The following is an 82,079-nucleotide window of genomic DNA, read 5'->3' on the forward strand; positions in this document are numbered from 1 at the left end:
CGTGAAGCCCATCGCGAGACCCGCGGCGCGCTGGCCGCGCGGCAGCGCGTTGATGCCCGAGCGCACCTGCTCGCACACGCGCGCGGCGGTGAAGAGGCCAAGACACAAAATGGACGACGAGAAGAACTGCACGCCGGGCGGCAGCTGCTTGTACCACGTGCCGATCGAAACCGGCAGCAGTTCGGGTATCACGAGATACCAGATGAAAAACTGAACGATCAGCGGAATATTCCGGAAGATCGCGACATAAACTGTACCGATGCCGGCGAGCAATCTGTTTGGCAGCGTGCGCAGCACACCGAAGAACGATCCGACGATCAGCGCGATAACCCACGCCGACAGCGACACCGTAACCGTCACCCAGAAGCCGGAGATGATCCAGCCCAGGTACGTGGTCGGCTCGCCGGTCGATACCGGACTCAGCAGAATGCCCCAGTTCCAGTGATAAGACATGAGGAAGACTCCAGCAAAAAGAAACGGAAGAAGCGCGTTGGCCCCTTCCGTTTCGTCTGACGCCAGGACTTGCGACGGTTAGTCGATTGCCTTGTCGTTCGGGCTCTTGAAGAGCGCCTTGATGTCATCGCTTTCCGGGAAGTTCAGGTTGAGACCCTTCGGCGGAATCGGCGATTCAAACCACTTCTTGTAGATCTTGTCGGCTTCGCCCGAGGTTTCGACCTTCGCGATCGCGTCGTCGACCACCTTCTTGAACTCCGGATCGTTCTTGCGCAGCATGCAGCCGTAGGCTTCGTGCGATTGCGGCGTGCCGACGATCACGAAGTCGCCCGGGTTGTTCGACTTGGCGCGCTCGCCCGCGAGCAGCGCGTCGTCCATCATGAACGCGACAGCGCGGCCGGTCGACAGCGTCAGGAACGACTCGCCGTGATCCTTCGCGCTGATGATGTTCATGCCCATGCTCTTGTCCTGGTTCATCTTGCGCAGCAGGCGCTCGGACGTCGTGCCGGCCGTGGTCACCACCGTCTTGCCCTTCAGGTCCGCGAAGTCCTTGATGCCCGAGTCTTTTTTGGTCATCAGACGCGTGCCGATCACGAAGATCGTGTTCGAGAAGGCGGCCTGCTGCTGGCGCTCGGCGTTGTTCGTGGTCGAACCGCATTCCATGTCGATCGTGCCGTTCTGCACGAGCGGAATACGGTTTTGCGAAGTGACCGGCGTCAGCTTGACCTTCAGGTTAGGCATGTTCAGCTTCTGCTTGACTGCTTCGACGACCTTCAGCGCGAATTCCTGCGAGTAGCCGACGACGTTCTGCTTGTCGTCGTAGTAAGAAAACGGAATCGACGATTCGCGATGTCCCAGCGAAATCACGCCCGTATCCTTGATCTTCTTCAGCGTGCCAGTGTCCTGCGCATGCGCGCCAACAGTGAACAGACCCAGTGTGGCGAGAAGCAGCGCAGCTTTTTTAACCTTCATTTTTTGATCTCCTTTCAAGTACCGGCGCCAGTTTAGCAAAGTAATTATTCTGAAAGTAATGGTTGTTAACCATGTTCGGACTTGTGCGGTGCGCAAATCCGGACATGGTTCACATCGCACATACGCGAAAGCGGGCGGCATCGAATCGATGCCGCCCGTTTGCCGGTTTGATGGCCAGTACGCGGCACAAGCCGCGTTTTAACCCCGGCTCATCAGCGATCAGGGGTACAGGCCGCGCATTTCACGCGCCTGAAGAATCCGCTTGCAGGCAACGATAAACGCAGCCGTACGAACCGAGACATTCTGCTCGCTCGAAACCTGCCACACCGCTGCAAAAGCTTCACGCATCACCCGTTCGAGGCGCTGGTTGATCTCGTCTTCCGTCCAGAAAAAGCTCGAGAAATCCTGTACCCATTCGAAATATGACACCGTCACACCGCCGGCATTGGCCACGACGTCCGGAATCACGAGGATGCCCTTGTCGTGCAGGATGTCGTCGGCGGACGTCGTGGTCGGGCCGTTCGCGCCTTCCACGATGATCTTCGCGCGGATTTTGCCAGCGTTCTTTTCGGTGATCTGGTTTTCCAGCGCGGCCGGGATCAGGATATCCGACTCGACGCTCCAGAAGTCTTCGTTCGCGATCGCGTCGGCTTCCGGAAAGCCGCCGACGCCGCCCGTCTTCGCCACGTGCTCCAGCAGCGCGCGGGCGTCGATACCCGTGGACTTGTACAGCGTGCCGGTGTGATCCTGCACGGCGACGACCTTCGCGCCGGCGTCCTGGAAGAGACGCGCCGCAATGCCGCCGACGTTGCCAAAACCCTGCACCGCGATACGCGCGCCTTCGATGTCGAAGCCGATGCGGCGGGCCGCTTCGCAACCCACGACAAAGACGCCCCGGCCCGTGGCGTCACGACGGCCGAGCGAGCCGCCGAGCGTGATCGGCTTGCCGGTCACGACGCCGGTGGCCGTCTGCCCCTGGTTCATCGAGTACGTGTCCATCATCCACGCCATGATCTGCTCGTTCGTATTCACGTCCGGCGCGGGGATGTCGGTATTCGGCCCGATAATGATGCCGATTTCGCTCGTGTAGCGGCGCGTCATGCGCTCGAGTTCGCCACGGGAAAGCGTACGCGGATCGACGCGGATACCGCCTTTCGCGCCGCCGTACGGCACGTTCACCGCCGCGTTCTTCACCGACATCCACGCCGACAGCGCCATCACTTCCGAGAGCGTCACGTCCTGGTGATAACGCACACCGCCCTTGCCCGGGCCGCGCGAAACGTTGTGCTGCACGCGATAGCCTTCGAAGTGCGCGACGGTGCCGTTATCGAGCTCGATCGGCACATCGACGATCAGAATGCGCTTCGGACGCTTCAGCGTTTCGAGCCAGCGCGACAGGGAACCCAGGTAAGGCGCGACGCGGTCGACCTGACGAAGATAGTTGCCCCAGGGGCCGAGGTCGTCGCTGTGAAGGTAGGACGGGATGGACTGCGAGGTTGATGCGGACTGCTCGTGGGATGACATGAACGCTCCTGCGTCGATCGAATGCGCCCATTGTCGAAAAAGGGAGTCACGAAATCCAATGCCGTTTGATTATTGCGTTATGTTTTTCTTGCATAACGTCGGGAATATGAAAAAATCTGTCGCATTTTGCGCGGGCGTCGGCGCTTGCATCTCACGTCAGATCGTGTCATGCCGCGTCCTGCGCCAGTTCCGCCGTCACCACATCCCAAAGCTGGCGCACCAGCACCTGGCGCGGGTCGTCGCCTTGCGCCGCGAGCTTGTCGCGGTAGAGGCGGATTTCCATCGTCAGCGTGAACCGGCCTTCCGCGACGCCGCGCGACCCGCGGTCCAGACGGATCAGGCTGCCGTCGGCCACCGCGTCCTCTACGGCGCTATGCGGCAGGAACGCGAGACCGTGGCCGGCGAGCGTCATCGCCTTCAGTCCTTCGGCCATATCCGTTTCATACATGCGATCGAGATAGAGACGCGTCGGCGCATTGGCGACGATCACCTCCGTCATGCGCCCGAGATAGGCGTTCGGCGTGTATGACAGATACGGCGCGGGCGCTTCCGGCGTGCCGGGCAGCGTGTGGCGCGGCCGGCCTCCGCGCAGCGGCGCGGAGAACGGGCTGATCGGCTCGAGACCCAGGATAAGCATGTCGTAGCGCGCCGGGTCGAGCGCGACCGGATGGCTCGGATGGTGATAACCCATCACCAGATCGCAGCCGCCTTCGACGAGCGAAAGCACGGCGTCATGCACGTTCAGCGCGCGCAGACGCGTGTGGATCGAGCCGAGTTGGGCCTCGATGCGTTGCAGCCAGCGCGGAAAATAGGTGAGCGACAACGTGTGCGGAACCGCGAATTCGATCGTCGCGGCCGGCGTTGCCGTGTGGCCGCGCAGCAGCGTGCGCGCTTCGTGAAACTGCGAGAGCATCGCGAGCGCCTGCTCGTAGAACACCTGGCCTGCGGACGTGAGACGCGTCGGGTAAACCGAACGGTCGATCAGTTCCGTGCCGAGCCACGCTTCGAGTGCCTGGATGCGGCGCGAGAACGCCGGCTGCGTCACGTGCCTTAGTTCAGCCGAGCGGCTGAAGCTGCGGGTTTCCGCGAGCGAAACGAAGTCTTCGAGCCATTTCAGTTCCATGCGGACCCTGGTCGCCGTGCGGCAAAAGGAGAAGTCAGCATTCTAGCGGCGCAGCTGCTTCATCGGGCGTGCCTGCGGGCACGAGCGGGCACGCCGGCGGCTACGAGCGGGCTTCGATGGTCGCCAGTGGTAAAATTCCGGGTTCTCCCCGATTCTCTTCCTCACCTTCCGTCCCCGCCTCCATCATGTCCGATACCCGTCCCGACACCCTCTTCGCGCTGAACGCGCTTTCTCCGCTCGACGGCCGCTACGCCGCGAAAACCGAAGCCCTGCGCGAATGGCTCTCGGAAGCCGCGTTCATGCGCAATCGCGTGACGGTCGAAATTCACTGGCTGATCGCGCTCTCGCACGCCGGTTTCGCCGAAGTGCCGCGCTTCTCCGAGGCGTCGGAGCAGTTCCTGCTGCAACTGGCTGAGCGCTTCACCGCGCACGACGCCGCGCGCATCAAGGAAATCGAGCGCGTGACGAACCACGACGTGAAGGCAGTCGAATACTGGCTGAAGGAATCGGTGAAGGGTCAGGCGGAACTGGAACGCGCGAGCGAGTTCATCCACTTCGCGTGCACGTCGGAAGACATCAACAACACGTCGCACGGCCTGATGCTGGCGGGCGCACGTGAACACGTGATCCTGCCGGCGCTGCGCTCGGTGCATCAGCGCCTCGTCGCGCTCGCGCATGCCCAGGCCGAACAGCCGATGCTGTCGCGCACGCACGGCCAGCCGGCCAGCCCGACGACGCTCGGCAAGGAAATCGCCAACGTCGCCGCGCGGCTGGAACGCGCGATCGAGCGCGTCGCGAAGGTCGAACTGCTCGGCAAGATGAACGGCGCGGTCGGCAACTTCAACGCGCATCTGTCCGCGTATCCGGAGTTCGACTGGGAAGCGTTCTCGCGCGAAGTGGTCGAAGAGCGCCTGAAGCTCACGTTCAATCCGTACACGATCCAGATCGAGCCGCATGACTACATGGCTGAACTGTTCGATGCCGTGTCGCGCGCGAACATCATCCTGCTCGACCTCGACCGCGACGTGTGGGGCTATATCTCGGTGGGGTACTTCAAGCAGCGTCTGAAGGCCGGCGAAATCGGTTCGTCGACGATGCCGCACAAGGTCAACCCGATCGACTTCGAAAACTCGGAAGGCAACCTCGGTCTCGCGAACGCGACGCTGCGCCATCTGGCCGACAAGCTGCCGGTTTCGCGCTGGCAACGTGACCTGACCGATTCGACGGTGCTGCGCAATATCGGCGTCGCGTTCGGTTACTCGCTGCTCGCCTATGATTCGCTGATTCGTGGCCTCGACAAGCTCGAAGTGAATGCGGCGCGTCTGAACGAAGACCTCGATAACTGCTGGGAAGTGCTGGCCGAGCCGGTGCAAACGGTGATGCGCCGTTATGGCATCGACAATCCGTACGAGCAACTGAAGGAGCTGACGCGCGGCAAGGGCATCACGCGCGAAGGTCTGCAGACGTTTATCGGCGGCCTGAGCATCCCCGCTGACGCCAAGCAACGGTTGCTCGCGATGACCCCGGCTTCGTATGTCGGCAAGGCGGTTGAGCTGGCGAAGCGGATCGGGTAAGGCTGCTGTTCGCGTTTAGTTGCGGCAAAGAAAAGGCGCTCCCCGGAACCCCGCCCAAGCGGGTTAAAGCCTTAGCTTGGCGCGCCTATAGTCGCACTACGAATTGCACGGCGATCTGCTTATCGTCCGTTTCCCTGGTGTGCCTGCGGATTGCCGTAACGGATCGTATGCAGATTTGGGCGCGAGGATTACGACACAGGTATCAGAAGCTCAGCGCAAACCACAAAAAAAATTCGATCGCCGGCAACAGAAGGATGAGGAACAGAACAATCATCGTTCTGTTCTCCTTGTCAACCACACCAAACCCCGTTGCTATAGAAATCGTCACCAGCCACCCTGCCAAACAGTAAAACGAAGGCTGCACGCTCGAGGGCCACGTTCCTCCAGCAAAATCTATTTCCCTCCACGAGGCCCGCCTTAGCCAGCCAGACAGCAAGATCAGAGTCGATTGAATCAGGGCAAGGATGAAATAGCGTTTCTTCAATGGTTAGCCTGCTTCGGATAATAGTTCTTCTTTGCGAGACGCTTTGATTTCTCTAGCACGGCATCGAGCTCGGCAGGCGCTATCGGCGTGGGCAACCAGCGCGGGTCATGAGCCAGAATACCGATCGATTCCAGTACGTCAGCCACATTCGATGAGCAATTATTGTCAAAAAGACTGTACGTGCTTTCACCCGGATGTGCCCGCTTGAATGCTCGATCGACACTTACACGTCGCTCCAGCTCGCGTTTTACCTTCTCTTTTTCAGCTGGCGATACTCTGAGCACCAGGCCCACATTGTCACGCCACAAATTTCCGCCGGTTCGTATTGACCCGTTAGTCAGATTAACCACGCCACCATAAAAATAGGTGTGTTTATCTATTTTTACGTATTCTTCATGAGCGCGGCTATAGACGATTCCGTCAATTTCCATGGCGACATGCCCCCACTGTGAGCCCACACTGAGCAACCGGGAGTCACTGACAATGACTTCGATGGTGGTGGAATCTGCAATGATTTGTTTTACCGAAGTGTCTTTTGTCGGCGTGGTAGTTTTGTATGCTACTAAACGGTATTTCACCCCATCCGGGGAGATGTGAATCTGCTCTGACATGGCTATCCTGCAAGATAAACGTGTATGTTCTCAGCGGCGGCAATTGACGAAAGCAAATGCGTATATCCTTTCTCGTCCGTTTCACCGTATTCAAATCCACCGGTTTCCCGTCGCAGCGCATACGCCGTGTTTGTAAGGGCGTGCCCGTCGATATCTCGCAGGATGAACTGGTCATCATAGGACGCAACGGATGCGCCTTTTGCGAGGGCTGATTGGGCCGCGCTCACCACACTGCTAGCACCCGTAAATCCGCGGTTGGAATTGAGAAAGTATCCAGGATTACTGCCTACGATCACCCGGTTCTTCCCGCACGGACAGAGTACCGAATCACCGTCAACGACAACGTCGCGCCCCTTGTCGGATATTCCCTTGCCGGTTCCAAATATTCTGTGGGTTCCCGTGCAGTTGTTGCACGTCGCCACGTCGCCATCCAGCGCGAGCTTTTTGCCGTGATCGGTATACCCCTTTGAGGAGCCCATGACGCGACCACCCGTTGTCGTCGAGTCACCATCCCGTACCGCCGCCTTACGCATGGTTGGGCCCTCTGTCCACGTCAGTATTCAGAGACGGCATATAGACCGGCTCAAAAAGGCCTGGAAAGAGTTCGCCGTCGCGAACCGATATGTCGTGGCTGTCCTGCAGTGTTTGCGCGATCGTCTCGTCATTGCTCAGACGGGAACCGACCTGCGCGAGCAGCCCGGTAATGCAGGTTGCGGAGGAAACCGGTCCATCAATGACGACCGCCTTGCTGCCGACCTCGCGAGTCGCCTTTTCACCGACGCGGGCCAAATTCAACCCGTCAACCGTTAATCTACTGCATGCCTGCGTGGCGCTCCCGCCGCGCTCAGTACGCCAGCCTCCGGTGCGAAAAAGATACGTGGTTTCGTTTTTCTGCTGTTCCGGCATCATGAAGTCTCCTGTCAGAATGGGATAGCGCAGTCGATCCTCCGCGCCAGACAATCGGCGCGCCGCAATCCCCGCCAACACTCTCAACAAGCAGAAAGAACAAGCGAATCAGACAAGTTCGAAAAGCGGGGTAGCTACTCGAACGGCAAGTCGCTTTTTTGATACGGGGCAACCATTTGTCCACGCCTCCTCCCCACGTTCAGTCACCTTCACGCAGTTGCGCTTCACTTCGTTCGCGTTGGTCAGCTTATGGGAGAACCTGGACCTCCAGGATCGCACCCATGCCGGGGGCACATAAAAAAACGACCCGGTCACTCAAGCGACCGGGTCGTCAAATTCCGCCCTTTGCGTTACTCCGCTCAGTACCTTCGGAAAACCTTAACTGAACGGCGCAAGCGCCAAAGGCGCCTTTTTCACATCCACCACACGCCAGAAAATCAGCGCCCCTCAACCTGCCTCAGCACCTCATCGACGATCTGTTCCGGCGTGAGTTCGATACTCACCGTGATCGCCTCATCCTCACCCGGCTCTTCGAGCGTATCGAGCTGACTCTGCAACAGCGATGGATCGAAGAAGTGCCCGGTACGCGTCTGCAACCGCTCTTCCAGCACTTCGCGCGACCCCTTCAGATAGACGAAGCACACGTCCTTGTCACCGTCACGCAAAATGTCGCGATACGAGCGCTTCAGCGACGAGCACGTGAACACCGCAGCCACGCCCGCGCGCTGCTCTTTCTCGATCGCCGCGCGAATCGTGCGCAGCCACGGCCAGCGGTCTTCGTCCGTCAACGGGATGCCGTGATGCATCTTCTCCTTGTTGGCTTCGCTGTGAAACGCGTCGCCATCCGTGAAGTCGCAGTGCAGGCGCTCGGCGAGCAACTCGCCGATCCGCGTTTTGCCCGCGCCCGACACACCCATCGCGATCAGAATCATCAAAAACTCCTTGCTTACAGTACCGCCGCGAGCGCGAACGTCAAGCCCAGGCCCATCAGCGAAATGATGGTTTCGCACAGCGACCATGTCTTGAACGTCTGGACCACCGTCATGCCGAAGTATTCCTTCACCAGCCAGAAGCCGCCGTCATTCACGTGCGAGAAAATCAGCGAACCCGAGCCCGTCGCCAGCACCAGCAGTTCGGGCTTGACCTGCGCGACACCGGCCGCCGCGATCGGTGCGACGATGCCGCAGGCGGTCGTCATCGCGACCGTCGCCGAACCCGTCGCAAGACGGATCAGCGCGGCGACGAACCAGCCGAGCAGCAACGGCGACAGATGCGCCGACGTCGCCGAATCGACGATCTGCTTCGAGATGCCGCTCTCGATCAGCACCCGGCCAAAGCCGCCACCCGCGCCGACGATCAGCGTAATGCCCGCGATCGGCGCGAGACAGTCGCCGCAGAACTTCTGGATCTGTTCACGGTTGAAGCCGCGCTTCGCACCGAACGTCCAGAAGCTGACGAGCACCGCGATCAGCAGCGCCACATCCGAGTTGCCGACAAAATGCAGCAGGCTGTTCGGCACCGTTTTGGGCGCGAACACGAGATCGGCCCAGCTGCCGATCAGCATCAGGATCACCGGCAGCAGGATCGTGAAGAGCGTGATGCCGAAGCCCGGCAGGTCGCGCTTTTCATCGGCCGATTCGTCGTGGACGAACTGCGCGGCGAGCGGATTGTTCTCCGGCAGCTTGATGTACTTGCTGATCAGCAGCGCGAACAGCGGACCGGCGACGATTGCCGTCGGCACGCCGACGATCAGCCCGTACGCAATGGTCTTGCCGATATCCGCGTGATACGCCTGCACGGCGAGCAACGCGGCGGGGTGCGGCGGAATCAGGCCGTGCACGACCGAAAGGCCCGCGACCATCGGCAGGCCGATCAGCAGCAGCGATTTGCCGGTGCGCTTCGCGACGTTGAACGCGATCGGGATCAGCAGCACGAAGCCGACTTCGAAGAACACCGGCAAGCCGACGATGATCGCGACGACCATCATCGCCCAGTGAATGTTCTTCTCACCGAACTTGTCGATCAGCGTGGTCGCGATGCGTTCCGCGCCGCCCGACTCGGCCATCATCTTGCCGAGCATCGTGCCGAGGCCGACGACGATCGCGATGTGACCCAATGTGTTGCCGTTGCCGGTCTCGAACGCCTTGACGATCGTGTCCATCGGCATGCCGACCGCGAGGCCGAGCAGCAGTGAAACGATGATCAGGACGAGAAACGGATAGACCTTGAAACGCGTGATCATCAGGATCAGTACTGCAATCGCGATCAGCGCGTAAATCAGCAGCATGCTGCCGTGGACCGCTTCCATGAAGCTCCTCCTTGTTGTTTATTCGTATGGATGCAACATGCCGCTGGCACCCGGGTTGATAGCCGGACGCGGCGGCAGTCGAAGCCGTCCGCGCGGACGCTGGATTTTACTGTCAGTTGAAGTTTTCTGTACTGGACTGTAGTAGATGGCGCCCGTGACAGGAAATCCTGAATGCAAAAAAGAAGCCTCAATGTCACGGTCGTCAGACCGTTTCAACGAGGCTTCTCTGGCGAAACCCGTGCGCGCATGCTTCGTGCAAAGTCTTTTGCATGCTGCGGCGTGCGTAAGACGATCCGCTCAGGCTCAGTGCGAAGGCGCGGCCAGCTGGCTTGCCGCACGTGCGAGGCGCGTGACTTCGTCCCAGTTCTGGGCGGCCAGCGCCGACTTCGGCGTGAGCCACGAACCGCCGACGCACACCACGTTCGGCAGCGACAGGAAATGCGTCGCGGTTTCCGCGGTGATACCGCCCGTCGGGCAGAACTTCAGCGTCGGGAACGGACCGCTGAACGCCTGCAGCATCGGCACGCCGCCGGCCTGCTGCGCCGGGAAGAACTTGACGATCTCATAGCCGAGTTCCAGCGCGACGATGATGTCCGTCGGCGTCATCACGCCCGGCAGCAGCGGCAGGCCGGCGTCCTGCGCGGCCTGGTGCATCTCTTTCGTGAGGCCCGGCGAGACGCCGAACGTCGCGCCCGCTTTCTTCGCCTTCGCGCACTGCTCCGGCCGCGTGATCGTACCCACGCCGACGACGATGTCCTCCGCCAGCTGGCTCGCGCGCTCGATCGCCTTCAGGCCGGCATCCGTGCGCAGCGTGATTTCGAGCACCTTGACGCCGCCGGCGTGCAGCGCACGCGACACGTTCTCGCCCTGTTCGACCGAATCGAACGCCAGAACCGGAATGACCGGACCCAGGCGGACGATTTCGCTCACTGTCTTTTGCGTCATGTTCATGCTCCCTGTTTCTGCAATTCGTGGATTTCACCGACCATCGGGCCGAACACCGATGCGCCAAGCTCCGCCGGCGCCGCCGAAGCACGGAAGACGCCGAACAGCTCGCGGCCAAAGCCGACTTCGTTTTCCGCCTGATGCGCCGGCTGCGCGACCGCACGCGCCGCCCATGTGGCTGCATCGATCTCGACGTCGAGCACGCCCGCTTCCGCGTCGATGACGATCGTATCGCCTGTCTGTACCTTGCCGATCGGCCCTTGCAGCAACGCTTCCGGCGATATGTGGATGACCGCCGGGACCTTGCCCGATGCGCCTGACATCCGTCCGTCGGTCACGAGCGCGACGTGGAAACCCTGATCCTGCAACACGCCGAGCAGCGGCGTCAAACGATGCAGTTCGGGCATGCCGTTTGCGCGCGCGCCCTGGAAGCGCACGACGGCCACGAAATCGCGCTTCAGCTCGCCCCGGTCGAACGCTTCCTGCACGGCTTCCTGCGAATCGAACACGATGGCCGGCGCCTTCACCTTGCGATGCTGCGCCGCAACCGCCGAAATCTTGATGACACCGCGACCGAGCCTGCCCTTCATCAGACGCAGGCCGCCATCCGGCTGGAACGGCTCCTTGATGCCGCGCAGCACGTTGGTGTCGTGGCTTTGCGCGGCACCCGGCACCCACGTCAGCTTGCCGTCGATCAGTTTCGGCTCTTCTGTGTAATGCGACAGGCCACGGCCGGCAACGGTATTGACGTCTTCGTGCATCAGACCGTCTTCGAGCAGGTTGCGGATCAGGAACGCCATGCCGCCGGCCGCGTCGAAGTGGTTCACGTCAGCCTTACCGTTCGGGTAGACCCTGGCGAGCAGCGGAACCGCCTGCGACAGCGTGTCGAAGTCGTCCCAGTCGATCACGATGCCTGCGGCACGCGCGATCGCGACCAGATGCAGCGTATGGTTCGTCGAGCCACCGGTTGCCAGCAGACCGACGATCCCGTTGACGATCGCCTTTTCATCGATGACGTGGCCGATCGGCGTGTAGTTGCCGCGTTCGGCCGTGAGGTCGAGCACGCGGCGCGCGGCCTGCGCGGTGAGCGCATCGCGCAGCGGCGTGTGCGGATGCACGAACGCCGAGCCCGGCAGGTGCAGGCCCATCACTTCCATCAGCATCTGGTTGCTGTTCGCCGTGCCGTAGAACGTGCAGGTGCCGTGGCCGTGATACGCGGCCGCCTCCGCTTCGAGCAGCGCATCGCGGCCCACTTCGCCGCAGGCGAATTTCTGGCGGATCTTCGCCTTGTCGTCGTTCGAGAGGCCGCTCGTCATCGGGCCGGCCGGCACGAAGATCGTCGGCAGATGGCCGAACTGCAGTGCGCCGATCAGCAGACCCGGCACGATCTTGTCGCACACGCCGAGGCACAGCGCCGCGTCGAACATGTTGTGCGTGAGCGCGACGGCCGTGCTCATCGCGATCACTTCGCGCGAAAAGAGCGACAGTTCCATGCCCGCGTTGCCTTGCGTCACGCCATCGCACATGGCCGGCACGCCGCCCGCGAACTGCGCGACGCCGCCGTTTTCACGCGCGGCCGCCTTGATGATGTCGGGGAAATTCTTGTACGGCGCGTGCGCCGACAGCATCTCGTTATACGACGAAACGATGCCGATATTCGGCTCGCGGATTGTCTTGATGGCGAGCTTCTCTTTACCCTCGAGGCCGGCGAAGCCGTGAGCGAGGTTCGCGCACGACAGCGCGCCGCGGGCCGGAAACTGCCCCTGCGCGCGGTCGATGCGCGCCAGATAGGCATCACGGCTGGGCTTGCTGCGTTCGATCACGCGTTGCGTGACCTTCGTCAATTGCGGATGCGGGGAAACCATCGAAGCTCCTTCGTCGCTGGCTGCGCGGGGCTCGCACGCGGCGCCAGATTGATATCGCGGGGGACGGCTTTCGCAGCCGACAATGCGATGTTAGTAGAAAAACTACACAATCGCAACGACCTGACGACTCACATTTCAAGATACCCAAATCGCCATGAGAGCCTTTCCATACGGCACTTAAGACAAAATCACACTAAACATAGGGATTACACCTACAGCACGATATGTAGTTTTTGTACATATCCGCGCGATCGGCTATAGTCCACGCATTCTTCAGCATAGTGCGAGTTTTCCGATGATGCTGTCCCAGGTGGAGGCCATGCGCGACCAGCTGCGTCCGTCCGAGCGCAAGCTGGCCGACTACGTGATCGAGGCGCCTCGCGAGGTGCTCGATCTGTCGATGACGGAAGTAGCGGCGCGCGCGGGCGTGAGCCAGCCGACGATCGCGCGTTTCTGTCGTGCGCTCGGTTTTTCGGGTTTCAGGGAGTTCAAGATCCGGCTGGCACAGGGCATCGCCGCCGAGGTGCCCGCGGTCTACCGCGACGTGCGCGCGGACGAGCCGGCACCGGGCGTCGCCGCCAAGGTGCTCGACCGGACGATCGGCGCGCTGATCCAGGTGCGCAACAACCTGTCGTCGGATAGCGTGGCGGCGGCGATCGCGCTTCTCGCCGACGCGCGACGCATCGAGTTCTACGGCGCGGGCGGCTCGGGCATCGCGGCGCTCGACGTGCAGCACAAGTTTTTCCGCCTCGGCGTGCCGAGCGTCGCGTATTCGGACCCGCATACGTTCCTGATGTCGGCGGCGCTGCTGGGCAAGGGCGACGTCGTGGTCGCGATTTCAAATACCGGGCGCACGCGCGATATCGTCGATGCAGCGCGGTCGGCGCTGGCCGCCGGCGCGAAGGTGATCGCGATCACGCACGGCAATTCGCCGCTCGCGCGCCTTTCCACGATCGGGCTGTACGCGAATGTGGATGAAGACACGGATATCTTTTCGCCGATGACGTCGCGCGTCTCGCATCTCGCGATCGGCGACATTCTGGCGGTGGGGGTGGCGCTCAGGCTTGGGCCGGAACTGCTCGGCAAGCTCGCTGAGGCGAAGGACATATTGCGGCGACGCCGGATCGAGGACGCCGCCGCGGGCACGGATAAATCCGCGGCGAACACCGCGAAACGTTGATCAGAACGGCTTGATCACGACGAGCGCCACAGCGGCGAGCAGGCCGAGGACCGGGAGTTCGTTGAACATCCGGTACCACCGGTCCGAACGTTTGTTCTGGCCGCGCTCGAACGTGCGCAGCAGGACGCCGCAATACAGGTGATAGACGACGAGCAGCACAACCACGCCGACCTTCGCGTGAATCCAGCCCTGCCCGCGCCCGATGCCGACCGCGAGCCACAACCACAACCCGCATGCAAGCGCGGGCACGGCGATCAGCGTCATGAAACGAAACAGCTTGCGCGCCATGATCAGGAGCCGCTTGACCGCTGCGGGGTCCGTTTCCATCGCCAGATTCACGAAGATGCGCGGAAGATAAAACAGCCCGGCAAACCAGGCCGCAACCAGTACGATGTGAAACGTCTTCACCCAGAGCATCGGCGGTCCTTTGCGATTTGTTGTTTGTGATCGTCTTGATGGCGAAGGGGCGAAGCGCGCCTCGGCTGGCGCGCTCAGTGACTATTTACTGACGCCCTTCCCCATGCCCGAACACGACGTATTTCATCGACGTCAGCCCGTCCAGCCCGACCGGTCCGCGTGCGTGCAGCTTGTCGTTCGAGATGCCGATTTCCGCGCCGAGGCCGAACTCGAAGCCATCCGCGAAACGCGTCGACGCGTTGACCATCACGCTCGCCGAATCGACTTCGCGCAGGAAACGCATCGCGCGGTCATGATCTTCGGTGACGATTGCATCCGTGTGAGCCGAGCTGTATTCGTTGATGTGCCCGATCGCCGCATCGATGCCATCGACGACCCTGATCGCCAGCACGGGCGCGAGATATTCGGTGCGCCAGTCTTCCTCGGTAGCGTCGACGAGCGGACCGACGCCCGCCGCCTCCAGCACCGCGCGCGCCTCCGGATCGACGCGCAGCTCGACCTCCTTGCCGCGATACAGCTTGCCGAGCGGCGGCAGCACTTCATTCGCGATGCCGCGCGCGACCACGAGCGTTTCCATTGTGTTGCACGTGCCGTAGCGATGCGTCTTGGCGTTGTCGCAGACGGTCAGCGCTTTCGCGATATCCGCGCGGTCGTCGACGTAGACATGACAGATGCCATCCAGGTGCTTGATCATCGGCACGCGCGCTTCTTCCATCAGGCGCGCGATCAGGCTCTTGCCGCCGCGCGGCACGATCACGTCGACGTATTCCGTCATCGTGATCAGCACGCCGACCGCCGCGCGGTCCGACGTACCCACGACCTGCACCGCGTCCTGCGGCAGGCCGGCCGCTTCCAGCCCTTCGCCGATCAGCTTCGCGAGCGCGGTGTTGCATTCGAGCGCTTCGGAGCCGCCGCGCAGGATCGTGGCGTTGCCGGACTTCAGGCACAACGCGGCGGCGTCGATCGTCACGTTCGGACGCGATTCGTAGATGATGCCGATCACACCCAGCGGTACGCGCATCTGGCCGACCTGAATGCCGCTCGGACGGTACTTGAGATTGCTGATTTCACCGATCGGATCCGGCAGCCCCGCGACCTGGCGCAGGCCGTCGACCATGGTCTTCATCGCCTTGTCGGAGAGCATGAGGCGGTCGATGAACGCGGCGTCGTGGCCTTTTTCGCGCGCCTTCGCGACGTCACGCGCGTTCGCGGCTTTCAGCGTTGCCGCATCGCGTTCGATGGCGTTCGCCACCGCTTCCAGCGCGGCGTTCTTCGCAGCCGTCGAGGCGCGCGCCATCGCACGCGATGCGTGTCGTGCGCGGCGGCCGAGGTCGGTCATGTACTGGGTGATGTCCATCGTCGTTCTCTTGGTGTCGCGCCTGACTCACGCGCGGCGCGCAGACAGGAATAGCTGGATTGGCGGAAAAGATGCGTCGATTGTAAGTCGGTGGCGGCGGCTTTGCTGAAGGTGCGTCCGTTACCGGACACCCGGACGCTGGCTGGCGATATCAGCGTGGCCGCAAGGCTGGCCGGCCTGGTGCTGGTGTCACCGGCATGGCCGCCGCGCCCGGCGCGGATTTCGCTGGAGAGGCAACCGTCATCGCCAGTTCGAAAAGCCCGCTCCACGGATCAGGCGGCGGATCGTGGCGATGATCGCCTGGCGTGCCGCCGGACAGACCCTTCACCTGACGGTCGAGCCGCGCAGCCAGCGCGAGACCTTTTTCGAGCGCGGCCTCCGTGACACGCGACAGCGCCGGTCCGACGAGCCGCTCGCGCGGCCCCCACACGCGATTTTCGCGCAGCAGGACCGCGAGCGGCTTGCCTGTCTCGACGCCGCGCTTGATGCGCAACAGTGTCCGCACTTCCTCGACGACGGCCCACAGCACGAGCACGGCAGCCTCGCCTTCGCCGCGCAGCCCGTCGAGCATGCGCGAGAGCCGGCTGACGTCGCCCGCGAGCATCGCTTCGTTCAGCTTGAAAACGTCGTAACGTGCGACGTTCAGCACCGCGTCATGGATCTGCTCGAAGCTCAACACGCCTTGCGGATACAGCAGACCAAGCTTCTGGATTTCCTGATGCGCGGCGAGCAGATTGCCCTCGACACGCTCGGCGATAAACTGCAGCGCGCGGCGCCCCTCTTCGCCCGCGGCAACGCGCTGACCCTGCTGTGCGAGCCGCTGTCCGACCCACGCCGGCAACTGGGCGCGCTCGACGGGATCGATCTTCAGCGCGACGCCCGCATCGGCGAGTGCGGTGAACCACGCCGACTTCTGCGTGGCGGCATCGAGACGCGGCAACGTCACCAGCGTCAGGACATCGGAATTCACCGCGGCGGCGAGCGTCTTGAGCGCGTCCGCGCCTTCCTTGCCCGGCTTGCCCGACGGAATGCGCAACTCGACCAGCTGGCGGTCGCCGAACAGCGACATCGACTGGCTCGCGCCCAGCAGCGAACTCCAGTCGAAACCCCGCTCGACGGTGAACACCGAGCGGTCGGTGAAACCGGCCGCTCGCGCCGTCGCGCGAATGCGGTCGCACGCTTCCTGCGCGAGCAGATGCTCGTCGCCATACACGACATACAGGCCAGCGAGGCCTTTCGCGAGGTGCGGTTCGAGCGCGTCAAGTCGCAGTTGCATAGGGCTGGCTACGGTTGCACAGGGTAGAGACGGGTCACTGGAGACGGATCACAGCGGCGGCGGCGGCAACGGCGCACGCGGCGCGACGGCCGGCGCTTCCTCACCCGGCGCCGGATGCAGCGAGCGGACCACCGCGAGACGACGCGTCAGCTGGTCGACCGCGTCGTTCTGCATGTCGGCGAACAGGATGTCGGCTTCGGCGCCCTTTGCCTGCGAGAACTGGTCGCTATACGTCATCGCGCGATTCAGCGCGATCGAACTCGGCGGAATCAGCAAGGTGCCGTCCGCGCCAATGAGCGTGTAGTTCAGCGAGTAATTCAGTTGGTACTCTTCGACGACGCCCAGCGAGTTCAGCGTGAGCACGCTGCTGCCACGTCCTTCGGACATCCGCAGCACGGCGTCCGCGCTGGTTGCCGCGTTGACGACCACGGTATCGCTGCCGCCTTCGATCATCCGGGTCAGCCGCGCGCTAATCGCAGCCGGCGCGCCCGTGATGTTGAGGCGCTTGAATGCGTAATTCTGCTGGCCGCGCAGCTGGAAGCCGCATGCGGACAACACCATCACACCACACGCGAGCGTCAAGAACGATCTGCGAGTCACATTGGCTCCCTGAATACCCAGCGACGAACAGGACTGGCGTCTACACGCGTTGCCGGCATCCCGTTCACTCCGCTGCTTTCCGTTAAACGACGACGTTGACGAGACGGCCCGGCACGACGACGATCTTCTTCGGCGGCTTGCCTTCGCCGAATCTCGCGAACATCTCATGTGCGAGCGCCGCCTGTTCGATCGTTTCGCGCGCAGCGTCTTTCGCTACTGTCAGCGCGCCACGCACCTTGCCGTTCACCTGCAGCACGAGTTCGATCTCCGACTGCTCCAGTGCCTGTTCGTCGACCTTCGGCCACGGCGCATCGAGGAGCGTGCCGGCTTCGTAGGCGTAACCGAGTTCCTGCCACAACTGGAACGTCGCGTGCGGCACGACCGGATACAGCACGCGCAGCAGCACGCCGCAGGTTTCGCGCAGCACGGCAGGCGTCGCGCCCTTCGCACTCTCGATGGCGTTGAGCATCTTCATCGCCGCCGACACCACCGTGTTGTACTGCAGACGCTGGTAATCGTAGTCCGCCTGCTTCAGCACGCTGTAGATCTCGCGACGCAGCACCTTGTCGGTGTCGGAGAGCTTCGCGACGTCGAACGATGCGCGCCGGGCCAGTGCCGCCTGGTTCGCGTGACCGAACGTCCACAGACGACGCAGAAAGCGGCTCGCGCCTTCCACACCCGAACCCGACCACTCGAGCTGCTGTTCTGGCGGCGCCGCGAACATCACGAAGAGGCGTGCCGTATCGGCGCCATACTGGTCGATCAGCACCTGCGGATCGACGCCGTTGTTCTTCGACTTCGACATCTTCTCGACGCCGCCGAGCACGACCGGCTGGCCGTCGGCGATCAGCACCGCGCCCACCGGACGACCCTTGTCGTCAAACGAGACGATGACGTCGGCCGGGTTGTACCAGGTCTTCTTGCCCGCATCGCTTTCGCGATAGTAGGTTTCGTTCAGTACCATGCCCTGCGTGAGCAGGTTCTTCGCCGGCTCGCCGAACTTCACGAGGCCCATGTCGCGCATCACCTTCGCCCAGAAACGCGAATACAACAGGTGAAGAATCGCGTGCTCGATGCCGCCGATGTACTGGTCCATCGGCATCCAGTAATCGGTGCGCGCGTCGACCATCGTCTTCGCGTCCGGCGCGGCGTAGCGGTAGAAGTACCACGACGAATCGACGAACGTGTCCATCGTGTCGGTTTCGCGCTTCGCGGCCGCGCCGCACGTCGGGCACGTGCAGTTCACGAACGCTTCGCTCTTCGCGAGCGGATTGCCCGTGCCGTCCGGCACGAGGTCTTCGGGCAGCACGACGGGCAGATCCTTTTCCGGCACCGGCACGTCGCCGCAGCTCGGGCAATGGATGATCGGAATCGGCGTGCCCCAGTAACGCTGGCGCGAAATGCCCCAGTCACGCAGACGCCATGTGATCTGCTTGTCGCCGAGGTCGAGCGCTTTCAGGTCGGCGGCGATCGCATCGACAGCGGCCGCGTAGCCGAGACCGTCGTACCTGCCGCTGTTCACGCAGACGCCGCCTTCCTTGTCGCCGTACCACTCTGCCCAGGCTTCGGTGGAGAACGTCTTGCCTTCCGCCGCCACGACCTGCCTGATCGGCAGGCCATATTTGTTCGCGAACGCGAAGTCGCGCTCGTCGTGAGCCGGCACGCCCATCACGGCGCCTTCGCCGTAGCTCATCAGCACGTAGTTGCCGATCCAGACTTCGACCTTCTCCTGCGTCAGCGGATGCGTGACGAAGAAGTCCGTTGCCATGCCTTTCTTTTCCATCGTCGCGACATCGGCTTCCGCCACGCCGCCGCGCTTGCATTCCTCGATGAACGTCTGCAGTTCCGGGCGACCCTGTGCGAGACGCGTTGCGAGCGGATGCTCGGCGGCGACGGCGCAGAACGTGACGCCCATGATCGTGTCGGCGCGCGTCGTGAACACGCGCAGCAGTTTCGCTTCGCCGTCGATCTCGTACGGGAAGCCGAAGTTCACGCCGAAGCTCTTGCCGATCCAGTTCTGCTGCATCACCTTCACGCGCTCGGGCCAGCCGAGGCCTTCGAGGTCGCTCAGAAGTTCATCCGCGTATTGCGTGATGCGCATGTAGTACATCGGGATTTCGCGCTTTTCGACGAGCGCGCCCGAACGCCAGCCGCGACCGTCGATCACCTGCTCGTTCGCGAGCACGGTCTGGTCGACCGGATCCCAGTTCACCGTGCCGGTCTTCTTGTACGCAATGCCCTTTTCGAGCATCTTCAGGAAGAGCCACTGGTTCCACTTGTAGTAGTCCGGGCTGCAGGTGGCGACTTCACGCGACCAGTCGATCGCAAGACCCATCGACTGCATCTGCTTCTTCATGTACGCGATGTTGTCGTACGTCCACTTCGCCGGCGGCACGTTGTTCGCGATCGCCGCGTTTTCGGCGGGCATGCCGAACGCGTCCCAACCCATCGGCATCAGCGTGTTGTAACCGTTCATCCGCAGATAACGGTACATCACGTCGTTGATCGTGTAGTTGCGCACGTGGCCCATGTGCAGCTTGCCCGACGGATACGGCAGCATCGAGACACAGTAGAACTTGGGCTTGTCGGTGGTTTCCGACGTCCGGTAGGCGTCGGAAACGCGCCATTGCCCTTGCGCGGCGGATTCGACGTCGGAGGGAACGTATTTTTCGTGCATGGTGTGGTGGAGTCGCTGGTTCGGTGCTTTCGCACCGGGCCGGGTGCTTTGCTTGATGGAATCGGTCGCCCCCTTGCGGGGGAAAGGGCTGATTATACCGTCCGGCGGCGCGGTGGCCGGGGCCGCGGCGGTGCGATTTGCGCGGGCGGGTTGGGGCCGTGCGCGGTGCGCGCCGAGCCGGAAGCGCCGGGTTGCCGTTCGGGGTCTGCCCTGGCGCTCGCTGTCGCGTATGCGGTACGCGCGGCGGGAGACGTGTCACGGGCGCCTGCGCGGCGCTTTTGCGTTCGCTCTCACGTTGACTGCCTGCGTGGCGAGTGACGTTTCTGGACACTGACGCGGTGCGTTTGCGCCTGCCGTCGCGTGTGCGGTGTGCGTGTGGCGGGTAACGTTTCCTGGGCGCGCGCAGCGGGCGCTACTGGCTCGCCGGGCGGGCCGGTGCCTGCGATGGAGCCGGACCGCCCGAACTCGAACTGGCTGTCGCAGCCGGGCTGCCCCGCGTGGCCGGCGGCGGATCGGTCACGAACCCGATCCGCTCAAGGCCGGCCTGCTGTGCCGCGCCCATCACCTGGGCAATCGTTTCGTAGCGCGTCGAGCGGTCGGCGCGCAGATGGATTTCGGGCTGGTCCGCGCGCTTGCCGGCTTCGGCGAATCTCGCGCGTAGCTGGTCGAGCGTGACAGGCGTGCTGTCCCAGTAGAGCTTGCCGGCGGCGTCGATGGAAAGGGAGATAGTCTGCGGCGTCTGCCGCGACGGCGCCGACGCCACTTTCGGCAAATCCAGCTTGATCGCGTGCGTGAACAGCGGCGCGGTGATGATGAAAATGACGAGCAGCACGAGCATCACGTCGATCAGCGGCGTCATGTTGATGTCCGCCATCGGTGCCGCGGTCTGCTTTCTGTCGAGTCCGCCGAACGCCATATCCATGACCTCCGCGAAAGATGTTCAGGCGCCGCTCGCGGCCGGCGCGCACACGTAGGCGTGCAGGTCGTGCGCGAAGCCGTCGAGCTCCTCCGACAACTGGCGCACCATACGTCCGAGCACGTTGTAGGCGAGCACGGCGGGAATCGCGACGACGAGGCCGAACGCCGTCATGATCAGCGCCTCGCCGACCGGCCCGGCGACGTTTTCGATCATGGCCTGCCCGCTTGCGGCAATGCTGCCGAGCGCGTGATAGATGCCCCACACGGTGCCGAGCAGCCCGACGAAAGGCGCCGTGCTGCCGACCGAAGCGAGCAGCACCTGGCCGAATTCCAGACGACGCTGGGACGCGGCGAGCGCCTGACGCAGCGCGCGCAGCACGCGCTCGCTGCGCTCGACCTGACCCAGCAGCGCGCCGGGCATGTCGGCTTCGGCGGCGTGCAGCGCGGCTTCGGCCAGCGGCGCGAAAACGCGTTCGCGATCCGCGATCCGGATTGCCGCGACGCCGTCCGACAACGTCTGCGCCTGCCAGAACAGCGCGATGGCGCGCGGCCCCTGACGCTTCGCGCGGCCGAGCACCCAGCTTTTCACGATCAGGAAACACCAGCTCGCCACCGACATCGCCAGCAACAGCCACGCGACGCCATGTGTAATTGCGTCGCCAGTCTGCAGATAGTGGAGGATGCCGGTGCTTGCCATCGAGCCTCGCTTCAGGACTTTCGAACGTTGAACTGCCGGAAAATACGCGGGTGCTATGACGCAGGTTTTAGCGCAGGCCGAGCACGTCCTGCATGTCGAAGAAACCGCTCGGGTGAGCTTCGAGGAAGCGCACCGCGCGCAGCGCGCCCTGCGCGTACGACAGGCGGCTCGCCGATTTGTGCGTGATCTCGATCCGCTCGCCGATGCCGGCAAAGAGCACCGTGTGGTCGCCGACAATGTCGCCGCCACGGATCGCGGAAAAACCGATCGTCGACGGATCGCGCTCGCCCGTCACACCTTCGCGGCCGTAGACCGCGCACGTGTCGAGATCGCGGCCGAGCGCGCCGGCGATTACCTCGCCCATCATGAGCGCGGTGCCCGACGGCGCGTCGACCTTGTGCCGGTGATGCGCCTCGATGATTTCGATGTCGTAGCCGGTCGCGAAATGACGCGCCGCGAATTCGAGCAGCTTCAGCGTGACGTTCACGCCGACGCTCATGTTCGCCGCGAACACGACGCCCGTCTTCTCGCCGGCGGCACGCAGCTGCGCTTTCTGCGCGTTGTCGAAACCGGTCGTGCCGATCACGAGTTTCACGTTGTGACGCAGCGCGGCTTCGACGTGCGCCATCGTGCCCGCCGGACGCGTGAAGTCGATCAGATAGTCCGCTTCGGCGAAAACGCGGTCGATGTCATCGGTCACCAGCACGCCCGTCGGTTTACCGAGGAACGCGCCGGCATCCTGACCCAGATGCGGGTCGCCGGCTGGCACGAGCGCGCCTGCGAGCGTCGCGCCGGCGTCGTTCAGAACGGTTTCGATGAGCATGCGGCCCATCCGGCCCGACGCTCCAGCAATGGCAATTTTCATCGGCAACTCATGAGCAACAGAACGGCTGACGCATGGAAATCACGGACAAAACCGCCGTCTCCATGCCATCGAACCGCGGAAAAACTGCGAAAAGGCTGGCGGCCCGGCTACGAGCTTGCTTCATGCCCGTGACACCGGCCGCGCGGGACACCGCTGCAAAGCCCTGCATCCGGCAAACCCGGCAAACCCCACACGCGCGCAAGACAAACTCACGCTTACGCAAGCTCACTTCGCGGGCCCGGCCCGCAAAGTGACAGACAGTGTGGCTAGCCGCCCGTTCCCGTCGATGCCGGTGCCGGCGCGTTGCTTTGCGGACCGACCGGACCCACCGGGTTCTCGGACGGCGCGTTCGGGTTGACCGGCGGCGGCGGACGGTGGAACTGGAATTGCGGCGCGGCGGGCGCACCCGTGTTCGGCGGCAGACCTGCCGAAGGCGGCGTGCCCGCGCGCACCGAAGGCGTCGTGTTACCTGTCGGCGCCTGAACGGCTTCGGTCGCGCGGTTCGCGGCTTGCGCGGCCTGCTCGTTCGCAGCTGTCGAAGGCAACGCGGCTGCGGCGGTCGCGTCGGTTGCAGCGGGCGAGCGCGTCGTGTCGACGGTAACCGGCGCCGAAGCGGCGGCCGCCGTGACCGGCGCACTGGCGCCCGTTGCGCCGCTCGCCACGACCGGTGCGACGGCGACCTTCTTGCCGGTGCGGTCGCCATCGATATCGGCGAGCAGTTCAAGGTTAGACGGCAGATCCTCGCCACCCGACCAGCTCGCGACGCGATCATTCGCGAACATCACGATGAAGTCACGCTGCTGCACGATCGAGGTCGAGCCGCGCTTGAAATAGAACAGATAGTCCCAGCGGTCGGCGTGGAACATATCGGTCAGAAGTGGCGTGCCGAGCAGCTGGCGCACTTCCGCGCGCGACATGCCGACCTTCATTTGCGCTGCTGCTTCGCTCGAAACGAAGTTGCCCTGCACGACGGTAATCCGATACGGCGTGATGCTTTGCGCAATACGCTGCGTGAGGCTGTCGTATGTGGAACATCCAGCAAGAACCGCTACAGCCGCAGCAGCGATCAAGGTACCCCGCATGCGGCTCCCCCGGTAGATCAATTGAGATTTTGAAATCATTTCACTCACCGTGCGGGCTTGCTGGCAAGCCGCGCGAGTTTCTGTCGAAGATGACCTGAACAGCAATTCACATTACTATTAGAACCCTGCATTGTACTCTAGGGACTCGCCGTCATGACCAATCCAACCGATCTCAAGAACATCGGGCTTAAGGCGACCCTACCGCGCCTCAAAATTCTTGAAATCTTCCAGCACAGCCCGGTGCGTCACCTGACCGCCGAAGACGTCTATCGCAACCTGCTGCACGAGGAACTCGATATCGGGCTCGCCACGGTGTACCGCGTGCTCACGCAGTTCGAGCAGGCCGGCCTGCTGTCGCGCAGCAATTTCGAATCCGGCAAGGCGGTCTTCGAGCTGAACGAAGGGACGCATCACGATCACCTCGTGTGCCTCGATTGCGGCATCGTCGAGGAGTTTTTCGACCCCGAAATCGAAAGCCGCCAGCAAGCCATCGCGAAAGAGCGCGGCTTCAAGTTGCAGGAGCACGCGCTCGCACTATACGGCGGATGCACAAAGGAAAACTGCCCGCATCGCAAGCACTGATCCGGCAGCAGGCGTCTGGTTCACCGCGCCTGCGACCACAAAGACCGCAAAGATAACGAAAAGCCCGGTTGTGCATGTCTGCCAACCGGGCTTTTTCACGACTACATAACCGCGTGCGATGCTCAGGTTTCAGTCTCCGCGATCCGTTCGCCCTGCATTTCCAGCCGCCATGGCTCCGTGAATGCGATCTCGTCGCAATTGGGCTGTTCGCCGCCGCGATCGATCACCACGAAATCGCTGACGCGTCCGAGCGCCAGCAGCGGATGGTGCCAGACACCTTTCGCGTAGTTGACGCCCTGCCCGCCTTCGGCCCAGAAGGCGCGCATCCGCGCTGCGTCGAACTCGCCCGCCGGCGCGACGACGATCACGTAGCACGCGTCGCTCAACGGAAGGAAGGCCTGACTGCCGAGCGGATGCCGCTCCATCATCGCGATCTCCAGCGGCCACGCCCGCGGCTGCCCGCGAAACACGTTGATCAACGGCCGGCCGCCGTCACCGCAGACGTCGACGGTCGCCAGATCGTGAAAGCGTTCAGTCGTGCCGCCGTTGATCGGGAAATGACGGGCGCCGTCCAGTTCGATCACGTCGCCGAACGGCGCGAAGGCTTCGCGCGTCAGGCGGGTTATTCGCAGTGTCTTCATGACCGCCGCTCCGTTATGCGATCTCGCCCCACAGACGCAGCCGCGACACACCGCCGTCCGGGTAGATGTTGAAACGCACGTGCGTCACGGGCCCGAGCGCGGCGAGCTGTTCGCTGAAAGTGTGGACGTGGTCCATCTTCAGCGATTGCTCAGGTAACAGCACCGGCCAGAACATCGCCTGCGTGACGAGCGAATCGTCGGTGCCGCCCGCCACCGTCGCCGCCTGCAGCGAGCAGCGGTCCGGGAAATTGCCCTTGAAATGCGCGGTATCGACTTCGACGCGGCGGATCGTCCCCGGCCGGGCGAGCGCGACGATGGCCCAGTCGTTACCCGGCTCACGGCGACGACGCGTCTCCCATCCATCGCCCATGTTGACGCCACGCCCGGGCATCAGGATCGTCGACGCGGGCCCGAAATGCTGGTTGTTCGCAGCGACCAGATACGCGCCATTTTCGATCGCGGCGAGATCGATCAGGCCGCCGCGTTCGACGGTGCTCCAGTCGCGCTTCGGTTGACCGTACACACGCAGACGCGCGAGGCCGCCGTCCGGATAGAGATTCACGCGCAGATGCGTGAACGCACGCGCGTCGCTCACCTCGACGTAGTGATGCTGATTGCCCTGCAATGTCATTGCCGGCACGAGTGTCTGCCAGTCGGCGTTATCCGGCGGTGTTTCGCCATCGACGTGACAGGCCTCGATCGAAGCCGCCGGCGGAAAATTGCCCGTGAAGTGGCTCGTATCGAGATCGACGCCATGCACGACACCCGGACGCGCGAGCCGCACCACGCAGTGATCGTGACCGGTGGTGCGCTTGCGGCGCGTCTCCCAGCCGTCCATCCATTTGCCGTTGTCATCATATTTGCCGGGGATGAACACCGCCGGCTGCGGATCGAGCATGCGTTCCTTCGGCGCGAAGAATTCGTCGCTGGCGAAGAGCGCCTTCGCACCCAGACGCGGATCGGCGAGATTCATATAGCGGCGCGTGAAAGCGGGAGCATTAGGGTCGAGAACTGGATTAGCCATGATGGGGTTTGTCTGTCTGCTGGATCGGGTTGTAAAAACCGGCGGCTGCGTAGCGCACCGGCGTTGTCAGATTGCGTGCGCCGGCGCGCCGGTGACGGCGGGTTGGGCACTTTCGTCGCCAGCCGGAACAAACCGCAGTTCGGCGTCCTGATTCAGCACGCGCCGCGCGCGGACCTTGTCGATATCGTTTTCCCACACGGCCACGACAACAGTGGCCACGCAGTTGCCGATCAGATTGGTCAGCGCACGCGCGATCCCGACGAACCAGTCGACTGGCAGAATCAGCACGAGGCCAAGCACCGGAATCGCGGGAATCGCGGAAAGCGTCGCGGCGAGAATCACGATCGCGGAACCCGGAATGCCGTGCGCGCCCTTCGACGTCACCAGCGAAACCAGCACCACGACGATCAGATCGTGGATCGACAGCGGCGTATTCGTCGCCTGCGCAATGAAGATCACCGCGAGCGTCAGATAGATCGAGAAGCCGTCGAGGTTGAACGAATAGCCGGTCGGAATCACGAGACCGACGGTCGAATCCTTCACGCCCATCCATTCGAGCTTGCGCATGACCTGCGGCAGCACCGCATCCGACGAAGCCGTACCCAGCACGATCGACAGTTCCTCGCGCAAATAGCGGATCAGCTTGAACACGTTGAAACCCGCCAGCCGCATCACGATGCCCAGCACGACCGCGACGAACACGATGCAACTCGCGTAGAACACGATCACCAGCATGCCGAGCTGCTTGAGCGACTCGACCCCATAGGTGCCGGTCGTGAATGCAATCGCGCCGAGCACGCCGAGCGGCGCGAGCTTGATGATGAAACCCATCACGCGGAAAAAGACCTGCGCGAGTTCGTCGATCAGGCTGCCCACCCGCTGCGCCTTTTCGCCGAGCAGCGAAAGCGCCGAGCCGAACATCACCGAGAACACGAGGATCTGCAGGATGTCGCCCTTCGCGAACGCATCGGTGGCGGTTTCGGGGATGATTTTCAGCAGAAACGCGGCCGTGTCCTTCAGGCTCTTCGCGTGCTCGGTGTAGGTGGAGAGCGACGCGGCATCGAGCGAATGCAGATCGATGTTCATGCCGACGCCGGGCCTCGTCGCATAAGCCAGCACCGCGCCGATCAGGAGCGCGATCGTCGTCATGAATTCGAAGTAGACCACCGCCTTCAGGCCGACGCGGCCTACTTTCTTCAGGTCGCCCGCATGCGCCATCCCGCCCACGACGACGCAGAACACGATCGGACCGATCACCATCTTGATCAGCTTGAGGAAGCCGTCGCCGAGCGGCCTCAACGACTGCGCGAAATGGGGAAACAACGCGCCGATCACGATGCCCGCCACCAGCGCGATCACCACCCGGCCAAACAGCGAATTGAAAAACTTCAACACGGTTTTCTCCTGGTTCCGGTTCAACTGTTCATACTGGTCCGACCAGTACTGTTATGGCAAATAGTAGGAATTCGATATAGTTGAGTCAAGGAAAGATGTGCAGGTGTTTACCCGTGCGGTCTGGCTGGCTTTTATTGCCTTCCATGTGGAGGTTTTAAATGCGCGCTGCGCCGGTTCTTCGCACGGACTACAATACTGGTCAGACCACGGATACCCTGAAAAATCAGATGAAAAGCGTTCCGCATACTGTCACTGATGCCGCGATTGCCACGATTCGCGAACGGATCGAGGGCGGTGCGTATCCGGTCGGGAGTCTCTTGCCGGCGCAGCGGCAGTTGTCGGAGGAACTGGCGATCAGCCGTGCTTCGCTGCGCGAGGCGTTGTCGACGCTCGAGGCGCTCGGCCTCCTGACGATCAGACCCGGCAAGGGTGTGTACGTCGAAAGCACGCAGGCACAGGCCGGAGGACATCCGTGGCGTTTTGCCGGGCAGTCGTCATTGCCGGACACGTATCAGATGCGTTTCGCGCTCGAAGGCTTTGTCGCGCGCATGGCGGCGCTCGCGGTCAGCGACAGCGACATCGAATGGTTCGAGGACAATATCGCCGCGCTGCAGGGCGCGCTGGCCGCAGCCGAGCTCGACGAGGCAGCGCAACTCGACTTCGAATTCCATATGCGGATGGTCAGCATTGCCGGCAACGCGGCGATCGAATCGATCCTGCGCGATAGCGCGGACATCATGAAGGAAAGCCAGCGCATGCCCTTCTACCGGCGCGAGCTGGTACTGACGACGTATCACGAGCATCGCGCCATTCTCGACGCGCTCAAGGCGCGCGATGCCGACGCAGCCGGCAAGGCCATCGAAATGCATATCGCGAACGCCGCGCGACGTGCCGGCGTGTATTTCCCGACGCCGTGAACGTGGGACGCGAGCGGTGCGCGAATACCCATGAAAAAACCGCTCCGAAGAGCGGTTTTTCGTGTCTGGCCCGGGTAACGCGACAACTGACTTCGCGTTTCGCCTGGCGCTTTGCTTCGCGTTTTACTTCGCCGCTTTACTTCGCGTTAGCCAGCGCCACAGCCGTATCCAGCATGCGGTTCGAGAAGCCCCATTCGTTGTCGTACCAGCTCGACACCTTCACGAGACGGCCCGACACCTTCGTCAGCGTCGAATCGAACGTCGACGAAGCCGGGTTGTGGTTGAAGTCGATCGAAACGAGCGGCGCGGCGTTGTAGCCGAGGATGCCCTTCAGCGCGCCTTCCGACGCTTCCTTCATGATCGCGTTCACTTCCTCGACGGTCGTGTCGCGCTTTGCGATGAACGACAGGTCGACGATCGACACGTTGATCGTCGGCACGCGGATCGCGTAACCATCCAGCTTGCCGTTCAGTTCCGGCAGCACGAGGCCGACCGCCGATGCAGCGCCCGTCTTCGTCGGAATCTGGCTGTGCGTGGCCGAGCGCGCGCGGCGCAGGTCTTCGTGATACACGTCGGTCAGCACCTGGTCGTTCGTGTAGGCGTGGATCGTCGTCATCAGGCCGTTTTCGAGGCCGATTTTATCGTTCAGCGGCTTCACCAGCGGTGCGAGGCAGTTCGTCGTGCACGATGCATTCGAGATGACCGTGTCCGATGCCTTCAGCACGTGGTGGTTCACGCCGTAGACGATCGTCGCGTCGACATCCTTGCCGCCCGGTGCCGAGATGATCACCTTCTTCGCGCCAGCCTTGATGTGCGCGCTGGCCTTTTCCTTCGTCGTGAAAAAGCCCGTGCATTCCATCACGACGTCGACCTTCAGTTCCGCCCACGGCAGTTCAGCCGGGTTGCGGACAGCCAGCACGCGGATCCTGTCGCCGTTCACGACGAGATTTTCGCCGTCGACTTTCACTTCGCCCGGGAACTTGCCGTGTGCCGTGTCGTACTGCGTCAGATGGGCGTTCGTGTTCGCATCGCCCAGATCGTTGATGGCGACGATTTCGAGATCGTGCTTCTTGCCGTTTTCATAGAAGGCGCGCAGCGTGTTGCGGCCGATCCGGCCGTAGCCGTTGATTGCGACGCGAATCGTCATGGTCTATCTCCTGATTCCTGATGGCTAAAAAAATACGTTCGTCGAAGGGGGTTTCGCCGCCGCGCCGAACATGTACGCGTGCGGCGAAACGAAACGCCAGCGTCAGCCGAGAGTCTTCTTCGCCGTTTCCACGACGTGGTCGACGGTGAAGCCAAAGAACGGGAACAGCACGTTGGCCGGTGCGGACTCGCCAAACACGTCGATGCCCACCACGCCGCCTTCGAGACCGACATACTTGCGCCAGAAATCCGTCACACCCGCTTCGATCGCGACACGGCGCACGCCTTGCGGCAGCACGCGTTCACGATATTCGGCGTCCTGCTGGTCGAACACGTTCGTGGACGGCATCGACACCACGCGTGCCCCGATACCGGCCTGTGCCAGCGGCTCGACTGCCTTCAACGCCAACTCGACTTCCGAACCCGTCGCGATCAGGATGATCTTGCGCGCGGGGATCTCGTCGTTCCAGTCGCGCAGCACGTAGCCGCCCTTCGCGATGTTCGCGATCTGCGCATCCGTGCGTTCCGAAAACGCGAGGTTCTGGCGGCTGAAAATCAGGCACGACGGACCGTGATGCTCGACGGCCTGCGTCCACGACACCGCCGTTTCGACGGTATCCGCCGGACGCCACACCTGCAGATGCGGAATCAGGCGCAAGCTCGAAACGTGCTCGATCGACTGGTGCGTCGGGCCGTCTTCGCCGAGGCCGATCGAATCGTGCGTGAACACGAAGATCGACGGTGCTTTCATCAGCGCGGCGACGCGCAACGCATTGCGGCTGTAATCGGAGAACGTGAGGAACGTGCCGCCGAACGGCTTGAAGCCGCCGTGCACCGCGATACCGTTGATCGCCGCGCTCATGCCGAATTCGCGCACGCCGTAGTTCACGTAGTTGCCGGCTGCGCCGTTTTCGCCAACGCGCACCGGCTTCGCGGCCTTCCAGTTCGTCAGGTTCGAGCCGGTCAGGTCGGCCGAGCCGCCCAGCAGTTCCGGCAGTACACCCGACAAACCTTCGATGGCCTGCTGCGACGCCTTGCGGGTCGCGACGGTTTCAGCCCGTTCGTTGGCGCCGGCGATGATCGCCTGCGCCTTTTCGGCCCAGTCGGCCGGTAGTTGCTTCGCCATGCGGCGCTCGAAGTCGGCGGCTTCCCGCGGATACTTCGCGCGATAGGCGGCGAACGCCTTGTCCCACTCGCCTTCGATCTTCGCGCCCGATTCCTTCGCGTCCCACGCTGCGTAGACTTCCGGCGGAATCACGAACGGCTCGTAGTTCCAGCCGATCTTCGCGCGCGTGGCCGCGATTTCCTTGTCGCCGAGCGGCGCGCCGTGCGCGTCGTGGCTGCCGGCCTTGGTCGGCGCGCCTTCGCCGATCACGGTCTTGCAGCAGATCAGCGTCGGCCTGTCGGACAGCTTCGCCTTCTTGATGGCTGCATCGACTGCTTCGACGTCGTGGCCGATCACGCCCGGAATCACGTTCCAGCCGTACGCTTCGAAGCGCTTTGGCGTGTCGTCGTGGAACCAGTGGATGACTTCGCCATCGATCGAAATGCCGTTGTCGTCGTAGAACGCAATCAGCTTGTTCAGCTTCAGCACGCCGGCCAGCGAGCACGCTTCGTGCGAGATGCCTTCCATCAGGCAGCCGTCGCCGACGAACACGTACGTATGGTGATCGACGATCTTCGCGTCGGGCTTGTTGAATTCGTTAGCGAGCAGCGATTCAGCGAGCGCCATGCCGACTGCATTCGCCAGACCCTGGCCGAGCGGGCCGGTCGTGGTCTCGACGCCCGGCGTGATGCCGTATTCCGGGTGACCCGGCGTCTTCGAATGCAACTGACGGAAGTTCTTCAGCTCTTCCATCGGCAGATCGTAGCCGGTCAGATGCAGCAGCGAATACAGCAGCATCGAGCCGTGACCGTTCGACAGCACGAAGCGGTCGCGATCGGCCCATTGCGGATTCTTCGGGTTGTGGCGCAGATGGCGCGACCACAGCGCAACGCCGATCTCGGCCATGCCCATCGGCATGCCCGGATGACCGGAATTGGCTTTCTGAACGGCATCCATGGCCAGTGCGCGAATCGCGTTGGCCATCTGGGAAGTGGGTGCGGGAGACGGGGTCGTCATGTCGAGTCCGGAGAACGAGTCCAAAAAACGGGGCGCAGGGGCGGTCCGGAAGCTCGGCGGCCAGAATGCTCCGGCGCACGATGCGGCGCCGGGAGACGCGAAACGGGCAGAGCAAACGGACAAGGCAGCAAAGCGTCACATTCTAGCAGATCGTCACCGTTTACCCGGCCTGAAGGGGCCAGGAGAGGCAAGTTTCGGCTTGGGTTCAACCACAGCGATTGTTTAGGATTCGGAGCCGGAAACCGGCCGTCATCGCGGCGCGCGCGGGCCGTCTGGCACGACTGGATGCGCATCCGCCTGTCCTTCTATAGCGCCACTGGACGGGCATCGGCCTCGCCGCGGGTCCCTGCCTGTCCTTCTATAATCGGGCCATCGAGACCCACCGCGCCCGCGAGGCGCACCTGTCATCCGTGAGCGCCCCGCTTCTCTTCCGTCCTGCACCCGACGCGGTCTACGGCTTTCCTGGCGCGCGCCGCCTCGCCAGCGTGGATTCGCCGTTCCAGCACATCGAGGTGTGGGACACGCCGCAACTCGGCCGGCTTTTCACGCTGGATGGCCGCCCGATGACTTCGACCGGAGACGAATTCATCTATCACGAATGCATGGTTCACCCCGCCGCGCTCACGCACCCGGCGCCACGCGCGGCGCTGGTGCTGGGCGGCGGCGATGGAGGTGCCGCGCGCCAGTTGCTGCGGCACCGGGAAATCGGGCGGATCGTGGTCGCCGAACTGGACGCCGAAGTCGTGCGGCTCACGCGCGTGCACCTGCCCGAAGTGCATGGCGCAGCGTTCGACGACCCGCGCGTCGAACTGGTGATCGGCGACGCCGCCCGTTATGTCGAAACTGCCGGTGAACGCTTCGATCTCGTCGTCTTCGATCTGACGCCGCCCGACTCACCCGCCGCCGGTCTCTACACGACTGCCTTTTACACAGCGCTCAAACGCTTGATGACACCTGACGCGGTGTTGTCGCTCCATCTCGGTTCGCCGTATTTTCACGCACCGCGCATTGCAGCGCTGCTGCGCGACCTGCGTGCCGCATTCAGGGTCGTGCGCACGATGGGCACGTTCGTGCCGCTGTACGGATCGCAGTGGCTGATGGCCACTGCCAGCGACACGCTCGATCCCGCAGCAACCGCCACAATCGAAGCTTGCGGCACACGGCTTGCGGATCGCCAGATCGAACGTCTGCGTTTCTATGACGCAACTGTGCACGCGAGCCTCTTCACCGCAGCCCACGCAGCGCGCGATAAACTGGGGCCATTACTCACATCGTCGTTATGCCGGAGCGAAGCGGAGAGTCTGCCCGGCGCAGCCTGTTCGCCCGACGATCAATCGCCACGGAGAAATCCATGACCGCCCCTCGCCCAGCCGGTGTGCCCTGGTTGACCCCTTATATGACGGTGCGTGACGCGCGCGTCACGATTGCATTTTTCGAAGCCGCGTTCGGCTTCGCCGTGCGTGACAGCGTGAACGACGACGGCGCGATCATGCACGTCGAGATGACGTATCAAGGTCAGCTGATCGTCATGTTTGCGCCCGAAGGCGGATTCGGTTCGACGGCAAGGACGCCGAAAAGCGCGGGCGCCATCGCGCCGCAATCGTTCTACCTCTATGTCGACGATGTCGACGCTGTGTATGCTCGCGCCATCGCTGCTGGAGCGAAGTCGCTGAGCGAGCCGGAAGACCAGTTCTGGGGCGACCGCTTCGCCCAGATCGAGGATCTCGACGGCTACCGCTGGGCGCTCGCGCGCCATCTTTCATAAGGAGACTTCTTTCCCGATGCCCCGTTTTTTCGTCGACATGCCGCTTCGAGCCGGCGACGTCGAACAACTGCCGGATGACGTCGTTCGACATATCCAGGTGCTGCGCCTGCAGACAGGCGATTCGATTGCGCTCTTCAACGGCAAAGGCGGCGAGTACGTCGCGGAACTCGTCGACATCGAGCGTCGCTCGGTTACGGCGAAGATCGCCAACTTTCGCGATATCGACGTCGAGCCGCCCTATCGGCTGACACTCGCGCAAGGCATCGCGGGCGGCGACAAGATGGACTGGCTGATCGAAAAAGCCGTCGAACTGGGCGCATCGGGTTTCGTGCCGCTCACGGCCGCGCGCAGCGTCGTGCGCCTTTCAGGTGAGCGAGCTCAACGCCGGAATGCACACTGGCAGGGAATCGTGCGCGCATCGTGCGAGCAATGCGGACGCAATCGCCTGCCCGACGTGGCGCCCGTCAGCGACTTCACGGCGTGGCTTGGGGCGTTGTCCGGAACGCCTGCGCAAGATGAACTCAGGCTGCTGCTTTCGCCGCGCGGCAGCATCGCGTTTTCCGCGCTACCCGTTGAGCCGCCGCAAGGGCACGTCATCGTTTTGATCGGGCCGGAAGGCGGATTATCGATCGATGAAGAGACGGCCGCCGTGGATCAAGGCTTCACGCCTGTCGGCCTCGGCCCGCGCGTGCTGCGCACGGAAACGGCGGGGATTGCCATGCTGGCTGCGCTGGCCGCGCGCTGGGGCGGCTGGTAACGCATTGCGTGCTGCATGGCATGGTAGCGGTTTCGCAAAAACCCCCGCGCCAAAAACAAAGCCCGCCAGATGGCGGGCTTTGTCTTTGTTACCGATGCGCTCAGTTCAAGGTGCGCGGTTCAGCCCTCGGGTTTCATCACCGCACGCAACATCACGCGAATGAGTAGAACACGCGGAATGCCACCTTGCGTTCGGCCCAGAACTCCGCAGCTTCGCGAAACACATCGAGGAGGGTTTCGCGGCCTTCCTTGTCGAATTTCTGCGCAACCGGCAGTGCCTCGAGCACGATCACAAAACCAGGCTGCGGACCCGCCTTCGCGACCAGATCGGTCAGGCAATCATAAAGCGCGTCGTAATTCTTGCCGAAGTGTTTGGGAAACATGAACGAAGTCGCGATCGTTTCCATGACTTCCTGTTTGCTCTGCGCATTGCCGCAGCAGGCATAGAGAAAATGCTGCTCCAGCTGGCTCGCCTCGTCAGCAAGATCCTGCACGCGAAACGCGCGGATCGACTGTACGATGTTCGGTCGTACGGTCTTGAAAAGACTCATGGGGCCCTCGTTCGAAGAAAGCACAGTGCTGATGGCTTCGCTCTGGGTATCCTGGCCGGGCCCGGCGCTGCGCATCTGCATGACGCGCTGGAACAGATTGCCGCTACCGGCCGCGAAAAGATCCGTCGCGACTGTGGAGTCGTGCGCGTAGACGTTGTCGCTCATGCTGTTCATCCCGATGTCATTCAACAATACGTTTAAAACTCGTGTAATGGTCGTCGGAGTAATAACAGTTGTCGGTTCGCTTTAGCGGGCCACCGCAGACAATGCGGCGCGCGCCCCGATTGCGGGCACGAGGCGTGGGAACGGTGTATTCGTGGTAATAACCGCGCTTGTGCGGCGACAGCAACCGCTCGCGATTGCCGAATACGATGCCGTCCTTCTCATACGGGTATGGCCCGCCTGCTGCAATCAAGTTCAAAGTATTGACTGCTTCCCGCGGCAATTGCGTCACCGCAATGGTGCCCTGCGCCTGATCAGTGGACGGTGTCGCGGTGTCGCGCGCAAAGGCGCCAGAAACGACACTCCCGCACAGGCTGACAACGATCAGGGCGGCTGGGAGCACGCCGTTGCGGAGCCACTTGCGTGCCATGAACCAGAATTCCCGCTGTTAGATCACGAGTTCGACGACCATGAAAGGTGTAAGGGTATCGCTAATGGCCCCTGGAATCAATGCGCGATCGGCCACCCGGAGGCTCCACTGAAGTGCAAACGCCCCACTGGCGCGCCTTCCAGCGGCTTTTGCCGCAGGCAAATTAATCCCGCCTGAATCAGAAACAATCGGGGTGCTATCGGTACCGGCCTGCTCGGGAATGTGCGCCTGGTCTTCTGCCAGGAGGCGCAGACACAGCGCGGAGCCTGCCGTGCACGCCCTGCGGCACGGCGCGTCCATCGCCGACGCGCCGTTTGCAATGGTAAATATTACCGGGTCGCGATAACGTCAGCCACCAGCAGCGCCGCCATGTTGACGATACGCCGCACCGTCGCCGAAGCGGTCAGCACGTGCACCGGTTGTGCTGCGCCGAGCAGTATCGGGCCGATCGCGATGTTGTTGCCCGCAGCTGTCTTCAGCAGGTTGTACGAGATGTTGGCCGCGTCGATGTTCGGCAGGATCAGCAGGTTCGCGTCACCTTCGAGCGTCGAATCGGGCAGCACTTCGCGGCGCAGGTTCGCATCGAGCGCGACGTCGCCGTGCATCTCGCCGTCGATCTGCAGATCCGGGGCGCACTCACGCACGAGCGCCAGCACTTCACGCATTTTCTGTGCGGACGGCGCATGGCTCGTACCGAAGTTCGAGTGCGATACCAGCGCGATCTTCGGCTCGATACCGAAACGACGCACTTCCTCGGCGGCCATCACCGTGATTTCGGCGAGCTGTTCGGGCGTAGGGTCGACGTTCACGTGGGTATCGACGATGAAAATCTGCCGGCCCGGCAAGACGAGCGCGTTCATCGCGGCGTAGACCGTGCTGCCGGTCTTCTTGCCGATCACCTGATCGATGAAATGCAGGTGACGGTGCGTCGTGCTGATCGTGCCGCAGATCATGCCGTCCGCCTCGCCCTTCTTCACCAGCATCGAGCCGATCAGCGTCGTGCGGCGGCGCATTTCGAGCTTCGCCATCTGTTCGCTGATGCCCTTGCGCGACATCATCTTGTAGTAGGTCTGCCAGAAATCGCGGTAACGCTCGTCGTGGTCGGTGTTCACCACGGTGTAATCCTGGCCGGCAACAAGGCGCAGGCCATAACGCGCGATGCGCTGCTCGATCACCGCCGGACGGCCGATCAGGATCGGCTTCGCGAGCTTTTCGTCGACGACGATCTGGACCGCGCGCAGCACACGCTCTTCTTCGCCTTCCGCGAACACGATGCGCTTCTTCTCCATCTCGACGCTGCGCGCCGCCTGGAAGATCGGCTTCATCGTCGTGCCGCTGTGATACACGAACTGCTGCAGATGCTGCTCGTACGCGTCCATGTCCTCGATCGGACGGGTTGCGACGCCCGAATCCATCGCGGCCTTCGCCACGGCCGGCGCGATCTTGACGATCAGACGCGGATCGAACGGCTTCGGAATCAGGTATTCCGGACCGAACGAGAGATCCTGGATGCCGTAGGCGGTCGCGACGATGTCGCTCTGCTCCTGCCGCGCCAGTTCAGCAATCGCATTGACCGCGGCGATTTCCATCTCGCGGGTCACCGTCGTCGCGCCTGCGTCGAGCGCACCGCGGAAGATGAACGGGAAGCACAGGACGTTGTTGACCTGGTTCGGGTAATCGGTGCGGCCCGTGCACAGCACCGCATCCGGGCGCACTTCGAGCGCGAGTTCAGGCAGGATTTCCGGTGTCGGATTGGCGAGCGCGAGAATCAGCGGTTTGTCGGCCATGCGCTTGACCATGTCCTGCTTCAGCACGCCACCGGCTGAAAGGCCGAGAAAAATATCCGCGCCTTCGATCGCCTCGCCCAGCGTGCGGGCCTGGGTTTCGCGTGCGAAGCGTTCCTTGTCCGGATCCATCAGCTCGACGCGGCCCTTGTAGACCACGCCGGCCAGATCGGTCACGAGAATGTTTTCGATCGGCAGGCCGAGATCGACGAGCAGATCGAGACACGCGAGCGACGCCGCGCCTGCGCCCGAGGCCACGAGCTTCACCTTCGAGATGTCCTTGCCGACAACTTTCAGCCCGTTCGTGATGGCCGCCGCGACGACGATCGCCGTGCCGTGCTGGTCATCGTGAAACACGGGGATCTTCATGCGCTTGCGGCATTCGCGCTCGACGATGAAGCAGTCGGGCGCCTTGATGTCTTCAAGGTTGATGCCGCCGAAGGTCGGTTCGAGCGCGCAGATCACCTCGACGAGCTTGTGCGGGTCGGATTCGTTGAGTTCGATATCGAACACGTCGATGCCGGCGAACTTCTTGAACAGGACGGCCTTGCCTTCCATCACAGGCTTCGACGCGAGCGGGCCGATGTTGCCGAGACCGAGCACGGCCGTGCCGTTCGTCACGACGCCGACAAGGTTGCTGCGCGCGGTGAAGCGCGCCGCGTTCAGCGGGTTCTCAACGATTTCCTCGCACGCGAACGCAACGCCCGGCGAGTAAGCCAGCGCGAGGTCGCGCTGGTTGATCATCTGTTTGGTCGGCGCGATCGCGATCTTCCCGGGGGTCGGGAACTCGTGATAATCGAGGGCAGCTTCGCGAAGTTTGGTATTGGCGGGAGTCGACATAAGGCGTGCCTGGAAGTGCGGATTAGAATAGAAGTTCGACGCATTGTAGCGCCAATCCCAAAGCCGATTCCTTCAAAAAGGGTACAACTGCCACGACTGAAACAGCGCAAACGCCCGCTGTGCGGTGCAGCAAATGAATTGTCATCGGCCTGATGACCGGGTTTCACTGACCATCAGGCCAGGGTCGTCCGGAGAAAATGCGAGCCGTACAATTCATTCGTTCCCGTCGTGCTTCGCGAGTCTTCGATTTTCGCTTTGCGGTGAAAATCGTCGTGCTTCGGAGCCGCGTCTTACGCTTGCAGGTGGCTTTCGCGGCGCCTTGCTGCTTTACGGATTTTCGCCATGCTTTCCGAGTTTTCACTGATCGACCGTTTCTTCGCGCGCCGCGCGCGCGCCACGCCGCGCGCGCCGCTCGGCATTGGCGACGACTGCGCGCTGCTCACGCCGCGCGCCGATGAAATGCTCGCCATTTCGACGGATATGCTCGTCGAAGGACGCCATTTTCTTCCCGATGTCGATCCTCACGCGCTGGGTCACAAGGCGCTCGCAGTCAATCTGTCCGATCTCGCGGCGATGGGCGCGAAGCCACACGCCTTCACGCTCGCGCTCTCGTTGCCGCAAGCGCGGGAAAACTGGCTCAGCGCGTTCAGCGAAGGCATGTTCGAGATCGCGGAGCGCTTCGATTGCGAACTGGTGGGCGGCGACACCACAAGCGGACCGCTCAACATCTGCATCACCGTGTTCGGTGAAGTCCCCCCCCAACACGCGTTGCGCCGCGACGCCGCGCAACCCGGCGACGACATCTGGATCTCGGGAACGCTCGGCGACGCACGCGCCGGGCTCGGCGTGCTGCGCGGCGAATGGGCCGCCGGCGATGGGGACACCGCAGCATTTCGAAAGGCGCTCGAACAGCCGGAGCCGCGCGTCGCGCTCGGCATCGCACTGCGTGGACACGCGCGCGCGGCGCTCGACATCTCGGATGGACTCGCGGGCGATCTGCGTCATATCCTCGAACGGTCGCGGGTGAGCGCCCGCGTCGACGTCGATGCGATTCCCCGCTCCGCCGCGCTCCGGCGGCTTCCGGCTGAAGTGCAGCGCCGCTGCACACTCGCGGGTGGCGACGACTACGAACTGTGCTTCACCGCGCCGGTGTCCGCGCGCGCGGCAATCGAAGCTGCGGGCAACAGCGTCGCCGTACCCGTGACGCGCATCGGTACAATAAGCGTTCTCCAGACCGGCACACCTGCCATCGCGTGGCACGACGCAGCAGGCACGCCGCTCACCCTGACGTTGCAAGGCTTCGATCATTTCCATGCAGACTGAACCACCGCTCGGCCCCGCCGACGACCTCACTCCCACGCCCGATCCGGGCGCGCCACGGCCGCGCCGCGCGACGGCGCGCTTCATGCTGTCGCATCCGCTGCATCTCATTTCGCTCGGCTTCGGCAGCGGGCTTTCGCCGGTCGCGCCGGGCACGTTCGGCACGCTGTTCGCGTGGGCGTCGTTCGCGGCGTTCAGCCACTATCTGACCGTGATCGAGTGGGGCATCCTGATCGCGGCAGGCTTTTTCGCGGGCATCGGTATTTCGGGTTTCACCGCAAAGCGGCTGGGCATCGAAGACCCGTCGCCCGTCGTGTGGGACGAGATCGTCGCGTTCTGGCTCGTGCTGCTGATGGTTACGCCGGTCACGTTCACCGGCCAGTTGTGGGCGTTCATCGTGTTCCGTTTCTTCGACATGGTGAAGCCGCCGCCCATCAGCTACTTCGATCGCAAACTGAAAGGCGGTTTCGGCATCATGTTCGATGACCTTGTCGCTGCGTTTTTCTCGCTTCTCGTCATCGCGCTCTGGCGCATGTCGGTCTGACCGACGCCTGTTACCGGACATACGCATGGCTACCGATTCCGTCGTCCATCAACTTGCGATCCGCTTGGGCAACCGTTTGCGCGACGAGCGGCTGATGCTCGCTACTGCTGAATCCTGCACGGGCGGCATGGTCGCGACCGCCATGACGGACATCTCCGGCAGCAGCGGCTGGTTCGAGCGCGGCTTCGTCACGTATTCGAATCAGGCGAAGAGCGAGATGATCGGCGTGCCCGCCGAGCTGATCGACAGGCACGGCGCGGTGAGCGAACAGGTGGCGAGCGCGATGGCCGAAGGCGCGTTGCGTAACAGTCGCGCGCAGGTATCGCTGGCGATCACGGGTGTCGCCGGGCCGGGCGGCGGAACGGAAACGAAGCCGGTCGGCATGGTGTCGTTCGGCTGGACCAATCGCCTGCATACGAAAGTCGAGACGGTCGTGTTCAAGGGCGATCGCGACAGAATCCGCGTGCAGGCCGCCGCACACGCATTGCGGGGCGTGCTTCTGCTGCTCGACGAGCAGGAACGCTAGGCCCTTCCGCTCATCGGCAAGTTCGCCCAACCGCATACCCGCTCACACGGTCCCGATGATCACGCCCACTACCGAAAAAGCTGAGTTAATCCGCCGTTTCGATTTGCAGCCGCATCCGGAAGGTGGTTTTTATCGCGAGACGTATCGCTCGACAGCAGAAATAAAGCGACAGGGTTCGGGCGAGACGCGCGCGGCCTCGACCGCGATCTACTATCTGCTCGCGGATGGTGCCCATTCAGCATGGCACCGGATCCGGTCCGACGAGGTCTGGCATTTTTATGCCGGCGAGCCGCTCTACGTTCACGTCCTCGACGATGCCGGCCGTCTGACGTCGCATCGGCTGGGCAACGCACTCACGCACACGGATGCCGTGTTCCAGGTGGTCGTGCCGGCCGGGCAGTGGTTTGCCGCGGAATGCATCGACCCGGCAGGTTACGCGCTGGCCGGCTGCACGGTCGCGCCGGGATTCGAATTCAGCGAATTCGAACTGGCCAGCGTGGATGCGCTGCTGGCGGCTTACCCGGCGCATCGGGACATCGTGATGCGGCTGGGGCCTGTCTCAGACACCTCACGCGACTCGTAATCCCTGCCCGTTTCACGCTCAACGATACTGATTGATCCGGTCTCGCGTCTCGCGCGCGGCGCTCGCCGCGGCATCGGCGAAATCGTCGCCCTTGCCCGCGTAGATGATCGCGCGGGAAGAGTTGATCAGCATGCCGGTATTCGCCGCCGTGCGTCCAGCGCGCACCGTCGCCTCGACGTCGCCGCCCTGTGCGCCGATGCCGGGAATCAGCAGCGGCATGTCGCCGACAATTCCACGCACCACTTCGATTTCCTTCGGGAACGTCGCGCCCACCACGAGCCCGAGCTCGCCGCTTGCGTTCCATTTTTCTGCCGCGAGTCCCGCGACGACCTGATACAGCGGACGTCCGGCCGTCTCCAGAAACTGCAGGTCCGAGCCACCTGGGTTCGACGTGCGGCACAGCACGATCACGCCCTTGCCCGCGTGTTCGAGATACGGCTGGATCGAATCGAAACCCATATACGGGTTCACCGTGACGGCATCCGCGCGATAACGTTCGAACGCTTCGCGCGCGTACTGTTCGGCCGTGCTGCCGATGTCGCCGCGCTTCGCATCGAGGATCACCGGAAGACCCGGATGATGCGCATGGATGTGAGCGATCAGCTGTTCGAGCTGGTCTTCGGCGCGATGCGCGGCGAAGTACGCGATCTGCGGCTTGAACGACGACGCGTACGGCGCAGTCGCATCGACGATCGCGCGGCAAAACTCGAAAATGGCGTCGGGCCGGTTCGCGAGCGCGCCCGGAAACTTCGTGGGCTCGGGGTCGAGGCCGACGCACAGCAGCGAGTTCGTGCGCTGCCACGCATCGTTGAGCGTCTGGGTGAATGAGGACATGGTGAAAACTCGCGACGAGCCATTAGCGGATGAGGCGCGTATTTTACCCGGCGGCGCCGGCCTTCGGGCCCGGCGCCCTCACACGCGACCTACTGCCGCCCGTGCCCGCGCGCACCGGCCGTCGAGCGCATTCCCGTCCGCTCGACCGTGAACGTGAACTGACGCGTCAGACGATCGCCGCGCGCAAGCACCGTCATGCCGTTCGCGGCCGCGCCGCCCGGCAGGTTCATCGCGTTGATCGGATGGTCGACCGGTTCGAAGCAGAAAAAATCTTCCGACGGCGGCGTATAGAGCACGTAGTAATCGGTATCGGCGGCAATGGTGAGCGACAGGCGCCGCTTCGGCCATACCACCGCCGTGCGTCCGCTCCAGCCGGTGAACGCGTGGTTCACGATCGTCTCCGGCAACGGATACGCGACGCCAAACTGCCACGCGGGCGGCGCGGGGACGTGCCGCATGGGCAGCCAGTTGTCGTCGGCGAGCCACAAGCCGCCGGCCGCCGCCGATAGTTCCGTGCCCGCATCACGCGGCAAAAACGGATGAATGCCGAGACCGAACGGCAGCGCTTCTCGCCCCGTGTTTTCGATTTCGAGCGTGATGATCAACGCGGGGCCATCGAGCGTGTACATCTGCATCGCCCGATACGCGTACGGCTTGCCCTCGCTGCGATCGAGCGTCAGGCGCACGCTCTGGTGATCGGTATCGGCGACCTGCCACGGCGCGAGCCAGCCGTCGCCGTGAATCGGCAGCGATTCGCCGTCGCGGTTGAGCGGCACATCGATCGAGCGGCCCGAGAAGCTGAACTGGCCGCCGCCGATCCGGTTCGAATACGGCAGTAGCGGGTAACACGAGAGTTCGTTCGGATCGGTATCGCAGGCAACGTGGCGGCAGCGGCGAAAAATCGGCACGAGGCCGCCATCGCTGCGGTAGTCGAAACGCGTCACGCCGCCGCCTAGCAGCGGGGCAACGTCGAGCCGCAGTTGTGCATTTGAAAGCGTGACGGAAGCGATATCGTCCGCGACAGTCGTACCCGTCGCAACGGCCGACGTACTCGGTCCGGGCAGCACGGGGGTGGCAGCCGCGGCCAGTCTCGCGCGGCGCGACTGCGATGAAGACGAGCCAACGGAATTCGTGACAGTCATGTCAGTCTCCTCGAGAGGCGTCAAACATTGCCGTCGTCATCGACGGGAAATCCTGTGGGCAACTCGGCAAGCCGGTCGCCTCTTTGGCGTCGTACAGCGTGCTGCAACATCTGCGAATGAAGTCCTGCCCTGCATCGCCATTGAAACGAAACGGTCAGCCTGCAGCGTCTCGCGCGAAACCCAATGCGTCGGGCGCCTGACGCCGCGCCGGCGCGCCCTGAAAAAGCGGCTCCGGCAGACCGCGCGCGCCGGGCGTCGCGATGAAAACGCCGCCCGCCCGCGTGTCCTTGCCAAGCGCCCGCGCATCGAGTTCGTCGCGCGCGCTCGTAATGTACAGCGTGCCCAGTTGCGCGCCGCCCAGCGCGACGCAACTCGGTTGCGCGGTCGGCACCGTGACACGCGCCGTTTCGGCGCCGTCGGTGTCGTAACGCACGACACGCGAGCCGCCCCACTGCGCGTTCCACAGGCCGCCGTCGCGATCGACCGTCGAGCCGTCCGGCCCTCCGGTCGCATCGGTCAGCGTCACGAACACACGGTCGCCTGAAATGCCGCCATCGCTGCCGTACGCACAGGTGCGAATCGTGCGGGTCAGCGTATCGCAGTAGTACATCGTCGCGCCGTCCGGGCTGAACGCAATACTGTTCGCAATTGCCGGCGATGGCAATGGCAACCGTTCAAGCGTCAGATCATGATTCAGGCGATAAAAACCGCCGATGGCTTTCACCGACGCCTCGTCTTTCGTTCCGAATACAAAACGACCTTGCCGGTCGCACCGGCCGTCGTTGACGCGCGTGTTCAAGCCGGGTTCGACGTCGACGATATGCTGCGTCTCGCCGGTCGCGAGATCGAAAAACGCGAGATGCGACGCAAGGCCGAGTAGCAGGTAATGCGGGTCGGCGCACAGCGCGAACGTCGCGAGCCGCCCGGGCATCGGCCAGAACGTGCTGCGGCCGTCGGCCGGATCGTAGCGCCACAGACGCGCGCCCTCGATATCCGTCCAGTAGAAGCGCCCGGTGCGCGCGCACCACGTCGCATTCTCACCGAGCCTGCACTTGGCGTCGATGAGGAGCGCCGCCTGCTGTTCGCGCGCCGCCACGCTCATGCCCAGCCTCCGTCCACGATCACGTCCTGCGCGGTGATCATGCGGCTGTCGTCGGAGGCAAGGAAGAGTGCCATGCGCGCCAGATCCTCGGGCATCAATTCGCGGTCGATGCACTGACCCTGTTTGATCGCTTCGCGGCCGGCGTCGTCGAGCCACAGACGTTTCTGCTTTTCGGTCATCACCCAGCCCGGCACGAGCGTATTGACGCGGATACCGAACGGCCCAAGGTCGCGCGCGAGACCGCGCGTGAGCCCCTGCACCGCCGCTTTCGATGTCACGTACACCGGATAGCCGCCGTTTTTCAGCATCCAGCTGATCGAGCCGAGATTGATGATCGAGCCGCCGCCGGCAGCCTTCATGTCGTCGACCACGGCCTGCGCCGCGAAAAACTGGTGACGGATGTTGACCGCGATACCCTTGTCGAAAAACTCGGGCGTGACTTCGGCGATCGTGTGGCGCTTGTCGTTGGCCGCGTTGTTGACGAGCACGGTGATCGGGCCGAGCGCCGCGCGCACGTCGGCGATCGCCTTCTTCAACGCGTCGAGATCGGTGAGATCGCACGGCAGGAAGAGCGGCTTGTGACGCGAGTCGCCAAGTTCGTCGGCGTGGGCTTCACCGGCGCTCGCATCGATATCGAAGAACGCCACGCGCGCGCCCTGCGCCGCGAAGTGTTCGACGAACGATGCGCCGATGCCCGTTGCACCGCCAGTGATCAGCACCGTGCGATCGATAAGACTCGGATAACGGGCAAACGCGCTATCCGCCTGACGTTCATTCACATTGACCGGAGACGACATCGTTCGATTCCTTCAGGAACAGGGATTAATCACGCGAACCGCGGTTCTTCAACTGGTCGAGCATCACGGCGGCCAGCAGGATCGCACCGCGCACGAGATATTGATAGAACGCATCGATGTTGAGCAGGTTCATCACGTTTTCGACCGTGCCCATGATCAGCACGCCGATCACCACGCCCGAGATCGTCGCGCGACCGCCGAGCAGCGATACGCCGCCGAGCACGCACGCCGAGATCACGTTCAGCTCGAAGCCTTCGGCGGCGTTCGGCTGACCCGACGTGATACGCGATGCCAGAATCACGCCGGCCAGCGCCGTCACCGCACCCTGGATCAGGAAGATCCAGACGCGCGTGCGTTCCACGTTGATACCGGCGAGACGCGACGCTTCCGGGTTGCCGCCGATCGCGAGCGTGTTACGGCCGTAGACGGTCTGGTTCAGCATCACGCCGAACACGATGAAGCACAGCAGCGTGACCCAGATCGGCAGCGAAACGCCGAAGAACGACAGGCCGCCCAGCGCGATGAACGTATCCGACGACACGCCCACGGCCTGACCGTGCGACACGATGAAGCCGAGGCCGCGGACGATTTCCATCGTCGCGAGCGTGGTGATCAGCGCGTTGATGCGCAGATACGCGATGACCGCGCCGTTCACGAAACCGATCGCACCGCCCGCCACCACCGCCGCGACGATCGCGATGAACGTGTTGCCGGTGGCGTTCAACACCATCGCGCAGAGCACGCCGGCGAACGCGACGATCGAGCCGACCGAAAGGTCGAAGTCGCGCGACGCGAGACAGAACATCATCGTGCACGCGACCATGCCGATCTGCGAAATCGACAGCGCGAGACCGAGCATGTTTTCGATCGAGAAGAAGTGATCGACGGTCAGCGACATCGTCAGGAACATCACGACGAAGATCACGATCAGGCTGTACTCGGTGACGTGCTGCCACCATTTCTGCTTGTCGCTGGTTTGTGGAATCAACGCATCAGCGGCGTTGAGGTTTTCTCTGGCTTGCATTTGATCACTCCTCCCGTTCCCAACGGGTTGTCGGACAGGTATTTAAACAATCTCGTCCGGTGAAATTCACGCCGCCTGCGCGGCGGGTTCTGTCGAGCTTTGCGGCAGTGCAAGGCTCAGTACTGTCTGTTCGGTAGCTTCGCCGCGCTTCAGCTCGCCGGAGATCCGGCCCTGTCTCATGACGACGATGCGGTCGGACACGCCCAGCACTTCCGGCAGTTCCGACGAAATCATCACGATCGCGCAGCCGCGCTCGGCGAGCTGATAGATCACGTTATAGATCTCGTGCTTCGCACCGACGTCGATACCGCGCGTCGGTTCGTCGAGAATCACCACCTTCAGGTCCGGCTCGGCCAGCCAGCGCGACAGGATTGTCTTCTGCTGGTTGCCGCCGGAAAGAAAACGGATCTTCTGGCGACGGCTCGGCGTCTTGATCTTCAGCAGCTGGATAAAACGGTCGGCGGTTTGCGCCTCTTTCTTGCGGTCGAGGAACAGGCCTCCACGCAGATAGTGGCGGCGGCAGCTGATGTTGATGTTTTCCGACACGCTCGCCATCGCGACGATGCCTTCTTCCTTGCGGTCTTCCGGGCACAGCACGATGCCGTGTTTGATCGCTTCGCCCGCGCTGCGCACCTTGATCGTCTTGCCGTCGAGCGCGATCTCGCCCGCCTTTTTGTGGTCCGCGCCATAGACGAGATGCATCAGTTCGCTGCGGCCCGCGCCCACCAGCCCGAAGAAGCCGACGATCTCGCCGCGGCGCACTTCGAACGTTGCCGGCTCTTTCAGCGCGTGGCCTTCGATCGCCTTCGCCGCAAAGCGCACTTCGCCTAGCGGACGCGGCCTGTAATTCCAGATGTCGCTGATTTCGCGGCCCACCATCTCGCTCACGATCGTGTCGCGGCTCACGCCTTCGAGTGTCGGATGCGAGGCGACCTTGCGGCCGTCGCGGAAAATCGTGCAGGCGTCGCACAGCTGATAGATCTCGTCCATGCGGTGCGAGATGTAGATCAGTGCGCGATTGTCGGCGCGCAGATCGCGCACGAGCTTGAACAGCACTTCGGTTTCGCGGTGCGACAGCGAGCTCGTCGGTTCGTCCAGTGCAATGACGCGCGCGTTACGCATGAGCGCCTTGCAGATTTCGACCATCTGCCGTTGCGCGATCGACAGCTTGCCCAGCTTCGCGTTCGGGTCGAGATCGACGCCCATCGCGGCGAGACGCTCGCGCACGAAGCGCTTCGCCTCGCGCTTGTTCACCCAGCCAAGTGAATTTGGCAACTGGCCGAGCAGCAGATTTTCCGCGACGGTCAGATCGGGCACATATTGCAGTTCCTGGTGAATCACCGCGATACCCGCGCCGATCGAAGCAGCCGCGCTCGCAAAGCGCACGTCGTTGCCGTCGATCAGGATCTGGCCGGAATCCGGTTGATATTCACCGCCGAGAATCTTGAGCAGGGTCGATTTCCCCGCGCCGTTCTCGCCCATCAGGCCATGCACCTGGCCCGCGTTCACGTCGAAGGACACACCGTCGAGCGCGCGCACGCCTGGAAACACCTTGCCGATATTGTCAAAACGCAGCGTCGCTGACACTTCGCTTCCCCTCACATTGCGGACGTCTCGCGTGCACACGTCGTCTGACATCACGTTCACGCAAAAAGTCCTGTCGTCCCTGATTTTCAGGCGCCCTTCGACACATCGTGTCCGCCGGGCGCCATCTGATGCCCGGCGCGACAACCGGATGCTTCGTGCATCCAGTTGCCGCGCCGTTCTACTGCCTGGTACTACCTGCTGCTTACTTCGATGCGAGACCCATCTTTTCACGCACTTCGCCGACGTTGTCACGCGTGGCGAGCATACCGGTCGTCAGCGTGAGCTTCGGCGGTTCCTTGCCGTCCTTGATCCAGTCGTACATCAGCGTCGAGGTTTCTTCGCCGTGGCGCTTCGGGCTGATGATCACCGTGCCGTAGAAGCCCGTCGGGTTCGGCTTCTTGAATTCGTTCAGTGCCGAATCCGAACCGCCGATACCGATACCGATCATGTTGTCCGCCTTGAAGCCGCGGCCTTCTGCTGCGCGCACCGCGCCGAGCACGCCTTCGTCGTTCAGCGCATAGGCAACCCAGTGCTTGAACTGCGGGTTCTTGGTGAGCGCGATGTTCGCTGCGTTGAAAGCGTTTTCCGTGTCGGTCTTCGCTTGCGGCGCCGCGACGATGTTGGCCTTCGGGAAACCTGCGGCGACCAGTGCGTCGGTCGCGCCCGACGTGCGGTCATGCGCGGTCGGCAGCTGTTCGTAGGTCACGTCGATCGCGCCGACGTCCTTCATGTCCCAGCCGCGCTTCTTGATTTCAGCAGCCAGACCGTCGCCGACCTGCTTGCCGATGTTGTAAGCCGAAATGCCCATGTGCGGCACGGATTCGATCGGCTTGCCCGCGCCGTCGACGAGGCGGTCATCGACCGTCATCATCTTCAGGCCGTCGGCCTTCGCCTTCGCGACGATGCCCGGTCCGAGCTTCACGTCCGGCGTGCAGATGATGAAACCCTGAGCCTTCTGTGCGGCGAGGTTGTCAATTGCGCTCATCACCTTTTCGCCCGACGGCGCGCCGATCTTCACGAGCGTGAAGCCCTTTTGCTTCGCAGCGATTTCCGCGAACTTCCACTCGTCCTGGAACCACGGCTCTTCGGGCTGCTTCACCAGAAAACCGATCTTCACCGGATCGGCTGCCTGAGCGGCCGTTGCGTTGAAGAACACGCCCGCCGCTGCAGCTGCCAGCGTGAGGAAAATTCTACGTTTCATAATGCTGTCTCCTGACTATTGGTAACGAGAAGGTGATTGGCCGCATCTTCTTTTATCGGTTGTCGCGACACACGCGGCCAGTGCGTCGCCCGACTGAAAACCCTGTTCCTGCCCTGCCTTGTCTCTTTGCTAGTCGTGGTAAAGCGCCGAGCGCCCGCCATCGACCGTGATACAGCTCGCGTTGATGAACGGCGCTTCATCCGACGCAAGAAAAACTGCGGTCATCGCCACTTCTTCCGGACGGCCGATACGTTTCATCGGTTGCAGATCCAGCGTTGCCTGCTGCGCGGCGGCGGGATCCGGCTGACCGTCCCACCAGTCGCGCGTCAACTGCGTCTCGACATAGCCTGGCGCGATCGCGTTGACACGCACGTTGCGCGGCGCGTATTCGATGCCGAGCGCGCGCGTGAGACCGATCACGCCGTGCTTCGCGACCGGATACGGAAAACATCCCGGAATGATCTTGAAAGCATGCGTCGACGCAATGTTCACGATGCTGCCCGCGCCGCGTTCGACCATGCCCGGCAATACCGCGCGACAGCCGTTCCACACGCCATCGAGATCGACTGCGAAACAACGGCGCCAGTCATCATCGGTCATCGTCAGCGGGTCGCAGAATACGTTGATACCCGCATTGTTGATGAGCACGTTCAGCGGCCCGAACGCCTTTTCCGCTTCGCTTACCGCGTGCTGCACCGAGGTCGATTGAGTCACGTCCGTCCGCACCGCGAGCACTTTCGCACCGGGTTGCAGACCGCATTGCGCCTCGATCGCGCGCGCGGTGTGCTGTGCGGTTTCCAGATCGAGTTCAGCCAGTACGACCGCGGCGCCTTCGCGAGCGAAGGCATGCGCAATCGCCGCACCGATGCCGCGACCGGCGCCGGTGATCAACGCGACCTTGTCGGCGAGGCGATTCATTTCTGTACACCTGCCTTCGCGATGCGCAGACCGTTGATGTACGCCTTCGCATGCGAAGCCGTCACGGCCGCGCTCTGGCCCGGCTTGTAGAGTGCGGAGCCCAGGCCAAAGCCGTTTGCACCCGCACTCAGGAACGGACCCATGTTGTCCGGCGTGATACCGCCGACCGGCACGAGCGGCACTTCCGCCGCGATCACCGCGCGCCACGCCTTCACGACGTGCGCGCCGAGCTGCTCCGCGGGGAACATCTTGAGGACGTCCGCGCCGTTCTTGAGCGCGAGGAACGCTTCATTCGGCGTGGCCACACCCGGCGAGCAGGCGAGTCCCAACGCCTTCGCGGCGATCACGACCTCGGCATCGCTGTGCGGCATCACGATCAGTTCGCCGCCCGCGGCTTTCACATCGTTGACGAAGCCCGGATGCAGCACCGTGCCCGCGCCGACGATCGCATCGGCCGGCAATGCCTGGCGGATTGCGGCGATGCTGTCGAACGGCTGCGGCGAATTGAGCGGCACTTCGACGATGCGAAACCCGGCTTCATACAGCGCGCGACCGTGATCGGCAGCATCGGCGGGTGTGACGCCGCGCATGATCGCGATCAACGGGCACGCCTCGAAAGCCGCGATCAGCCCTGCGTGCGGCATGTACGGTGCGGGCAGATTGATGTGGGGTTGCATGTCGATTCCTTGTGCGTTCGTTGGCGTCGGTCAGCGGGCCGCGCGGGAAGTCGCGCCGGCGCTGGCCTTCGTTTCTGCAGCCGCGACGAAGCCGGCCTGCGTCGCGATGCGCCACAGTCCATGTTCCGTCGCGTGCTGCACGAGAGCGGCCTGGGTACAACCGAACTGGGCGAGTGCGAGACGGTAGCGTTCGCACAGCGCGTCGTTGCCGATCAGCAGCAGCGACTTGCCGGCGAGCGAACTCTGTTGCCGCACGAGCACCGCTTCGAGGCCCGCGAGTTCGTGGCCGATCAGGAGACCCGACAGATAATCGGGCTGTTCATTCGATGCGAGCTGTCCAGTGAGACCGAGCGTGCGCGTGCTGAAGATCGTCGCGAGTACGCCGGCCGTGCCACTGTTACGCGCGACGCTGACACCACGCAGAAACGCTTCCGTGTCGGGCGATGCGGGCGCGGTCATCGTGCGGCCGAGGATCGTGTGATCGCGCAGCGCGCCGAACACTTCGCCCGTCATGAACGTATGAAAACGTTCGATGCGCCCGTTGCGCACCACCGTCCATTTCGCATGCGTGCCGGGCAGGCCAATCAGTTCGCCTGCGTCGTCCGCGGTATTGGCGACAGATGCTTTTCCGGCGAGCGCGCCGAAAATCTGCGTTTCCTCGCCGCGCATCACGTTCGGCAGGTCGCCGCGTTGCAGGACGCCCGGAACGATGTGGATCGTGAGACCGCGCGCGGTCTTGACGCGCACGATGCCGGCGACGAGCGAATCCGCGTCGGCGGGTGCTTCGACGTACGGCGCTTCGAGCCAGCCCTGCGCGCTGCCGACCATGCCGGCCGCCACCACCGGAAGATCCGGGTGCGCGTCGAGCCACGCGCCGCAGGCCGCGTCGAAGGCCGCATCGAAGCCGCCTTCCGCTGCCGGGCGCGGCAGGTTCATGATACCGGCCGACGAAGTGTGCGCTGCCAGCACGTTGCCCGCCGCGTCAAAGAGATACGCGCGCAGCGACGTCGTGCCCCAGTCGAGCGCGATCAGTGCGGCGTCGTTCGTCGCGATGGTGTTGGTTGCATTTGCGGCCCGAGCTTGAGATGCGGCTGCGCTCGAGGTGCTCGACTGGCTCATCGTTTGATCCTGCGGGTGGTCGGTTGCGGCACACGCCAGCCCAGTTCTTCCGAGATCGCGCGCGCTTCGCGCTGCACGACCGGGATCAGTTCATCCATGCGTTCAAGCGACATATAGGGAATCGTGCTCGCCACCGAAAGCGCCGCGACGACGGCGCCCGACGCATCGCGCACGGGCGCTGCGACACAGCGGATCGAGGCTTCGTTTTCTTCGAGGTCGAACGTGTAGCCGCCCGTCGAATAGTTGGTCATGCGCTGCATGAAGGTCAGCGAATCGGGACGGTTGTCCGGCTTGAAGCTGACGCCAGCGAGTGCGCGACGCGACGCGTCGAAGAGCGAACGCCAGGCGTCGGGCGGCAGGTCGAGCATCATGGCCTTGCCGATACCCGTCGACGCGAGGGGCATGCGGTGACCGACGCGCGAGCGCATTTCGAGGCCACGGGTGCCGGGGATCTTGTCGATATAGAGGACATCGTCGCCGTCGCGCACGCCGAGGTGGATCGTATCGAGGGTCTGTTCGGCGAGTGCTTCGAGATGCGGACGTGCGACGGCCGTCAGCGGCATCTGTTCGAGCGCGATGGTACCGAGTTCGATCAGCTTCGGGCCGAGCAGATAGCCGCCCTGAACCTGGCGCAGATAGCGCGCCTGGACGAGGCTGCTGACGAGTCGATGCGTGGTGCTGCGGGTCGTGCCGAGCGCGGCGCCGAAGGTGCGCAGATCGCGCACGCCGGCGGCGGCGGCTTCGAGGATCGCGAGACCACGCAGGAGCGTCTGCGTGCCGGCTTGCTGGGGCGTGACGTCGAGCAGCGTGCTGGGGACAGCTATCGAGTCCGCCTGCGCTGCGGCCGGTATGCCGGCGGCACCGTTGGAACGGGATGCTGCCTGAGCCGTCGGGGGCGTTTGTGATCTGGACGCGTCGGCTTCGCGTGTTGCTTCTCGCCGGTCAACCACGGACATAAGTTGCTCGTCTCCGGTATTGTCTTTGCGCTTGTGTTTTTTGCTGCGACGCAGCAAGGTCGGCGCTTTTTGCCGCTCTCGCGGCTCGTTGATCCGGATTGTAGGGCGGTTTTTCTTCTATCTCCAATATGTGAGTGTTGTGGTCATATAGTGGGATTGCTTCTTGCGGCGCGGGTTTTGTTTTGTTGTTCTGGCTTTTTGGCCTTTCCTTGAATTCATGTCGGTCTATTAGCGTTGCCCCTGTGCGGGGCGGCACCTACTTTTCTTTGTCCCCCAAGGGGACTTCCTTCGGGGCGTCTTCCAAAGAAAAGTAGGCAAAAGAAAGGCGCTTCGACAACTCACATTTTCCAGGCGCGTCATTCGTCGGGAATGGCAACCCATGAAGTGTCGCCCCCCACACTTCACCCGGCATCGGTCCCCGCGCGATTCCGTCCCGCGCGCGGTCCATGTTGATGACAAGGCTGTCATCCACCCGACTCCGCGCTACGCGCATCGCCGACCGGCATAACCCTCTCGCGCACTCGCGCGGACTGGCACGCGCACGCGTATTCGCGCCGGAGATCGCAACCTCGATCGCAGACGGCGATCACACCGCAATCGCAATCGCAATCGAAATCGGCGATCTCCGGCCCCTGATGCCGGTGCCATCGAGTGACCGTTCCGCGACGCGCGTAGCGCGGAGTGGGATGAATGAGCCCTGTGTCACGGGCGGTGCTGTGCGGGAGATCAGATCGTGCGCGGACCAGCGCGGCGTGGAGCGCGAGGGCGACGTCTCACGGGGTGCCATTCCCGACGAATGACGCACCAGGAAAAGGTGAGTTTTCGAAGCGCCTTTCTTTTGCCTACTTTTCTTTGGCAAGACGCCCCGAAGGAAGTCCCCTTGGGGGACAAAGAAAAGTAGGTGCCGCCCCGCACAGGGGCGACGCTAATAGACCGACATGAATACAAGGAAAGGCCAAAAAGCCGGAACAAGGAAAGGCCAAAAACCCAGAACAAACAAAAAACCAAAAACCAGGCGCCGCAAGAAGCCCTCAATCGGGTAATTCAGCCGCCCCCATCCGACGGGCAATCACTCTGGCCCGCTGGGCCAGATACCCCGATCCTCGATGTTCATCGAAATACTTCGGCCGCGGCAGCATCACAGCCAGCCGCGCAGACTGCCCGCCCGATAACTGCATCGCGGAAGTCTTGTAGTAATACCGCGCTGCGGCCTCAGCGCCATAAACCCCATTGCCCCACTCGACGGAATTCAGATAAATCTCGAAGATCCGCTCCTTGTCCATCAGCGTCTCGAGCATCCACGTGATAATCAGCTCCTGCCCCTTGCGGATATAACTCTTCTCACGCGAAAGAAACAGGTTGCGCGCCAGTTGCTGGGTAATCGTCGAACCGCCGGCAACGATCTTCCCGCGTGCCTTGTTCTTCTCCCAGGCCTGAAGAATCGCGTCCGTCTCGTAACCGTTGTTATTGACGAAGTTCGCATCCTCGGAAGCAATGATCGCCCGCTTCAGATTCCGCGAAATCCGGTCGTACGGTACCCACGTATGCTGGATGGAAAGATCCGGCCGGTCCTGCGAAAGCCGCCATGCGTCCGAGCGCATGAACGCAGTCGACTGTGGATTGACGACATTCCAGATCGCGATCTGCGCAAAATAATAGACCTGGGTCGCAAGCCACGCGCACGCGAACACCACCAGCACGTAGAACAGCCATCGGACCATGCCCGGCCGGCTCGCGCGCCTCGCTCCTGTCATCGTCGAAAGTCCCCCGTTCGATTGATACCGAAACGCGCTCTGGCGAAATCAGGCCGCCGGCGTTTTCATCATGGCACGCAGTGCAGCCAGTACCGGCGCGCCATCCGGCCGCACGCCGCGCCAGATGTAGAACGATTCCGCAGCCTGCTCGACAAGCATGCCGAGCCCGTCCGCCGCGCGCGCGCCCAGCGTCTGCGCGTGCCGCATGAATACGGTCGGCTGCGCGCTGTACATCATGTCGTAGGCAAGCGTGCCAGGGCCGAACGCCGCGTCGTCACACTCCGGAAGCGCGGCGTCGAGGCTGCCCGCTGTCGCGTTCACGATCACGTCGTACGTGTGCGGCTGGATCGCCTTCGCGCTACCGCCCGTCAGTTCGCAGTCGACTTCCCGCGCCGCCGCGGCGAACTGCGCAACCAGTTCGTCCGCCTTCGCCGACGTGCGGTTGACGATCGTCAACGTTCGCGGCAGCCGGTCGAGCATCGGCAGCACGACGCCGCGCGCGGCTCCGCCCGCGCCCAGCAACAGAATGCGCGCACCCTTCAGCGCAAAGCCGAGATTCACCTCGATGTCACGCACGAGACCGACGCCGTCAGTGTTGTCGCCATGGATGCCGTCTTCGCGAAAACTCAACGTGTTCACGGCGCCAGCCGCAGCCGCGCGCGGCGACAGCCTGTCGGCAAGCGCGTGCGCATCGAGCTTGAACGGTACGGTCACGTTCATGCCCCGGCCGCCCGCATCGATGAACGCGCGCACCTGCGCCACAAATCCATCGACCGGCGCGAGCAGATGCGTGTACTCGACCGGCTCACCCGTCTGCTCAGCGAATCGCGCGTGGATATACGGTGACTTGCTGTGTGCAACCGGATTGCCGATCACCGCATATCGGTCGCGTGCCACGCCCACATTGGCGTTCACGTTGACGTCGGCGCTCATCGTCCCGGCTCCGTTGTCTGAGGCTCTGAAGATGCAGCCGCATCGCCCGCAACCCCGCCTTCGCCCTCTCCATCCTCCGCGCCCTCGGCTTCAGCCTGCGCTTCAGCTTCGCTTTCCGCCGGATCGTCGGCGGCGTCGATCAGTTCTTCTTCACCTTCATCGGCCTCGTCGGCTTCGGCGGTGTCGGTGCCGCTCGTCACCTGCGGCGCATCGAGCACGTGCAGCAGACGCACCGACGCCTCGACCGTCAGTTCATCCAGCGACATCACTTCCATCAGCAGCCGCGTGCCGCGCGCATGCACGCCGAGCCCCGGCACATGCAGCAGCAGCGGGATTTCCTCGAGGCGCACGAGGTCACCCTTCACCACCGATGCCACCACCTGCTTCTTTTCTTCCTGACGCAGCCAGCGCAGGCACCAGAAGTACTCCATCCGGCGCTGATGATCAGCGTACGCGGTGTACGTGTCGTCGAAGCCCTGCACGACGGCGAAGAGATCGGCGTCCTTCGGCTTGAACGGCGCCGCGAGCTTCGCGGTCACGCCGTGCTGCACGCACGCGAGCAGTTGCCACTGGTTCACCAGGTCGACGTAGCGGCGCAGCGGTGACGTGCTCCACGCATACTGCGCGACGCCGAGCCCCTCGTGCGGCGCGGCGGATGTCTGCATGCGCGTGCGCTTCGGGCCGCTCGGCGCGCCGAACGCACGCTGTGAGCGATAGATGCCGGGCACACCGTGATCGTGCAGGAACGCGCCCCACGACGAGTTCGCGAGAATCGCCAGTTCGGCGACGATCGTATCCAGCGGTGAGCCGCGACGGCGCGGCGTGATCGTGACGTGCTCGCCTTCCACGTAGAAGTTGAAGTCCGTATTGCGCTGCACTTCGCGCTTCAGGCCGTACCCGGCGCGCGCCTGCTGGCGCTTTTCGAACAGCGCCTGCGCGAACGGCCAGAGCACCGCGATGTCGTCCTTGTGCGGATACTCGCCCGTGCCCGCGGCAAGCGACGCTTCGTTGACGAGCTCATCGAGCGTGTTGTGCCGCAGGTTGCTTTTCACGAACACGCGCTCGGCACGCGTCTCGCTCGCGACGATATCCTGCGTCTCGCGATTCACGATCACATACAGCGACAACGCCGGACGCAACCCGCCCTCCTTCAGCGTAAACGCCTCCACTACGTCGTCGGGCAGCATCGTGATCTTGTCGCCCGGCATATAGACGGTCGACAGACGCCCGCGTGCAATCGCATCGACCGCGTCGCCGCGCTCGATGCCGAGCGCCGGCGCCGCGATGTGCACGCCAATGCGCACGCGGCCATCCGACAGATGCTCGACCGAAAACGCATCGTCGATTTCCGTGGTGGTGATGTCGTCGATCGAGAACGCTTCGACTTCGGCTTCCGGCAGGTCGTCGGGCACCGCGCCGACGGTCACGGGCGGAAAACCCGTGCCATGCGGGAAAAACTCGGAAAGAAAGCGTGCCTCGTGCAGCGCGCGCGCCGACGGAATGCCGCCGCAGTCGAGCATCAGACGCGCCATCGAAATACCACGCGCCGCCGCCGCGGCTTCAAGCGCCTTGTATTCGATCGTGTTCTTGTCGGGCTTCGTCAGGAGACCCAGTGCCTTGCCCGCGAGCGATTCCGGCAGACGCCCCGCCTTCAGTTCTTCCTCGATCCCGGCCTGCACCAGCGCCTGCTGGCGCTTGCGCTCGAGACCGGCCAGCGCCATCTGCAACTGCTCCTGCGGCGCGCGCTGATATTGCCCGCGCCCCTTGCGGCGAAAGTACACCGGCGCGCCGTGCATGCGCAGCACGAGCGCGGCGCGCTCGATCGCGCCGAACGTGTCGCCGTAGTACTCCTTCGCGAGCACCGCGAAGGCAAATTCGTCCTCCGGCGCGCATTCCCACAGGAAATCGAGATCGATTTCCTGTGCGGCGGCATCGGCCTGATGCATCAGTTCGCCGGCGGCCGGCTTCTCGAACTCGATCAGGACGTCCTTCGCGCGCACCTTCGCGCGCCGGCCGCCTGGCAACTCGACCTGAAACGCATCGCCCTGGCGCGACAGCACGCTGCCCGCCTTGAAACTGCCTGATTCCTCAAAGAAAACGTTCACTCAGTACTCTCGTTCAGACTTCAACCGGTCGACACGCATCGCTTCCGCGCGTCCGGCTTCATGTTCGTGGTAGTGGTCCGCGGCTCGCGCTTCACGCTTCGTTGCGCGAAAGGCGCCCGCGGATCAGGAAATCATGCCGCCTCGCGCGGCGCCGGCGGACGTGCGTCGCAAAATGCGAGCACCTCGTCGACATAGCGGGGAAACTCGCTGATCGCGTGGTCACTGCCTTCTATCAGTGTGGTTCTCGCGCCGGGATAATGTGCAAGCATTTCGCGGTAATCGAGCACTTCGTCGCCCGTCGCGGCAATCAGATAATAGCGTTCGGGACGCGTGACCGACGCGACACTGAGCGCGCGCAATTCATCCAGATGGCGCGATTCGACGACGATACTGCCGCCGCCGTGCCACAGCGGCTGTTCGCCGAGGTAGTGGCTCAGGTCGCGCTGCGGCACGACCGCCGGGTTGAGCAGCACTGCCGGCCAGCCATGCTTTTCGGCGAGGTACGTCGCGAAAAAACCGCCGAGCGAACTGCCGACCACGGTCACATTCCGCGCGTCCCGCACAAGCGACTCCACCAGCGCCACCGTGCCGAGCGGCGAGACCGGCAGCATTGGACAGCACCATTCGTCGCCACGCCCGAGTTCGACGAGACGCGCCGCCATCACGCGCGCCTTGAACGAATTGGGCGACGAACGGAAGCCGTGCAGATAGAGAATCACGCTGCGCCCCGCTCGCCGCCGGCCGCGACTTCCGTCGACGTCGATGTCTGCGCCGGACGCGCCGACAGCGCGTCGAGCAGCTTCTGATGCACGCCGCCAAAACCGCCGTTGCTCATCACGAGGACCTGGTCGCCCGGCTGGGCCACCGCGGCGACGGCCTTGACCAGCGCATCGATATTGTTGAAGGCCCGCGCCTTGTCGCCGAGCGGCGCGAGCGCATCGGCGAGATCCCAGCCGAGCGCGTCGCGGCCAGACGGCGCGCCGTAGCCGAAAACCAGATCCGCGTCGGCGAGGCTCGCCGGCAATTGCGCCTTCATGACGCCAAGCTTCATCGTGTTCGAACGCGGTTCGAGCACCGCGAGAATCCGCGTGCGCTCACGGCCGACGCGCGTACGCAGCCCGGCAACCGTGGTCCCGATCGCGGTCGGATGATGCGCGAAGTCGTCGTAGACCGTCACGCCGTCGACGCTGCCGCGCACTTCCATGCGCCGCTTCACGTTGCGGAACGTCGCGAGCGAACGCGCGGCCTGCGCCGGCGGCACGCCGATGTGGCGCGCGGCGGCGATCGCGGCGATCGCGTTCATGCGGTTGTGGTCGCCCTGCACCATCCAGTCGACGACGCCAGCGCGTGCGCCGTTGTGATAAACCGCGAAGCGTTCGTCGACCGGCACGCCTTCTTCGGCAGGCAGCGCCTGCCAGCCGCCCTCGACGCCGAAGCGCTCCACTTCGCTCCAGCAACCGCGCGTAAGCACGCGTTCTAGCGCGTCTTCACGACCGTTCGTGACAATCCGGCCGATGCCCGGCACCGTGCGCACGAGATGGTGAAACTGCGTTTCGATCGCGGCGAGATCGGGGAAGATGTCCGCGTGATCGAATTCGAGGTTATTCAGGATCGCGGTTTTCGGCCGGTAGTGAACGAACTTCGAGCGCTTGTCGAAGAACGCGGTGTCGTACTCGTCGGCCTCGATCACGAAGAAGCTCGAATCCGTCAGCCGCGCCGACACGCCGAAGTTCAGCGGCACGCCGCCGATCAGAAAGCCCGGGTTCATGCCGGCGTCCTCGAGCAGCCAGGTCAGCATCGAAGACGTGGTCGTCTTGCCGTGCGTACCTGCCACGGCCAGCACCCATTTGCCGTTCAGCACATGCTCGCCCAGCCATTGCGGACCGGATGTATACGGCAGGCCGCGATCGAGGATTGCTTCCATCAGCGGATTGCCACGCGAAACGACGTTGCCGATCACGAACAGGTCGGGCTGCAGGTCGACCTGCTCCGCGCCGTATCCTTCTATCAGATCGATACCCAGCGCCTCGAGCTGCGTGCTCATCGGCGGATAGACGCCGGCGTCGCAGCCGGTCACCTTGTGGCCCGCGCCGCGCGCGAGCGCGGCGAGACCGCCCATGAACGTGCCGCAGATGCCGAGGATGTGGATGTGCATAAGCCTGTCGTGCCGCGCGGGCGTACTTTTTGCGTGGGAAAGGAGTGCGCAGGACGGTCTTTCGCGATCGCCCGCAAGGGACGCTATTGTAACCGACGCCCCTCTCGCCGCCGCGCGGCGGTGTCGTCCCGGGTGGCCGGAAAGGCCGTCATATATTCTCTAGTATGATTGTGAGATGGTTCGCAAATCACATTTCGATCCGCAGCGCGTGCGCGAGGAAATCGCCATCGCGGCTGCAAGAATGATCGCCGAAGACGGGCTGGATTATTCGACGGCCAAACGCAAGGCTGCGCGGCAGGTCGTCGGGGAAACACGTGTAGCCGGCGAATGGCTTCCGGATAACGACCAGATCGAAGAAGAAATCCGCGAGTACCAGTCGCTTTTCCAGGGCGACAGCCAGCCGGCGGTGCTGCGGCGGCTGCGCGAAGTCGCGCTCGAATGGATGGACCGTCTCGAGCCGTTCAATCCGTATCTGACGGGTGCCGTGCTCGGCGGCACCGCAGGCGAGCATTCGGACGTGCATCTGCAGGCGTTCTGCGACAACCCGAAGGAAGTCGCCATCTATCTGCTGAACGCCGACATCCAGTACGACGTCTCCGAAACGCGCCACTTTGCAGGGCGCGGCTATGTCGAGACGCTCAGCTTCCTGTGGCGTCCGGCGAACGGGCGGCACGAAACGGAGCCGGTCGGCATCCACGTCGCCCTCTATGATTCGGACGACCTGCGCGGCGCGGTGCGCGCCGACGCGCGCGGCCGCACGGCGCGCGCGAACCGGCAGGCGGTGCGGATGCTGCTCGCTGAAAGCAGCGCGACGGCCTCGGCGGTGACTTCTTCCATTACTCCATCCACTACCTGAGCAGACCCACGACAATGAAGCGGATTCTGGCAGCACTGGCAGTAGCAGTTGTGGCAGCGGGCGGCGGCGCCGCAGCCGGCTACTGGTTCCTCAATGGCAACGCGACACAGGCGGCACAATCCGCACAATCCGCGCAGCCCGGCGCCACGGCCGCAACCAGGCCGCAGGACGCCGTGAATGCGCTCTGGGCACAAAGCGTGACCAACGCCGACGGCAAGCCGCAATCGCTTTCGATGTTCAAGGGCCATCCGGTCGTCGTGAACTTCTGGGCGTCCTGGTGCGGACCGTGCGTCGAGGAGATGCCGGCGCTTTCGCAACTCCATCGCGACTACTCGAAGAAGGGCATCCAGTTCATCGGACTCGGCGTCGATTCCGAAAAGAACGTGAAGACTTTCCTGCAGAAGGTGAAGGTCGACTACCCGGTCTTTGTCACCGGCTTCGGCGGCGCGGACCTCGCGCGCGAGTTTGGGAACAACGCGGGCGGCCTTCCCTATACGGTGGTTATTGACGCCAAAGGCAACGTTCTTTCGACAAAACTGGGCGAAGTCCAGCCGGCCGAGCTGAAACGCACGCTCGACGCGCTTTGATCTCACGATTCGTGAACGACCCGGATTATTCGCCAAACACCACTTTTTACACGCGAATTAGGCGAAATTGACAAAAAATCGGGGTGCACACCTGCATGCATACCCCGATTCACACGGTGCGAAGACCCTGTGAAACTAGACAAGTTTCTCTAATCAGCGCTAAAGTTCGCGCAATTCCACGGAAATAGAAGCCACCATGACGCGACTGCTGGTTCTGCACGGCCCCAACCTCAACCTTCTCGGCACACGGGAACCCGAGGTCTATGGGCACGTGACCTTACCGCAGATCGATCAGGCTCTGGTTGACCGTGCCGTCGACGCCGGCGTCGAACTCGCTACCTTCCAGAGCAATCACGAAGGCGCGATCGTCGACCGGATCCACGCGGCACGAACCGAACAAACCAGTTTCATTCTGATCAATCCCGCCGCGTACACGCACACCAGCGTGGCCATTCGGGATGCACTGGCGGGGGTTTGCATCCCGTTCGTCGAGATTCATCTGTCGAACGTGCATCGTCGCGAACCGTTCCGGCATCACTCGTATCTCTCCGACCAGGCCGAAGGCGTCATCTGCGGTCTTGGCTGGAAGGGATATCTGTACGCACTCGAATTCGCACTCGACCGGCTGTCCACGGGACAGTCCGGCGCAGCGCGCGGCTGACTCAAACACAACCAGTTCAGCGCCGGACGTCATCGAACGCCGGCACTTCACGCATTGAAAGGGGATGCCCAATGGATCTACGTAAACTCAAGACTCTGATCGACCTCGTTTCCGAGTCCGGTATTTCGGAACTGGAAGTGACCGAGGGCGAAGGCAAGGTCCGCATCGTCAAGAATGCGCCGCCGGTTTACGTGCAGCCATCCACTTCGTACGCGCCGCAATACGCTGGCCCGGCACCGTTCCAGGGCGCGGCGCCCGACGCGTCTGCCGCGGGCGCACCGGCCACGCCGGCTCCGGCCGCGCCGCAAGGCCACGTGGTGACGTCGCCGATGGTCGGCACGTTCTACCGCGCGCCGTCGCCGGGCTCCGATCCGTTCGTCCAGGTAGGCGACACGGTGAAGGAAGGCCAGACGATCTGCATCATCGAAGCCATGAAGCTGCTGAACGAAATCGAGTCCGACCAGTCGGGCGTGATCAAGGAAATCCTCGTCGAGAACGGCCAGGCGGTCGAATACGGCCAGCCGCTCTTCGTGGTCGGCTAACCCGGCGTATTTTCCGTATCAGCCGTCGGCGCGCGCCTCTACCGCGTGCGCAACCGATCCTCTGAGGTAGCCGCTGAGTCGTGGTCGACCCATGCCGCGGCGCCCATTGATGAGTCGAAAATCCGCTATGTTTGAAAAAATCCTCATTGCCAATCGCGGCGAAATCGCGCTCCGTATCCAGCGCGCGTGCCGCGAGCTCGGCGTCAAGACGGTCGTCGTCTATTCGGAAGCCGACAAGGAAGCCAAGTACGTCAAGCTCGCCGACGAAGCCGTCTGTATCGGCCCGGCGCCTTCGAACCTGAGCTACCTGAACATGCCGGCGCTCATCAGCGCGGCGGAAGTCACCGACGCCGAAGCGATTCACCCCGGCTACGGTTTCCTGTCGGAAAACGCGGACTTCGCGGAGCGCGTCGAGCAGTCGGGCTTCGTGTTCATCGGCCCGCGTCCGGAAACGATCCGTCTGATGGGCGACAAGGTCTCGGCCAAGCAGACGATGATCAAGACCGGCGTGCCGTGCGTCCCCGGTTCTGAAGGCGCGTTGCCGGAAGATCCGAAGGAGATCGTGAAAATTGCGCGCGCGGTCGGCTATCCGGTGATCATCAAGGCGGCGGGCGGCGGCGGCGGACGTGGCATGCGCGTCGTCCACACGGAAGCTGCGCTCGTGAACGCGGTCAACATGACGCGCGAGGAAGCGGGCCGGGCGTTCGGCAACCCGCAGGTCTACATGGAAAAATTCCTGGAGAACCCGCGGCACATCGAAATCCAGATCTTGTCCGATTCGTTCAAGAACGCGATCTGGCTCGGCGAGCGCGACTGTTCGATGCAGCGTCGCCACCAGAAGGTGATCGAGGAAGCGCCAGCGCCGGGCATCGCGCGCCGCCTGATCGAGCGCATCGGCGACCGTTGCGCGGACGCCTGCAAGAAGATGGGCTACCTCGGCGCGGGCACCTTCGAATTCCTGTATGAAAACGGCGAGTTCTATTTCATCGAAATGAACACGCGCGTGCAGGTCGAGCATCCGGTGACCGAGCTGATCACGGGCATCGATATCGTGCAGGAACAGATCCGCATCGCGGCTGGCGAGAAGCTGGCGCTGCGTCAGCGCGACATCCAGTTCCGCGGCCACGCGATCGAATGCCGGATCAACGCTGAAGACCCGTTCAAATTCATCCCGTCTCCGGGGCGCCTCACCTCCTGGCATATGCCGGGTGGCCCGGGCATCCGCGTCGACTCGCATGCGTACAACGGCTATTTCGTGCCGCCGAACTATGATTCGATGATCGGCAAGCTGATCGCTTACGGCGCGACGCGCGACCAGGCAATCAGGCGCATGCGCATCGCGCTGTCGGAAATGGTGGTCGAAGGCATCCAGACCAACATTCCGCTGCATCGCGAACTGATGCTCGACGCGAAGTTCGTCGAGGGCGGCACGAGCATCCATTACCTCGAAAACCGGCTGGCCGCGAAGCTGCAGGCCGCACCGGAAGAAGCGTAAGCAATGAGTTACCGGGAACTGATCGTCGAGCTGGAACGCGAGCACGCGGAGGATCTCTCCGACGCGCTGCTCGACCTCGGTGCGCTGTCCGTGTCGGTCGAAGACGCGGACGCCGACACGCCCGACGAGCAGCCGCTTTTCGGCGAGCCCGGTCTCACGCCTGAACGCACCGCGTGGCAGCGCTCGCGCGTGATCGCGCTGCTCGCGGCCGAACACGACCCGGCGGTGCTGCTCGCCGCCGCGTCGAACCAGCTGGGTCTTGCCGCGATGCCGTCGTTCACCGTGCGCGACGTCGAGGATCAGGACTGGGTGCGGCTCACGCAATCGCAGTTCGACCCGATCTCAATCGGCGAACGGATCTGGGTCGTGCCGTCATGGCACGACGCGCCGGACCCGAACGCACTCGTGCTTGAACTCGATCCGGGGCTCGCGTTCGGCACCGGCAGCCATCCGACGACGCGTCTTTGCATGGAATGGCTCGAACAGAACGTTCAGCAGGATCAATCCGTGCTCGATTACGGCTGCGGCTCCGGCATTCTCGCGATTCTCGCGAGGAAGTGCGGCGCGAGCCCGGTGTTCGGCATCGATATCGACCCGCAGGCAGTCGAATCGGCCCGTCAGAACAGCGAGCGCAACCGCGCGGAAGTGACGTACGGCCTGCCCGATGCGTGCCCGGCTGGCGAGTTCGATATCGTCGTCGCGAATATCCTGTCGAACCCGCTGAAGCTGATGGCGTCGATGCTCGTGTCGAAGGTAAAACCCGGCGGCAGCATTGCACTATCGGGCATTCTCGCGCGGCAGGCGGACGAAGTAGCGCGTGTCTACGAGCGCTGGATCGACATCTCCGTCTGGCGTGAACACGAGGGCTGGGTCTGCCTCACGGGAACCCGACGCGAAAGCCATTAGAATAGGCCGTATCGTCCACTTCAACGCCCTCAGGGTTCCCGGCTCACTATGCTCCTGGCGACGCGCTGTCCCTTCTGCGAAACAGTTTTCCGACTCCAGCCGACGCATCTTTCGCTGCGGCGCGGACTTGTGCGCTGCGGACATTGTCACGAAGTTTTTGACGCGTCCAGCAGCCTGTACGAAACCAGCGACGGCGATCTGACCAACGCGACGCCGGTCAGCCCCGATGTCGTGGCGGCATTGATTGCCGGCTCAGAGCCGAAGCGGGAAACAGTTGCCGCTCCCGCGCTGGAGCCCATTCAGGAACCCGAGGCGCAACGCCACGCCACGGCTGTCGAAGCGAACGCACTTCCGCGCACCGGAACGCCTGCTGAAACGGCGATGAAGTCATCGCCCGCCGCGGTGGGTGAATCGCAGATCCCTTTCGAAACGCCGGAGCCGGTCGAGCCGCATACGCTGTTCGACACGGCCGCCCACGTCGAAACGCCCACGCCGGTCGAGCCTCATGCACCCGCGTCCACGTTCGGGAATGAGGATGCTCATCAACACCCTGGCGGCCCCCCGAACTTCCGCACCGATGCATGGAACCCGTGGGCGCCCGCACCGGACGCGCTGATCGACGACAGTCTGCGTCACAGCACGAAGAATCTCCCGTATCGCCCGCTGTCCGAAGCCGCGATGGCAAAGCTGAAGCTCGCCATCGAACGTGAAGCGGCCGAACGCGCGGCTCACGAAGGATCGGCGAGGTCGCCCGCACACGACTTCCCGGCGACGCACGAGCCGGTGCATGAGTCGATCGACGGACATCAGACGGCCGGTGATCGCGACGCAACGCGCGGACGCCCGGGCGAACCGGTGATCGAGGAGCAGGCCGAGCCGGCGTTCGCGACCGCGCCGGCCGCCGGTGCGATCTATCCGGAGACGCGCGACAGCGAACCGCGTTTCACCTCACCCTCGCCCGCGGCCGCACCGTTTGCCACGCCGCTCGATCACGACGAAGACGCGGAACCGTTCGCCGTCGTCCGCGAGACGCGCGAGGCGGAGCCACGCGGCATCGGCTGGATCATTTTCGGCTCGCTCGTCGCCCTTGTCCTGTTCGTCGCGCTGGTCGCGCAACTTGCGTGGTGGCAGCGTGAAACCGTGATGGTCTACTGGCCGGGTTCGCAGCCGTTTTACGCGCGGGCGTGCGTGCAGCTCGGCTGCATCGTCGCGCCGCCGCGCGATATCGACGGCCTGCAGGTCGAGCCGTCCGATCTGCGTCAGGTGGACGGCCCGCACAAGCTTGAACTGAAAATGCCGCTGCGAAACCGTTTCGGGGTCGCGCTGGCGTATCCGGCAATCGAGCTCACGCTGCTCGATGCGCAGAACAACATCGCGATTCGTCGCGTGCTGTGGCCGCAGGACTATGTGACGCCGGGCACATCGATCGCTGCAGGCCTGCCGGGTCACTCGACGCAGACGATGATCGTGCGTCTCAATACCGGCGACGCCGTCGCATCGAATTTCCGTGTGCAGATTTTTTACCCCTGACGTTTCCGGCGCCGCCGGCGCTCGCCGATCGCGCGACGCCGCCGGTTCCGCCAACGTCTTCGACGCGGTGAAGGCAGTACTCACGCATCTCTCGCGCGTCCGGCGAACCGGGCGCATTTAACGTCAACGATGACGCATTTCCGGAGCACAACATGAGTCAAGTCACGCTGGGTGGTAACCCGATCGAAGTAGGCGGTACATTCCCGTCGGCAGGCCAGAAGGCGCCCGCTTTCTCGCTCGTCGGCAAGGATCTGAAACCGGTCACGCTCGCCGATTTCGCCGGCAGGCGCAAGGTGCTCAATATCGTCCCGAGCCTCGACACGCCGACCTGCGCCACGTCGACGCGCAAATTCAACGAAGCCGCCGGCAAGCTCGCGAACACGGCGGTCATCGTCGTGTCGGGCGACCTGCCGTTCGCGGCATCGCGCTTCTGCACGACCGAAGGCATCGAGAACGTCGTCACGGCCTCGACGTTTCGCGGCCATGACTTCGCGAAGGCGTACGGCGTCGACGTGACGAGCGGCCCGCTGACCGGCCTGACGGCGCGCGCGGTGGTCGTGATCGACGAAAACGACACCGTCGTACACGCGGAACTCGTCGGCGAGATCAAGAACGAGCCGAACTACGACGCAGCGCTGGGCGCGCTGAAGTAAAACCCTGCCGCACAGGGGTCCGCGCCGCGCATCTGCGCGGCGCTTTCACATCCGGCCTCATGCCCGGCTGCAGGCAAGGACTCCGCGCGGCGCTCATCAACAATATTGACAGGAACGTTCGCCTTGGCCACGCTCATTTGCGGTTCGCTCGCCTACGACAACATCATGACCTTCGAGGGTCGCTTTCGGGAGCACATCCTGCCGGAGCAGGTTCACATCCTGAACGTGAGCTTCCTCGTGCCGACGATGCGCCGCGAGTTCGGCGGCTGCGCCGGCAACATCGCGTATTCGCTGAATCTGCTCGGCGGCGACGCGCGCATCATGGCAACGATGGGCGCCGTCGACGCCCAGCTCTACATGGACCGCTTCGCGAGCCTCGGCCTGTCGACGGAACACGTGCGCGTGCTGCCGGACACGTACTCCGCGCAGGCGATGATCACGACCGACCTCGAAAACAACCAGATCACCGCGTTCCACCCGGGCGCGATGATGCAGTCGCACGTGAACCATGCGGGCGAAGCGAAGGGCATCACGCTCGGTATCGTCGCGCCGGATGGCTTCGACGGCATGATCCAGCACTCGGAAGAACTCGCCGCGGCCGGCGTGCCGTTCATCTTCGATCCGGGCCAGGGGCTGCCGCTCTTCGACGGCGCCTCGCTGCGGCGCATGATTGAACTTGCCACTTACGTGGCAGTCAATGATTACGAAGCCGCGCTCGTCAGCGACAAGACGGGCTGGTCGGTCGAAGAAATCGCGAGCCGCGTCGATGCGCTGATCGTCACGCGCGGCGAACAGGGCGCGCACATCCACCACGCCGGCAAGATCGAAGAGATTCCGGCCGTCACCGCGAAGCAGGTGCTGGATCCGACGGGTTGCGGCGACGCGTTCCGCGGCGGCCTGCTCTACGGCATCGAAAACACACTCGGCTGGGCCACGACGGGCCGTCTCGCGAGCCTGATGGGCGCGCTCAAGATCGAACATCAGGGGCCACAGAACTACGCGCCTTCGCGTGCGGAGATCAACGAACGATTCAAGCAGGCATTTGGATACGACCTGCCGTAAATAAGTGGGGTAAAGGGCATGAAAACGACGAGTCGCCTGGTAGTCGCGATGATGATCGCAGGTTCAGTGGTCATGACAGGCTGCGCGTACAACAGCAGTTCGGCCGACGTCTACACGGCGTCCCAGGCGCAACGTGAGGAAACGGTGCGCCTCGGCACCGTCGACAGCGTGCGCGCCGTGAAGATCAGCACGAACAACGGCCAGCCGAGCGGCCTGGGTGCGATCGGCGGTGGCGCGCTCGGCGCGGTGGCCGGCAGCACGATCGGCGGCGGCACGGGGTCGATACTGACGGGCATCGTCGGCGGTCTGGTCGGTGCTGTGGCGGGCAACGCGGTAGAAAACGGCACGGCGGTTCGCGACGGCGTCGAAATTACCGTGCGGCTCGACAACGGCGACCTGCGTGCGATCACGCAGAGCGCCACGGGTGAGATCTTCCGTGCAGGCGAACGCGTGCGTCTGCTCTCGAGCGGTGGTGTGACGCGCGTCACGCACTGATCCGCCTGCCCTGAACAAACCTTCCTGAGCCGCGCAGACATGATTCGATGTCGACGTGGCAACCTCACGCGCATGCCCTACTCCGGTCCCATGCAAGCCGCTTGCCGTGCGAGCGCTTTTTTCGTTCGTCGAAAGCGTGCGTCGATGGCGCTGCAAAACTAACAGACGAAAAAAATCCCGCCACCGGTAAACTGGTGACGGGACGGTGATTGGGTCCTGTTCTACCCAATCATCGGACACATCGCGATGCGCCTGATTACTGCTTCAGCGTCTTACGGACGGCTGCCAGTCGGAAACGGCCATGCTGCAGCCGGATTCAACGCGGTCTTCACCGTCGCAGCCGGTGCGCTCGATGCAGCAGGCGCAGCGGGAGCAGGTGCAGCCTTCTTCGAGACAGCCTTCTTCGCAGGGGCAGCCTTCTTCGCAGGGGCAGCCTTCTTCGCGGCAGCCTTCTTCGCAGGGGCAGCCTTCTTGGCAGCAGCCTTTTTCGCAGGCGCCTTTTTAGCAGCAGCCTTTTTAGCAGGCGCAGCCTTCTTCGCAGCGGCCTTCTTCGCCGGTGCTGCCTTTTTGGCAACCTTCTTCGCTGCAACCTTCTTCGCAGGCGCTTTCTTCGCAGCGGCCTTCTTCGCCGGTGCTGCCTTCTTCGCTGCAACCTTCTTCACAGCGACTTTCCGGGCAGCAACCTTCTTCGCTGCAGCTTTCTTCGCCGGCGCTGCCTTCTTCGCCGCAACCTTCTTCACTGCCACTTTCTTCGCTGCAACCTTCTTCACTGCAACCTTCTTCACTGCGACTTTCTTAACGGCTGCTTTCTTTGCCGGTGCAGCTTTCTTTGCAGCGACTTTCTTTGCCGGGGCTTTCTTCGCGGCGGCTTTTTTTGCAGTTGCCATCATTTTCTCCTTCAGGTTTTCAGATGAGAGTCAGTTCAAACAACACCCTTCGTCAAAACCCGCTTCCCGCGGACGCTTCTCAGGGCGCGCGCTACGAAGCGGGCTATTCATCGGCGTACGCAGGTGCGGCGCGCTTACGCTAATGAATGCGGTAAGGCGCGCGGTGCCATACAGCACCGCGCGCCAGATCTGGTCGGCGTCGGATTCCGACGCCGGCAATTGCTTGATCGAACCCCTGGCCTCAAGGCCAGCGGCTTTTTCCGGGGGGAAGTTTGCCCATCCCACTGAAGGGTTCGCAAAGTGCCTGTCATCGTCGTGGGCCATGGCCATCAAGGCACATGGCGCACCGGGCGTGCTTTGCATCAGGCGTTCCTGCTCCTAACCTTATGTGCCACCGACGGCCGTGAGCGGCCGGCAGCATCCCCATCAATTTCGTCTACGACACGACTCCCGGCTTATTCCCAGGAGAGCGCGCCGCCTGTCTGATATTCAATGACCCGCGTTTCGAAGAAGTTGCGTTCCTTCTTCAAGTCGATCATCTCGCTCATCCACGGGAACGGGTTTTCCTCGTTCGGGAACAGCGGATCGAGACCGATCTGCTGGCAACGACGGTTGCAGATGAAGCGCAGATAGCTCTTGAACATCGACGCATTCAGGCCGAGCACCCCGCGCGGCATGGTGTCTTCTGCGTAGCGATATTCGAGATCGACAGCCTGCTTGAAGATTTCGCGGATTTCCGCGCGGAACTCAGCGGTCCACAAATGCGGGTTTTCGAGTTTGATCTGGTTGATGAGGTCGATGCCGAAATTGCAGTGCATCGATTCATCGCGCAGGATGTATTGATACTGTTCCGCTGCGCCGGTCATCTTGTTCTGGCGGCCTAGTGCAAGAATCTGCGTGAAGCCGACATAGAAGAAGAGGCCTTCCATCACACAGGCGAACACGATCAGCGACCGGAGCAGCGTCTGGTCGGCTTCGAGCGTCCCGGTCTTGAAGGCCGGATCAGTCAGCGTGTGGATGAACGGAATGAGGAATTCGTCTTTCGCGCGGATCGAGGAGACTTCGTGATACGCATTGAAGATCTCGCCTTCGTCCAGGCCGAGCGATTCGACGATGTACTGGTAAGCGTGCGTGTGGATCGCCTCTTCGAATGCCTGGCGCAGCAGGAACTGGCGGCATTCGGGCGCCGTGATGTGGCGGTAGGTGCCCAGCACGATATTGTTCGCGGCCAGCGAATCCGCCGTCACGAAGAAACCGAGGTTACGTTTGACGACGCGACGTTCGTCTTCGGTCAGACCGTTCGGGTCTTTCCAGAGCGCGATGTCGCGGGACATGTTGATTTCCTGCGGCATCCAGTGGTTCGCGCAACCCGCCAGATACTTTTCCCATGCCCACTTGTATTTGAACGGCACCAGCTGGTTGACGTCAGTCTGGCCGTTGATGATGCGCTTGTCGGCGACATTCACGCGCGCTTCCGAAGCGGCGGCCGGCGCGGTAGCCGGCGAAGCTGGCCGCGCAGTCGGCGCGGTTGCCTGAGCGGCGGCGGAGGCAGCATACGGAGCGACAGCGATGTCGTTCGCGAAGATGTCCTGAGCCGAGGGAGCCTGATGAGCGGCACGCGATGCAGCCTGCGTTCCGACGGCCGTCTCCGAAGCGTTGCGCAACGCATTCTGTTGCGAAGCGCTCGCGGGAGTTACGGCAGTGATCTCGTCATCCCAGTTGAGCATAATGTCACCATCAATTTAGAACGGTTTGTACCATCTTTTCGTTAGCGATAAAAGACTTCGCTCACGAAAAATCCTGTTTTCGATTCACGTTGCGACCTGCATACAACACTTTGTTCAACAGAGCGTGTCTGTCGCTTCGTGTGAAGCGATCGAAGCATGTGATGCTGAAGGTCTTCGCTTCATCGAAAGCACCTCGTTTTGATGTCGCCTGAACGTCGCTTCGATGTCGCTTGCAGCGACCTGGAAGTTACTTCGAAGAGACCGCACGCCGATCTCAAACTGAACATCGAACCAACGATCGGGATGATCATCGAGGCGCTTCTAATCTGTGTCGCCTGGCTTCGCGTTAACGCGAAGCCTTGTCTGTCTGGCTACGCGCTGCGTACAAAGTTCAGGGTTTTCTCGCAGACGTCGATCAGCGTCGACGATGTTGCGATGCGCTTCGGTGCAATGTGTGTGACGCGAAGCACGGTTGCCGCGGCCTGGCTGCTGCTGCCCTGCACCTGCGTGACCACCGCCTGACTTCCGCACTTCATCGAATCTTTCCGTGAGCGGCAGTGACATCCGCCGCCGCTCACCTTGCTTCACGACCGGCTCACACCGGCCGTCGCCGCCTGATTACTGGCAGGCCTCGCACTCTTCGAAGCCCGGATCGCCCGGACGCATCATGCACACCGGGCCGTCTGCTTCCGGTGCTGCGTCGACTTCGATCGCCGCGGGTGCCGCATGGGCCGCCGATGCCTGCAGACCACCCGAAGCAGCGCCGCCGCTCGCGCCGAAGCCACCTGCCGCGCCACCGCCGACACCACCCGCGCCACCCGAGCTCTCACCGCCGCCCGACGACACCGCGTTCAGCGCACCGTGCGCCACCGTCGACTTCTCGACGTGCGTCGCGGCCATCGTGCGGAGGTAGTACGTGGTCTTCAGGCCGCGCAGCCATGCGAGCTTGTAGACCTCGTCGAGCTTCTTGCCCGACGCGCCACCCATATAGATGTTCAGCGACTGCGCCTGATCGATCCACTTCTGGCGACGCGATGCGGCTTCGACGACCCAGACCGGATCGAGTTCGAACGCCGTTGCGTAGATCGCGCGGAGGTCGGCCGGGATACGGTCGATGCGCGACAGCGTGCCGTCGAAGTACTTCAGGTCGGCGACCATCACTTCGTCCCACAGGCCGCGCGCCTTCAGATCGCGCACCAGGTAGTCGTTGACCACCGTGAATTCGCCCGAGAGGTTCGACTTCACATACAGGTTCTGGAACGTCGGTTCGATACAGGCCGACACGCCGATGATGTTCGAGATCGTCGCCGTCGGCGCGATCGCGACGCAGTTCGAGTTGCGCATGCCGTACGTTGCAATGCGGGAACGCAGCTCGGTCCAGTCCATCGATTCGCTCGAATCGACTTCGACATACCCGCCACGCGCTTCGGCGAGCAGCTTCAGCGTGTCCTGCGGGAGGATGCCGCGATCCCACAGCGAGCCGCGGTAGCTCGAGTAACGGCCGCGCTCTTCCGCCAGTTCCGTCGACGCGTAGTACGCGTAGTAGCAGACCGCTTCCATCGACGTGTCGGCGAACTTCACCGCCTCTTCCGACGCGTACGGCGTGCGCAGCAGGTGCAGGCAGTCCTGGAAGCCCATGATGCCCATGCCGACCGGGCGGTGCTTCAGGTTCGAGTTACGCGCCTTGGCGACCGCGTAGTAATTGATGTCGATCACGTTGTCGAGCATGCGCATCGCAACGCTGACCGTGCGCTTGAGCTTGTCGTGGTCGAGCACCAGCGTGCCGTCAGCCTGCTCCTTCAGGTGGGCGACGAGGTTCACCGAGCCGAGGTTGCAGACGGCGATTTCGGTGTCGCTGGTGTTCAGCGTGATTTCCGTGCACAGATTCGACGAATGCACGACGCCGACGTGCTGCTGCGGCGAACGGATATTGCACGGATCCTTGAACGTGATCCACGGATGGCCGGTTTCGAACAGCATGCCGAGCATCTTGCGCCACAGTTGCGCCGCCGGAATCTTCTTGAACAGCTTGATCTCACCGCGCGCGACCTTGTCTTCGTACGCGATGTAAGCCGTTTCGAACTCGGCGCCGAACTTGTCGTGCAGGTCCGGGCAGGTGGACGGCGAGAACAGCGTCCAGTCGCCGCCTTCGTGCACGCGCTTCATGAACAGGTCGGGAATCCAGTTCGCCGTGTTCATGTCGTGCGTGCGGCGACGGTCGTCGCCGGTGTTCTTGCGCAGCTCCAGGAATTCCTCGATGTCCAGGTGCCACGATTCCAGGTAGGCGCACACCGCGCCCTTGCGCTTGCCGCCCTGGTTCACGGCGACCGCCGTGTCGTTCACCACCTTCAGGAAGGGAACCACGCCCTGCGACTTGCCGTTGGTGCCCTTGATGTGCGAGCCGAGCGCACGCACGCGCGTCCAGTCGTTACCCAGACCGCCGGCGAATTTCGACAGCAGCGCGTTTTCCTTCAGCGCCTCGTAGATGCCGTCGAGGTCATCGTCGACCGTCGTCAGGTAGCACGACGACAGTTGCGAGCGACGCGTGCCCGAGTTGAACAGCGTCGGCGTGGACGACATGAAGTCGAAGCTCGACAGCACGTTGTAGAACTCGATCGCACGCGCTTCGCGGTCCACTTCGTTCAGCGCGAGACCCATCGCGACACGCATAAAGAATGCCTGAGGCATTTCGATACGCACGCCGTCGTGATGCAGGAAGTAGCGGTCATACAGCGTTTGCAGACCGAGGTAGCCGAACTGCAGGTCGCGGCTGTTGTCGAGCGCGGCGCCCAGACGCTTCAGGTCGTACTGCATCAGCTTGTCGTCGAGCAGTTCGGCCTGCACACCGCGCTTGATGAATTGCGGGAAGTACTCGGCGTAACGGTCGGCCATTTCGCCCTGCGTGACTTCTTCGCTGAGAATTTCGCGGCGGATCGTGTGCAGCAGGATGCGGGCCGTGGCCTGGCTGTACGCCGGATCCTTTTCGATCATCGTGCGTGCGGCGAGGATGGCCGAGTCGTAGACCTGGCTCATCGGCACGCCGTCGTACAGATTTTTCACCGTCTCCGCGACGATCGGCCCGGCGCTCACGGCGTCGCCCAGGTTCGCGCAGGCGGATTCGATGATGCCGCGCAGTGCAGCCATGTCCAGTGGACGCGTCACGCCGCCGTCGACCACATTCAGGCCCGACGAGCCTGCTGCCGCTTCCGGCTCCTGCGTGCGCTCCTGCGTGCGCTTCTCGCGATACAGCACGTAGGCGCGCGCGACGTTGTGCTCGCCGCCGCGCATCAGCGCGAGTTCGACCTGGTCCTGGATGTCTTCGATATGGAACGTGCCGCCGTTCGGACGGCTGCGCAGCAGCGCGCGCACCACGCTCTGCGTGAGCTGCTCAACCAGCTCGCGCACACGCGCCGACGCCGCGCCCTGGCCACCGTTGACGGCGAGGAACGCTTTCGTGACCGCGATCGCGATCTTCGAAGGCTCGAACGACACGACGCTGCCGTTACGGCGGATCACCTTGTAGTCGGCGAAGGTGGCCTGCGGCGCGAGCGCCTGGCCTGCCTGTGCCTGTCCACCGAACGGTTGGCCAGTGGGTGAGCCCTCATACCGGGTCGTCACGTTGTCGGTCGTTTGCATGTGCAAAGCTCCTGGTCTGGAATGGTGCGGAGGTAACCGCGGATTAGTACGATCGCCGCGACGTGGATACAACCGGCGCGAGCGTAAGGGTGCGGAGAGTGGGCCGGCGAGGTCTGCTGACCGGATGCGACGCGGCGGACGGGACAATAGTCTTCATCATGCGAGTCGCGATCACTGGCTGTGCCCTTTCCCCGAAGTTGCCGGTGCGGCCGCTCTCATCGGTCCACACCAGTCGAATGTTTTTTCAACGCCTGGAATGCATGCGGCGCCTTGCGCGTGAAGCGGGGCGCCGCCAGATCACCACAACATCTAGTTCGGAAATCGATTCCTTACACAAAGTATAGTGGAACTTCCCGGCATCTCAAATTATTTTATTTGCCGTTCGGCGCTTGACTTTTCATATCGCCAGGCCGGGTGGGACCGCGCGGAAAGCAAGGCGCTGCAACGATTTGCGACGCATCGAGGCAGCCCGCGTGACGGCTTTACGATGCGGCGGCGGGAGAGAGATAGGGGAAATACCGAGCGGGCAATGCGCAGTCGTGTTGAAGGCGTTGCCACTCGAAGTGAGGACCGGGATCGGTCTTGCGGCCAGGCGCGATGTCGGCGTGACCCGCGAGCGCTTCGACCGGATAGTGCGCGGCGAGCGCCTTCACGAGCGCGCCTAGCGTCTCGTATTGCGGCAGCTCGAACGCGCTGGCGTCGCTGCCTTCCAGTTCGATGCCGATCGAAAAGTCGTTGCAGCGCTCACGGCCGAAGAAGTTCGACACACCCGCGTGCCATGCGCGCGCGTCGCACGATACATATTGCTCGAGCACGCCGTCGCGACGGATCACGAAATGCGCCGACACCTTCACACCGCGCAGATGCGCGTCGTAATACGGATGCGCGTCGCAGTCGAGGCGGTTCTGGAAGAGTTCGGTGATCGCCGTGCCGCCGAATTCGCCGGGCGGCAGGCTGATGTTGTGGACGACGACGAGCGTCGGCCGCGCGCCTTCGGGGCGCGCCTCGAAATTCGGCGACGGCAGTTTGCGCGCAGCGGGAACCCAGCCGTCGGCATCGACGGCGAAGTCGACGCTCATCGTGCGTCGCGCCCGGCCGGGCGCGCGGCGTGGCGATGCGCGTGATCGGCGCTGCAGAACGGCTGGCCGGCGACGACCACCGAATCGCTCTTCGGCGCGTGTACGCCGCACTCGGCGCAACGGATCATCGGCTCGGCGAGTTGCGGCGCTTCGGACGCGCGCTGCGCGCCGCCTGCGGCCGGCCCCGACGACGCCGAACCGGTGCGCGCGGACGCTTTGGACTCGGCGCGACGCACGGCCTTGACGAGCCAGTTGCCGACGATGAACAGGAGAATCAGCAGAAAAATTTGTCGCATGATGACGCTCAGACCACAGGGCGGTGCAACAGCACCTCGAAAACGAAACGGCTGCCGACATACGCGAGCATCAACGCCGCGAACGAAGCCAGCACCCAGCGCAATGCCGCACGGCCGCGCCAGCCGGACACCCGGCGGGCGGTAAGCAGCGCGCCGAACATCACCCAGGAAAGGATCGCGAACACGGTCTTGTGATCGAGCCTCAACGGCCGGTCCACGAGCTGCTCGCTAAAGAGAATGCCTGAGATCAGCGTGAGCGTCAGCAGCACGAAGCCCGCGCCGATCAGACGGAACAGCAGCTTTTCCAGCGTGAGCAGCGGCGGTAGCGTATCGAGCCAGCTCGACAGCCAGCCGTTGCCGGCAGCCGCGTTCTGGCGCTGCAGCTCGCCGCCGCGCATCGCGTGCAGGCGGCGCTCCACTAGCAGCATCAGGACAGCGTGCAGCGCCGCGATCGCGAAGAGCCCATACGCGATGTTCGCGATCAGGAAGTGCAGCTTGAAAAGCGGCGCCGCCGAATACGGCAGCACGTGCACGCCGTTGAACGCGAGCGGCAGCAGCGACGCGACGCATGCGAGCGGCAGCACCAGCAGGCGCAGGCCGTCGAGCGGAAAGAACAGGCTTTCGATCCAGTAAATGCCAGCGCCGAGCCAGAACATCGCCGAGAGCGCGAACGCGAACCCGAACACCATCGCGTTCTGAGGAAAGATCGTGGTATGCAGCAACACGCCGTGGGAGATCAGCGCGACGAAGAGCAGCGCGCGCCCCGACGGACTCATGCCCGACGCCGCCGATACATTCGAAGGAACCGGGATCGACGGCACGCTCTCCAGCACCGGACGCGGCGCGGTGTGCCGGTGCGAGCGCCAGCCCGCGACGGCGAGACCGCCGTACAGGAGCGCAGTGAGGGCATACAGTACAATATCCATATCCGAAGTTTACACCAGGCCCTTGCCTAGCAACGCAACGGCCGCACTGCCCATCGCTCCCCATGCTCGACAATCTGACCCAACGGATGGCGCGCGTCGTCAAGACGCTGCGCGGCGAAGCCCGCCTCACCGAGGCGAACACCCAGGAAATGCTGCGCGAAGTCCGTCTCGCGCTGCTGGAGGCCGACGTGGCGCTGCCCGTCGTGCGCGACTTCATCTCGAAGGTGAAGGAAAAGGCGCTCGGCGAAGAGGTGATCAGCAGCCTGTCGCCCGGTCAGGCGCTCGTCGGCGTGGTGCAGCGCGAACTGACCGCGATCATCGGCGGCGACTACGAAGGCAAGGCGGTCGAGCTGAATCTCGCCGTCACGCCGCCCGCCGTCATCCTGATGGCCGGCCTGCAAGGCGCCGGGAAAACGACGACCGTCGGCAAGCTCGCCAAATTGCTGCGCGAGAAGTACAAGAAGAAGGTCCTCACCGTTTCCTGCGACGTCTACCGCCCCGCCGCCATCGCGCAGCTGAAGACGGTGACGGAACAGGTCGGCGCGGATTTCTTCCCGTCGGAGCCCGACCAGAAGCCGGTCGACATCGCGCGCGCCGCCGTCGACTGGGCGAAGCGCCACTATCACGATGTGCTGATCGTCGACACGGCCGGCCGTCTCGGTATCGACGAAGCGATGATGCAGGAAATCACCGCGCTGCACGCTACATTGAAGCCGGCGGAAACGCTGTTCGTCGTCGACGCGATGCTCGGCCAGGATGCCGTGAACACCGCGAAGGCGTTCAACGACGCGCTGCCGCTCACCGGCGTCGTGCTCACGAAGCTCGACGGCGACTCGCGCGGCGGTGCGGCGCTGTCGGTGCGTCACGTGACGGGCAAGCCGATCAAGTTCGTCGGCGTCGCCGAAAAGCTCGACGGCCTCGAAATCTTTTATCCGGATCGCATGGCGAACCGGATTCTCGGCATGGGCGACATTCTCGCGCTCGTCGAGGAAGCGCAACGCGGCGTCGACGTTCAGGCGGCGCAGAAGCTCGCCGACAAGGTCAAGAAAGGCGGCGACTTCGATCTCAACGATTTCCGCGCGCAGCTTTCGCAGATGAAGAACATGGGTGGCCTCTCCACGCTCATGGACAAGCTGCCCGCACAGTTCCAGCAGGCAGCGTCCGGTGCCGACATGGGCCAGGCCGAGAAGCAGATGCGTCGCATGGAAGGCATCATCAACTCGATGACGCCGAAAGAGCGCGCGAAGCCCGAGCTGATCAAGGCGACGCGCAAGCGCCGCATCGCGGCGGGCGCGGGCGTGCAGGTGCAGGAAGTCAACCGCATGCTGAACCAGTACGACCAGATGCGCACGATGATGAAGAAGCTGAAGGGCGGCAACCTGCAGAAGATGATGCGCGGCATGAAAGGCATGATGCCGGGCATGCGCTGATCGTCCCGATTGTTGTCCTGATTGCAGCTGCCGCTGTTCTCTCTCACACTATGTATACAGTCACCGCTCGCCAGACGTCATGAACCGCGAAGAAGCGCTCCACATTTTCAGCCACTCCGAAGAAATCGTTTCGGCCAGCGACGTCAACGCGTCGATCGGTGGCATGGCGAACGCCATCCGCGCGGAAATAAGCGAGGAATTCCCGCTCGTCCTTTCGGTGATGGGTGGCGCCGCGGTGTTCACCGGCATGCTGCTGCCGCACCTCGACTTCCCGCTCGAGTTCGACTATATCCACCTCACCCGCTATCGCAACACGACCAAAGGCGGCAGCGAGATGCAATGGCGCGTTGCGCCGGCGGAGTCGGTCAAGGACCGCGTCGTGCTCGTGCTCGACGACATCCTCGACGAAGGTGAGACGATGGCCGCGATCCGCGACCGCATTCTCGCGATGGGCGCAAAGCGCTTCCTGAGCGCGGTGCTGTGCGAGAAGATCATCCCGAAGGCGAAGCCGCTGCACCCGGACTTCTGCGGCTTCGAAGTGCCGGACCGCTATGTGTTCGGCTGCGGAATGGACGCGAAAGGTTACTGGCGCAATCTGCCCACCATCCGGGCGTTGACCGAAGACGTCTGAATTCCCTCCTTCCTGGGAATCGGCGCTTCACAATGAAAAAGCGGCTTGCGGGCCGCTTTTTCATTGTGTGATGTCAGTTGCTGCCGGCGTCAAAGCTGATGCACGAACGCGCGGATCCCCGCGAGTATCATCTCCACCGAAATCGCGACCAGCACGAGACCCATCAGCCGCTCGAACGCCATCACGGTGCGCTCGCCGAGCCAGGCCTGAATGCGCTCAGCCAGCACCAGCACGATTGCGCACACGATCATCGTGACAGTCAGCGCGCCAATCCACTCGGCCATCTTGCCGGGCGCCTGCGACGTCAGCAGCATTACCGTCGCAAGCGCGGAGGGACCGGCCAGCGCGGGAATCGCGAGCGGCACGATCAGCGGTTCGCCGCCGCGCGCATCGCCGCCGAACGGGCCGTCCGGATGCGGAAAGATCATCCGCAGCGCGATCAGGAACAGCACGATTCCACCGCCGATCCGCAATGAGAGGTCGGTGAGACTCATCATGCGCAAAAAGCGGTCGCCGACGACCATGAACACCAGCAGGATCACGAAAGCGATCGCGATTTCGCGCAGGATGACCGCGATCCGCCGATGCGGCGCGACGCCCCGCAGGCAACCGATGAAAAGCGGAATGTTGCCGAGCGGGTCCGTGATCAGGATCAGCAGAACCGTGGCGGACAGGAAGTTGTACTCCACCGCCCGCTCCGGTTAGCCGGCCAGCGCTGCGCGAATCTTCTCCGTCACCGTGGCCGCGGCGCTTTCCGCCGGCAGCAGCGTCGCTTCCGTGTCACGACGGCCCTGATATTCGACCTTACCTTCCTTCAGGCCGCGATCGCCGATCACCAGCCGGTGCGGCACGCCGATCAGCTCCCAGTCGGCGAACATCACGCCGGGGCGCTCGCCGCGATCGTCGAGAATCACATCGACACCCGCCGCGACCAGTTCCGCATACAGGCGATCGGCATGTTCACGCACGGCATCGCTGCGGTCGTAACCCATCGGACACAGCACAATTTCGAACGGCGCAATCGATTCCGGCCAGATGATGCCCCTGTCGTCGAAATTCTGTTCGATGGCGGCGCCGAGAATGCGCGTGATGCCGATGCCGTAGCAGCCCATTTCCATGTTCTGCGGCTTGCCGTTTTCGTCGAGGAACGTCGCGTTCATCGCTTCCGAATACTTCTTGCCGAGCTGGAACACGTGGCCGACTTCAATGCCGCGGCAGATGTCGAGCACGCCCTTGCCATCCGGCGAGGGATCGCCCTTCTGCACATTGCGGATATCGGCGACGACCGGCTCCGGCAGATCGCGGCCCCAGTTCACGCCCGTCGTGTGGAAGTCGACTTCGTTCGAACCGACGACGAAATCGCTCATGTTCGCGACCGTCGTGTCCGCGATCACCTTGACCGGCTTCTTCGTGCCGATCGGGCCGAGGTAGCCCGGCGGCGTGCCGAACCATTCGACGATCTCCGCTTCCGTCGCGAAACGGAACTCGCCGAGACCCGGGATCTTGTTGACCTTGATCTCGTTCATCTCGTGGTCGCCGCGCAGCATGAGGAGCCACAGCGTCGGTTCGGCGCCTTCGTTTTCGGTCGCGAGGACAATCGACTTGATCGTGCGTTGCAGCGGGATGTCGAGGAATTCGGCGACCGACTCGCACTTCGCCTTGCCCGGCGTCGAAGTCTTCGTCATGGGCCCGGTGGGCGCGGCGCGCTGCGCGATCAGCGGCAGCGCATCGGCCGCTTCGACGTTCGCGGCAAAATCCGATGTCGGGCAATAGGCGATCGCGTCCTCACCGGTTTCGGCGATCACGTGGAATTCGTGCGAACCGCTACCGCCGATCGAGCCGTTATCCGCTGCGACCGCGCGGAATTCGAGACCGAGGCGCGTGAAAATGCGCACGTAAGCGTCATACATCTTGCGATACGACTCGCGCAGGCCGTCCATGTTCTTGTCGAACGAGTAAGCGTCCTTCATGATGAATTCGCGACCACGCATCACGCCGAAGCGCGGACGGATTTCGTCGCGGAACTTCGTCTGGACCTGATAGAAGTTGACCGGCAACTGGCGGTAGCTCTTGATCTGGTTGCGCGCGATGTCGGTGACGACTTCCTCGTGCGTCGGACCCATCACGAAATCGTTCTGCTTGCGATCCTTGAAGCGGAGCAGCTCGGGGCCGTATTTTTCCCAGCGGCCCGATTCCTGCCACAGTTCGGCCGGCTGCACGGCCGGCATCAGCAACTCGATGGCGCCCGCCCGGTTCATCTCCTCGCGCACGATCGATTCAACCTTGCGGATCGAACGCAGACCGATCGGCAGGTAGTTGTAAATGCCGCCAGCGACGCGACGAATCATGCCGGCGCGCACCATCAACTTGTGGCTGACGATTTCTGCGTCAGCGGGAGCTTCCTTCAGGGTGCCGATAAAGAAACGGGAGGCTTTCATTCAGAATTTTCCAAAAGCGGCGGCACAATCCGAGCCGTCCAAAAAGATAAAACGGGGATTCGCGGACCCTTTGCGACCTTCATTGCGACCGTCAGCTGGCGCGACGGCGGCTTGCGCGGCGGTCAGGCCTGATCTGGCCGGGCCGATCCACAGGGTCTGATCCGGAAGACTACTCGACGACGCCCTTTTGCGGCGAATCGTTCCATTCTGGTGCGATCCGGTGCGTCAGGTCCGTTATCTGTTTATAATCAAAGCAATTTTAAAGGATTCGAAGGTGGTTGTATGCTGGATCGTGAAGGCTTTCGCCCGAACGTCGGCATCATCCTCTTGAACGCGCACAACGAGGTGTTTTGGGGCAAGCGGCTCCGTGAACATTCCTGGCAGTTTCCGCAAGGGGGCATCAAGTATGGTGAAACCCCTGTGCAAGCGATGTATCGGGAGTTACACGAAGAAACCGGCCTGCTTCCGGAACATGTCAAGATTATCGGCCGCACGCGCGACTGGTTGCGTTACGAGGTGCCGGACAAGTTCATCAAGCGTGAAGTCCGTGGTCATTACCGCGGCCAGAAGCAGATCTGGTTTCTGCTTCGGATGGTGGGGCGCGATTGCGATATTTGCCTGCGTGCCTGCGATCATCCGGAGTTCGATGCCTGGCGCTGGAACGAGTACTGGGTGCCTCTCGACTGTGTGATCGAGTTCAAGCGGGATGTGTATCAGTTGGCGTTGACGGAGCTATCGCGTTTTCTGCGTCGTACGGCGCCGCGTGGAGAGAAACCGGCCGGGCATCATGGGCCGCGTTATCCCCGGGTGGTCAGCACGATGGCGGCGGAAAGCGCATCGCTGGAATCGTCAGGGTCCCTGATGACGGTCGAGACGTCGATTCGCACGACGATCGAAACGGATTGCGGAGATGTCGAAACCTCCGTTAGCCGTTCATCGACGTTCGTGCGCGATTGAACCCTGTGCGGCTGTTCATGCCGCATCTTGCCGGGGGGGGGGTTGAAATTGCGCGGCGG

At 63.2% G+C, this 82,079-nt stretch carries 79 protein-coding genes (1 of these 79 cut by a window edge); 25 read left to right on the forward strand and 54 right to left on the reverse strand.

The genetic code is table 11. The features are described 5' to 3' along the window. The 4 genes from LPA34_RS03980 to LPA34_RS03995 form a co-directional block, all read right to left on the reverse strand. On the reverse strand, positions 1–453 hold the 5' portion of the coding sequence (locus tag LPA34_RS03980; RefSeq protein ID WP_228975159.1) for an amino acid ABC transporter permease. The gene continues 288 nt to the left of window position 1, outside the view; 453 of the gene's 741 nt are visible here — the first part of the coding sequence; it begins with the start codon at positions 451–453; its stop codon lies beyond the left edge, outside the window. Between the two features lie 78 nt (positions 454–531). Beyond that, positions 532–1,425, reverse strand: coding sequence for a glutamate/aspartate ABC transporter substrate-binding protein (locus tag LPA34_RS03985; RefSeq protein WP_228975161.1), 894 nt, complete (start codon positions 1,423–1,425; stop codon positions 532–534). Between the two features lie 219 nt (positions 1,426–1,644). Continuing rightward, a complete protein-coding gene (locus tag LPA34_RS03990) occupies positions 1,645–2,949 on the reverse strand; it encodes a Glu/Leu/Phe/Val family dehydrogenase (RefSeq protein ID WP_228975163.1) in 1,305 nt (434 codons plus the stop codon). Between the two features lie 166 nt (positions 2,950–3,115). Then, a complete protein-coding gene (locus tag LPA34_RS03995) occupies positions 3,116–4,072 on the reverse strand; it encodes a LysR family transcriptional regulator (protein ID WP_228975164.1) in 957 nt (318 codons plus the stop codon). 185 nt (positions 4,073–4,257) lie between these two features. Between LPA34_RS03995 and purB the strand changes: the two genes are divergently transcribed. Beyond that, on the forward strand, positions 4,258–5,646 hold the full coding sequence (gene purB / locus LPA34_RS04000; protein WP_228975166.1) for an adenylosuccinate lyase: 1,389 nt from the start codon (positions 4,258–4,260) through the stop codon (positions 5,644–5,646). Between the two features lie 202 nt (positions 5,647–5,848). Here the strand turns inward: purB and LPA34_RS04005 are convergent, their stop codons facing one another. The 8 genes from LPA34_RS04005 to edd all read right to left on the reverse strand — a co-directional run bounded on the left by LPA34_RS04005 (position 5,849) and on the right by edd (position 12,765). Next, on the reverse strand, positions 5,849–6,130 hold the full coding sequence (locus LPA34_RS04005) for a hypothetical protein (protein WP_228975168.1): 282 nt from the start codon (positions 6,128–6,130) through the stop codon (positions 5,849–5,851). Continuing rightward, positions 6,127–6,741, reverse strand: coding sequence for a hypothetical protein (locus LPA34_RS04010; protein WP_228975170.1), 615 nt, complete (start codon positions 6,739–6,741; stop codon positions 6,127–6,129). Before LPA34_RS04010 ends, LPA34_RS04005 begins: the two co-directional genes overlap by 4 nt. Before the next feature lie 2 nt (positions 6,742–6,743). Continuing rightward, entirely contained in the window at positions 6,744–7,274 is a 531-nt protein-coding gene (locus LPA34_RS04015; protein ID WP_267478131.1) for a PAAR domain-containing protein, read from the reverse strand. Then, on the reverse strand, positions 7,267–7,650 hold the full coding sequence (locus tag LPA34_RS04020; RefSeq protein WP_228975174.1) for a hypothetical protein: 384 nt from the start codon (positions 7,648–7,650) through the stop codon (positions 7,267–7,269). Before LPA34_RS04020 ends, LPA34_RS04015 begins: the two co-directional genes overlap by 8 nt. Positions 7,651–8,084: 434 nt before the next feature. Beyond that, positions 8,085–8,579 carry a gluconokinase gene (locus tag LPA34_RS04025; protein ID WP_228975176.1) on the reverse strand — a complete coding sequence of 165 codons (495 nt, stop codon included), beginning with the start codon at positions 8,577–8,579 and terminating at the stop codon, positions 8,085–8,087. A gap of 14 nt (positions 8,580–8,593) precedes the next feature. Then, entirely contained in the window at positions 8,594–9,955 is a 1,362-nt protein-coding gene (locus LPA34_RS04030) for a GntP family permease (protein WP_228975178.1), read from the reverse strand. 303 nt (positions 9,956–10,258) lie between these two features. Beyond that, entirely contained in the window at positions 10,259–10,900 is a 642-nt protein-coding gene (gene eda, locus LPA34_RS04035) for a bifunctional 4-hydroxy-2-oxoglutarate aldolase/2-dehydro-3-deoxy-phosphogluconate aldolase (protein ID WP_090532900.1), read from the reverse strand. A 2-nt stretch (positions 10,901–10,902) separates the two neighbouring features. After that, entirely contained in the window at positions 10,903–12,765 is a 1,863-nt protein-coding gene (gene edd / locus LPA34_RS04040; protein ID WP_228975180.1) for a phosphogluconate dehydratase, read from the reverse strand. A gap of 295 nt (positions 12,766–13,060) precedes the next feature. Here edd and LPA34_RS04045 point away from each other — a divergent pair, with 295 nt between their 5' ends. Further along, on the forward strand, positions 13,061–13,945 hold the full coding sequence (locus LPA34_RS04045; RefSeq protein ID WP_228975183.1) for a MurR/RpiR family transcriptional regulator: 885 nt from the start codon (positions 13,061–13,063) through the stop codon (positions 13,943–13,945). Here LPA34_RS04045 and LPA34_RS04050 read toward each other — a convergent pair whose 3' ends face one another. The 9 genes from LPA34_RS04050 to LPA34_RS04090 form a co-directional block, all read right to left on the reverse strand. Continuing rightward, a complete protein-coding gene (locus LPA34_RS04050) occupies positions 13,946–14,362 on the reverse strand; it encodes a CopD family protein (protein ID WP_228975184.1) in 417 nt (138 codons plus the stop codon). It abuts the gene before it with no gap. Between the two features lie 85 nt (positions 14,363–14,447). Next, complete coding sequence (locus LPA34_RS04055; protein WP_228975187.1) at positions 14,448–15,719, reverse strand: glutamate-5-semialdehyde dehydrogenase; 1,272 nt, start codon at positions 15,717–15,719, stop codon at positions 14,448–14,450. A gap of 151 nt (positions 15,720–15,870) precedes the next feature. After that, entirely contained in the window at positions 15,871–16,995 is a 1,125-nt protein-coding gene (gene holA / locus LPA34_RS04060) for a DNA polymerase III subunit delta (RefSeq protein ID WP_228975188.1), read from the reverse strand. Positions 16,996–17,043: 48 nt separating this feature from the next. Continuing rightward, entirely contained in the window at positions 17,044–17,595 is a 552-nt protein-coding gene (locus LPA34_RS04065) for an LPS-assembly lipoprotein LptE (RefSeq protein ID WP_228975191.1), read from the reverse strand. Positions 17,596–17,677: 82 nt separating this feature from the next. Then, a complete protein-coding gene (leuS, locus tag LPA34_RS04070; protein ID WP_228975193.1) occupies positions 17,678–20,272 on the reverse strand; it encodes a leucine--tRNA ligase in 2,595 nt (864 codons plus the stop codon). Between the two features lie 412 nt (positions 20,273–20,684). Then, on the reverse strand, positions 20,685–21,188 hold the full coding sequence (locus LPA34_RS04075; protein WP_228975323.1) for an ExbD/TolR family protein: 504 nt from the start codon (positions 21,186–21,188) through the stop codon (positions 20,685–20,687). Positions 21,189–21,212: 24 nt separating this feature from the next. Then, on the reverse strand, positions 21,213–21,887 hold the full coding sequence (locus LPA34_RS04080) for a MotA/TolQ/ExbB proton channel family protein (protein ID WP_228975195.1): 675 nt from the start codon (positions 21,885–21,887) through the stop codon (positions 21,213–21,215). 67 nt (positions 21,888–21,954) lie between these two features. Further along, complete coding sequence (dapB, locus tag LPA34_RS04085; RefSeq protein WP_228975198.1) at positions 21,955–22,752, reverse strand: 4-hydroxy-tetrahydrodipicolinate reductase; 798 nt, start codon at positions 22,750–22,752, stop codon at positions 21,955–21,957. Positions 22,753–23,018: 266 nt separating this feature from the next. Beyond that, positions 23,019–23,834 (reverse strand): outer membrane protein assembly factor BamE, encoded by an 816-nt coding sequence (locus tag LPA34_RS04090; RefSeq protein ID WP_228975199.1) that lies wholly within the window; start codon positions 23,832–23,834, stop codon positions 23,019–23,021. A 153-nt stretch (positions 23,835–23,987) separates the two neighbouring features. Between LPA34_RS04090 and fur the strand changes: the two genes are divergently transcribed. After that, positions 23,988–24,416, forward strand: coding sequence for a ferric iron uptake transcriptional regulator (gene fur / locus LPA34_RS04095; protein ID WP_228975201.1), 429 nt, complete (start codon positions 23,988–23,990; stop codon positions 24,414–24,416). 122 nt (positions 24,417–24,538) lie between these two features. On the opposite strand, the gene LPA34_RS04100 is transcribed toward fur, so the two are convergent. From LPA34_RS04100 to LPA34_RS04110, 3 genes are all read right to left on the reverse strand, one after another. Next, a complete protein-coding gene (locus LPA34_RS04100; protein WP_228975203.1) occupies positions 24,539–25,057 on the reverse strand; it encodes an ureidoglycolate lyase in 519 nt (172 codons plus the stop codon). 13 nt (positions 25,058–25,070) lie between these two features. Further along, positions 25,071–26,081: an allantoicase gene (alc, locus tag LPA34_RS04105; protein WP_228975205.1), complete on the reverse strand. Its 1,011-nt coding sequence runs from the start codon at positions 26,079–26,081 to the stop codon at positions 25,071–25,073. A gap of 66 nt (positions 26,082–26,147) precedes the next feature. After that, positions 26,148–27,476, reverse strand: a complete 1,329-nt coding sequence (locus LPA34_RS04110) for a C4-dicarboxylate transporter DctA (RefSeq protein ID WP_228975207.1) — start codon at positions 27,474–27,476, stop codon at positions 26,148–26,150. Between the two features lie 227 nt (positions 27,477–27,703). Here LPA34_RS04110 and LPA34_RS04115 point away from each other — a divergent pair, with 227 nt between their 5' ends. Beyond that, positions 27,704–28,393 carry a FadR/GntR family transcriptional regulator gene (locus LPA34_RS04115; protein WP_228975209.1) on the forward strand — a complete coding sequence of 230 codons (690 nt, stop codon included), beginning with the start codon at positions 27,704–27,706 and terminating at the stop codon, positions 28,391–28,393. A 136-nt stretch (positions 28,394–28,529) separates the two neighbouring features. On the opposite strand, the gene gap is transcribed toward LPA34_RS04115, so the two are convergent. Both gap and tkt read right to left on the reverse strand, forming a co-directional pair. Further along, positions 28,530–29,540 carry a type I glyceraldehyde-3-phosphate dehydrogenase gene (gap, locus tag LPA34_RS04120; protein WP_228975211.1) on the reverse strand — a complete coding sequence of 337 codons (1,011 nt, stop codon included), beginning with the start codon at positions 29,538–29,540 and terminating at the stop codon, positions 28,530–28,532. 102 nt (positions 29,541–29,642) lie between these two features. Then, the gene (gene tkt / locus LPA34_RS04125; RefSeq protein WP_228975213.1) at positions 29,643–31,661 is read right to left on the reverse strand and encodes a transketolase; all 2,019 of its coding nucleotides are present in this window, start codon (positions 31,659–31,661) and stop codon (positions 29,643–29,645) included. Between the two features lie 410 nt (positions 31,662–32,071). Between tkt and speE the strand changes: the two genes are divergently transcribed. From speE to LPA34_RS04140, 3 genes are read left to right on the forward strand one after another with little or no spacing between them, the layout of a single operon-like run. Next, positions 32,072–33,016, forward strand: coding sequence for a polyamine aminopropyltransferase (gene speE / locus LPA34_RS04130; RefSeq protein WP_228975215.1), 945 nt, complete (start codon positions 32,072–32,074; stop codon positions 33,014–33,016). After that, on the forward strand, positions 33,013–33,426 hold the full coding sequence (locus LPA34_RS04135; RefSeq protein ID WP_090532732.1) for a VOC family protein: 414 nt from the start codon (positions 33,013–33,015) through the stop codon (positions 33,424–33,426). Before speE ends, LPA34_RS04135 begins: the two co-directional genes overlap by 4 nt. A gap of 16 nt (positions 33,427–33,442) precedes the next feature. After that, the gene (locus LPA34_RS04140) at positions 33,443–34,183 is read left to right on the forward strand and encodes a 16S rRNA (uracil(1498)-N(3))-methyltransferase (protein WP_228975217.1); all 741 of its coding nucleotides are present in this window, start codon (positions 33,443–33,445) and stop codon (positions 34,181–34,183) included. 151 nt (positions 34,184–34,334) lie between these two features. Here LPA34_RS04140 and LPA34_RS04145 read toward each other — a convergent pair whose 3' ends face one another. The 3 genes from LPA34_RS04145 to LPA34_RS04155 form a co-directional block, all read right to left on the reverse strand. Further along, positions 34,335–34,907, reverse strand: coding sequence for a barstar family protein (locus tag LPA34_RS04145; protein WP_228975219.1), 573 nt, complete (start codon positions 34,905–34,907; stop codon positions 34,335–34,337). A 7-nt stretch (positions 34,908–34,914) separates the two neighbouring features. Continuing rightward, positions 34,915–35,325, reverse strand: coding sequence for a ribonuclease (locus tag LPA34_RS04150; protein WP_228975220.1), 411 nt, complete (start codon positions 35,323–35,325; stop codon positions 34,915–34,917). Positions 35,326–35,654: 329 nt separating this feature from the next. Continuing rightward, positions 35,655–37,949, reverse strand: coding sequence for an NADP-dependent malic enzyme (locus LPA34_RS04155; RefSeq protein WP_228975223.1), 2,295 nt, complete (start codon positions 37,947–37,949; stop codon positions 35,655–35,657). Between the two features lie 342 nt (positions 37,950–38,291). Here LPA34_RS04155 and thiL point away from each other — a divergent pair, with 342 nt between their 5' ends. From thiL to LPA34_RS04175, 4 genes are read left to right on the forward strand one after another with little or no spacing between them, the layout of a single operon-like run. Then, positions 38,292–39,272, forward strand: a complete 981-nt coding sequence (gene thiL, locus LPA34_RS04160; protein WP_228975224.1) for a thiamine-phosphate kinase — start codon at positions 38,292–38,294, stop codon at positions 39,270–39,272. Further along, positions 39,262–39,813: a phosphatidylglycerophosphatase A family protein gene (locus LPA34_RS04165; RefSeq protein WP_228975225.1), complete on the forward strand. Its 552-nt coding sequence runs from the start codon at positions 39,262–39,264 to the stop codon at positions 39,811–39,813. The genes thiL and LPA34_RS04165 overlap by 11 nt, the downstream gene beginning before the upstream one ends. Positions 39,814–39,838: 25 nt before the next feature. After that, positions 39,839–40,339 (forward strand): CinA family protein, encoded by a 501-nt coding sequence (locus LPA34_RS04170; protein WP_228975227.1) that lies wholly within the window; start codon positions 39,839–39,841, stop codon positions 40,337–40,339. A 55-nt stretch (positions 40,340–40,394) separates the two neighbouring features. Beyond that, on the forward strand, positions 40,395–40,922 hold the full coding sequence (locus LPA34_RS04175) for a cupin domain-containing protein (RefSeq protein ID WP_228975228.1): 528 nt from the start codon (positions 40,395–40,397) through the stop codon (positions 40,920–40,922). Positions 40,923–40,940: 18 nt separating this feature from the next. Here LPA34_RS04175 and pyrF read toward each other — a convergent pair whose 3' ends face one another. The 16 genes from pyrF to mpl all read right to left on the reverse strand — a co-directional run bounded on the left by pyrF (position 40,941) and on the right by mpl (position 59,226). Continuing rightward, entirely contained in the window at positions 40,941–41,756 is an 816-nt protein-coding gene (gene pyrF, locus LPA34_RS04180; protein ID WP_228975231.1) for an orotidine-5'-phosphate decarboxylase, read from the reverse strand. 89 nt (positions 41,757–41,845) lie between these two features. Further along, complete coding sequence (locus tag LPA34_RS04185; RefSeq protein WP_228975233.1) at positions 41,846–42,898, reverse strand: aldose 1-epimerase; 1,053 nt, start codon at positions 42,896–42,898, stop codon at positions 41,846–41,848. A 154-nt stretch (positions 42,899–43,052) separates the two neighbouring features. Then, positions 43,053–44,000, reverse strand: coding sequence for an SMP-30/gluconolactonase/LRE family protein (locus LPA34_RS04190; RefSeq protein ID WP_228975236.1), 948 nt, complete (start codon positions 43,998–44,000; stop codon positions 43,053–43,055). Continuing rightward, the gene (locus tag LPA34_RS04195) at positions 43,997–44,797 is read right to left on the reverse strand and encodes an SDR family NAD(P)-dependent oxidoreductase (protein WP_228975238.1); all 801 of its coding nucleotides are present in this window, start codon (positions 44,795–44,797) and stop codon (positions 43,997–43,999) included. The genes LPA34_RS04190 and LPA34_RS04195 overlap by 4 nt, the downstream gene beginning before the upstream one ends. 25 nt (positions 44,798–44,822) lie before the next feature. Further along, entirely contained in the window at positions 44,823–45,821 is a 999-nt protein-coding gene (gene araH, locus LPA34_RS04200) for an L-arabinose ABC transporter permease AraH (protein ID WP_228975239.1), read from the reverse strand. A gap of 66 nt (positions 45,822–45,887) precedes the next feature. Beyond that, positions 45,888–47,408, reverse strand: coding sequence for an L-arabinose ABC transporter ATP-binding protein AraG (araG, locus tag LPA34_RS04205; RefSeq protein WP_228975241.1), 1,521 nt, complete (start codon positions 47,406–47,408; stop codon positions 45,888–45,890). Positions 47,409–47,610: 202 nt separating this feature from the next. Then, positions 47,611–48,609: an arabinose ABC transporter substrate-binding protein gene (locus LPA34_RS04210; RefSeq protein ID WP_228975244.1), complete on the reverse strand. Its 999-nt coding sequence runs from the start codon at positions 48,607–48,609 to the stop codon at positions 47,611–47,613. A gap of 129 nt (positions 48,610–48,738) precedes the next feature. Then, on the reverse strand, positions 48,739–49,527 hold the full coding sequence (locus LPA34_RS04215; protein ID WP_228975246.1) for an SDR family oxidoreductase: 789 nt from the start codon (positions 49,525–49,527) through the stop codon (positions 48,739–48,741). Further along, positions 49,524–50,204: a 2-dehydro-3-deoxy-6-phosphogalactonate aldolase gene (locus tag LPA34_RS04220; RefSeq protein ID WP_228975247.1), complete on the reverse strand. Its 681-nt coding sequence runs from the start codon at positions 50,202–50,204 to the stop codon at positions 49,524–49,526. Before LPA34_RS04220 ends, LPA34_RS04215 begins: the two co-directional genes overlap by 4 nt. Positions 50,205–50,234: 30 nt before the next feature. Next, positions 50,235–51,323 (reverse strand): 2-dehydro-3-deoxygalactonokinase, encoded by a 1,089-nt coding sequence (locus LPA34_RS04225; RefSeq protein ID WP_228975248.1) that lies wholly within the window; start codon positions 51,321–51,323, stop codon positions 50,235–50,237. Then, positions 51,320–52,279, reverse strand: a complete 960-nt coding sequence (locus LPA34_RS04230) for an IclR family transcriptional regulator (protein WP_228975251.1) — start codon at positions 52,277–52,279, stop codon at positions 51,320–51,322. The genes LPA34_RS04225 and LPA34_RS04230 overlap by 4 nt, the downstream gene beginning before the upstream one ends. Before the next feature lie 1,031 nt (positions 52,280–53,310). Next, a complete protein-coding gene (gene mtgA / locus LPA34_RS04235) occupies positions 53,311–54,033 on the reverse strand; it encodes a monofunctional biosynthetic peptidoglycan transglycosylase (RefSeq protein WP_228975253.1) in 723 nt (240 codons plus the stop codon). Between the two features lie 48 nt (positions 54,034–54,081). Continuing rightward, complete coding sequence (aroE, locus tag LPA34_RS04240; RefSeq protein ID WP_228975255.1) at positions 54,082–54,966, reverse strand: shikimate dehydrogenase; 885 nt, start codon at positions 54,964–54,966, stop codon at positions 54,082–54,084. After that, positions 54,963–57,071, reverse strand: coding sequence for a ribonuclease catalytic domain-containing protein (locus tag LPA34_RS04245; protein ID WP_228975256.1), 2,109 nt, complete (start codon positions 57,069–57,071; stop codon positions 54,963–54,965). Before LPA34_RS04245 ends, aroE begins: the two co-directional genes overlap by 4 nt. Positions 57,072–57,202: 131 nt before the next feature. Then, on the reverse strand, positions 57,203–57,790 hold the full coding sequence (locus LPA34_RS04250) for a YqiA/YcfP family alpha/beta fold hydrolase (protein WP_228975259.1): 588 nt from the start codon (positions 57,788–57,790) through the stop codon (positions 57,203–57,205). Continuing rightward, positions 57,787–59,226, reverse strand: a complete 1,440-nt coding sequence (gene mpl / locus LPA34_RS04255) for a UDP-N-acetylmuramate:L-alanyl-gamma-D-glutamyl-meso-diaminopimelate ligase (protein WP_228975261.1) — start codon at positions 59,224–59,226, stop codon at positions 57,787–57,789. The genes LPA34_RS04250 and mpl overlap by 4 nt, the downstream gene beginning before the upstream one ends. 175 nt (positions 59,227–59,401) lie before the next feature. Between mpl and LPA34_RS04260 the strand changes: the two genes are divergently transcribed. The 10 genes from LPA34_RS04260 (at position 59,402) to LPA34_RS04305 (ending at position 68,013) form a co-directional block, all read left to right on the forward strand. Beyond that, positions 59,402–60,082 carry a UDP-N-acetylmuramate--alanine ligase gene (locus LPA34_RS04260; RefSeq protein WP_228975263.1) on the forward strand — a complete coding sequence of 227 codons (681 nt, stop codon included), beginning with the start codon at positions 59,402–59,404 and terminating at the stop codon, positions 60,080–60,082. 14 nt (positions 60,083–60,096) lie between these two features. Further along, entirely contained in the window at positions 60,097–60,669 is a 573-nt protein-coding gene (locus LPA34_RS04265) for a TlpA family protein disulfide reductase (protein WP_228975265.1), read from the forward strand. A 196-nt stretch (positions 60,670–60,865) separates the two neighbouring features. Next, positions 60,866–61,330 (forward strand): type II 3-dehydroquinate dehydratase, encoded by a 465-nt coding sequence (aroQ, locus tag LPA34_RS04270; protein ID WP_228975267.1) that lies wholly within the window; start codon positions 60,866–60,868, stop codon positions 61,328–61,330. 71 nt (positions 61,331–61,401) lie between these two features. Further along, complete coding sequence (gene accB, locus LPA34_RS04275; RefSeq protein WP_228975269.1) at positions 61,402–61,872, forward strand: acetyl-CoA carboxylase biotin carboxyl carrier protein; 471 nt, start codon at positions 61,402–61,404, stop codon at positions 61,870–61,872. Positions 61,873–61,999: 127 nt separating this feature from the next. Further along, positions 62,000–63,367, forward strand: a complete 1,368-nt coding sequence (gene accC / locus LPA34_RS04280) for an acetyl-CoA carboxylase biotin carboxylase subunit (protein WP_228975270.1) — start codon at positions 62,000–62,002, stop codon at positions 63,365–63,367. 3 nt (positions 63,368–63,370) lie between these two features. Continuing rightward, the gene (prmA, locus tag LPA34_RS04285; protein ID WP_228975272.1) at positions 63,371–64,273 is read left to right on the forward strand and encodes a 50S ribosomal protein L11 methyltransferase; all 903 of its coding nucleotides are present in this window, start codon (positions 63,371–63,373) and stop codon (positions 64,271–64,273) included. A 48-nt stretch (positions 64,274–64,321) separates the two neighbouring features. Further along, positions 64,322–65,803: a DUF3426 domain-containing protein gene (locus LPA34_RS04290; RefSeq protein ID WP_228975274.1), complete on the forward strand. Its 1,482-nt coding sequence runs from the start codon at positions 64,322–64,324 to the stop codon at positions 65,801–65,803. 152 nt (positions 65,804–65,955) lie between these two features. After that, on the forward strand, positions 65,956–66,456 hold the full coding sequence (gene tpx / locus LPA34_RS04295; protein ID WP_228975277.1) for a thiol peroxidase: 501 nt from the start codon (positions 65,956–65,958) through the stop codon (positions 66,454–66,456). A 123-nt stretch (positions 66,457–66,579) separates the two neighbouring features. Continuing rightward, the gene (locus LPA34_RS04300) at positions 66,580–67,518 is read left to right on the forward strand and encodes a carbohydrate kinase family protein (protein WP_228975279.1); all 939 of its coding nucleotides are present in this window, start codon (positions 66,580–66,582) and stop codon (positions 67,516–67,518) included. 18 nt (positions 67,519–67,536) lie between these two features. Further along, positions 67,537–68,013: an outer membrane lipoprotein gene (locus tag LPA34_RS04305; protein WP_228975281.1), complete on the forward strand. Its 477-nt coding sequence runs from the start codon at positions 67,537–67,539 to the stop codon at positions 68,011–68,013. Between the two features lie 272 nt (positions 68,014–68,285). Here the strand turns inward: LPA34_RS04305 and LPA34_RS04310 are convergent, their stop codons facing one another. The 3 genes from LPA34_RS04310 to LPA34_RS04320 form a co-directional block, all read right to left on the reverse strand. After that, positions 68,286–68,900 (reverse strand): histone H1-like repetitive region-containing protein, encoded by a 615-nt coding sequence (locus LPA34_RS04310; protein ID WP_228975283.1) that lies wholly within the window; start codon positions 68,898–68,900, stop codon positions 68,286–68,288. A 30-nt stretch (positions 68,901–68,930) separates the two neighbouring features. After that, positions 68,931–69,263 (reverse strand): hypothetical protein, encoded by a 333-nt coding sequence (locus tag LPA34_RS04315; protein ID WP_228975285.1) that lies wholly within the window; start codon positions 69,261–69,263, stop codon positions 68,931–68,933. 92 nt (positions 69,264–69,355) lie between these two features. Next, on the reverse strand, positions 69,356–70,627 hold the full coding sequence (locus LPA34_RS04320; protein WP_228975287.1) for a ribonucleotide-diphosphate reductase subunit beta: 1,272 nt from the start codon (positions 70,625–70,627) through the stop codon (positions 69,356–69,358). A 201-nt stretch (positions 70,628–70,828) separates the two neighbouring features. On the opposite strand from LPA34_RS04320, the gene LPA34_RS04325 reads away from it, so the two are divergent. After that, the gene (locus tag LPA34_RS04325) at positions 70,829–71,149 is read left to right on the forward strand and encodes a hypothetical protein (protein WP_228975289.1); all 321 of its coding nucleotides are present in this window, start codon (positions 70,829–70,831) and stop codon (positions 71,147–71,149) included. 96 nt (positions 71,150–71,245) lie between these two features. Here LPA34_RS04325 and LPA34_RS04330 read toward each other — a convergent pair whose 3' ends face one another. The 4 genes from LPA34_RS04330 to LPA34_RS04345 form a co-directional block, all read right to left on the reverse strand. Then, positions 71,246–74,263, reverse strand: a complete 3,018-nt coding sequence (locus LPA34_RS04330) for a ribonucleoside-diphosphate reductase subunit alpha (protein ID WP_228975292.1) — start codon at positions 74,261–74,263, stop codon at positions 71,246–71,248. 482 nt (positions 74,264–74,745) lie between these two features. Continuing rightward, on the reverse strand, positions 74,746–75,342 hold the full coding sequence (gene ampD / locus LPA34_RS04335) for a 1,6-anhydro-N-acetylmuramyl-L-alanine amidase AmpD (RefSeq protein ID WP_228975294.1): 597 nt from the start codon (positions 75,340–75,342) through the stop codon (positions 74,746–74,748). Further along, positions 75,339–75,638, reverse strand: coding sequence for a PP0621 family protein (locus LPA34_RS04340; protein WP_228975295.1), 300 nt, complete (start codon positions 75,636–75,638; stop codon positions 75,339–75,341). The genes ampD and LPA34_RS04340 overlap by 4 nt, the downstream gene beginning before the upstream one ends. 8 nt (positions 75,639–75,646) lie before the next feature. Continuing rightward, complete coding sequence (locus LPA34_RS04345; RefSeq protein WP_228975298.1) at positions 75,647–76,564, reverse strand: cytochrome C assembly family protein; 918 nt, start codon at positions 76,562–76,564, stop codon at positions 75,647–75,649. 62 nt (positions 76,565–76,626) lie between these two features. Between LPA34_RS04345 and ffh the strand changes: the two genes are divergently transcribed. Next, positions 76,627–77,994 (forward strand): signal recognition particle protein, encoded by a 1,368-nt coding sequence (ffh, locus tag LPA34_RS04350; protein WP_228975300.1) that lies wholly within the window; start codon positions 76,627–76,629, stop codon positions 77,992–77,994. A gap of 79 nt (positions 77,995–78,073) precedes the next feature. Continuing rightward, positions 78,074–78,625 (forward strand): hypoxanthine-guanine phosphoribosyltransferase, encoded by a 552-nt coding sequence (locus LPA34_RS04355; RefSeq protein ID WP_228975302.1) that lies wholly within the window; start codon positions 78,074–78,076, stop codon positions 78,623–78,625. A gap of 89 nt (positions 78,626–78,714) precedes the next feature. Here the strand turns inward: LPA34_RS04355 and LPA34_RS04360 are convergent, their stop codons facing one another. Together LPA34_RS04360 and LPA34_RS04365 are read right to left on the reverse strand one after the other, a co-directional pair. After that, positions 78,715–79,314 carry a MarC family protein gene (locus LPA34_RS04360; RefSeq protein ID WP_228975304.1) on the reverse strand — a complete coding sequence of 200 codons (600 nt, stop codon included), beginning with the start codon at positions 79,312–79,314 and terminating at the stop codon, positions 78,715–78,717. 12 nt (positions 79,315–79,326) lie between these two features. Continuing rightward, entirely contained in the window at positions 79,327–81,063 is a 1,737-nt protein-coding gene (locus LPA34_RS04365) for a proline--tRNA ligase (protein WP_228975307.1), read from the reverse strand. Between the two features lie 282 nt (positions 81,064–81,345). On the opposite strand from LPA34_RS04365, the gene LPA34_RS04370 reads away from it, so the two are divergent. Next, a complete protein-coding gene (locus LPA34_RS04370; RefSeq protein WP_228975310.1) occupies positions 81,346–82,020 on the forward strand; it encodes an RNA pyrophosphohydrolase in 675 nt (224 codons plus the stop codon). Positions 82,021–82,079 lie beyond the last annotated feature (59 nt).

Source organism: Paraburkholderia gardini, assembly GCF_907164575.1.
Lineage (GTDB): Bacteria > Pseudomonadota > Gammaproteobacteria > Burkholderiales > Burkholderiaceae > Paraburkholderia > Paraburkholderia gardini.

Coding starts and splice junctions, on each gene's coding strand:
- LPA34_RS04355 (WP_228975302.1), top strand. CDS start 78,074: ATGAACCGCGAAGAAGCGCTCCACATTTTCAGCCACTCCGAAGAAATC.
- LPA34_RS04260 (WP_228975263.1), top strand. CDS start 59,402: ATGGTTCGCAAATCACATTTCGATCCGCAGCGCGTGCGCGAGGAAATC.
- aroQ (WP_228975267.1), top strand. CDS start 60,866: ATGACGCGACTGCTGGTTCTGCACGGCCCCAACCTCAACCTTCTCGGC.
- LPA34_RS04215 (WP_228975246.1), bottom strand. CDS start 49,527: ATGAATCGCCTCGCCGACAAGGTCGCGTTGATCACCGGCGCCGGTCGC.
- tkt (WP_228975213.1), bottom strand. CDS start 31,661: ATGACGACCCCGTCTCCCGCACCCACTTCCCAGATGGCCAACGCGATT.
- LPA34_RS04305 (WP_228975281.1), top strand. CDS start 67,537: ATGAAAACGACGAGTCGCCTGGTAGTCGCGATGATGATCGCAGGTTCA.
- LPA34_RS04320 (WP_228975287.1), bottom strand. CDS start 70,627: ATGCTCAACTGGGATGACGAGATCACTGCCGTAACTCCCGCGAGCGCT.
- mpl (WP_228975261.1), bottom strand. CDS start 59,226: ATGCACATCCACATCCTCGGCATCTGCGGCACGTTCATGGGCGGTCTC.
- LPA34_RS04365 (WP_228975307.1), bottom strand. CDS start 81,063: ATGAAAGCCTCCCGTTTCTTTATCGGCACCCTGAAGGAAGCTCCCGCT.
- prmA (WP_228975272.1), top strand. CDS start 63,371: ATGAGTTACCGGGAACTGATCGTCGAGCTGGAACGCGAGCACGCGGAG.
- LPA34_RS04310 (WP_228975283.1), bottom strand. CDS start 68,900: ATGGCAACTGCAAAAAAAGCCGCCGCGAAGAAAGCCCCGGCAAAGAAA.
- gap (WP_228975211.1), bottom strand. CDS start 29,540: ATGACGATTCGCGTCGCAATCAACGGCTACGGCCGGATCGGCCGCAAC.
- LPA34_RS04135 (WP_090532732.1), top strand. CDS start 33,013: ATGACCGCCCCTCGCCCAGCCGGTGTGCCCTGGTTGACCCCTTATATG.
- LPA34_RS04265 (WP_228975265.1), top strand. CDS start 60,097: ATGAAGCGGATTCTGGCAGCACTGGCAGTAGCAGTTGTGGCAGCGGGC.
- LPA34_RS04090 (WP_228975199.1), bottom strand. CDS start 23,834: ATGCGGGGTACCTTGATCGCTGCTGCGGCTGTAGCGGTTCTTGCTGGA.
- LPA34_RS04055 (WP_228975187.1), bottom strand. CDS start 15,719: ATGGACATCACCCAGTACATGACCGACCTCGGCCGCCGCGCACGACAC.
- LPA34_RS04340 (WP_228975295.1), bottom strand. CDS start 75,638: ATGCGACAAATTTTTCTGCTGATTCTCCTGTTCATCGTCGGCAACTGG.
- LPA34_RS04100 (WP_228975203.1), bottom strand. CDS start 25,057: ATGAAGACACTGCGAATAACCCGCCTGACGCGCGAAGCCTTCGCGCCG.
- LPA34_RS04230 (WP_228975251.1), bottom strand. CDS start 52,279: ATGTCCGTGGTTGACCGGCGAGAAGCAACACGCGAAGCCGACGCGTCC.
- accB (WP_228975269.1), top strand. CDS start 61,402: ATGGATCTACGTAAACTCAAGACTCTGATCGACCTCGTTTCCGAGTCC.
- LPA34_RS04045 (WP_228975183.1), top strand. CDS start 13,061: ATGATGCTGTCCCAGGTGGAGGCCATGCGCGACCAGCTGCGTCCGTCC.
- LPA34_RS03985 (WP_228975161.1), bottom strand. CDS start 1,425: ATGAAGGTTAAAAAAGCTGCGCTGCTTCTCGCCACACTGGGTCTGTTC.
- LPA34_RS04225 (WP_228975248.1), bottom strand. CDS start 51,323: ATGAGCCAGTCGAGCACCTCGAGCGCAGCCGCATCTCAAGCTCGGGCC.
- LPA34_RS04145 (WP_228975219.1), bottom strand. CDS start 34,907: ATGAACAGCATGAGCGACAACGTCTACGCGCACGACTCCACAGTCGCG.
- LPA34_RS04190 (WP_228975236.1), bottom strand. CDS start 44,000: ATGAGCGTGGCGGCGCGCGAACAGCAGGCGGCGCTCCTCATCGACGCC.
- LPA34_RS04140 (WP_228975217.1), top strand. CDS start 33,443: ATGCCCCGTTTTTTCGTCGACATGCCGCTTCGAGCCGGCGACGTCGAA.
- LPA34_RS04315 (WP_228975285.1), bottom strand. CDS start 69,263: ATGCAAAGCACGCCCGGTGCGCCATGTGCCTTGATGGCCATGGCCCAC.
- eda (WP_090532900.1), bottom strand. CDS start 10,900: ATGACGCAAAAGACAGTGAGCGAAATCGTCCGCCTGGGTCCGGTCATT.
- LPA34_RS04080 (WP_228975195.1), bottom strand. CDS start 21,887: ATGGCAAGCACCGGCATCCTCCACTATCTGCAGACTGGCGACGCAATT.
- LPA34_RS04075 (WP_228975323.1), bottom strand. CDS start 21,188: ATGGCGTTCGGCGGACTCGACAGAAAGCAGACCGCGGCACCGATGGCG.
- thiL (WP_228975224.1), top strand. CDS start 38,292: ATGCTTTCCGAGTTTTCACTGATCGACCGTTTCTTCGCGCGCCGCGCG.
- LPA34_RS04345 (WP_228975298.1), bottom strand. CDS start 76,564: ATGGATATTGTACTGTATGCCCTCACTGCGCTCCTGTACGGCGGTCTC.
- fur (WP_228975201.1), top strand. CDS start 23,988: ATGACCAATCCAACCGATCTCAAGAACATCGGGCTTAAGGCGACCCTA.
- LPA34_RS04015 (WP_267478131.1), bottom strand. CDS start 7,274: ATGCGTAAGGCGGCGGTACGGGATGGTGACTCGACGACAACGGGTGGT.
- LPA34_RS03990 (WP_228975163.1), bottom strand. CDS start 2,949: ATGTCATCCCACGAGCAGTCCGCATCAACCTCGCAGTCCATCCCGTCC.
- pyrF (WP_228975231.1), bottom strand. CDS start 41,756: ATGTCCTCATTCACCCAGACGCTCAACGATGCGTGGCAGCGCACGAAC.
- LPA34_RS04170 (WP_228975227.1), top strand. CDS start 39,839: ATGGCTACCGATTCCGTCGTCCATCAACTTGCGATCCGCTTGGGCAAC.
- tpx (WP_228975277.1), top strand. CDS start 65,956: ATGAGTCAAGTCACGCTGGGTGGTAACCCGATCGAAGTAGGCGGTACA.
- LPA34_RS04330 (WP_228975292.1), bottom strand. CDS start 74,263: ATGCAAACGACCGACAACGTGACGACCCGGTATGAGGGCTCACCCACT.
- LPA34_RS04195 (WP_228975238.1), bottom strand. CDS start 44,797: ATGTCGTCTCCGGTCAATGTGAATGAACGTCAGGCGGATAGCGCGTTT.
- purB (WP_228975166.1), top strand. CDS start 4,258: ATGTCCGATACCCGTCCCGACACCCTCTTCGCGCTGAACGCGCTTTCT.
- ampD (WP_228975294.1), bottom strand. CDS start 75,342: ATGAGCGTCGACTTCGCCGTCGATGCCGACGGCTGGGTTCCCGCTGCG.
- dapB (WP_228975198.1), bottom strand. CDS start 22,752: ATGAAAATTGCCATTGCTGGAGCGTCGGGCCGGATGGGCCGCATGCTC.
- LPA34_RS04115 (WP_228975209.1), top strand. CDS start 27,704: ATGAAAAGCGTTCCGCATACTGTCACTGATGCCGCGATTGCCACGATT.
- LPA34_RS04150 (WP_228975220.1), bottom strand. CDS start 35,325: ATGGCACGCAAGTGGCTCCGCAACGGCGTGCTCCCAGCCGCCCTGATC.
- LPA34_RS04010 (WP_228975170.1), bottom strand. CDS start 6,741: ATGTCAGAGCAGATTCACATCTCCCCGGATGGGGTGAAATACCGTTTA.
- aroE (WP_228975255.1), bottom strand. CDS start 54,966: ATGAGCGCCGACGTCAACGTGAACGCCAATGTGGGCGTGGCACGCGAC.
- LPA34_RS04185 (WP_228975233.1), bottom strand. CDS start 42,898: ATGACTGTCACGAATTCCGTTGGCTCGTCTTCATCGCAGTCGCGCCGC.
- araH (WP_228975239.1), bottom strand. CDS start 45,821: ATGCAAGCCAGAGAAAACCTCAACGCCGCTGATGCGTTGATTCCACAA.
- holA (WP_228975188.1), bottom strand. CDS start 16,995: ATGCAACTGCGACTTGACGCGCTCGAACCGCACCTCGCGAAAGGCCTC.
- LPA34_RS04325 (WP_228975289.1), top strand. CDS start 70,829: ATGTCGCCTGAACGTCGCTTCGATGTCGCTTGCAGCGACCTGGAAGTT.
- mtgA (WP_228975253.1), bottom strand. CDS start 54,033: ATGACAGGAGCGAGGCGCGCGAGCCGGCCGGGCATGGTCCGATGGCTG.
- edd (WP_228975180.1), bottom strand. CDS start 12,765: ATGGTTTCCCCGCATCCGCAATTGACGAAGGTCACGCAACGCGTGATC.
- LPA34_RS04155 (WP_228975223.1), bottom strand. CDS start 37,949: ATGTCGACTCCCGCCAATACCAAACTTCGCGAAGCTGCCCTCGATTAT.
- LPA34_RS04025 (WP_228975176.1), bottom strand. CDS start 8,579: ATGATTCTGATCGCGATGGGTGTGTCGGGCGCGGGCAAAACGCGGATC.
- LPA34_RS04290 (WP_228975274.1), top strand. CDS start 64,322: ATGCTCCTGGCGACGCGCTGTCCCTTCTGCGAAACAGTTTTCCGACTC.
- LPA34_RS03995 (WP_228975164.1), bottom strand. CDS start 4,072: ATGGAACTGAAATGGCTCGAAGACTTCGTTTCGCTCGCGGAAACCCGC.
- LPA34_RS04220 (WP_228975247.1), bottom strand. CDS start 50,204: ATGCAACCCCACATCAATCTGCCCGCACCGTACATGCCGCACGCAGGG.
- accC (WP_228975270.1), top strand. CDS start 62,000: ATGTTTGAAAAAATCCTCATTGCCAATCGCGGCGAAATCGCGCTCCGT.
- alc (WP_228975205.1), bottom strand. CDS start 26,081: ATGGCTAATCCAGTTCTCGACCCTAATGCTCCCGCTTTCACGCGCCGC.
- LPA34_RS04165 (WP_228975225.1), top strand. CDS start 39,262: ATGCAGACTGAACCACCGCTCGGCCCCGCCGACGACCTCACTCCCACG.
- ffh (WP_228975300.1), top strand. CDS start 76,627: ATGCTCGACAATCTGACCCAACGGATGGCGCGCGTCGTCAAGACGCTG.
- LPA34_RS04050 (WP_228975184.1), bottom strand. CDS start 14,362: ATGCTCTGGGTGAAGACGTTTCACATCGTACTGGTTGCGGCCTGGTTT.
- LPA34_RS04030 (WP_228975178.1), bottom strand. CDS start 9,955: ATGGAAGCGGTCCACGGCAGCATGCTGCTGATTTACGCGCTGATCGCG.
- LPA34_RS04210 (WP_228975244.1), bottom strand. CDS start 48,609: ATGAAACGTAGAATTTTCCTCACGCTGGCAGCTGCAGCGGCGGGCGTG.
- leuS (WP_228975193.1), bottom strand. CDS start 20,272: ATGCACGAAAAATACGTTCCCTCCGACGTCGAATCCGCCGCGCAAGGG.
- LPA34_RS04175 (WP_228975228.1), top strand. CDS start 40,395: ATGATCACGCCCACTACCGAAAAAGCTGAGTTAATCCGCCGTTTCGAT.
- LPA34_RS04020 (WP_228975174.1), bottom strand. CDS start 7,650: ATGATGCCGGAACAGCAGAAAAACGAAACCACGTATCTTTTTCGCACC.
- LPA34_RS04370 (WP_228975310.1), top strand. CDS start 81,346: ATGCTGGATCGTGAAGGCTTTCGCCCGAACGTCGGCATCATCCTCTTG.